Here is a 115343-nt window from a genome sequence, read left to right on the forward strand (position 1 = left end):
AATCGCTAAAAGAGGCTCGCTGGATGTCGGATTCAGGTTCGCTTTTAGACTTGGCCGAAGCCCGCGGATTAAGTCCGGAATTCAGCTGCCGGGAAGGCCACTGCGGAACCTGCCGGACTAAACTCCTTAAAGGCTCAGTCACCTACCCGAAAATACCGTCCGCAAGCACGGCAGATGATGAGGTCCTGATTTGCTGCGCAGTTCCGGCGCAGCTGCCTGCGGGAGAAGAAAACCGCATTCAGCTTGAGCTGTAATACCGGGATTGCGCCATACCCGGCGAATACCCGATACTGAAATTCCTTTCAGACAGGTGATGAGGTTGCGCATGGATCGTTGGCAGGCGATGAAAATTTTCGTCAAAGTCGCAGAAACCGAGAGTTTTGCCGCTGCGGCACGCCAGCTCCATATCAGTGCGCCAGTGGTCACACGTGCGGTTGCTGCCCTGGAAGAGGTCATCGGAACCCGGCTGTTTATCCGCACCACACGCACAGTGAAGCTGACCGAGCCTGGCCTGCGATATCTCAACGACTGCCGCACGATTCTCACCAGCATAGAGGAAGCCGAAGCGGCAGCGGCAGGCTCCTATGCCACGCCGTCTGGGATCCTGACGGTTACCGCCTCTGTGCTGTTCGGCCAGAAATTCGTCTTGCCGGCGATCACTGATTATCTTGATGCGTGGCCAACCATGCGCGCCCGGTCACTGTTCGTTGATCGCCAGGTAAACATCATCGAAGAAGGAATCGATGTCGCCGTTCGCATTGGGCATTTGCCCGATTCAGGGCTGACGGCAACCAAAGTCGGCACCGTGCGCCGGGTCGTTTGCGCTTCCCCAGGTTACCTGGAAAAACATGGCACACCGTTGACACCTGCGGACCTCAAAAACCACCGTATTGTCTCTTCGGCCAGTGCCTGGGCCTCACCGGAGTGGCGCTTTGCGGGTGAACAACGCGTCATGATCAACGCCGCGCTCCAGTGCAACAACAACGAGTCATCGATTGCCACCGCAAAAGCAGGCTGGGGGCTGACGCGAGTCCTGGATTATCAGATAGCGCCAGCCCTGCACGAGGGGGAACTGCAAATCGTACTGAGCGAATACGAGCTTGAGCCACTCCCCATACATGTGGTGCATACCGAAGGCCGCCACGCTTCCGCCAAAGTACGCACTTTTGTTGACTTTATTGTTGCCCGGCTCCGCGCGAACCCTTTGCTGAACTGAATATCCTCTAACGCCTGCTACTGGCGGAAAACCAGACAATTCCATAACTTACAAAAGCACATCAAAATCAATGATATACCTCTTAATGGGTATATAAAGGCGCATTTGATTTGCATCAATAATCACCACAGCTGAATCGTTAAGGTAGGCGGTAATAGAAAAGAAATTGAGGCAATTATGAGCAAAGTCAGAATCGCAGTTATCGGTAATGGCATGGTTGGCCATCGCTTTATCGAAGACTTACTTGATAAGGCCCCGCCGGACCAGTTCGACATCACCGTATTTTGTGAAGAGCCGCGTAAAGCCTACGATCGCGTACACCTTTCTTCTTATTTCTCCCATCATACCGCTGAAGAACTCTCCCTTGTCCGCGACGGCTACTACGAAAAACATGGCGTAAAAGTGCTGGTTGGCGAACGTGCCATCACCATCAATCGCCAGGAAAAAGTGATCCATTCCAATACCGGCCGCACCGTTTATTACGACAAACTGGTGATGGCGACAGGTTCTTACCCGTGGATCCCGCCGATTAAAGGCTCTGAAACCCAGGACTGCTTCGTTTACCGCACCATCGAAGACCTTAATGCCATTGAGTCCTGCGCCCGCCGCAGCAAACGCGGGGCCGTCGTCGGCGGTGGCCTTCTGGGGCTGGAAGCGGCCGGGGCGCTGAAAAACCTTGGCGTGGAAACCCACGTTATCGAATTCGCGCCAATGTTGATGGCCGAGCAGCTTGACCGCATGGGCGGCGAACAACTGCGCAGCAAAATCGAGCGCATGGGCGTGCGTGTGCATACCGGCAAAAACACCCAGGAAATCGTCCAGCAGGGCACTGAAGCCCGTAAAACAATGCGTTTTGCTGACGGCAGCGAGCTGGAAGTGGATTTCATCGTCTTCTCCACCGGTATTCGTCCGCAGGACAAGCTGGCTACGCAATGTGGGCTCGAAACGGCCCAGCGCGGCGGGATCACCATCAACGATAAGTGCCAGACTTCCGATCCGGATATTTATGCCATCGGGGAGTGTGCCAGCTGGAATAACCGCGTTTTTGGGCTAGTTGCGCCGGGTTATAAAATGGCTCAGGTCACGGTCGACCACCTGCTCGGCACGGAAAACACCTTTGAAGGCGCCGACATGAGCGCTAAGCTGAAACTGCTCGGCGTTGATGTCGGCGGCATTGGCGATGCGCACGCCCGCACGCCTAACGCCCGCAGCTACGTTTACCTCGATGAAAGCAAAGAGGTTTACAAGCGCCTGGTGGTTAGCGAAGACAATAAAACCCTGCTTGGTGCCGTACTGGTGGGCGACACCAGCGACTACGGCAACCTGCTGCAGCTGGTGCTGAACGCAATTGAGCTGCCGGAAAACCCGGATGCGCTGATCCTGCCGGCACACGCCAGCAGCGGCAAACCGTCTATCGGCGTCGATAAGCTGCCGGAAAGCGCGCAGATCTGCTCCTGCTTTGACGTCACCAAAGGCGACCTGATCAAAGCCATCAACAAAGGCTGCCACACCGTGGCGGCGCTGAAGGCCGAAACCAAGGCAGGGACCGGCTGCGGTGGCTGTATTCCGCTGGTGACTCAGGTGCTGAACGCCGAGCTGGCCAAAGCCGGTATCGAAGTGAACAACAACCTGTGCGAACACTTCGCCTTCTCGCGCCAGGAGCTGTACCACCTGATCCGCGTGGAAGGAATCAAATCCTTCGACCAGCTGCTGCACAAATACGGCAAGGGTTACGGCTGCGAAGTCTGTAAACCCACCGTGGGTTCGCTGCTGGCTTCCTGCTGGAACGACTACGTCCTGCAGCCTGAGCTGACGCCGCTGCAGGACACCAACGATAACTTCCTCGGCAACATTCAGAAAGACGGCACCTACTCGGTGATCCCGCGCTCGGCAGGCGGCGAAATCACGCCTGAAGGACTGATGGAAGTGGGTCGCATCGCCCGCGAATACAACCTGTATACCAAAATCACCGGCTCTCAGCGCATCGGCCTGTTCGGCGCACAAAAGGACGATTTGCCAGAAATCTGGCGTCAGCTGATTGAAGCCGGGTTCGAAACCGGCCACGCCTATGCCAAAGCGTTGCGTATGGCGAAAACCTGCGTCGGCAGCACCTGGTGCCGCTACGGCGTAGGCGACAGCGTAGGCTTTGGCGTCGAGCTGGAAAACCGCTACAAAGGCATCCGCACCCCACACAAAATGAAGTTTGGTGTCTCCGGCTGTACCCGCGAATGTGCGGAAGCGCAGGGCAAAGACGTGGGTATTATCGCCACGGAGAAGGGCTGGAACCTGTATGTGTGTGGTAACGGCGGCATGAAACCGCGCCATGCGGACCTGCTGGCGGCGGACCTCGACCGCGACACCATCATCAAGTATCTCGACCGCTTCATGATGTTCTACATCCGCACCGCCGACAAACTTACCCGTACTTCCGTCTGGCTGGAAAACCTGGAAGGCGGCATTGATTACCTGCGTAGCGTGATTGTCGATGACAAGCTGGGCCTGAACGATCAGCTTGAAACGGAGCTTAACCGCCTGCGCGAGAAAGTAATCTGCGAGTGGACGGAAACCGTGAACACGCCGCAGGCGCAGGTTCGCTTCAAACACTTTATCAACAGCCCGCAGCGCGACCCGAATGTGCAAATTGTTAGCGAGCGCGATCAACACCGTCCGGCCACGCCGCATGAGCGTATTCCGGTCACTCTGGTAGAAGTGGAGGAACACGCATGAGCCAGTGGACAACCGTTTGTCAGCTAGACGATATCCTGCCAGCAACCGGCGTTTGCGCCCTGGTCGGTTCGGCGCAGGTGGCTATTTTCCGCCCGCGTAAAGACGAGCAGGTTTACGCCATCAGTAATATCGACCCGTTCTTTGAAGCCAGCGTGCTTTCCCGCGGACTGATTGCAGAACATCAGGCCGAGCTGTGGGTTGCCAGCCCGCTGAAAAAGCAGCACTTCCGCCTGCGGGACGGCCTGTGCCTGGAAGATGAAAGCCGTTCCGTACCGCACTATGAAGCGCGCGTGCAGGACGGGCTGGTGCAGATAAAAGCATAATCCATTCGCCCTCATCCCGGCCCTCTCCCTCCAGGAGAGGGAGAAAGTCACAAAGGCTTCTCCGGCGATCCCCTCTCCCCCAGGGAGAGGGTTAGGGTGAGGGGAAATCAGTTTTTTTTAATTTTTATTTTTTAACCTCATTGGGATAGCAAAAATGTTCACCGACACCATCAATAAGTGTGCAGCGAATGCCGCGCGCATTAACCGTCTCTCGCAGACAAATCCTCTGGGCTTCTGGGTCAGTTCCGCCATGGCTGGGGCCTACGTTGGCCTTGGCATCATCCTGATTTTCACCCTCGGTAATTTACTCGATCCGGCCATTCGTCCGCTGGTGATGGGGGCGACCTTCGGGATCGCCCTGACGCTGGTGATTATCGCCGGTTCCGAGCTGTTCACCGGGCACACCATGTTCCTGACCTTCGGCGTGAAAGCCGGCACCATCTCTCACGGCCAAATGTGGGCGATTCTGCCGCAAACCTGGCTGGGCAACCTGGTCGGCTCGGTATTTGTCGCGCTGTTGTATAGCTGGGGCGGCGGTAGTCTGCTGCCGGTAGATACCAGTATCGTGCACGCCGTCGCGCTGGCAAAAACCACTGCACCAGCGATGGTGCTGTTCTTTAAAGGGGCGCTGTGTAACTGGCTGGTTTGCCTGGCAATCTGGATGGCAATTCGCACCGAAGGGGCGGCGAAGTTCATCGCAATCTGGTGGTGCCTGCTGGCATTTATTGCCTCCGGCTACGAGCACTCCATCGCCAACATGACACTGTTTGCCCTGTCCTGGTTTGGCCATCATAGCGAGGCTTACACGCTGTCCGGCATCGGCCATAACCTGCTGTGGGTCACGCTGGGGAACACCCTTTCCGGCGTGGTATTCATGGGTCTGGGTTATTGGTATGCTACGCCGAAAGCCGAACGCCCGCAGCCTGCCGCCGCAGGCGCAGCGGAAACCGCCCGTAATTAATTGAGGATTGACCGTGGATCACCTGCCGATATTTTGTCAGTTACGTGGCCGCGCCTGCCTGCTGGTAGGCGGTGGCGATGTCGCTGAACGCAAAGCGCGTTTATTGCTGGAGGCAGGTGCGCGCATCACCGTTAACGCCCTCGAATTTAGCCCACAGTTTAAGGTGTGGGCTGAGCAAAATATGCTGACGCTGGCCGAAGGGGCGTTCTCTGAAACGCTGCTGGACGAAAGCTGGCTGGCAATTGCCGCCACCGACAACGATGAGGTGAATCAGCAGGTTAGCGACGCCGCTGAATCCCGCCGGATCTTCTGCAACGTGGTGGATGCGCCGAAACAGGCGAGCTTCATTATGCCGTCGATTATCGACCGCTCCCCGCTGATGATCGCCGTCTCTTCCGGCGGCACGTCCCCTGTTCTGGCCCGACTGCTGCGCGAAAAGCTGGAAGCCAGCTTGCCGCTGCATCTGGGTAAAATCGCCGCTTTTGCAGGTACTCTGCGTGGCCGTGTGAAACAAGCTTTTGCCACCATGGGCGAGCGTCGCCGCTTCTGGGAGAAGTTTTTCACTAACGATCGCCTGGCGCAGTATCTGGCCAACGAAGACCAGCTTGCCGTTGAAAAAGAGACGGAATCGCTGTTCTCCACCCCGCTCGATCACCGAGGTGAAGTGGTGCTGGTTGGCGCTGGCCCCGGGGATGCTGGCTTGCTGACGCTGAAAGGCCTGCAGCAAATTCAGCAGGCCGATGTTGTAGTTTATGACCGCCTGGTGTCGGACGACATCATGAATCTGGTCCGCCGCGATGCAGACCGCGTGTTTGTCGGCAAGCGGGCGGGCTACCACTGCGTGCCGCAGGAAGAGATTAACCAAATCCTGCTGCGGGAGGCGCAAAAAGGTAAACGCGTAGTTCGTCTGAAAGGCGGCGATCCGTTTATCTTCGGGCGCGGCGGTGAAGAGCTGGAAACGCTGTGCAACGGCGGAATTCCGTTCTCTGTCGTGCCAGGGATCACCGCAGCTTCCGGCTGTTCCGCCTACTCAGGCATTCCACTTACTCACCGGGATTACGCGCAAAGCGTGCGCCTGGTCACCGGCCATTTGAAAACCGGGGGCGAACTCGACTGGGCTAACCTGGCGGCAGAGAAACAAACGCTGGTGTTTTACATGGGGCTTAATCAGGCCTCGGCTATTCAGCAGCAGCTGATCGCCCACGGGATGGAAGAGAGCATGCCGGTTGCGCTGGTAGAAAACGGCACGGCGGTGAATCAGCGCGTCGTGGACGGCACCCTAAACCAATTAGGCGAGCTGGCCACCCAGGTTGGCAGCCCGGCGCTGATTATTGTAGGCCGAGTGGTGGGCCTTCGTGACAGGCTAAACTGGTTCTCAAACCATTAAATACCAAGGGAGGCACCAGCCTCCCTTTTACTTTTCTGCCTCTGCACAGCTTTCCCGCAAAATTCTTAACACGGTTTCTGCGCCGCTGCGGTTCGGGTTGATGCGGATCATCCGCTTTTCCAGCTCCGGCTCAGACTGTCTAAAGGTCCCGGAAAGCCGATAAAAAAGCGGCGGGATTTCATACTTAGATTCTGCGCCTACCGGATAAGGTAATGCACCCAGCTTTTGTGCGGCCGCCAACACTTTTTCGGCAATCGGTCGATGAAACTCCACCAGCAGCACCTTCGACTGCGCATTGGCGATAAATGCACTTTTAACCTGAGGCACAGCGCCCTGAGACAATAATGCAACCAGCGCATCGTTCACCTGCGCCTGAACGGCATGCATCACCGGGGCGAAGACTAACCCGCGCAGCACCTCCATAGCCTGGAAGCCCTGCACCTGACTGCCGCCCGAGTACATGCTCTGACGCACAGCCTGAACGGCCGATTTATCACCGACCACAACGCCAACGCCCACCGGGCCGAATAGCTTAAAGCAGGAGAAGGTCGACAGCGTGGCTCCACACTCGCAGCCGATGTTGTCGACCTTCATCACCGCATAATTATCGTCGGCCAGCGACGGCAAAGCGTGGCGATTAAAACAGGCCACCACATCAGCCAATGAATAGGCGTCATCCAATGTCTGGCGGGAATGCTGAATCAAAGCTGCAGCCGGACGATGAGCCGCAATAGCGGCTTCCACATCATTTAACGTATTGAAATCTGACCGAATCAGCTCCAGCCCCATCTGTTCGGCGATAACCGCCGTGGTTGGGTACAGCGGAGCCTGATGAATCAGCAGCTTATCGCCAGCGTTTAGCAATGCCACCAGCCCGCTACGAATAGCCCCGGTGCCGGCTCCCTGCACCAGCGCGGCGGCTGGCGCAGAGAAGAAATCAGCCAGAACGGCCTCAACCCGCTGCGTGGTGCTGGGCTGATTGAGACCGGGCACCAGGCCGATATCCCCCAGGCTCAGAAAATCAGCCCCAGGAAAATGCCGGCAGATGATATCCACCAGGGCGAACTGCTTCTGCTGGGCCTGAGCCAGGCTCAGGCTTTGCAATGGCCAGCTTTCCACATAACTCCCTTAGGCCGGGATAAACAGGCCGCAGAAGAACAGAATATTCAACACAATGCCGGTTATCATCACCGCCACAACCGGCGCGGCCATTTTCTGCACCGGGCGACCCAGCGATTCGTTCAGGAAGTACAGCGCTGTCGCAAGGGTGAAGCCGGTATAACCCGCCATTTTGATGGCGGCAAAGATAGAGCCAATCAGCAGCGCCATCTCCATCAGCATGTTCATCGCGTTGCGGATGTTGTCCGAGGCGTTACGCACCGAAGGATAGCGGCCCAGCCATTTCCCGATAGAGCGCAGCAGCAGGACTTCAGCGGAAATTACCAGCGCCCCGACCACAAAAGCGAGTAGCGGGCTAGCAATCAGGTAGCCGACGGCGAATACAAAGGTGAACCCGGCCACGGCATAAACGCCGGTCGCCAGCGCCGTCGTGGCAATCATCGGCACAAAGCCCACGCCACGCATAAACTCAGCCAGTGCGGCCTGATCAATCAGGCTTTGAGACTGGGTCGGATCCAGCCCAACCTTGTAGGCTTTTTCCAGCGTAAAGATAGAGACCTCGCTGCCCGCAAACAGCTTCATGCTGGCAACGGTGGCGATCAGCCCGCCAACGATGGCGATATACGGCAAATTCTTGATAATACGGGACGTCCGCTCTTCAAACACCGACTGCCCGTGAGCATCGTGTTCATGTTTATCCCGGGAGCGCAGATCCTGAAAAATCGCAATCGCCAGCAGCATAATCATACCCACGAAAATCTCGATCGACTCCGGGTTCAGCTGTGGGAAGAAACGCACCACCAGCACGCGAGTCAGCAGCACAACCACCGCCGCGAACAGGCTGTTCTTCCAGCCAAACTGGTAGAAAATCGCGACCAACGGGAATAGCGCAAAGGCAGATACTACCGGAGAACTCAGCTCACCCAACGAGCCGAGAACATCTACCGGCAGCGCGGTCAGCAGGTGGTTGACCGGCACCAGGCAGGTCAGGATCAGGAGCCCCCAAACGGCACCCAGCCCAAACGCCAGCACGCTGTTGGCCGCCAGCACGCCGAGGATGTCGGTCGGCAGGAACAGCAGCCAGCTGTTAAGCAGCCCGGTTTTCAGGGTGAAGGAGATCCCGACGGAAGCCACAAAGCCGATGCTCAGGCCGAAAGCGATACTCCCCGCCTCGCGGCGGTTCATATTGCCTTCAATAAGCTGCGGCAGAATCGGTCGAATCCCGTCATGGAACACCGCCGCGGAGCGGTGCGCCAGTAAAGCCGTCATCCCGGTCAGCAAGGCAACAACAACAAGGTGAAGGTAGAATTCCATACGGATGCCTTTATTTTAAGTGGTTAACGAGCAACGGGATGGCGTGCTCGATATGCTCAACGGAGAGACCAAACGCCACTTTGCCTTCTGAAACCAGGCGGGCAATTTGCTCTTCTTTCGCTTTAATGCCGGGCTTAGCGATGGTGCAGCTGCGGTTGTAGCCAATCACCGCGATGGCGATAGACAATGCCGCACCTGCCCCGGTATTACAGGCCCCAATATAGTAATCAAGCTGGCCGGATTTCACCTTCAGCGCGGCGTCCATGTCGTTATAGATAAACACTTCGAAGCTGCCCGGCGCGGCGGTTTCGATGGTTTGTTTGATGAGTTCGCGCTGTAGGCCAGCGACACCGATCTTTTTCATGGGAAATCCTTACTTATAAAAGACAGAGGGGTTGTCACGTAACATCAAATCGACGTCTGGCTGGCTGAAACCGGCCTCCAGCAGCATCGGCACAAACGTGGTAAGCAAATAGTTAAAACCTGGCCCGCCGTTCGCTTTCAAATGGGAGCGACGAGTAATGTCCATCGACAGCATGACGTGGTCGAGCAGTCCGCGATCTTTAAGCGCGCTCAGCATCGCAATGCGTTTTTCGTCCGGGTAATAGCTGTTTTTGCCGATGGTATCGAACTGGACGTAGGCGCCCTGATCGATCATCCGCAGGATGTTGTCCAGATTGTCTTTCAGGTCGCAGTGCCCGACGGTGACGCGGGAAAGATCCACGCACCATGACTTCAGAAGCGCCAGTTGCTCAAGGCCCATGGTGCTGAATGACGTATGGGTTGAAATCGGCCTGCCGGTTTCATGATGCGCGATGGCTGCCGCCTGGAAAACTCGCTTCTCCACCGGGGTGATAACGTCCACGCTGGAGCCTATTTCCGCGATGATTCCCGCTTTTAACGCCGTGCCGTCGATGCCAATTTCTATTTCATCGATCATCTCCTGCGCCAGCACTTTAACCGGCGTGGTGGCCACGTGCGGCGGGAAGAAATCGTGCTGATAGTAACCGGTGCAGGCCATCACGTTCATTCCGGTCTCACGGATGATATCCAGCAGGAACTGTGGGTTGCGCCCCATGTAGCGGTTGGTCATTTCAATGATATTGCGCACACCCTGCGCGTAGAGTGACTTCATTTCACCGCAAATCAGCTCGTACTGATCCAGTCGGCAATCGATGTTGTCCTTGAAGCTGGAAAGATCGATATGAAGATGCTCGTGGGCATAGGTATAGCCCGATGGATCGATATGCTTATACCCCGTCATGATTCACTCCACCTGTTGAAGAGACATTCAGCAGCGGCAGGAACGACGTTCCGTTCTGCGGCGCGGCTGCCCTAAAAAAGTCACAAACCGTGGCGCCGACATCAGAAAGCGTAGCGCGTGCGCCCAGATAAGTGCCTGTTATACCGGGCTGCCAAACCAGCAACGGCACGTTTTCACGAGTGTGCTTGCTGTGGCCAATCGTCGGGTCGTTCCCGTGATCCGCCATGACGACCAGGCAATCCCCGACCTGCATATCGGCCATCAGCAGAGCCAGGTTTTTGTCTACCAGCTCAAGCCGCTCGGCATAGCGCGCAACGTCTTCAGCGTGGCCCGCCAGATCGGTTTCCTGAATGTTGGTACAAATAAAGGCGCTGCCAGGTTTATTCAGCTCATCCCGGGTGATATCAAGAATGCGCTGCGAATCGACCAGATTCTGGTAGCTGATGCCGTGCGGGTTAATCGCAATATCCGCCACTTTACCCACCAGCACGGTTTTAACACCGACCTGATGCAGCTGCTGTGGAGCCTGAACGCTGGCATCCACGCCGTAGCCCATATGCACCACCTGGAACCCACTTTTGTATACCCCGGAACGCGGGGCGTTAATGCCGACATAAAGCCCCTGTTTCTCTTCCGCGGCGTTAATCAGCTGCTCGCTGCTCTCAAGCAAGCCACCAAAGGCAATGACCCGACCCACTTTGACGCAGCGGCGCACGACTTCACCAATGGCGCGTACCTGCTCAAACGGTATGGTGCTGAGATTGCCGCTGATGTTAAACACCTGTCCAAGATCGGCCTCAAGGTTATCTCCCACGGCGACAGCCTGGTTTACCCACAGAAACTGCAGCTCGCCACCTCTGCGTTCAACCTGCCAGCCAGCGTCAGCCAGTTCACGTTCTACGTCGTCGATCACTGCAGAAAACGGCATACGGAGTGGCGTTTGTGGCCTTGTGCCCAAAATTTCCTGGTGACCCATAAAAGTGTCCCCACCTTCATGCTGCAATTCGGCTGTGCCATACGCGGCATCGGCGTTCGGCAGCATCACATTGGCCGTAAAACCCAGCGCGTTAATCAGGCCCAGCTTCTCAAGCGTGGGTAAACGCAGGTCGGGAAAGTGCTGCAGGATATGTCCGCAGGTATTCGCGCCGATGTCCTGCGGCCTGACGTCCGGTACATCGTCCATTGCGCCCACGCCGAAGCTGTCTATGACCAGCACCAGAAACTTACTCATGTTGACCTCCCGGAATCGGATGCCCAAGGCTGTCGTACAGCGCTTCGAGCACCGGGTTCCCGCTCTGGATGCCGGACACCAGCGCCACGTCGCTGCGGGTGACAAAAATCTGCGTGCGGAAGCACATCACCACCGGGCTGCCAACGGGGTAGTGGCCCTCCAGCGCCAGGTGATAATCAATGCTGGTGTTGTCTGGCGGCAGCAATCGCGCCTGCTCGGGCTGCACATCGCGGCTGAACACCAGCGCATTCTGCGCATGGCCGCGACGATAATATCCCCCGCCGAAGCAATAGCTTTTGCCCTGAAACTGATGGGAAACTTCTGTCAGATAGAGCATGGCAATCGCCTCGGGCTGATCGCCATGCTGGTTCGCCGGAATGGTGCCGGTCAGCGCGTGGCCCGGTTCGGCATGAGTTACCCCGTGCTCAGCCAGAATGGAGAAAGTGCTGCAGCTTGAGGCCGACGGCGCGTTGATTTGCTCGATCTCAATCCCCTGTTCGTGCAGCAAGTCTCGCGCCTTCAGCAGCGTGATCAAGTTGCGGGTTGGCTGCGTCTGTTGCTGCTCTTCGTTCCAGAGCAGACAGGGGAAATGCGTCAGCCCGGCAAGCCGAATGCCAGGCATTGCGCGAATGGCACGTACCACGTCGTCCAGCTCACCGAGCGGAAAACCGGCTTCCTGGCCCGGGTAAAGTCGGTCGTACTCGGCGAATACCTTCAGCATTACAGCCTGAACACGCCCGCTCGCCAGCGCGGCATCGGACACTTCGCGGGCTTTTTCCAGCGAGAAAAGCGTGATGATTTCCGTCTCGCCGTTCACATTCTCTTCAACCAGGGCCACCGGCACCTGCACCAGATGGCCCACATGTGAGACGGGCACATTGGCTTCACGCAGCGTGCGGGCTTCTTTAAAATCAACGGCCACGGCGCCTTTAAAGCCCAACTCAATCAGCTTGTTGGCAAGCCAGGGGTTACGCCCGATTTGCTTGGTCATAAAGTAGAGCGTGATGCCGTGCTTCTGCGCGGCCGCGAGCAGTTTCCGGCCGTTCTCCAGAACCTGATCGACATCGATAATCCAGGTATCGGGAAGTACCGCGCCCTGCCGCCAAAGCGTTCTGGCCGCATCAATCAACGCCGGGTTCTGTGCCTTGAGTGCCTCAATAAACATGCCTTGCCTCGCGACCTGATAAATAAACCTCTTAAATAATCATTTTTTTGAATATTTAAGCTAAGAAAAAACGCTGTAAATAAATCCGTTAGCCCTTATGAATCAGCCACAGGCTGAACAGGTTAGCCAGCAGATACCCTTCTTCGTTCGGATGCAGCTGCACGTTGAACGGCGCCAGCAATGCGTGGTGGGCCTGCTCAACATCACCAAAGACGCTGTCGGTTTTAATCTCCGCCAACAGCTCTTCATCCAGTGGGTTCACCTCTTCCCCACGGCGGCTGCGCATCAGCGCGTTAGCCATGTGGGTGATCGCCATTGCCCCCTGATCGTTCTGCAGCGGAATAGCCCAGTGGGTCTCCAGCTGCGTCACAACCACTTTCATGCCATCACAAATATCCCGGTCGATGACGCCTGCCTCGCAGAGCAGATTGAGCCGGTCTTCCATACTGATTACCTCTGTCAATAGCTTGGTTCCTGTTCACCGCTCAGCACGCTTTGCTGATGCGCCAGCAGGGCATTCTTATCCACCACCGTTCTCAGCAATTGCTGAATAGGGATATCTTCACTTCGCGTCAGCACCACCGCTTCCGATGCCGTCAGGAAGCATTTGTCCCCGCTTAACGGGAGGGTAGTCAGCCCCAGTGCCGTCAAATCGGCTTCGTTGCTGACGTTCCAAATCACCGCATCCACGCTGCCCTTCGCGATTCTGTGCAGACATTCGTGGTACGACACATCAAGCAATTCCACATCCTGCCCGGAGAAATACACATCCGTCATGATGCGCTGATCCGCCGAACGAGGATCAATCCCAATACGGCGGATGCTCTCCTGCTGCCCGGCGCGGCAAATCAGCTTGTGCTCGCCCACGTAAGTGTGCGGCCCCAGCGCCAGCGCGATAAAAAGATCCGGGTTGCTGAGGTAGCTGTCCGCTGCCAGCCTGGACACGACGGCCAGGTCATAAACGCCATTCAGCAGACATTCCACGCGAACATCCGACCCACGCATATGGGCATAATAAAACGGGATCCCGTCAAACTGCGCCTTCAGACCGCTGGCAAGCCCTTCATAAAGCCGGGTGTACGGCAGCGGCATAGCACACACTACATTGCCGATGTCCGCGAACGCCAATAGGGCTTTGTTATCCATGCTCAGCAGGTAGCTGCCGTTGCGGCCACGGCGCTCAACGCTCACGGCCCCGGCCTTCTCCAGCGTCTTCAACGCGGCCTGCGTCAGGCCAACGGAAAAGCCGCATTCACTAGCTAATTCATCTATGGTTTTCAACCTGTTACCACATTTCTCACCCAGTAAATAGCGGGCCAGGCTGGACTGGGCAACGCCCTCTTTTTTAATAAAGCTGCGGCTCATCGGTTATCTTCAATTTATTGAATGAATATATCTTCATAAAATTGAATATAGATGGCAAAGGGGAAAATGACAAAAGGAGAATGCAGTCACAAAAAAGAAATAACCCGCCAGGCGGCGGGTTATTCATAGGGAAAGATTATGGATGCGCGACGAAACCGATCGCTTCGTAGACCTTTTTCAGCGTCTCTCCAGCGCGGGCGCGGGCTTTTTCAGCGCCCTCTTTCATGACCTGCTGCAGGAAAGCTTCGTCGTTACGGTAACGGTGATAGCGCTCCTGAAGCTCGGTCAGCATACCGGACACGGCTTCCGCCACTTCGCCCTTCAGATGACCATACATCTTGCCTTCAAAGCTGGCTTCCAGCTCAGGAATCGCTTTGCCGGTGACGCCGGAAAGAATGTCCAGCAGGTTAGAAACGCCCGCCTTCTCTTTCACGTCGTAGCGCACCACAGGCGGCTCTTCGGAGTCGGTCACCGCGCGCTTGATCTTCTTCACCACGGATTTCGGATCTTCCAGCAGGCCGATGACGTTATTGCGGTTATCGTCAGACTTGGACATCTTCTTGGTCGGCTCCAGCAGGGACATCACGCGGGCACCGGACTTGGGAATAAATGGCTCAGGCACTTTGAAGATGTCGCCGTACAGCGCGTTGAAGCGGCTGGCCACGTCGCGGCTCAGCTCCAGATGCTGTTTCTGGTCTTCACCCACCGGGACCTGGTTGGTCTGATACAGCAGAATGTCTGCGGCCATCAGCACCGGGTAGTCAAACAGGCCGGCGTTGATGTTTTCTTCATAGCGGGCAGATTTGTCCTTGAACTGCGTCATGCGGCTCAGCTCGCCGAAATAGGTGTAGCAGTTCAGCACCCAGCCCAGCTGCGCGTGCTCCGGCACGTGGGACTGAACAAAGATGGTGCTTTTTTTCGGGTCAATACCACAGGCCAGATACAGCGCCAGAGTGTCCAGCGTCGCTTTGCGCAGCGCGGTCGGGTCCTGACGAACGGTGATCGCATGCTGGTCAACGATGCAGTAAATGCAATGGTAATCATCCTGCATGTTTACCCACTGACGCAGCGCACCCATGTAGTTACCGATAGTTAATTCGCCTGACGGCTGGGCGCCGCTAAATACGATGGGCTTACTCATGTTCTGCTTCCTGATTTGCTAAAGGTGGTAGCCCGAAAGCGGGCAATAAGTCTTCGAAACGATCGAACACAACGTCCGGGTTGCTCAGCCCAATCGCTTCGCCATAGTTATAGCCCCAGGTCAGGCCGACGCTTGGGCAGCCGGCCGCCTGTGCAGCCTGAATGTCATTACGGGAATCGCCGACAAAAAGCAGCTCATCCGCCGCCAGCCCCAGGGTTTCCATGACTTTGTACAGCGCTTCCGGGTGTGGCTTTTTCTCTTTCACATCGTCCCCGCCGATGATGGTCTGGAAATAATGGGCAATGCCCAGATCTTCCAGCAGCGGCGTGACAAAAGGCGTGGGTTTGTTGGTGACGACGGCGAGCGGCAGGCCTTTTTCTTTCAGTGCAGCAAGCGTTGCGGCTACGCCAGGGAACAAGAAGCTCCCCTCTTCCGCCGTTTCCGCATAGAAGCGATCGAACAGTTTGCGCGCCATATTCAGCTGGGCGAGGTCGGGTTCTTTATCTTTCAGCGACCACTTAAGCGCCCGCTGCATCATGATATCTGCGCCGTTGCCGATCCAGGTGACAACGCGATCTTCGCCGGCCACAGGCAGTTCAAGCGCATAAAGAGCCAGATCAACGGCCTGACTCAGGCCAAGCGCCGTGTCGATGAGCGTGCCGTCGAGATCGAAGGCAACACCCCGAATTTTTTGAAACTTATCCATGACTTACCTTAGCCAGTTCAGAACGCATGCGGTCAACCACCGCTTTATAATCAGGCTGGCCGAAAATAGCGGAACCTGCAACGAACATATCCGCGCCCGCGGCGGCAATTTCCGCAATGTTGTCGGCTTTGACGCCGCCATCCACTTCAAGGCGAATATCATAGCCGGAGGCATCAATACGTTCGCGAACCTGGCGCAGTTTTTCCAGCGTGTGTGGAATAAACGACTGGCCGCCAAAACCAGGGTTGACGGACATCAGCAAAATGACATCCAGTTTGTCCATGACGTGATCCAGCCAGGAAAGCGAGGTCGCCGGGTTCAGTACCAGGCCCGCTTTACAGCCGTGTTCTTTGATCAGTTGCAGAGAGCGATCGACATGTTCAGAGGCTTCAGGATGGAAGGTAATAATGCTGGCACCGGCCGCGGCGAAATCAGGAATGATGCGGTCAACGGGTTTCACCATCAGGTGAACGTCGATAGGCGCAGTGATACCGTAATCGCGCAGCGCCTTAAGCACCATTGGCCCCATCGTCAGGTTAGGGACGTAGTGGTTGTCCATAACGTCAAAATGGACGACGTCACCACCTGCGGCAAGTGCTTTAGCCGTATCCTCGCCCAGTCGGGCGAAGTCGGCAGAGAGGATTGAGGGGGCAATCAAATACTGTTTCATCCGCTTCTCCAGGAGTCATTCATCTTTCGGCGGCGGGCGAAACGGCTCAGGCAACCTTCGCTTTATAAAGGGCCAGAAGTTCGTCCACCTTGTTACGTTTACCACCGTTTCGGCTGATGCTGCGGCGAACCTGCAGCTTATGGAAATCGGTGGCGTTCTGATACCACTGGCGAGTCAGCTCGGTGTCATGATTAGAAATCAGCACCGGAATACTCTGCTCCCGCAGCCTTTCAGCCAGCTCGGCCAGGTGCTGCTGCTGCACCATACTGAAGCTGTCCGTGTGATAAGCGGTAAAGTTGGCGGTGGCGGAAAGCGGCGCATAGGGCGGATCGCAATACACTACGGAACCCGCAGCAACGTTTACCATGCTGACATCATAAGACTGGCAGACAAAAGTGGCATTTTTAGCCCGTTCGGCAAAGTTGTACAGTTCCTCTTCAGGGAAGTAAGGTTTGCTGTAGCGGCCAAACGGTACGTTAAATTCACCGCGCAGATTATAACGGCACAGGCCGTTGTAACAATGGCGGTTGAGGTACAAAAACAACACCGCGCGCCGGAATTTGTCAGTGCATTGGTTAAACTCAGTGCGGCAAGCGTAATAAATCGCTTCCTCGTTTTGCGCTTTGGTAAAGAGCAAACGAGACTCCCGCACGTACTCATCTGCGCGGTTTTTGACAATGTCGTAGAGGTTAATCAGATCGCTATTGATATCGGCGAGGACGTAGCGTGAGTAGTCGGTATTAAGAAATACCGACCCCGCGCCAACAAAGGGCTCAATCAGACAGTCGCCTTCCGGCAGATGCTTTTTTATGTCGTCCAGCAGGGGGAATTTCCCCCCTGCCCATTTCAGAAAAGCGCGATTTTTTTTCATGCTGTCTTACTATTTACACCTTATCCAGCTGTGGAAAGGCTCCGACAGCGACTGCGCTTATTTTCACTTGAGGTCAGACTGCACCTGATGAATAGGTTTTGCCCACGGATTCTTAGCCTGAACGTCTGCCGGCAGGCTTGTCACCGCGCGTTTTGCATCGTCTTTCGTGGCATAAACACCGCTCACCAGCACGAACCAAGGCTGACCGTTACGCTGAGTCTGGTAAACCATATAGTGCTGCAGATTCTCTTTTTTCGCCCACGCATTCAGGTTTGCGGAGTTTGAAGAAGAGCTCAGCTGCAGCGTGTAGTGGCTGCCTGGCGCACTCTTAATGGCGCTCGCATCCCCCGTTACCGTGCCGCCAGTGCTGGCCGTCGCTGCAGCTTGCGGTGCTGCTTTTGGCGCAGTAGATGCTGTTGCTTTCGGAGCCGGGGTTGAAGTAGCTGCGCTGGTTGATGGTGCAGTGACCGGAGCTGAAACCGCCGGGGCAGGTTCGCTACGTTTCACCGTTGCCACTGGTTTGCTTTCAGCTTTCACCTGTGGTTTAGGCTCGGCTTTACGCACAGGCTCAATCACCGTTTTCTTGCGCTCAGGACGAGATTCAACGGTGCGGGTTGGCTCCTGGGTACCGGCCAGCTTACGCGGTTCGGTTTTGCTGCCAGCGATTGGCGCGACGGTAGCGGGTTCAGTTGGCAGCGTGGAATTGCTCACCACGTTGTCAATCTGGCCCTGTTGCTGAGGCTGAGGCTGAGGCTGAGTCAGGGCGTTATTCAGGTTTCCAGGAACCTCAACGCGCTGCTGCCCTTCCGGCTGCGGCTGCGTCTGAGCCTGGGTTGGTGTAGAAGAAATAGGTGGCAGGGAAACATCCTGCGGATTCTGCTGGCCAGCCGCTGGGGTATTCCCTGCCTGTGGCTGAGCAGCATTTGCCTGGTCGGCAGGTGCCGCACCGTTCGAACCGGAGAGATCGATGCTCTTCTCCGCGCCTGGTTTTTGCTCGGCAGTATCTGGGGTAGATGAAGGTGCTTTCAGGGCTGAACCGATGCCGATGATAAGCAGCAGCAGGACCAGAATCCCGACGCCCATCATGATGTGCTGGCGAGAAGCAGGTGCTTTCTGTTTTGCTGCCTTTTTACGCCCACGCGCCGGACGAGGCTCTGCGGCCAGGCCGTCATCACCTTCGTACTCTTCCTCAACCTCTTCTTCACGCTCACGGCGTGAACGAGAAGGACGACGATCGTCCGCATCAAGATCGACGTCATCAACGTTGATCTGCGGTTCTTTATCGAACTCGTCAGGTTTGCGGGAACGCCCAGGACGACGATCGCTTGGATCGGGTTTCAGCTCGTCTTCTGGTTTAAACTCATCCATTTAACACCCCACTCAAAGGCGTATGCTCATCTCTGCATCACGCCCGAAGTTAAATACTATAAAAATTCTAGTTGTTAAGCCTGCTGGCAATCAGCAATGGCTGATAGAACGACATCGTGCGGTACTCCACCGCGCACTTCACTCTTCCCTATCGCCAGCGGCAGAATCAAACGCAGCTCGCCGGCTAATACTTTTTTGTCACGCATCATGTGGGGCATATACGCGTCAGGGGACATTTCCTGCGGCCCGTTAACCGGTAACCCGGCTCGCACCAGCAGCGCAATCACGCGCTGAACTTCTGCCTCACTGAATTGACCCAGGCGCTGAGCGGTACGCGCCGCCATCACCATTCCGGCCGCCACGGCTTCGCCATGCAGCCAGTTGCCATAGCCCATTTCAGCTTCAATGGCATGGCCAAACGTATGACCCAGATTCAGTAAAGCACGTAAGCCGCTTTCTCGCTCGTCTGCGGCAACAACTTCGGCTTTCAGCTCACAACAACGACGAATGCAGTACGCCATTGCCTTGCCGTCCAGCTTTAACAATGCGTCGATGTTTTCTTCCAGCCAGTCAAAGAACTCGCCGTCCAGAATGATGCCGTATTTAATGACTTCCGCCAGGCCCGAAGCCAGCTCCCGAGCAGGCAAAGTCGACAGGCAGTCGAGATCCACCACCACCGAAGCGGGCTGGTAAAACGCGCCAATCATGTTTTTGCCGAGGGGATGGTTAACGGCAGTTTTACCGCCAACGGAGGAGTCCACCTGCGAAAGCAGTGTGGTAGGGACCTGGATAAAACGCACCCCGCGCTGATAGCTCGCTGCGGCAAAACCGGTTAAATCGCCCACAACGCCACCGCCTAAAGCAATCAAGGTGGTGTCGCGGCCGTGAGGTTTTTCCAACAGCGCCGTAAAGACGGTATCAAGCACCGCAAGGCTTTTAAACTGCTCGCCATCCGGAAGAATGACGGTATCCACTTTAACGCCTGCCTGTTCCAGAAGACCACGAACCTTGTCCAGATAGAGCGGTGCAAGGGTTTCATTGGTAACCAGCATGGTCTGGTCGCCAGCCTTCAGCGGCCAAAAGGAAGCCGGGTCATTGAATAACCCGGCGGCAATGGTAATAGGGTAACTACGTTCCCCGAGAGTGACTGTCAGCCTCTCCATTACGCGGAGCCCACCTTATTGTTGCTTTGCCCGCAGGCGTTTCTTGATTAAGCCAGAATCAGTTGCTTTCCAGCATATGAATGATCTGGTTTGCGACCACTTTGGCGCTTTGATCATCGGTGCGAATTGTGACATCGGCAATCTCTTCATACAGCGGATTGCGTTCACCTGCCAGCGCTTCCAGAACTTCACGAGGTGGAGTCTCAACCTGCAGCAGCGGACGTTTTTTATCGCGCTGAGTACGTGCAAGCTGTTTCTCAATCGTGGTTTCAAGATAAACCACTACGCCACGGGCGGAAAGACGATTGCGGGTTTCACGAGATTTCACAGAACCGCCACCGGTAGCCAGCACGATGCCCTGTTTTTCAGTGAGTTCGTTGATGATTTTTTCTTCGCGATCGCGGAAGCCTTCTTCGCCTTCAACGTCGAATACCCAGCCCACATCAGCTCCGGTACGTTTCTCAATCTCTTGATCAGAATCGAAAAATTCCATATTGAGTTGCTGAGCTAACTGACGCCCAATAGTGCTTTTGCCGGCACCCATAGGCCCAACCAGAAAGATATTGCGTTTCTCTGCCATTTTTTCGGTACTACTAAGACAATTCGTTGATGATAAACCCGCCCGGTAACAACTTGCTGCGGCGGGACATGAACTGAAACCTCATAAGCGTGAGTTCGAGAATCAGACTAAAAATTATCTCAACACTCAAGGGGGTTTGGCAACCGAATAAATCACCTGGCGCCCAGCTTGGGACGAAAACCGTGCGCCAGCTTTACCGGCCGCAGGCTCTCAATACCCAGCCTCCCGAAACGGTACACCTTGTAAGCTAATTCCTCTCTGCCGTCAAACACCTGGGCGCTGTTTGGCAGAAAAACCCGCAGGCGGAAGAGGAAACACGCTAAGGTAATGCAATCAACCTGGGCGTAATGAACACGACCAATTCCCGACGTTGGTGCTTTTTCCCGTCGTGCCGGAACAATTGGCCGATAAAAGGAATATTTCCCAGTAAAGGAACGCTATCCCTGGTGTGGTTGTTCTGCTGCTGGAAGATTCCGCCTAACGCCAACGTCTCACCGTCCTTCACCTCGACCTGCGTTTCAATCTCTTGCTTATCAATGGCGAGGGCTTCCCCATCTGCGTGCTGGATGCTGCGTCCTGGCATATTTTGACTGATGCGAAGCTGCAGGCGAATGGTTCCGTGGTGACTTATCGTCGGCATGACCTCCATACCTAACACCGCCTCCTTAAATTCCACCGACGTGGCTTCATTCTTGCCATTAGAGACTTGATACGGGATTTCAGTACCCTGCTTGATGCTGGCAGACTGTTGGTGTGCGACCAGCAAGCGTGGGCTGGCGATGATTTCCAGCTGTTGCTGCTGCTCCAGCGCGCTGAGTTCAAGCTCAAGCATACGGCCGTTGATCCGGCCAATATTAAACCCTACCGTTGTGGTTGCCGCGTTTACGGCTAACTCACTTGAGACAGTTGTGGTTTGGTATAACCCGGATGCCGTCTCACCTACCGGGGCGCTCCACTTCACGCCAAGCTCTCGCAGCTTATCCTGGTTGATGGTGACAATATGCGCGGACAGCTCGACCTGCCCCATCGAAACATCCATATCTTTAATCCAGGCCGCAACACGCTTTTGCGCCTGCTGGCTGTCGCGCACCACCAGCCGGTTTGTGCGTTTATCCACGGTAATGCCGCCCCTGGGTCCAAGTAGTTTTTCTTCATTAGCTTTGATCCCCGCGGCAAGGTCGGCAACTTCAGCATATCGCGGCGTATAAACCGCTTGTACCAGCGGCTGCTCAAGCGCTTTTTGCTTACGAGCGGCCTCTTGCTGAGCGCGCCGTTGCGCCGGATCCTGTTTCTGCTGGATTTGAAGAATATTGCCCGTCTTCGACGAAGTCAGGTTTGCTAATCTGAGTACCTGCTGGAAAGCCTGCTCCCACGACACATCGGCCAAACGTAGCGAGAGATTCCCCGTCACATCAGGCGCAATCATCACGTTAAAGTTTTGCTGCTCGGCCAGCGCCTGCAACACCTGTACGACAGGCGTTTCATCTAGCGTCAGAGTGACGCGATTATTCGTCCACGCCGTCAGGGGCATCAGTATCAGTACGCCTGCCACGATGTGCCTTATCATTAACTCTTCCCTCTATTTTCCAGTGGTAGTAGCGTCCTTCGCAGGCGCCGGTGAGCGAAGCTCTCAGCTGCCGCTCAAGAAGCGTGGTCACCTGCACACCAGGCTCCAGAAACAAACCTTCTTTTACCCTTTGCCAGCGTTTCCCCGAGAATTGCATTAAGGCAATACTTTCTGCAGAGCCAGTCGGGTAAAACACGCCGCGTAACTGCCAGCCATCAAGCCGCTTAAGCAGCGCTTCACAGGGTGATACGGGTAAAAGAAAAGGATTACGCGGTGACGACTGCAGAGGCGAGCTGAGTGCGGCCAGTAACATCCAACTAGCGGCTTTCATCGATAAACTCCAGAGTAAGCAAAACCCGCACTTTTTCCCCGGCCTCACTCAAGATAAACGCCGGTATCTTCAGGCTTGAATAGCCGGTCAGTTCCTTAAAAAGGGGCGGCACATTGGGCCAGGGAAGCAGCATTTCCAACACAGAATGTCGCGGTTCAGGCCGCCACATCACCAGTCTCCCGCCGGACCGTTTTACCGCAGCCATGGCAGAAAACGTCTCCAGCGGCACCGCATCAGGCAGCGGCTCTGGTTTCGGCAAAACGGCAATTTTCCGCTGCTGCGAGAGCACATGCTGCCAGCGCTGCTGGTTGTGCTGTTCCTTCACCTGCAATTCCTGTCGCAGGGGCCAAACCAGCAGCCATAAGCAGGCTAAAGCGGTTAATAACAGACACACCAACAGGCTCAACACCCGATATGCAACATGCCCGTCAATGAGGCGCTCCAGGTTACTGAGCATGCTCGCCATCCGTGGTGTTTAAGATGAAGGTAAAGACCAGACCTTTGTGTTTTTCATCGCGCAACTCACCGGGCTTGACCTTAAACGCCCCGGGTAAATCAGCCAGAACTGCTTCAACCTGCACCAGTTCCCGTGCATCTCCCGCTACGCCAGAGATGGTTGCGCTTTCATTTTGCCAGCTAACACTCTGCAGCCAGCTGTTTTCGGGCAAGCGTGAGGCCAGCATATTCAGCACGTTTTCCCAACGTGAAATGTTGCCTTTCCGCATCCCCTCCGCCTGCAATATTGCCCACCGCTGCTGGTTATCTTTCAACTCTGTTAGTTGACGTGATAACAGCGCCTTCAGGGCGGACTCCTGCACCTCATATTGGGTTGACTGGGCCTGTTGCCAGCGCACTTTCATGGCGAGAAACTGAGTCCAGAGCAGCATCAGCCCCATCATTAAAAGCACGCCACATATGAGAAGGCTGCCCCAAAGTTTTAGCCGATGACGGCGTTTTAACGGCCGCCATGGCAGAAGATTCATCAGCGGCATCATTAGCGTTCGGCTCCCAGAGCGAGCCCCAAAGCGAGCGTGTAAAGCCCGCCATGACGCGGCAACGGCGGCTGCTGGCGGACAAGGGGTTGCCAGGCATTCAGCCTTTCTGCTCCGGCAGGCCAGGAGCGCCCGGCATCGGCATGGCTAAAGGCAATTTCGTCGGCGCTGGCCTCCAACTGCTGACATAGAGCCGGGAAATCCACTGTTTGCCGTTTATCCAGCCAACCGGAACGTTTGCGGTTATTGACTGATGCCCACAGCCAGTAGCCCGGCTCTTCATGAACCAGAAAACGACAATGCGCTGGATAACAATTCTGAGGCAAGGCGCTCAGAATTTTGTCTCCCGGCGTTATCGTACGGGGAAAGAGATTCATGCTGGCAAAAATGGCCTGCAATGCAGCAATATCCGCCTGTTTCGCCGCCGTCACGGAAAATGACGAATCATCCTCCAGGTAGTCGTAGCAAAGTTGTTCCGAGGGCATTTGCAACTGGCGAGCCGTTGCACCCGAGATATACTTCTCTTGAGCCGATTCCTGTAACCGCTGGGGAGGCCTGGGAACCTGGCGTTGCAAAGCCCTCTGTGCAGGAAAACCAACCCGCAGATGATGGCGCACGGGGATTTCTTTACGCCATGCGGCAAGTACCTCGCGCAGTGTGTCCAGTTCGGGTAACATGCCGTCCGCAAGTGTTTGTTTCGGGAAAGGTAAATGCCACCAATGGCGCAACTGCCACCCTTGCCGGTGCCACTGTACGGCTGCGGCACGTATGCCCTCCGCCTGAATATCCAGGCCAATCCGCCAACCAGGAAACATCATGGTTTCGATCTCCTTATCCAGATGATAAACAGCCCTGACCCCGAAACAGTAACGGGTATATCAAAGCTCCTGGCTTGCCTTTATACTACCGCGCGGTTGTTTAGAAACTGCCCAATTGAAACCTGATGGGAAATTTAAGGTGAAGTTCGTAAAGTATTTATTAATCCTTGCAGTCTGTTGCGTTCTGCTGGGAGCTGGCTCGATTTACGGTTTATACAAATACATCGAGCCCCAGTTGCCCGACGTGGCGACATTGAGAGATGTGCGACTGCAGATTCCAATGCAGGTTTACAGCGCTGACGGCGAGCTTATTGCTCAGTACGGCGAAAAACGCCGTATTCCACTGACCCTGAACCAGATCCCTCCGGTGATGGTAAAAGCGTTTATCGCAACAGAAGACAGCCGCTTTTATGAGCACCACGGCGTTGACCCGGTGGGCATCTTCCGTGCTGCAAGCGTAGCGCTGTTCTCAGGCCATGCTTCTCAGGGCGCAAGTACCATAACGCAGCAGTTGGCGCGTAACTTCTTCCTGAGCCCCGAACGCACCCTGATGCGTAAAATTAAGGAAGCGTTTCTTGCGGTTCGCATTGAACAGATGCTGAACAAAGACGAGATCCTTGAGCTCTACCTGAACAAAATCTACCTCGGTTACCGCGCCTATGGCGTCGGCGCTGCCGCTCAGGTTTACTTCGGCAAAACGGTCGATCAGTTGACCCTGAGCGAGATGGCGGTGATTGCCGGGCTGCCTAAAGCGCCGTCAACGTTTAACCCGCTGTACTCCATGGATCGTTCAACGGCACGCCGTAACGTGGTGCTGTCGCGCATGCTGAGCGAAGGTTACATCAGCCAAAGCCAGTACGATGAAGCACGTAGTCAGCCGATTGACGCCAGCTATCACACGCCTGAAATCGCCTTCTCCGCGCCATATCTTTCAGAGCTGGTGCGTCAGGACATGGTCGCCCGCTACGGCGATAAAGCCTACGAAGATGGCTACAAGGTTTACACCACGCTGAGCCGTAAAATTCAGCAGGGTGCCCAGGATGCCGTCCGCAACAACGTCATGGCCTACGACATGCGCCATGGCTACCGCGGCCCATCTAATGTGCTGTGGAAAGTGGGAGAAAGCGCCTGGGATAAGAAAAAAATCACCGATTCGCTGAAAAGCCTTCCGGTTTATGGCCCGCTCTTCCCGGCGGTTGTCACCCGCGCCGTACCTGATGAAGCCACGGCCATGCTGGCCGACGGCAGCTCTGTTTCACTGAGTATGGAAGGCATGCGCTGGGCGCGTCCGTATCGTTCCGACACCGCGCAAGGCGCTACGCCACGCAAAGTAACGGACGTGGTACAGGCCGGACAGCAGATTTGGGTACGCAAGGTGGACGATGCCTGGTGGCTTAGCCAGGTGCCCGACGTTAACTCGGCGCTGGTTTCACTCAATCCACACGATGGCGCCGTGCTGGCGCTGGTCGGCGGTTTTGACTTTAACCAAAGCAAGTTCAACCGTGCGACCCAGGCGCTGCGCCAGGTAGGGTCAAACATCAAACCTTTCCTGTATACCGCAGCCATGGACAAAGGCCTGACGCTGGCAAGCATTCTTAATGACGTGCCTATTTCACGCTGGGATGCCGGGGCAGGCTCCGACTGGCGGCCGAAGAACTCTCCGGCCCAATATGCCGGGCCGATTCGTCTGCGTCAGGGTCTGGGCCAGTCCAAGAACGTAGTGATGGTACGTGCGATGCGGGCGATGGGCGTCGATTATGCCGCAGAATATCTGCAGCGCTTTGGCTTCCCTGCAGCAAATATTGTGCATACCGAATCGCTGGCCCTGGGCTCCGCCTCATTTACGCCAATGCAGGTTGCCCGCGGTTACTCCGTCATGGCAAACGGCGGCTTCCTGGTTGACCCTTACTACATCACCAAAATCGTCGACGACGCGGGTAATACCGTGTTTGAGACCAGGCCTAAGGTTGCCTGTGCCAGCTGCGATATTCCGGTCATTTACGGCGATACGCCAAAATCAACGGTACTGGAAAACCAGGACGTAGAAGACGTTGCCGTTTCGCAAACGCCGCAAAACAGCAGCGTACCGATGCCTCAACTGGAGCAAGCTAACCGCGGTCTGGTGGCAAAAGCACAGGGCGAGGAGTATGCACCACACGTGATCAACACGCCGCTGTCTTTCCTGATCAAAAGTGCGCTTAACAGCAACATTTATGGTGAGCCGGGCTGGCAGGGAACCGGCTGGCGAGCAGGCCGTGATTTGAAGCGTAAGGATATCGGCGGCAAAACCGGGACAACCAACAGTTCGAAAGATGCCTGGTTCTCCGGTTACGGCCCGGGCGTGGTCACGTCAGTCTGGATTGGCTTTGACGACCACCGCCGCGACCTTGGCCGCACCACGGCTTCAGGCGCGATTAAAGATCAGATCTCCGGCTACGAAGGCGGCGCGAAGAGCGCCCAGCCAGCCTGGGATGATTTCATGAAAATCGCGCTGGCGGGTGTGCCAGAAGAGCCGATGACGCCACCACCGGGTATCGTCACTGTCAATATTGATCGCAGTACCGGGCAGTTAGCCAACGGCGGCAACAGTCGTGAAGAGTATTTCATCGAAGGTACGCAGCCTACGCAACAGGCCGTGCATGAAGTAGGCACGACGCTTATCGATAACGGGGAAGAGCACGAGCTGTTCTAATCCAACCCAAAATAGTAAAGGGCCGCTTAGCGGCCCTTTTTCATTCTTTAGCGGTCAGTCTTTCAGCCTGCCCTGCTGCCTTAACCATTCCCGGACAAGGAACAAAGCGCTGACGTTACGCGCCTCGCTGAAATCATCTTCATTGAGCAAATCCATCATGTTCGCCAGCGGCCACCGTACTTGCGGCAGTTCTTCCGGCTCATCCCCTTCCAGGGATTCGGGATACAGATCTTCCGCAATCACAATGTTCATTTTGCTCGAGAAATAGGACGGGGCCATCGTCAGCTTTTTCAGAAACGTTAGCCGGTTCGCGCCAAAGCCCACTTCTTCTTTCAGCTCACGGTTAGCGGCCTCAAATACCGTTTCGCCCGGGTCGATCAGCCCTTTAGAGAACCCAAGTTCATAGGATTCTGTGCCTACCGCGTATTCACGGATTAAGATCAAGTGGTCATCAACAACAGGCACTATCATTACCGCCTCGCGGGAAGACGGTTTCATGCGTTCGTAGACGCGGCGAACGCCATTGCTAAATTCCAGATCCACCGTTTCGACATTAAACAGCCGCGAACGCGCCACGGTTTCGACATTTAAAATCGTTGGTTTTATTAGTGATTTGCTCATGTGGCCGGGTTCAACAGTGAAAGAGGTAAGTTATTGTGCGGTATGCCGCACATATCGTGCAACGAGCATTGGCTATTATTTACATTTTTGTAACGTTTGGCGCGCTAAAACACGTAATTTTACCCGCTGTCAAGGCAGGTACTATTGAATAGGAATTTACTTGTATTTCGGACGAAGTCGCTTTGCTAACATTGTGTTACTGTAAGTCGGTCGCCTTAAAAATAGCTCAAGTTTGCAGCTTTACCTGCCGATAATGACTTCTGACTCCTTAACCATTTGAAAGGCCGATCTTTTGCCGAGTTTGATGAAAAAGACGATTGTTTGATGGGGAAAGCATGAGCACCTTATTATTTCTGTTAGCTGCTATGCTGGCCTGCGCACTGATTGCCGGATGGCTGATTTGGCGAAGCCTGAAGCTACGTGCCCAGGTTTCGCACGATCGTTCCTTCTCCGGTGCCACCACGCGCAAACTAACCCCAGAAGAGCGCGTTGCCGTCGAAAATTATCTCGAGCGTTATTCCCGTTCCCAGGAGCTGATTGGCCCCTCCGGCGCGAGCAATCCACTGCCAAGACTAACGCTCACCGCGCAAAGCAGTACAGTTTTCTCCCTGACCCGGTCGATCACTCGCTACGGCCTCTCTGCCGATGACGCCAATAAATGGCGTTATTACCTTGATTCTGTTGAAGTTCACCTCCCGCCGCTCTGGGAGCAGTACATCACCAACGATAACGACGTAGAGCTGATTCGGACGAGCAGCATCCCGCTGGTGATTTCGCTCAATGGCAATACGCTGCAAAACGATACGCTGGATGTGCAGCAGTACGCCCTGGAAGGCTATTCAGGCACTCAGGCCTCCATTCGCGGCGAAGAAAGCGAGCAAATCGAGCTGCTAAACATTCGCCAGGAAACTCAGGAAGAGTATTCCCTGAGCCGCCCCGACGGCGTGCGCGAAGCCGCGCTTATTTGCATCGCTTTTATCATGCTGTTCCTGAGTCTCGTGACGCCGTCGGTGTTCCTGCCCTGGTTAATTGGCGGCGCCGTCCTGCTGATTGCCGCCGGTTTGTGGGGCCTGTTTGCCCCGCCGGCGAAAACGGCATTGCGCGAGATCCACTGCCTGCGCGGCACACCCAAACGCTGGGGGCTGTTCGGCGAGTCTGACCAGGAACAGATGAACAACATCTCCCTGGGCATTATCGATCTGGTGTATCCGCCCCACTGGCAGCCTTTTGTGGCTCAGGATCTGGGGCAGAAAACCGATATTGATATCTATCTTGACCGCCATGTGGTGCGTCAGGGACGTTTCCTTTCACTCCATGATGAAGTGCGTAACTTCCCGCTACAGCACTGGGTGCGTAACCTGCTGGTTGCCGCCGGCGCGCTGCTGGTCCTGCTGATGATGACTATTTGGGTGCCGCTGGAAATGCCTATCAAGCTTAGCGCCTCATGGTTGAAGGGCGCTCAGTCCATCGAAGCCACCAGCGTTGAGGAACTCGCCAAATACAAGCTGCAGGTAGGCGATACGCTGAGAGTGAATGGCACGGGGATGTGTAATATTCAAACGCCAGGCGGTTATCGCTCGCGGCAAAACTTCCCATTCACCCCCTTCGACTGCTCGCAGATCATCTGGAATACCGCCCGCCCTCTGCCCTTGCCGGAGTCCGACATCATGGACAAAGCGGTTGCTCTGACCAAAGCCGTCAGCGGGCAAATTCATCCTCAGGGTGGAGAAGGTGACAGCAAAGTTAACCCACAGCTCGCGGACGCCATTCAGAAATCAGGCATGGTCCTGCTGGATGATTTTGCCGGGATTGTGAAAAAAACCCAAGCGCTGTGTACCGCAGAAGAAGAGTGCGTCCGCCTGAAGAATGCGCTAGTAAACCTGGGCAACACTAAAGACTGGGATTCCCTGATCAAGCGCGCGGATTCAGGAAAACTGACCGGGGTGAACGTCCTTCTACGGCCAGTTAGCGCCGAGTCGCTGGATAACCTGGTGGCCACCTCAACCGCACCTTTCTTTATTCGTGAAACCGCCCGCGCCGCACAGGCATTAAATAGCCCTGCCCCAGGCGGGTACATCATCATCAACGATGAAGGTGGTGATTTCGTAGACCAGCCACTGCCGCCAATGTCGCTGTATGACTTCCCGGCCCAGGAACAATGGACCGAATTCCAGCGACTTGCAGAAATGCTGCTGCACACGCCGTTCCACGCCGAAGGGATCATTACCGGCATTTACACGGATGCCAACGGCACACAGCACGTCACCCTGCATCGGATCTCAGACACTCATAGCCTCTGGAGTTACATCGGCATTTCTCTGATGCTGATTGCGATGTTGGCCTGCGCCGCGATAAACGGCGTTCTGGCGGTGACTCGCTATCGCCGTGCCAGTACGCGACTGGCTGAAATTCAGCGCTATTATGATAGCTGCCTCAACCCCACACTGACTCCGCCTACGCCGCTGAAGTAGCCGCTACGGGTAAACTTTGCGTACCGGGTTGTGCTACCCTGGTACGCTATTTTCCCTCAATCGAGACTAAAGCTATGTCTGGTGCTATTGCCTGGCAGGACGTGGACACCCTGCTGCTGGATATGGACGGGACCCTGTTGGACCTGGCCTTTGATAACCATTTCTGGAAAAAGCTGGTGCCGGAAACCCTTAGCCTTCAGCGCGGCATTCCGTTGCAGGACGCGTATGAATTAATTTCCCGCGAATACCACGCCGTGCAGCATACGCTAAACTGGTACTGTCTCGACTACTGGAGCGAACGCCTCGGGCTGGATATCTGTGGCATGACCACCGAACAGGGGCCAAAGGCCGCGCTGCGTGAAGATACCGTGCCGTTTCTTGAAGCGGCGAAAGCCAGCGGCAAGCGCCGCATTCTGCTCACCAATGCGCACCCGCATAACCTGGCGGTGAAGCTTGAGCACACGGGTTTGAACCAGCACCTTGATTTATTACTTTCCACCCACACATTTGGTTATCCGAAAGAAGATCAGCGTTTATGGCAGGCGGTGGCCGGGCATACCGGATTCGATGCGGCCCGAACCGTCTTTATCGACGACAGCGAAGCGATTCTTGATGCAGCCGCAACGTTTGGGATTCGCTACTGCTTTGGTGTCCTCAACCCGGACTCAGGTGAAGCGGAAAAAACGTTTGAGCGCCACCCAGGCCTGAGCGATTACCGTAGCCTGATCCCGTCGCTTTCCGATTAAGGAGGCGCAATGAAAGAAAAAACCGCCGAGGGCGTACGCCTGGATAAATGGCTGTGGGCCGCACGCTTTTACAAAACCCGTGCGGTGGCGCGGGAAATGGTTGAAGGCGGGAAAGTGCACTACAACGGCCAACGCAGCAAGCCGAGTAAACTGGTTGAGCTTCATGCGGTACTCACGCTGCGCCAGGGAAACGACGAGCGCACCGTAACCGTCCTGGGTATTACCGAACAGCGCAGGCCAGCCGCAGAAGCCTCTCAGCTTTATGAAGAGACGGCGGAAAGCATCGCCAAACGGGAAAAAGTGGCGCTGGCGCGCAAAATGAACGCGCTGACCATGCCGCATCCCGATCGCCGCCCGGATAAAAAAGAGCGGCGAGATTTGATGAAATTTAAACACGGTGGCGAAGCGTAAATTCGCCGACCAGTAAGAGAGATGACGATGACTCAACACGACCAACTACACCGCTATCTGTTTGAAAACCACGCCGTGCGCGGCGAGCTGGTGACGGTTTCCGAAACCTGGCAGCAGATCATGGAAAACCATGATTACCCGCAGCCGGTCAAAAAAATTCTGGGCGAACTGCTGGTCGCCACCAGCCTGCTGACCGCCACGCTGAAGTTTGACGGAGATATCACCGTTCAGCTTCAGGGCGATGGCCCGATGACGCTGGCCGTGATTAACGGCAACAACAAACAGCAAATGCGCGGCGTAGCGCGTGTACAGGGTGATATCCCGGCGGATGCTGCATTAAAAGATCTGGTGGGTAACGGTTATCTGGTGATCACCATCTCCCCAAGCGAAGGCGAGCGCTATCAGGGCGTGGTCGGTCTGGAAGGGGATACGCTGGCCGCCTGCCTGGAAGATTATTTCATGCGTTCCGAGCAGCTGCCAACTCGTCTGTTTATTCGTACCGGTGAAGTAGACGGTAAAGCGGCGGCGGGCGGTATGTTGCTGCAGGTTCTGCCGGCGCAAAACGCGGAAACCGACGACTTCAACCACCTCGCGACGCTGACCGAAACCATCAAGGCCGAAGAGCTGCTGACGCTACCAGCGAACGATGTGCTATGGCGCCTGTATCACGAAGAAGAAGTCACGCTGTACGATCCTCAGGACGTAGAGTTCAAATGCACCTGCTCACGCGAGCGCTGTGCTGACGCGCTGCGCACGCTGCCGGATGAAGAGGTCGACAGTATTCTGGCCGAAGATGGCGAAATCGACATGAACTGTGATTACTGTGGCAGCCGCTATGTGTTTGACTCCATGGACATCACGGCGATCCGCAACAATGCCTCTCCGGCGGATCCGCAGGTTCACTAAGTTTGCAAAACGCCTCCGATTGGAGGCGTTTTTTTTCAGCGGTAATAGTCGATTTTAACCCGCTGCCCCTGCACCATCACGTCCTGCCAGACCTTCGGCGCCGCCGTCAGTTTTCCTTCAGAAGCGGCCTGCTTCAGCGCTGACATCATCTGGTTTTTATCCAGATCCCGGGCCTGACCGATATCCTTCCAGTTCCCGTCTATCTTGCCGTACACTTTGCAGTAGCTCATTTCCGGCTGGCACAGCAGCCATTCATCCTGCCCGTCGCCGTTCAAATCCATCCCAACCAGCAGACACTTATCCTCGTCATCCAGACACTCGCGAGCCTGGTAACTTTCATCTTTTACCATGGCCTGCCACCACGCGTTTTCCGGCACGCGATTTTTATCCGCCAGCACGATACGCTGACGCAGAGATTCAACCGTCAGCTTCACCACCGCCACACCGCCCGTTTTGCCATTGCTCAACAGCATCGCCAATTGCCTTCTGCGATCGGGACTGGCGACAAACACCGGGTCTTTTTGCAGCTCGCTGAGCGCATCGTAGCCCCGCCGCCCGGCGTATTGCAGCATGGTCATACTCACCTTCTCGGGCTTCAGGACGCCGCTGTGGTAACGCGCCATTTGGTTATTAACGCTGATCCGGTAAGGGTCCAGAAGCGGGGAATTCACCGCGACCAGCAAGGCCAGCGCCAGCAAAAGCACCGCGCGGTTAATCCCTCCCGGCTGTAGAACAGTCTCCCGACGCTGGCGAACGAGCGTGACGACATAGCCAAAGGCCCACACCAATACGGTGAAGGTTATCAGCGCCGCATATACCCTCGTCGGCGTCCAGCCGTATGACGAAACGCGCAACCACAGCGCATAGCTTGCCAGCAAGGCATAAACCGGCGACAGCAATAACGTCAGCTTTATCGCACCATCAAGCAGAGCAGGATAAGGTCGGGTTTCTCTTTCCGGATGATAAGCCACTGCGGCAGTGCCCATCACCATCAGCGTCAGCGTGTTGAGCAGCGCATTACAGGAGAAGTGCAGTGAAATCGACCCCAGGCCAACCACCGGCAGCGTCGCCAAAAACATAAGAGAAATCAGCGACAGCAGCGGTAAAAGCCCCGTGGCAAAAACGCTGAAGAAATGTTTTACCGCGTTAATAGCCCGAACCTGGTCACGGCAAAGCGTTACCGCCAGCGCCGCTGCCGTACAGGTAGCAATCCAGGCAAACGCCGACGAACTGAAAAACAGGCGATCAAAGAAGGCGATATCCACCAGCTTAAATAACCCGGCCCAAAGCGCCAGCACGCCCCAGAAAAAGAGCACCAGCAGCCCGGTCAGCAGCAGAGTAATACCGTTCCGCCAGAGCTGGCCGTAGAATACCTGCCAGCCTCCCCAACCGCGATTCGAGTGCAGCCGCCCCTGCAGCCAGGGCAAGGTCAGAAACAGCATCACCGCCAGCGAACAGAGATACCCCAGCACAATATCGTGCCGACTCCAGCTTTCCAGCCCCTGGGTCGTCCAGTTCACCCAGCCGCTCATCAGCGCCACAATCGGCAAGGGGAGCAACGCCAGGCCCCAAAATCGCAGGCCATTGAAACGCACGGTGATAAGCGCCAGCGTCGCCGCCAGCACTACGGACAGGGAGCGCAGATACAGGGCTTGATTATCCCCTCGCAGCCAGATGCTACTCACCCTGTCTCCTTCGGTGAGGTACAGCACCACGCCTAAAAGAAACCCCACCAGCAAAATCCCCCAGCGGGTCGCCTTAGGCAACGGTTCAGACATGAACATAGTTGTCATCCCTTATTAGCTCATTTTTGACTTAGTGTAACGACCTGCTGCGACTTGCAAATGACGCTCTTGTTTCATTGCGTTGCGCATGAGAGCGCGTTCATTCACAAAGTTCTTCGTTATTATCCTAATTATTAACATATCTGCCATATTTTCCCCGAAAGCCAGCGAATTCCTGCCATACTCTGCCCCCGTTGCGGCATCCCCTGTGCATTTCCCCTGTTAAATTTAAGCAGGCGCGTAAATTTATGATAGTGGTCGCGGTTAACACCCCCTAAACAACCCTACAATATTCGGCAGTATAAATTGGCTAAGGAGCAGTGAAATGCGAGTTAAAGGCATAACCCCGCAAGATCTCAAGGCTTATGGCATTCATGACGTCAGCGAAGTCGTCTATAACCCCGATTACGACACCCTTTACCGCGAAGAACTCGACCCTAACCTGCAGGGTTTTGAGCGCGGTGTGGTCACTAACTTAGGCGCCGTCTCCGTAGATACCGGGATCTTTACCGGCCGCTCTCCAAAAGATAAATACATCGTCCGCGATGACACCACCCGCGACACCTTATGGTGGGCCGACAACGGTAAAGGCAAAAACGATAACAAACCGCTTTCCGAAGAAACCTGGCACCAGCTCAAAGGGCTCGTCACTCATCAACTGTCGGGCAAGCGCCTGTTTATTATTGACGCTTTCTGCGGGGCCAATGCCGATACCCGCCTGTCAGTGCGTTTTATCACCGAGGTTGCCTGGCAGGCACACTTCGTGAAAAACATGTTTATTCGCCCAACGGACGAAGAGCTGGCAACGTTTGAGCCCGATTTTGTGGTGATGAATGGGGCTAAATGTACCAATCCAAACTGGAAAGAACAGGGCCTGAACTCCGAAAACTTTGTGGCGTTTAACCTGACTGAACGCATGCAGCTTATCGGCGGCACCTGGTACGGTGGCGAGATGAAGAAAGGGATGTTCTCTATCATGAACTACCTGCTGCCGCTGAAGGGCATCGCCTCCATGCACTGCTCGGCAAACGTCGGTGAAAAAGGGGATGTGGCGGTGTTCTTCGGCCTGTCCGGCACCGGTAAAACGACGCTTTCTACCGACCCGAAACGCCGCCTGATTGGCGACGATGAGCACGGCTGGGACGACGACGGTGTGTTTAACTTTGAAGGCGGCTGTTACGCGAAAACCATTCGTCTGTCAGAAGAAGCTGAGCCGGATATCTATCACGCGATTCGCCGCGATGCGCTGCTGGAAAACGTGACCGTCCGTGCCGACGGCACAATCGACTTCGACGATGCGTCCAAAACGGAAAACACCCGCGTTTCTTACCCGATTTATCACATCGACAACATCGTTAAGCCGGTGTCGAAAGCGGGTCACGCTACTAAAGTCATCTTCCTGACTGCGGATGCCTTCGGCGTACTGCCACCGGTTTCCCGCCTCACCGCGAACCAGACTCAGTACCACTTCCTGTCCGGTTTTACCGCCAAACTGGCGGGTACCGAACGCGGCGTGACGGAGCCAACGCCAACCTTCTCCGCCTGCTTCGGCGCGGCGTTCCTGTCGCTGCACCCAACGCAGTATGCTGAAGTGCTGGTGAAACGCATGCAGGCATCCGGTGCCCAGGCGTACCTGGTGAATACCGGCTGGAACGGTACCGGCAAACGCATTTCGATCAAAGACACCCGCGCGATCATCGACGCTATTCTCGACGGCTCGCTGGACGACGCAGAAACCTTTACGCTGCCGATGTTTAACCTCGCCATTCCAACCTCGCTCGCGGGCGTTGATACCCAAATTCTGGACCCGCGTAATACCTACGCCTCTCCGGAACAGTGGCAGGAAAAAGCAGAGCAACTGGCGAAGCTGTTTGTCGAAAACTTCGAGAAATACACCGATACTCCCGCCGGGGCGGCCCTGGTCGAAGCCGGTCCGAAGCTGTAAATCTGAAGCATTAGACGAAAAAAAACGAACCCTCCGGGTTCGTTTTTTATTGGGCCACAGGCCAGCTAGCTTTCCCGATGAGTCACCACCCGGGTTATCGGCAGCGGGAGATAAGCCCTGATTCGCAGCCCTCCCCGCTCGCTCTTCCCGAGATCCAACATCCCGTTATGGTTGTCGATGATGCGCTGCACGATGGCTAAACCCAGCCCGGTGCCGCTGGTACTGCGGGCGCTATCGCCGCGAACAAACGGCTGGAACAGATGCTGAAGCTGATCTGGCTCAATGCCAGGGCCATCATCTTCCACCTGGAACCAGGCGCGGTTTAATTCGCTGCCGCTGCTGACTTTGATCCAGCCATTGCCGTAGCGCGCCGCGTTCACCACCATATTCGCCACCGCGCGCTTGATAGACAGCGGATGGATATTCAGGCGGATTTCGCCGGCCTGCAGATCGGTATCGATTTCACGCTCGTAACCGCTTTCTGCCGCAATAACTTCCCCGAGCACGCCGTTGAGATCCGCCATCTCCAGCGGCATCTCCTGCCCGGTGCGCAGGTAGTCGATAAACTGTTCGATAATCGCATTACACTCTTCGATATCTTTGTTAATCGACTCGGCCAGATAGCCATCCTCCTGCCCCATCATTTCAGTCGCCAGGCGGATACGCGTCAGCGGCGTGCGCAGATCATGGCTAACGCCCGCCATCAGCAGCGTGCGGTCATCGGCCAACTGTTTAACACCCGCGGCCATATGGTTAAACGCCCGCGTTACCGACCGCACTTCCGAAGCGCCATATTCGCGCAAAGGAGGAGGAATAATCCCTTTACCGACCTGCAGCGCAGCGTGCTCCAGGTCGACCAGCGGTCGGTTCTGTATTCGAATAAACAGCCATGCGCCGCCTATCGCCAACAGCATGATCGCCAGCGTGTAGCGGAACAGCGGGGAGAAATCGCCCTGATGGATTTCGGTCAGCGGAACGCGGACCCAGATATTCGGCGACAGCCAGGTCTTCAGCCAGACAACCGGGGAGCTTTTGTTCACCTCAACGCGCACTTCGGTCGGGCCGCCAAGCTGCTGCGCCATTTGCTGGCTCAGAAACTCGTAGTGCTGCGCCCAGCGCAGGCCAGCGTCTTCCGCCGCCTCGTTGGAGTAAAGTGAAATGCCCAGCTCGCGGTAAATCTCACGACGAAACGCAGGCGGCACCACAAGTTGGGTGCCGTCTTCAAGCTGCAGTTTGTCGGTCATTAGCATTCTGACTTCGTACGCCAGCACCTTATTAAACTGCTGCAGGCTCGGCATAATCGCGAAGTTCAGAACGACAAGATAAGTCGTCACCAGGCTGACAAACAGCAAGGTGACGATCAGCAACAGCGTACGGGCAAACGAGCTTCTGGGGGAGAAGCGAACTCGCCTCATGCCTTAGCGCCGTCCGGGACAAAGACGTAGCCAAGACCCCAAACGGTCTGGATATAACGCGGATGCGCCGGGTCCTCTTCCACCATCCGGCGCAGGCGGGAGATTTGCACGTCAATGGAACGCTCCATCGCGGAGTATTCGCGGCCACGGGCCAGGTTCATCAGTTTGTCGCGGGAAAGCGGCTCGCGCGGGTGGCTGACCAGCGCTTTCAGCACCGCAAACTCACCGCTGGTCAGCGGCATTGGCTCGTCTTCGCGAAACATTTCACGAGTGCCTAGATTCAGCTTGAACTTACCGAAAGCGATAACTGCTTCTTCCTGAGAAGGCGCACCCGGCAGTTCGTTCGCCTGACGGCGCAGGACCGCGCGAATACGGGCCAGCAGTTCACGCGGGTTAAACGGCTTAGGAATATAGTCATCAGCGCCGATTTCCAGGCCGACGATACGGTCAACTTCTTCACCTTTCGCGGTCACCATGATGATCGGCATTGGGTTACTCTGACTGCGCAGACGGCGGCAGATAGAAAGACCATCCTCGCCCGGCAGCATGAGATCCAGCACCATCAGGTGGAAGGATTCACGGGTCAGCAGGCGATCCATTTGTTCGGCGTTAGCGACGCTGCGAACCTGGAAGCCCTGCTCGGTGAGATAACGCTCTAACAGCGCGCGCAGACGCATGTCGTCATCGACCACCAGAATTTTATAGTTCTCTTGCATCGTTTGTACTCCCAAAGGCTCGAACAGTTGAGTGTGTATTCTTAAAAAACTGCGCTAATACAACCAGTCAATTCTGGTATACATTCTAGTCGAAATTGTTACAAAGCATATTAAACAGTCGGTTATCAACGTTTTAAATCAAAATTTGGTGACTTGCTTCCCAAAATGCGCCGGTTGCATTCCTTATTGAGCATCGGTTTAAATCACACTCTGATTTTACAGGCTGTAGGGCAGAAAGATGAAAACGCCGTTAATCACCCGTGAAGGCTACGAAAAGCTCAAAAAAGAGCTGGATTATCTGTGGCGTGAAGAGCGCCCCGAAGTGACCAAAAAAGTGACCTGGGCCGCCAGCCTCGGCGATCGCAGCGAAAACGCCGACTATCAGTACAACAAAAAACGCCTGCGTGAAATTGACCGCCGGGTTCGCTACATCACCAAATCTCTGGAGCGCCTGAAAATCGTCGATTACTCACCGCAGCAGGAAGGCAAAGTCTTCTTCGGCGCGTGGGTCGAAATTGAAAACGACGACGGCGACCTGCTGCGTTTTCGCATCGTTGGTTACGACGAGATTTTTGGCCGCAAGGACTACATTTCTATTGATTCGCCGATGGCGCGCGCGCTGCTCAAAAAAGAAGTGGGCGATTTAGCCGTGGTGCAAACGCCGGCGGGAGAAGCGCAGTGGTACGTCAATGAAATTGAGTACCCTAAACCCGAGTAATGTGCACAGAACTGTCTGAAACCCAATATCCGTGGGTCGTCGGCTGGCATTTTCGCGCCCCGATCCGTATAACTGTTTGCTGAATTTTCCGTACTACACAGATGAAAAGCCATGATGAATGATTCGCTTTGCCGCATTATTGCGGGTGAGCTTCAGGCCAGAAACGAACAGGTGGAAGCCGCCGTTCGCCTGCTGGATGAAGGGAATACCGTGCCGTTTATTGCACGTTATCGTAAGGAAGTCACCGGCGGTCTGGATGACACGCAACTGCGTCAACTGGAGACTCGTCTTAGCTACCTGCGCGAGCTGGAAGAGCGCCGTCAGTCCATCCTCAAGTCTATTGCCGAGCAGGGTAAACTGAGTGACGAACTTGCCGGTGCCATCAACGGCACGCTGAGCAAAACCGAACTCGAAGACCTTTACCTGCCGTATAAACCCAAGCGCCGTACCCGCGGGCAAATCGCCATCGAAGCCGGCCTTGAGCCGCTGGCGGATTTGCTGTGGAACGAACCTTCACACGACCCGGAGCAGGAAGCCGCTCGCTTTGTGGATGCCGACAAAGGCGTCACCGACACCAAAGCCGCGCTGGACGGCGCACGCTACATCCTGATGGAACGCTTCGCCGAAGATGCCGCTCTGCTGGCAAAAGTGCGCGACTATTTGTGGAAAAATGCGCATCTGGTTTCCGCCGTGGTAAGCGGTAAAGAGGAAGAAGGCGCGAAATTCCGCGACTACTTCGCCCACCACGAAGCCATTGCCACCGTTCCCTCTCACCGTGCGCTGGCGATGTTCCGCGGGCGTAACGAAGGTATTTTACAGCTGTCGCTGAATGCCGACCCGCAGTTTGATGAGCCCCCGCGCGAGAGCTACTGCGAGCAGTTGATCATCTCTCACCTGAATCTGCGCCTGAACAATGCCCCGGCCGACAGCTGGCGTAAGGCCGTGGTGAGCTGGACCTGGCGCATCAAGGTGTTAATGCACCTTGAAACCGAGCTGATGGGCACCGTGCGCGAACGCGCCGAAGATGAAGCCATCAACGTTTTCGCCCGCAACCTTCACGATCTGCTGATGGCGGCCCCGGCTGGCCTGCGCGCCACCATGGGCCTCGATCCGGGCCTGCGTACCGGCGTAAAAGTCGCGGTGGTTGACGCCACCGGCAAGCTGGTAGCGACCGATACTATTTATCCGCATACCGGTCAGGCTGCGAAAGCCGCCGTGGCCGTGGCTGCCCTTTGTGAAAAACATAACGTCGAGCTGGTCGCTATCGGCAACGGTACCGCATCCCGTGAAACCGAGCGCTTCTTCCTGGATGTGCAAAAACAGTTCCCGAAAGTCACCGCCCAGAAGGTAATAGTCAGCGAGGCGGGCGCTTCCGTTTACTCAGCTTCCGAGCTGGCGGCGCTGGAATTCCCGGATCTGGACGTGTCTATTCGCGGCGCTGTCTCGATTGCCCGCCGTCTGCAGGATCCGCTGGCCGAGCTGGTGAAAATCGACCCGAAATCTATCGGTGTGGGCCAGTACCAGCACGATGTCAGCCAGACTCAGCTGGCGAAAAAACTGGATGCGGTCGTCGAAGACTGCGTGAACGCAGTTGGCGTGGATCTCAATACCGCTTCCGTGCCGCTGCTGACCCGCGTGGCAGGCCTGACCCGCATGATGGCGCAGAACATCGTCAACTGGCGCGACGAAAATGGCCGCTTCCAGAACCGCCAGCAGTTGCTAAAAGTCAGCCGCCTGGGGCCAAAAGCTTTTGAGCAGTGTGCGGGCTTCCTGCGTATCAACCACGGCGATAACCCGCTGGATTCCTCCACCGTGCACCCGGAAGCCTATCCGGTGGTCGAGCGTATCCTGGCCGCCACTCAGCAGGCGCTGCAGGACCTGATGGGCAACAGTAGCGAACTGCGCGATCTGAAAGCCAGCCAGTTTACTGATGAGCGTTTCGGCGTCCCAACCGTGACGGACATTATCAAAGAGCTGGAAAAACCGGGCCGCGACCCGCGCCCTGAATTTAAAACTGCACAGTTTGCCGAAGGCGTGGAAACCATGAACGACCTGACGCCGGGTATGGTGCTGGAAGGTGCGGTGACTAACGTCACTAACTTTGGCGCATTTGTCGACATCGGCGTGCATCAGGATGGCTTGGTTCACATTTCGTCCCTGTCGGACAAATTCATCGACGATCCGCACAAAGTGGTGAAAGCGGGCGATATCGTAAAGGTCAAAGTTCTGGAAGTGGACCTGCAGCGGAAACGCATCGCCCTGACCATGCGTCTTGACGAGCAGCCAGGCGAAGGTGGCAGCCGTCGCGGCAATAGCGGTAACAATGCCTCTCGCGAGCAAAAAGGCAGACCAGCAGCGCAGCAAAAACCACGCGGGCGAGAAAACGCCGGCGGTGGGAACAGCGCGATGATGGATGCTCTGGCCGCAGCAATGGGCAAGAAACGTTAATTGTCTGACCTCTCCCTTCGGGGAGAGGTCTTATTTTTTCCATCGCCGACAAAAAGCAGAAAAATAACGTACTCTTGATCTAAATCAATTTTCAATATCTGCCCCGCCATGAAACCAGCAATTATCATCCCTGTAACATCGGCAATAACGAAATAACATTCATCGTTCACCAAAGAGAAGCCATTACTCTATTTTTCATGCAATTAAGACACCACTTTCTTCCGCTCGTTAAAATCAACCCCACTAAATCAGCCAGAAAAATTCCTATTTTGGTTAAATTCACTCAGAAAAATAAATATTGTCGACAGTAACCATTCTCATTATCATTGCATTGAACGATATTTCTTCTCTTTCTTCCGATAGCTTAATTCGTTTTTATTACACGCACCGCTCGTGAATAAAACGATCATTCAGTCAGCGTCAATGCAGAGCCCAGCTCTAAGTAGGTCTTATGCAATTCATACCGAATAGCGCGTGGAAAATTACCGGCTTCGCCAGTGAAATCAGTCCGGCTTATCGCCAAAAATTATTGTCCCTCGGCATGCTGCCGGGTTCCTCATTCAACGTCGTCCGCGTGGCACCTCTCGGCGACCCTATTCATATCGAAACGCGCCGCGTTAGCCTGGTGCTGCGCAAAAAAGATCTCGCGCTGGTCAATATCGAAGCCGTGGCGTAACGGCGGGGAAACGTTCGCGTTATTTTGCACATTCAACGAAGTTTACGAATAAAATGAAAAACTTAACCATAGGTTTAATCGGTAATCCTAATTCGGGTAAAACCACGTTATTTAATCAGTTGACGGGTGCCCGCCAGCGCGTGGGGAACTGGGCGGGTGTCACCGTAGAACGCAAAGAAGGTCAGTTTTCCACCCTTGAGCACCAGGTCACGCTGGTTGATTTACCCGGCACCTACTCACTCACCACCATTTCGTCACAAACTTCGCTTGATGAGCAAATCGCCTGCCACTACATCCTGAGCGGCGATGCCGATCTGTTAATCAACGTAGTGGATGCTTCTAACCTTGAGCGTAACCTCTACCTGACGCTCCAGCTACTCGAACTGGGCATCCCGTGCGTGGTGGCGCTCAATATGTTGGATATTGCCGAGAAACAGGCGATTCGCATCGACATCGACGCGCTGGCCGCCCGCCTCGGCTGCCCCGTCGTGCCGCTGGTGTCTACTCGCGGGCGCGGTATTGAAAGCCTGAAACTCGCCATTGACCGCAAGCAGCCCAACGAGAAAAACGAGCTGGTGCACTATCCGCAGATTTTGCTGCAAGAGGCAAAAAAGCTGGCCGAGGATATGCCGCAGGAAATGCCGGTGACGCAGCGCCGTTGGCTGGCGCTGCAGATGCTGGAAGGGGATATCTACAGCCTCGCGTATGCGGGCAATGCCACAGACAAACTTGATTCAGCGCGCGCGCGCCTGGCAGAGACCATTGACGATCCCGCGCTGCTGATCGCAGATGCTCGTTACCAAAGCATCGCTTCCATTTGCGACGCGGTTAGCAATAGCCTGACAGCCGAACCCAACCGGCTGACGGTGGCGATGGATAAAATCATCCTCAATCGTTACCTCGGCCTGCCGATCTTCATGCTGGTGATGTATCTGATGTTCCTGCTGGCGATTAACATCGGCGGCGCGCTGCAGCCTATTTTTGATGGCGGTTCGGTGGCGATATTCATTCACGGCATCCAGTGGCTCGGTTATACGCTGCACTTCCCGGAATGGCTGACGATTTTCCTGGCCCAGGGGATCGGCGGCGGGATCAATACCGTGCTGCCGCTGGTGCCACAAATCGGCATGATGTACCTGTTCCTTTCCTTCCTCGAAGATTCCGGCTATATGGCGCGCGCAGCCTTCGTGATGGATCGCCTGATGCAGTCGCTGGGTTTACCGGGTAAATCCTTTGTGCCGCTGATTGTCGGCTTCGGCTGTAACGTGCCTTCGGTCATGGGCGCCCGTACCCTTGATGCGCCGCGCGAAAGGCTGATGACCATCATGATGGCGCCGTTTATGTCCTGCGGTGCGCGCCTGGCGATTTTCGCGGTGTTTGCCGCCGCATTCTTCGGCCAGCAGGGCGCGCTGGTGGTGTTCTCGCTTTATATTCTCGGCATTGTGATGGCTATTCTCACCGGCCTGATGCTGAAGCACACCATCATGCGCGGCGAAGCTTCGCCGTTTGTCATGGAGCTGCCGGTTTACCACGTCCCTCACCTCAAGAGCCTGATTTTACAAACCTGGCAGCGCCTGAAAGGCTTCGTGCTTCGCGCCGGGAAGGTCATCGTGATCGTCAGTATTTTCATCGGCGCCCTGAACAGCTTCTCCTTTAGCGGCAAGCCAGTAGATAGCATCAATGATTCCGCCCTTGCCTCCGTCAGCCGTGTGTTGACGCCGCTGCTGAAGCCGATCGGTGTCCATGATGACAACTGGCAGGCTACCGTTGGACTGTTTACCGGTGCGATGGCCAAAGAAGTGGTGGTCGGCACGTTAAATACCCTCTATACCGCCGAAGATATTCATAATGAAGAATTTGATGCCGCAAGCTTTAACCTGCTTGATGAACTGGGCGCTGCCGCCGATGAAACCTGGCAGGGGCTGAAAAACACCTTCAGCCTGAGCGTGCTGGCGAACCCGATTGAGGCAAGCAAAGGCGACGGTGAAATGTCCTCCGGGCCGATGGGCGTGATGAGCACGAAATTCGGCAGCGAAGCCGCCGCCTACAGCTATCTGATTTTCGTTCTGCTCTATATTCCGTGCATCTCGGTGATGGGGGCCATCGCCCGTGAATCGAGCCGGGGCTGGATGACGTTTTCCGTGCTGTGGGGGCTGAACATTGCCTATTCGCTCTCCACGCTTTACTACCAGAGCGTCACCTTCAGCGAGCACCCGCAGTTCAGCCTGATTTGCATCCTCGCGGTGGTATTGTTCAACGTCCTGCTGCTTGGCGGGCTGCGCCGGGCAAGAAGTCGCGTGGATGTATCGCTGCTCGCCACCAGAAAAACGCCGTCGTCCTGCTGCCAAAGCAGCACCGGCGACTGTCACTAAGGAGCGATGATGGCAAGCCTGATTGATATCCGTAACGCCCTGGCGCTTCAGGGCCGCCTGGAAGCGAAGCAGATAAGCCAGCAGCTTGCCACGCCTCTGCCGCTGGTTGCCGCCATGCTCGATCGACTGGAAGCGATGGGCAAAGCCAGACGCATCAGCGAAGATCCGAGCAGTTGCCTGACGGGAAGCTGCAAAAGCTGTCCAGAAGGGAAAAAGTGCGCCCGGGAACTTTGGGCGCTGCGTTAAGTTAATCTGATGAAAGGCGGGCTACCCCGCCTTTTTACTGCCCGTCAGCTAAGCCGTTGTTGCCCCCAGGCCAGCAGAGCCTGGCAGAATTCAGCCGGATGAGAGATAAACGGCGCGTGGGCGGCCTTGTCGAAGATAACCGAGCTGGACTGCGGCCACAAGGCGTCCAGCAGGGGAACCACTTTCCGTGGCACAAGCCCGTCCAGTCGGCCATACAGACGTAAATGCGGTATTGCAGAATGCGAAAGCTCCTGGCGCAGATCGGCGGTTCTCAGGATCTCAAGCCCGCCGTTAAGGACCTGAACGTCCGGCATTGGCTGTTCCAGAACAACGGTTTTCAGCAGGCGAGCATCCTGGCGCGCAGTTTCTGTGCCCAGGGTTTGCAACGCCAGAAAACGCTCCACGGTACGCTGAAAATCTTCGCTTAACTGCTGCTGGAACCCGGCCAGCACGTCCGGTTTAATGCCCGGCCAGTCTTCTGCGGCGGTAAAACAGGGTGAGGAAGCCACCGTCACCAGCGCATTCACACGTTCAGGCCTGGCGAGCGCAGCCTGGCTTGCTACCAGCCCACCCAGGCTCCAGCCAAGCCATGTGGCACATTCAGGCGCTTTAGCCAGCACAATGTCGGCCATTTCCTCCAGCGTTAGCGCACCAACCCCCCTGCTCCGGCCATACCCCGGTAAGTCGACCAGATGCAGCCGAAATTGCGAGCCGAGTTCGGATTCTATGTTGTGCCAAACCTCCGCATTCAGTCCCCATCCGTGCAGCAGCACAAGATCGCTTTTTCCTTTACCTTTTGTTTGCCACCACAGCTCACTCATCAGTTACCGTTCTCATTTTCATCAGCAAGGAGAACGCTATGCTAGCAATCCCTGGCCGCTGTTGGCTATGCCGGTTACCGCTTGCCCGTCCGACATGGGGCATTTGCTCATGCTGCGCCGCCTCGCTGCTTCAGCCCCTGGCCTGCTGTTTACAGTGTGGTTTACCGGCGTTGAGCGGGCATTTGCCCTGCGGACGTTGCCTGCAAAGAGCGCCTGAGTGGGACGCAATGGCCTATGTGACAGACTACCTGCCGCCGTTAAGCACGCTGATTCATCACCTAAAATTTACCGGAACGCCCTCGCTTGCACCGGCCTTAGCCCGCCTTTTGCTACTGCGTATTCTGGCAGCCAGGCGAGAGGGCAGGCTTCATTTGCCTGATGCTATTGTGAGTGTACCGCTGCACCATACCCGAGCGTGGCGGCGCGGCTATAACCAAAGCGCACTTATTGCTACTCCGCTGTCTCGCTGGTTAGGGCTGGAGCATTATCCCTCTGCAATCAAACGCATACGCGCCTCACCAGCCCAACATACGTTGACAGCAAAGGAAAGAAAGAGGAATTTGAAAGGCATCTTTAGGGTTGAAATTCCCGTTGCGGGTCGCCATATGGCGATTGTGGATGATGTCGTGACGACGGGTAGTACTGTTGCGGAGATAGCGCGATTGCTGAAAAGGCAGGGCGCGGCGACTGTCCAGGTATGGTGCCTGTGTCGAACCTTGTAGACCCTCGATGATGGGCGTATTATAACCGACTAAAATAGTCAACTATTGAGCAATCGTTATGATCCGTATTTCCGATGCTGCACAATCCCACTTTGCCAAGTTGCTGGCAAATCAGGAAGAAGGGACGCAAATCCGCGTATTCGTTATCAATCCTGGCACCCCGAATGCGGAGTGTGGTGTGTCTTATTGTCCGCCGGATGCGGTTGAAGCGACCGACACGGCGCTGCCGTTCGAGCAGTTAACCGCTTATGTCGATGAGCTGAGCGCGCCTTATCTGGAAGATGCCGAAATCGACTTCGTCACCGACCAGCTCGGTTCCCAGCTGACGCTGAAAGCCCCTAACGCAAAAATGCGTAAGGTGTCTGACGACGCGCCGCTGATGGAGCGCGTTGAGTATATGCTGCAGGCGACCGTTAACCCACAGCTGGCGGGCCACGGTGGTCGCGTCACGCTGATGGAAATTACCGACGAAGGCTATGCCATTCTGCAGTTTGGCGGCGGCTGTAACGGCTGTTCTATGGTGGATGTGACGCTGAAAGAAGGGATCGAGAAACAGCTTCTGGCTGAGTTCCCTGAGCTGAAAGGCGTACGTGACCTGACCGAACACCAGCGCGGTGAGCACTCTTACTATTAGTTTGACCCTCACCCTAACCCTCTCCCTAAAAGGGAGAGGGAATAGACCGAGAAACGTGAGACGAAACTACGTCTTCTTACGCCGCTTATCCAAATCTTTCAGCAACTTATTCACCCGTTCATCGGCAAACATCGCTTCCAGAGAGACGGTCAGCTTGCGCCGCCAGTTCTTATACTGATCGCTGGTGCCAGGAATATTCACCGGCTCGGCCATATCCAGCCAGTCCTCCGGCTGCAGCCCCAGCAGCGCGCTATGGCTGTCGGCGATATAACGCTGCATTCCACGGTTGAGCGTGTCGGTCATCGTCATTAACGCGGCCTTATGTCCCGCCCGCTTCGGCAAGCAGCCGTATTTATGCAGCCCGTCCAGTAGACCTTGTTTAGCCCTTTCGCGGTCTTCATACAGCCCCGCCAGCACCTCTTCATCAGGGTAAAGTCCCAGCGTTTTGCCCAGCGTTAAATCACCGCTATTCCAGTAGCCACGCAGCGTGGGCAAGTCGTGCGTTGTGGCAACCGCCATCGACTGCTTAGGCCATGTGGCCGGAGCCCGGAATTGCTTCTCTCCGTCGTGTTCGAAGTACAGCACTTTGTAAGAATAAACGCCGCTGTCGCGAAGCTTGCCGACGATTTCAACCGGCACGGTACCGAGGTCCTCGCCAATCACCATGCAGCGGTGACGCTGGCTTTCCAGGGCCAGAATCGAAAGCAGATCGTCCACCGGGTACTGCACATAGGCGCCTTTATCCGCCGTCTCGCCGTACGGGATCCACCACAGCCGCAGCATCGACATAACGTGGTCAATGCGCAGGGCGCCGCAGTGGGTCATATTGGCGCGCAGCAGTTCGATAAACGGCTGATAGCCGCGAGCGGCCATGACGTGGGGATCCATCGGTGGCAGCCCCCAGTTTTGGCCTAACGGGCCGAGGATATCCGGCGGCGCGCCAACGGAGGCTTTCAGGCAGTAAAGCTCACGGTCACACCAGGTTTCAGAGCCGCCTTCCGCTACGCCCACCGCCAGGTCGCGATAAAGGCCAATCGGCATCCCGTCATGCTGGCTGGCATCCCAGCAGGCCTTAAACTGACGCCAGGCGAGATACTGCAGCCAAAGCCAGAAGTTGACCTCATCGCAATGTTGCTCACAGAACTGCTTCACTCCCGGGCTATGGGCGTCGCGATAGCCTTCCGGCCACACCGGCCAGCCCCAGCGCAGAGGATCTTCGTTAACCTGGCTGGCATGAAGCGCATCGTAGGCAGCCTGGTAGAACAGACCTTCTCCTCCTTCCGCAACGAACCTGCCAAACGCGACGACTTGTTCATCGCTGGCTGTACGCAACGAGAACTGCTGCCACGCTAAACGCAGTCCCGCAACTTTGAGGGCCGTAACGGCAGAATAATCCACCCACTCGGCATCTCTCGCGGCCTGAAGCTGTTTCTGCACTGTGGATGTTTTCCACCACGTCTGCGCCGCTTTGCTATTCTGGAAATCTTCTACCGCATTGACGTCGATATAGATGACATTCAGCCAGCGGCGTGACGAAGGGCTGTATGGGCTGGCGCTCTCCGGGTTAGCCGGGTAAAGTGAATGAATCGGGTTGAGGCCGATAAACGCCCCGCCCCGCTTCGCCACATCCCCCAGCATCTGCTTCAAATCGCCAAAGTCGCCGATGCCCCAGTTAGCCGCCGAGCGCAGCGTGTAAAGCTGCACACATGCCCCCCACAGCTTTTTGCCCTGCAGTAACGCGTCCGGCTCATAGCAGCGCGGCGGGGCGACGATAATTCGGCTCGTCCAGCTCTGCTTTTGCCGACTGACCACCAGTGAATGGTAGCCCTCGGGTAGCTTTGTCGGCAGCGATAACGTCTTCCCACCGGAAACTTGCCCGCGGTGGGTATGACCTTCTTCAGTGGTCAGCGTCCAGCTAAATTCACCCTCTCCTTCCAGCGTCAGCTGCATTCGCTGCCCGGCAGTGAAAACCTGAACCGCTGGCACAGGATCGGTCGACTTTTTTGCAACAGCGGTGCGGTTCATGGCCTCGAGCAGACGCAGTTTTGTCTCCGCAGGAATAGCCTGCGGTTTGCCGTGGGCGTTGATGTAGTTCGGGATGATACCCGCCGCCAGAGCGGCGCTATCAAGACGTTTGCTCTCCATGGCGCTCCCTTAGCGTTTTGCCTGCCAGATACGTTGTTGGTAATCGCGGATCGAGCGATCGGAGCTGAACATGCCGCAACGGGCGCTGTTCAAAATGGCGGCGCGCGTCCAGGCTTCCTGGTCCAGATAAAGTTTGTCGGCAAGCTTTTGCGCCTCGGCATAAGCAGTGAAGTCCGCCATCAACAGGTAAGGATCGCCGCCCTCTTTGCCGATGCTGTGCAGCATCTGATCAAAGGCGTGTTTATCTCCTTCACTGTATTTGCCCTGCTCCAGTTCTTTAAGCACGGCATCCAGCACTTTATCTTTTTTGCGCCATTTCACCGGATCATAGCCTTTGGCTTTCAGGGCTTTAACCTGCTCGACGGTGTGGCCGAAAATAAAGATATTCTCTTCACCCACCTTCTCTGCAATTTCAACGTTGGCACCGTCCAGCGTCCCCACCGTCAGCGCGCCGTTCAGCGCCAGCTTCATGTTACCGGTGCCGGATGCCTCTTTACCGGCAGTCGAAATCTGTTCGGAAATATCAGCCGCCGGGATCATGATTTCCGCCGCAGATACGCAATAGTCCGGCAGGAAAACGACCTTCAGTTTGTCGCCCACCAACGGATCGTTGTTGATCGCCTCAGCCACTTTGTTGATAGCAAAGATAATATTTTTGGCCAGGTAATAACCCGGAGCCGCCTTCGCGCCAAACAGGTAAACGCGCGGCACACGGTCTGCTTTCGGGTTCTCGCGGATCTCTTTGTACTGCGCCAGGATATGCAGCAGGTTCAAGTGCTGACGTTTGTATTCGTGCAGGCGTTTGATTTGCACGTCGAACAACGCATCCGGGCTAATCACGATGCCGGTACGAGCCTTCACAAATGCAGCCAGTTTTACTTTGTTCTGATGCTTGATTTCGCGCCAGGTCTGGCGGAATTTGGCGTCATCGGCGTGCTTTTCCAGTCCTTCCAGCACGTCGAGGTTATTCGCCCACTCTTTCTTCAGCGTCTTGTCGAACAGCGTGGCAAGCGCCGGGTTGCACTGCTTGATCCAGCGGCGCGGCGTAATGCCGTTCGTCACGTTATGGAATTTGTTCGGCCACAGCTGGTGGTATTCCGGGAACAGATCTTTCACCACCAGCTCAGAATGAAGCGCCGCAACGCCGTTCACCGCAAAGCCTCCGACCACGCACAGGTTAGCCATACGTACCTGCTTGCTATGCACCACGGCAAGCTTCGCCCAGACGGCTTCATCCCCCGGCCAGGTTTTGTCGACCAGCAGCTTAAAGCGTTTGTTAATCTCATTGATAATTTGCATATGGCGAGGCAGCAGCGCTTTCACCAGCTTCTCGTCCCAGCACTCCAGAGCTTCAGGCATCAGGGTGTGGTTAGTGTAGGCGAACGTTTTACTGGTAATCGCCCAAGCGTCATCCCAGCTAAGCTGATGTTCGTCAATCAGCACGCGAAGCAGCTCAGGGATAGCGATGGTTGGGTGGGTATCGTTCAGTTGAATCACTTCGTAGGCCGGCAGCTCGGCGAGCCTGCGGCCTGCCAGATGATGGCGGCGCAGAATGTCAGCCACCGAACAGGCACACTGGAAATACTGCTGCATCAGGCGCAGCTTTTTACCGTTCAGGTGATTGTCATTCGGATAGAGCACCTTGGTGAGCTTTTCAGCGTCAATGCCCTGCTGCTCGGCTTTAAGAAACTCACCGTCATTAAATTTTGTCAAATCAAATGGATGAGCATGTTTTGCCTGCCACAGGCGCAGCGGCTGCGCCACGCCATTTCGGTAGCCCAGCACCGGTAAATCCCACGCCTCGCCCTGGAAAATAAAGGCTGGCTCCCAGCGGGAACGCTTACCGTCCTTCACGAGTTTCCCACCAATGCCCACCTGCACATCCAGCGCGCTGTTGTGGCGGAACCAAGGGTAGCTCCCGCGCTGCCAGTCATCCGGGGCTTCCATCTGTTTGCCGTCCTTAAAGGACTGGCGGAACAGGCCATACTGATAGTTGAGGCCATAGCCGATGGCCGATTGCCCGACCGTGGCCATTGAGTCCAGGAAGCAGGCCGCAAGCCGTCCCAACCCGCCGTTGCCTAAAGCCGGGTCCGTTTCTTCTTCCAGTAAATCGGTGAGGTTTATCTGGTAATCCTTCAGCACATCGCTCACCTCAGTGAACCAGCCAAGATTAAGCAGGTTATTCCCCGTCAGGCGGCCTATCAGAAACTCCATCGAGATGTAGTTTACGTGGCGCTGTTTGGCTTCAGGTTTTGCTGTTGGCTGAGCCGCTAAGTGCTCTGCAAGCGCACCACTAACCGCCTGCCACCACTGATGCTGAGTCATTTCACTGGCATCATGGAGGCCATAACGCTGCCACTGGCGCGTCAGAGCGGACTGGAACTGTTCTTTACTGAAGATCGGCTGTGACATAGAAAATCGGTCCTGTAATGTTCGAAAATCATTACCCGTTAGTGTGCCGGGCAGCCCGTGGGAGTTCCTCCTCCCGGCGCGGATTAGGCGGGGAGGAGTAGCGAGGATGAGCGAAAAATGTGATCTCTGCCACTCGATGCGGCGGTGTAACAGGTTTCAGCCGCGCTGCCACAAGCTGTGAGCAATCGCATTCATGAAAAAATGGAACTGTGACAGGGTGCAACTTACCGAGCTCGGAAAGTTCAACAACCTTGCAATAAAAAGCATTCTGGCAGACCTTATCCGTAAGCATTAATTACGAAGCGTAAAAAAAATCGCATCCTTGAACTTTTCCCTCCATTATTTTCTCTGCAGTCCGGCAGCCCCGCCCTGCAGCGCGAAAAATGACGGGGAAATTTATACACAGTGAAGTGATCAACTATGTTAATCCCATCCAAATTAAGCCGCCCCGTTCGGCTGGAAAACACTGTGGTTCGCGATCGCCTGTTGGTGAAGCTTTCAACTGCCGCCAACTATCGCTTAGCGCTGATCGCCAGCCCGGCCGGTTATGGTAAAACGACCCTCGTGTCGCAGTGGGCGGCGGGGCGAAAAGAGCTGGGTTGGTATTCCCTTGATGAGGGAGATAACCAGCAGGAGCGCTTTGCCAGCTACCTGATTGCCGCCGTGCAGCACGCCACCGGCGGCCACTGCGCCAGTAGCGAAATCATGGCGCAAAAGCGGCAATACGCCAGCCTGTCTTCGCTCTTTTCTCAGCTGTTCATTGAGCTGGCGGGATGGGACAAACCGCTGTACCTGGTGATTGATGATTATCATCTGATTGCCAACCCGGTTATTCATGAAGCCATGCGCTTTTTCATTCGCCACCAGCCAGAAAACCTGACACTGGTGATCCTGTCGCGCAATCTCCCGCAGCTTGGCATTGCCAACCTTCGCGTGCGCGATCAGCTCCTGGAAATTGGTAGCCAGCAGCTCGCCTTTACGCATCAGGAAGCCAAACAGTTCTTCGACAACCGCCTGGCAACACCGATTGAACAAGCGGACAGCAGCCGCCTGTGTGACGACGTTGCTGGCTGGGTAACGGCGCTCCAGTTAATCGCCTTGTCCGCGCGCCAGAGCAATACGCCAGCTCAACATTCCGCACGCCGTCTGTCGGGCATTAACGCCAGCCATCTTTCAGATTATCTGGTGGATGAAGTCCTGAACAACGTTGATACCGATACCCGCAACTTCCTGCTGAGAAGCTCCATCCTGCGCTCAATGAATGACGCATTGATCATCCAGGTAACGGGCGAAGAAAATGGCCAGATGCGGCTGGAGGAGATTGAGCGCCAGGGCTTGTTCCTGCAGCGCATGGACGATTCCGGCGAATGGTTCTGCTTCCACCCGCTGTTTGGCAGTTTCCTTCGCCAGCGCTGCCAGTGGGAGCTGGCCGCAGAGCTGCCGGATATTCACCGGGCGGCCGCCGAAAGTTGGATGGCGCAAGGCTTCCCAAGCGAGGCTATTCACCACGCGTTGGCGGCAGGTGATGCCAATATGCTGCGCGATATTCTGCTGGGCCACGCGTGGGCGCTGTTTAACCACAGCGAACTGACGCTGCTCGAGGAGTCACTGAAGGCGCTGCCGTGGGAAAGTCTGCTGGAAAACCCAAAACTTGTGCTGCTGCAGGCCTGGCTGATGCAAAGCCAGCACCGCTACGGCGAAGTGAATACCCTGCTGGCAAGGGCCGAGCAGGAAATGGACCTGGTCATCGACGACACGTTGCACGGTGAATTTAACGCCCTGAGAGCCCAGGTTGCCATCAACGCGGGCGATCCGGCGGAAGCCGAGCGTCTGGCCATGGTCGCGCTGGAAATGCTGCCGCTGGCCAATTTTTACAGCCGCATAGTAGCAACTTCGGTTCACGGCGAAGTGCTGCACTGCAAGGGCGATCTGACGAAGTCTCTTTCCGTTATGCAGCAGACCGAGCAAATGGCCCGCCGCCACGATGTGTGGCACTACGCGCTGTGGAGTCTCATTCAGCAAAGCGAAATCCTGCTGGCTCAGGGGTTCTTACAGGCCGCCTGGGAAACCCAGGAGAAAGCCTTTGTGCTGATCCGCGAGCAGCACCTCGAACAATTGCCACTGCATGAGTTTCTACAGCGTATCCGCGCCCAGCTGCTTTGGGCCTGGGCCCGGCTGGATGAAGCCGAAGCGGCAGCCCGCAGCGGAATGGAGGTCCTTTCCAGCTTCCAGCCGCAGCAACAGCTCCAGTGTCTGGCGCTGCTGGTGCAGTGCTCGCTGGCGCGCGGTGACCTGGATAATGCTCGCAATCACCTTAATCGCCTTGAAAATTTGCTTGGGAACGGTCCCTGGCACAGCGACTGGGTCTCCAACGCCGACAAGGTGCGGGTGATTTACTGGCAAATGATTGGCGATAAAAAGTCGGCAGCCAACTGGCTGCGCCAGACGCCGAAGCCTGAATTTGCCAATAACCACTTCCTGCAAAGCCAGTGGCGGAATATCGCCCGCGTACAAATTCTGCTGGGTGAGTACGATCCGGCGGAAATGGTGCTGGAAGAACTTAACGAAAACGCCCGCAGCCTGCGTCTGATGAGCGACCTTAACCGCAACCTGCTGCTGCTCAACCAGCTTTACTGGCAGGCGGGCAGAAAAAGTGACGCTCAGCGCGTGCTGCTGGAAGCTCTGGCGCTGGCAAACCGCACCGGGTTTATCAGTCACTTCGTTATCGAAGGGGAGGCGATGGCGCAGCAGCTGCGCCAGCTTATTCAGCTCAACACGCTGCCGGAGCTGGATCAGCACCGCGCTCAACGCATCCTGCGTGAGATAAACCAGCACCACCGCCATAAGTTTGCGCACTTTGATGAAAGCTTTGTGAACCGCCTGCTGAATCACCCGGAAGTGCCGGAGCTTATCCGCACCAGCCCGCTGACGCAGCGAGAATGGCAGGTGTTGGGGCTGATTTATTCCGGTTATAGCAACGAGCAGATCGCCGGAGAGTTGGATGTTGCGGCCACCACCATCAAAACGCACATTAGGAATCTGTATCAGAAGCTGGGCGTGGCGCACCGCCAGGACGCGGTACAGCATGCACAGAAATTACTGAAGATGATGGGGTATGGGGTTTAGCTGGAGATATTCTGAAGGCTAGTTTCAGCCCCTCACCCCGGCCCTCTCCCCATAGGGGAGAGGGGGGATAAAAATCTGAAGATGAGCGGAACCGGCCAACACTCGGACTGAAAAGGGTTCAACTCTCTTTAAGACGCCAGCGACAGTCCCGCTTTAGCCGCCTGCTTGACCAGCCACTGCGCCACCCGCGCCTGCTGCTCTTCGTTTAGCCACATGCCCAACTTAGTACGGCGCCACAGCGCATCTTCCGCACATCTGACCCATTCATGCTCAACCAGGTAGCGCAGCTCGGCTTCATAAAACTCATGGCCAAAATCTTCGCCCAGATCGCCCAGGGTTTTGGCCTCGCCCAGCACCAGGTCGCTGTTGCTGCCATAGCTGCGCGCCAGGTGACGGGCAAGACTTTCGGTCAGGAAACCGTAACGACGGCGCAGTTTGGCCGCATAATCATCACGATCGCCACCGATGTCACCGCCAGGCAGGCGGCACTCTTTGGTCCAGGCCGGGCCGATATTCGGGTAGTAACGTTCCAGCTTATCCAGCGCATGTTCAGCCAGCTTACGGTAGGTCGTCAGTTTACCGCCGAAGACCGACAGCAGCGGTGCCTGACCATTTTCGTCATGAATATCGAGAGTGTAATCGCGGGTCACCGCCTGCGGAGAATCAGACTCGTCATCACACAGCGGGCGCACGCCAGAATAGGTCCAGACGATATCATCTTTGGTCAGCGTCTTTTTGAAATGCGCGTTGTAAACGTTCAGCAGATAGCTCACTTCTTTGTCATCAATCTGCACCGCTTTCGGGTCACCGTGGTATTCCACGTCGGTGGTGCCGATGATGGAGAATTCGTCCATCCACGGGATCACAAACACAATACGTTTATCTTCGTTTTGCAGGATGTAAGCCTGCTTCTGGGTATGCACGCGAGGCACCACGATGTGGCTGCCTTTGATCAGGCGGATACCGTAAGGCGAAGGCAGGTGTAGCCCTTCGTCAAAGAAGGTTTTCACCCACGGACCGGTGGCGTTCACCAGGCCTTTCGCGCGCCAGGTAAAGGTTTCGCCGGTATCAATATCCTGCGCTTCAACGACCCACAGCCCATTTTCGCGGGTTGCTTTGGTGGCGCGAGTACGGGTTTTCACCTCTCCGCCCTTGCGGGTCACCATTTGGGCGTTAGCCAGCACCAGGCGAGCATCATCCACCCAGCAATCGGAATATTCGAAACCGCGCACGATCTCAGGCTTCAGCACTGAATCTGCGCCAAAACGCAAGCCGGTCGAGGCCGGCAAACTGGTGCGTTTCCCCAGATGATCGTACATGAACAGGCCAGTCCGAATCATCCAGGCCGGACGAAGGTGCGGCCGGTGCGGTAAACGGAAGCGCATCGGGAAAGCAATGTGCGGCGCCATTTTCAACAGCACTTCACGCTCCGCCAGCGCCTCACTCACCAGGCGAAACTCATAATGCTCCAGGTAACGCAGGCCGCCGTGAATCAGCTTCGAGCTGGCGGAAGAGGTCGCGCAGGCCAGATCCTGTCCCTCCAGCATCAACACGGATAACCCGCGGCCAGCGGCGTCCGCCGCAATACCGGCGCCGTTGATTCCACCGCCAATAACAATCAGATCTTTGGTTTCCATGTTGCCCTCACGCACTTTCGTTAAAGCTCAAAAATGTTCGATATCGCTCATGATAGCAAGTGTTCGCCCGCTTTGGTAACGAAATAAAAACATTTCTACGTGATATGGATAACATATTGGCGTTAATATCAGCGCCAGCGGGGCGCGATGCCTTAACATGCCCCTTGTTTCCTTTCTTTCTCGACGAGTAAAACCATGGATCAATTTGAATGTATTGGTGTGGAAGAAGCACACCAGAAACTCCAGCAGCAGCAGGCGGTATTGGTGGATATCCGCGATCCGCAGAGCTTTGCCATGGGACACACGCCGGGGGCTTACCACCTTACCAACGACACGCTGGTGAATTTTATGCAGCAAACCGACTTTGACACGCCGGTCATGGTGATGTGCTACCACGGCAACAGCAGCAAAGGCGCCGCCCAATATCTGCTGCAGCAAGGCTATGACCAGGTCTACAGCATCGACGGTGGCTTTGATGCCTGGCACCGCCATTTCCCGGCTGAAGTCGCTCACGGCGCGTAAAGTTCAGCCCTTGTCGCTCCCTGCAGGTATACTGCTTGCCTTTGTACGGCTTTATAGACGAAGTTGGTTAAACTTTCATGATCATGATTACCTCTTTCGCCAACCCGCGCGTGGCGCAGGCTTTTGTCGATTACATGGCAACTCAGGGCGTTATTCTTACGATTCAGCAACATACGCAAAGCGATGTCTGGCTGGCGGATGAGAACCAGGTACAGTATGTCCGCGCCGAGCTGGAAAAGTTCGTCGCGAACCCTGGCGACCCGCGCTATCAGGCCGCCAGCTGGAGCACCGGCCACAGCGGCGTCGGTTTCAGCTATAAACGCTATCCTTTTTTCGCCACCATCAAAGAGCGCGCCGGCCCGCTGACGCTTATCGTCATCGGCGTGTGTATCGCGCTGTTTGTCCTGCTCAATATCGTGGGCTTCGGTCCGGTGATCTCCGTGCTTGGCTGGCCGCTCGTGCCCGAGCAGCGCTTTGAGTTTTGGCGCTATTTCACGCACGGATTACTGCATTTCTCCTTGCTGCATATCCTCTTTAACCTACTATGGTGGTGGTATTTAGGCGGCTCGCTCGAAAAACGCCTCGGCACCGGCAAACTGCTGACGCTGACGCTTATCTCCACCCTGCTGAGCGGTTTTATGCAGGCAAAATTTACCGGCCCACTGTTTGGCGGCCTGTCAGGCACGGTGTTTGCGCTGATGGGTTATGTCTGGCTGCGCGGAGAGCGAGATCCCGACAGCGGCATTCAGATGCAGCGCGGGCTGCTGGCGTTTGCGGTAATTTGGTTGGTTATTGAGATCTTCACTCAGTCCGCTGTCATTCCAGCGCACCTGACCGGCATGCTGGTTGGCCTGGCGATGGCGCTGGTAGATACCCTGAATGCGCGAAAACGAACATAACAATGCTGGAGTAGCTTGTGAAGCAGACACAACGTCATGACGCGATTATTGAGCTGGTTAAGCAGCAGGGATACGTCAGTACCGAAGAGTTGGTGGAACAGTTTGCCGTCAGCCCGCAAACCATCCGCCGGGATTTAAACGACCTGGCCGATCAGAATATGATCCTGCGCCACCACGGCGGGGCGGCCCTGCCCTCCAGCTCGGTTAACACCCCGTGGCATGACCGAAAAGCAACGCAAACCGCAGAAAAAGAGCGTATTGCGCAGAAGGTTGCCAGCCAAATTCCTAACGGCGCCACGCTGTTTATCGACATCGGCACGACGCCGGAAGCCGTGGCGCATGCGCTGCTTAATCACAGCAATCTGCGCATTGTGACCAACAACCTCAACGTGGCAAACACGCTGATGGCTAAAGAAGATTTCCGTATCATTCTGGCCGGCGGAGAGCTGCGCAGTCGCGATGGCGGCATTATCGGCGAGGCCACGCTGGACTTCATTTCCCAGTTCCGTCTCGACTTCGGCATTCTCGGCATCAGCGGGATCGACAGCGACGGCTCGCTGCTTGAGTTCGACTACCACGAGGTTCGCACCAAGCGCGCGATTATCGAAAACTCTCGCAGCGTGCTGCTGGTCGTGGACCATTCGAAGTTTGGCCGTAATGCGATGGTGAATCTGGGCAGTATTAGCCTGGTGGATACCGTGTATACCGACGTGGTGCCGCCCGCAGGAGTGATGCAGGTGATTAAAGAGAATAACGTGCAGCTGGAGCTGTGCTGAGTTTTATCCTCGCCCCGGCCCTCTCCTAAAAGGGAGAGGGGGAAAAGAATTTGGTCCTTTTCTCCCATCTAAGTAGGGGATGAAGAAGCATCCTTGTTCTGATCCCCTCTCCCTCGTGGGGAGAGGGTTAGGGTTAGGGGAAAAGTTACAATCTCACCGGCTTAATATGCCAAATCTCGTCGGCATACTCTTGAATCGTCCTGTCTGACGAGAAATAGCCCATATTGGCAATATTGTGCATCGTGCGGATAGTCCACTCCTCCGGCTGCTGGTAAACCTCATCCACCTTGTCCTGACAGTCCACATAGCTGCGGTAATCCGCCAGCACCTGGTAGTGATCGCCAAAGTTAATCAGCGAGTCGACTAAGTCCCGATAGCGCCCCGGCTCCCCGGGGCTGAATGCCCCCGTCGCGATTTGCGTCAGCACCTGGCGCAGCTCTTCATCCTTCTCGTAATACTCCCGAGGGTTGTAGCCTTTACTGCGGAGTGTCTCCACCTCTTCTGCGGTGTTGCCGAAGATAAAGATGTTGTCCTTGCCGACGTGGTCGAGCATCTCCACGTTGGCGCCGTCCAGGGTCCCGATGGTCAACGCCCCGTTAAGCGCAAACTTCATGTTACTGGTCCCCGAAGCTTCGGTTCCCGCCAGCGAAATTTGCTCGGAGAGATCTGCCGCCGGAATAATCAACTGGGCGAGGCTGACGCTGTAGTTGGGGATAAACACCACCTTCAGCTTATCTTTAACCTGCAGGTCGTTGTTGATGACCTCCGCAACGTCGTTGATAAGATGAATAATATGCTTCGCCATGTAATAGGCCGATGCCGCTTTACCCGCGAAAATATTCACGCGTGGCACCCATTCCGCCTCAGGATCGGCCTTGATGCGGTTATAGCGGGCGATCACATGCAGGACGTTCATTAGCTGGCGCTTATATTCATGAATGCGCTTAATCTGCACGTCGAATAAGGCGTCCGGGCTCACCACGACATTCAGTTGCTGCCCAATGTACGTCGCCAGCCGTTTTTTATTCGCCAGCTTGGCCTTACGCACCGCCTGATGCACCGTCGGGTAGTCAATGTGCTGCTTCAGGTCGTTCAGTTGGCTTAAGTCCGTCCGCCAGGTCTGCCCGATATTCTCATCCAGCACTTCAGACAGCGCCGGGTTGGCAAGCGCCAGCCAGCGGCGCGGCGTGACGCCGTTCGTTTTGTTGCTAAAGCGCATCGGGAAGATACTGGCGAAGTCGGCAAACAGGGACTGCACCATCAGATTGGAGTGCAGCTCAGACACGCCGTTCACCTTATGGCTGACCACCACCGCGAGCCAGGCCATCCGCACTCGCCTGCCGTTGGATTCGTCGATGATCGATGCCCTGCCCAGCAGCCCCGTGTCGTTCGGGTACTGTTCCTGCAGGGTTTTCAGAAAGTAGTCGTTAATCTCAAAGATGATCTGCAGATGGCGCGGCAGGATCTTGCCGAGCATGTCCACCGGCCAGGTTTCCAGGGCCTCGCTCATCAGCGTGTGGTTGGTGTACGAGAAAACCTGGCAGGTCACTTCGAACGCTTCCTCCCATTCAAACTTATGCTCGTCAATCAGCAGCCGCATCAACTCCGGAATCGACAGCACCGGGTGAGTGTCATTCAGGTGAATCGCAATTTTATCCGCAAGGTTGGCGTAGGTTTTATGCAGCTGATAATGGCGGCTCAGAATGTCCTGCATGGTCGCCGAAACCAGGAAATACTCCTGGCGCAGGCGAAGCTCACGCCCGGAATAGGTCGAGTCATCGGGATAAAGCACGCGGGACACGTTTTCAGAGTGGTTTTTGTCTTCCACCGCCGCGAAATAATCACCCTGGTTAAACTTACCGAGGTTGATCTCGCTGCTCGCCTGAGCGTTCCACAGCCGCAGCGTGTTGGTCGCGTCGGTGTCGTAGCCCGGAATAATCTGGTCATAGGCAACCGCGAGGATCTCTTCGGTTTCGACCCAACGAGACTTTTTCCCTTCCTGCTGAATACGCCCGCCGAAACGCACCTTGTAGCGCGTATTGTGGCGTTTAAACTCCCAAGGGTTGCCGTACTCAAGCCAGTAGTCCGGCGACTCTTTCTGGCGGCCATCAACGATGTTCTGCTTGAACATCCCGTAGTCGTAACGAATGCCGTAGCCACGCCCAGGCAGCCCCAGGGTCGCCAGCGAATCGAGGAAACAGGCGGCGAGACGCCCCAAACCGCCGTTGCCCAGGCCGGGGTCGTTCTCCTCGTCAATCAACTCTTCGAGGTCGAGGCCCATCTCTTCGAGGGCATTTTTCACATCTTCATAGATGCCGAGGGAAAGCAGCGCGTTCGACAGCGTGCGTCCGATCAGAAACTCCATCGACAGGTAGTAAACCTGGCGAACTTCCTGGGAAAGCTGGGCGCGGTTGGAACGCAGCCAGCGCTCCACCAGCCTGTCGCGCACGGCAAACAGCGTCGCGTTAAGCCACTCGTGTTTATTGGCGATGGCAGGGTCTTTCCCCACCGTAAACATCAGCTTATAGGCAATCGAGTGTTTAAGCGCCTCGACGCTCAGCGTGGGTGATGCATAGGAAAAGGGTGCATTCATATCAGTGATTCCTGGTGTATGGGTAATTACATCAAGCGTTGATAAAGGTCGCGGTATGACTGCGCCGCTACCTGCCAGCTAAAATCCATATTCATTGCCTGCCGCTGCACAAAACGCCACAGCGACGGGCGGGACCACAGCACGAAAGCACGCCGGATCGCGCGAAGCAGCGACCAGGCATTACTGTCTTCAAACACAAAACCGGTCGCCACACCGTCAGCCAGATTCTCGAGAGAAGTATCAGACACGGTGTCAGCCAGGCCACCGGTTCGCCGCACCAGCGGCAAGGTGCCATATTTCAGACCGTAGAGCTGCGTTAAGCCGCAGGGCTCAAAGCGGCTCGGGACTAAAATCACGTCGGCACCGCCCATGATGCGGTGGGAAAATGCCTCGTGATAGCCAATCTGGACGCCGACCTGGCCGGGATGCTCGGCCGCCGCCGCCAGGAACCCTTCCTGCAGCACGGAATCCCCGGCCCCCAGCAGCGCCAGCTGCCCGCCCTGCTCCAGCAACCCCGGCAATGCCTCAAGCACCAGATCCAGCCCTTTTTGGTTGGTTAACCGACTGACCACCGCGAACAGCGGGACTTTGTCGTTCACCTTCAGCCCCATCGCTACCTGCAACTGGCGTTTGTTTTCCGCTTTCTCCTCCAGCGAATCGCGGTTATACCGCGAGGCCAGCAGCAGGTCGCTTTCCGGGTTCCAGATCTTGTCGTCCACGCCGTTTAAAATGCCCGACAGGCGCCCTTCACGCTGGCGCTGGCGCAGCAGCCCTTCCATGCCATAGGCAAAATGCGGGTCGGTAATCTCCCGAGCATAGGTTGGGCTGACGGCGGTAATATGGTCGGCATAGTAAAGCCCGGCCTTCAGGTACGAAATCTGGCCGTGGAATTCCAGCCCGTTCATGTCGTAGACCCACCACGGCAAATCAATTTCACTTAAGTGATGAGCATAGAACATTCCCTGATAGGCGAGGTTATGGACGGTAAATACCGACCTGGCTGGCCGCCCGCGAACCTCGAGATAGGCCGGCGTCAGCCCGGCGTGCCAGTCGTGGGCATGCACCACATCAGGATGCCAGAAAGGATCCAGGCCGCAGGCCATTTCCGCCCCAACCCAGCCAAGCAGCGCAAAGCGCAGTACGTTGTCCTGGTAAGCAAACTGGTTCGTGTCGTGGTATGGGCTGCCCGGGCGTTCATAAAGATGGGGGGCATCAATCAGATAAATACCTACGCCGTTGTAGTGGCCGTAGAGCAGACGCATTGGGCCTGCGAACGTCTGTCGGTGGGCAACCACCTGAATATCTTCGATTCCTCGCCGCACATCAGGAAAGGCGGGCAGCAGGACGCGCGTATCAACGCCGCCGGCAATTTGTGCCGCAGGCAAAGCGCCCAGCACATCCGCAAGGCCGCCCGTTTTCAGCAAAGGAAACATCTCGGAACAGACATGTAAGACCTGCATTATCGCTCCCATATGGAAAGTCGCGGCGCTGTGTCTTAATCATCAGGCAACGCCGAACGATAAAATAACCGCGCACGGCATCACCGTGCGCAGGCCAATCTTCTACGCGTTTCAGCCCTGCAGCTTCGCCAGCATCTCACGCGTGACCAGTACAATGCCCTCTTCAGAGCGATAAAAACGGCGCGCATCCTCTTCGGCATTTTCGCCAACCACCATGCCTTCAGGGATCACGCAGGCGCGGTCGATAATGCAGCGGCGTAATCGGCAGGAGCGCCCGACAATAACGTCCGGCAGCAGGACGGATGAATCGATGTTGCAGAACGAGTTGATACGCACGCGAGGAAACAGCACCGACTGCACAACGACTGAACCAGAAATAATGCAGCCGCCGGACACCAGCGAGTTCAGCGTCATGCCGTGACTGCCGGAGCGATCCTGAACGAATTTAGCGGGCGGCAGCGGCTCCATATGGGTGCGGATCGGCCAGGCCTGGTCATACATATCCAGTTCCGGCATCACCGAGGCCAGGTCAAGGTTGGCTTTCCAGTAGGCTTCCAGCGTGCCTACATCGCGCCAGTAAGGCTCGGCGTTAGGGTCGGACTGTACGCAGGAGAGCGGGAACGGGTGGGCGTAAGCTTCTCCCGCGCGAGTGATTTTCGGGATAATGTCTTTGCCAAAATCGTGGCTGGAGTTTTCATCCCGGTCATCTTCTTCCAGCAGCTTAAACAGGTAATCCGCATCAAAAACGTAAATGCCCATGCTGGCCAGAGACTTACTGCTGTCGTTGGGCATCGTCGGCGGGTTTTCCGGCTTCTCCACGAAATCGATAATTTTTTCGTCCGCGTCCACCGCCATAACGCCAAACGCTGATGCTTCATGCACCGGCACCGGCATGCAGGCCACGGTGCAGCGTGCGCCCTTTTCGACGTGATCGATCAGCATGCGCGAGTAGTCCTGCTTGTAGATGTGGTCCCCGGCCAGGATGACCACATATTCGGCGTCGTAACGTCGAATAATGTCGAGGTTCTGGGTCACGGCGTCCGCCGTGCCGCGATACCAGTTTTCACCGTGTACGCGCTGCTGGGCGGGCAGCAAATCCACAAACTCGTTCATCTCTTCGCTGAAAAAAGACCAGCCGCGCTGAATATGCTGCACCAGGGTGTGCGATTGATATTGAGTAATCACCCCAATGCGGCGAATGCCGGAGTTAATGCAGTTGGATAGCGCAAAATCAATAATGCGGAACTTGCCGCCAAAGTGAACAGCAGGCTTGGCGCGGGTCGACGTGAGATCCTTCAGTCGAGTCCCGCGGCCACCGGCCAGAATTAACGCAACGGATTTGATGGGCAGCTGGCGGGCCAACATCAGCGGATCGTTTTTCTCAAACCTAACCATGACGAACTCCTTTTTCATGACTTGTGGAACACGCAAACTCCGTGCGCGGGACCATGCCATACAACCATCACGACCGGGTTGTCCTCTCCGGCAAACGGAGGAACAGCGTGCCATTCCCCCTCAGGTAGAACGATGTCCGCAACTTCTTCGGTCGCGTTAATTGCGATAAGCCAGCGGTCGGACAGCTGGATTTGCAGGCGATGTACGCCGTTTTGCCACTCATCGACGTTCAGGGGTTGCGCGTCTTTATTCAGCCAACGGACGTTGCCATCACCCTCTTCCCACCAGCGGTTGGCGGTCAGCGCCGGGATCGCCTGTCGAAGCTGGAGGAGCGCCGCCGTAAAGGCCGTCAGGCCGTCATTGCCCTCAGCCCAGTCAAGCCAGGTCAGCACATTGTCCTGGCAGTAGGCATTGTTGTTGCCGTGCTGGCTGTGGCCGTGTTCATCCCCGGCAAGCAGCATCGGTGTGCCCTGCGAGAGCAGCAGCGTGGTGAGCAGGGCATGCACGCTGTCGCGCCGCCGTTCCTTGGTAATCAAGCTGGCTTCAAGCCCTTCAAACCCATAGTTGTTACTAAAATTGCTGTTGGTGCCGTCGCGGTTATCTTCGCCGTTGGCTTCGTTATGCTTCTGGTTAAAACTTACGCAATCCCGCAGCGTAAAACCATCATGGGCGGTGATTAAATTAATGCTGGTGGAAGGCAGCCTTTCGCCGTGGCGATAAACGTCGCTCGAGCCAGCAAAGCGGCAGGCGAAGCCGCCCAAAGAGAGATCCTGCTGGAGCCAGAAGCGGCGCATCCCGTCCCTGAAATGATCGTTCCATTCGGCAAACAGCGGAGGGAAATTACCGACCTGATAACCGCTCTGGCCGATGTCCCAGGGCTCCGCAATCAGCTTCACCTGCGACAGGTGAGGATCGTTTTTGATTGCCTCAAACAGCGGGGCGTCCTGCCGAAATTCGGGCGTGCGCCCCATTACCGAAGCCAAATCGAACCGGAAACCGTCCACGTGAAAACTGTCCACCCAGTAGCGCAGGCAGTCGATCATCAGGGCAACCACGCCCGGCGTGCTGAGATTCAGGGTGTTCCCGCAGCCGGTCCAGTTCTGGTAATCGCCATTGTCCATTAACCAATAATAGCTACGGTTGTCGATTCCGCTCAGCGACAGCGTTGGGCCGTCCTTGTCCAGCTCCGCGCTGTGGTTCAACACAATGTCGAGGATCACTTCTATACCGGCCTGATGCAGCGCTTTGATGGCGCCACGCAGCTCGTTGGCAGCGTTGTGGGGGTTCTGGTCTATCGCGTAGTAGCTTTCAACGGCATAAAAAGCGCGAGGGTTGTAACCCCAATAGTTACTCAGCCCAAGCTGGGAAATGCGTGGCTCGGTAACAAAATGCGCCACGGGCAGCAGCTCAAGCGCCGTGATGCCCAGGCGCTTGAAGTAGTCGATCATCACCGGATGCCCCAGCGCCGCATAAGTCCCACGCAGCTCTTCCGGGATGCCGGGGTGGAGCAACGTCAGCCCGCGAACATGAGCTTCATAGATAACCGTGTTGCCCCACGGCGTTCGGAGCGGCCGGTCGTCTTCCCAGTCAAATTTCTCTCTGACCACCACGCACTTCGCCATGTGCGGGGCGCTGTCTTCAAGGTTGGGCTCATCGTAGCCGCAGTGAAAATGCGGGTGATCTTCTGCCCCGCCGACGACCACGCGAGCACAGGGATCGAGCAGCAGCTTCGCCGGGTTGAAACGGTGGCCCTGTTCAGGTGCCCACGGGCCATGAACCCGGTAGCCGTACAGCTGCCCCGGCTTGCCATCCGGCAAATAGCCATGCCAGATATCCCCGGAGCGCGCAGGCATGTCGTAGCGGCGCTCGTGGCCATGCTCGTCGAACAAGCACAGCTCGACCTTTTCCGCATGCACGGAATAGAGCGTGAAGTTAACGCCTTTGCCGTCGAAATACGCCCCAAAGGGAGCCGAATTGCCTTGGGTAAGCTGCGTCATGCGTCCCCCTCGCGGATCAACCAGAGCGTGGACAGCGGCGGTAGCGTAATACACAGCGAATGGTCGCGACCGTGGCTCGGCACCGCCTCGCTACGCACCGTGCCGCTGTTACCGGCGTTGCTGCCGTGATAGTGCATGGAGTCGGTATTCAGCTCTTCGCGCCAGCGCCCTCGCTGGTTGATGCCGAAGCGATAGTGGTAACGCGGCACCGGCGTAAAGTTGCTGGCGACAATCACTTCATTGCCCTCGGCATCACGCCGCACGAAAATAAAGACTGAATTGGCCTTATCTTCCACCACCAGCCATTCAAAGCCGTAGCCGTCAAAATCCAGCTGATGCAAGGCCGCATGACGCCGATAGGTATGATTCAGGTCGCGTACGAGGCGCTGCACGCCATGGTGCCAGTTGTCACCGCCCTGCAGCAGGTGCCAGTCGAGGCTGCTGTCGTGGTTCCACTCTCGCCCCTGGGCAAATTCGTTGCCCATAAACAGCAGCTTTTTGCCTGGAAATGCCCACATCCAGCCGTAGTAGGCGCGAAGATTGGCAAACTTCTGCCAGGCATCCCCCGGCATACGATCAAGAATGGATTTTTTGCCGTGCACGACTTCATCGTGAGACAGCGGCAGCACAAAGTTTTCGGTGCCGTTATACAGCATGCCGAAGGTCATTTTGTCGTGATGGTACTGGCGGTAAACCGGGTCAAGCTTCATGTAATCGAGCGTGTCGTGCATCCAGCCCAGGTTCCACTTAAACCAGAACCCCAGGCCGCCCATACCTGGTGGGCGAGAGACACCGGCAAAATCGGTGGACTCTTCTGCCATAGTCACCGCCCCCGGGGTTTGCTCGCCGATGATGCGGTTAGTGCTACGCAAAAACGCAATCGCTTCCAGGTTCTCACGCCCGCCGTGCTCATTCGGCACCCATTGGCCGCTTTCCCGGCTATAGTCGCGATAAATCATCGACGCCACGGCATCCACACGCAGGCCGTCAATGCCAAACCGCTCAATCCAGTAGAGCGCGTTGCCCACCAGATAGTTGCTGACTTCCCGGCGGCCATAGTTGTAAATCAGCGTGTTCCAGTCCTGGTGGTAGCCCTCTTGCGGATTGCCGTGCTCATACAGCGCGGTGCCGTCGAACTTCGCCAGCCCGGCGTCATCCGTCGGGAAATGGCCCGGTACCCAGTCCAGCAGAACATTAAGCCCGGCTTCGTGGGCCGTTCTGATGAAATAGAGGAAGTCGTCACGAGTACCGAAACGACGCGTCGGCGCGTAAAGCCCCTGCGGCTGATAGCCCCAGCTGCCGTCAAACGGATGCTCGTTCACCGGCAGCAGTTCAAGATGGGTAAAGCCCATCTCTTTGACATAGGGAATGAGCTGATCCGCCAGTTCGCGGTAGCTGAGCCAGAAATTATTGTCGGTGTGGCGACGCCAGGAGCCGAGATGCACCTCATAGATGGAGATGGGTTGATCAAAACCGTTAGCTTTCTGCCGCTCGGGGCTGAGCGTGGTTTTCTCCGGCAGGCCGCAAATCAGCGAGGCCGTTTCCGGACGCATTTGCGCTTCAAAAGCATAAGGATCGGCTTTAATACGCAGCCGCCCTTCGGCGTCCAGCAATTCAAATTTATAAAGCTGGCCGTTGTGCGCCCCGGGGATAAACAGCTCCCAAATGCCGCTTTCGCGCCGCAGCCGCATCGGATGGCGGCGGCCATCCCAATAGTTAAACTGCCCCACCACGGAAACGCGACGGGCGTTGGGGGCCCACAGCAAGAAACGCGTTCCGGTCACGCCGTCCATGGTATCTGCATGCGCACCCAGCGTTTCATAAGGGCGTAAATGCGTGCCTTCTGAGAGGAGCCAGCTATCCAGCTCCTGAGTCAAAGGACCAAAACGGTAGGGATCGTCGATCAGGTTTTCCTGGCCGTGCCAGACAACGGCAAGCTGGTAGCGAAAAACATTTTTACGGCGAGGGATCAGCCCGCAGAAGAAGCCGCGGGAATCGAGGCAGTCGAGCTGGGCGACTTTACGCCCTGTTTTAGGCTCAATAACCCACACTTCGGTGGCGTCAGGCAGGAGTGCCCGAACTTCAAGCCCGGCGTCGGTTTGGTGCATTCCCAGCAGGGAAAACGGATCGGCAAAATGACCCGCAATTAGCGCATTAATCACGTCTCTTTCCGGCAGAACAGACATGGCATTTTCCTTTTTTATGTGTCACCGATGACCCGCCCTACGCCTGCGTGCGGATACGACACTTATCATTGACCCCGACGAACGGCGCGCAACTCCTGTAAGCCAGTTCGCCCAATACTCGCCAAAACGCTTGCGCGTGCTGACTTAAGCATAGCCAACGCTTTATTAACTCCTCGTGAAATTAATTAATGAATTCCGTTGTACCTTAAATTACGGGCAAAAAAAGAGGGGCCACAAAGCCCCTCAGGTAAATAAGTGTAATTATGCGAGTGACCGCAGCATTCTGCGCAGCGGTTCGGCGGCGCCCCACAGCAGCTGGTCGCCGACGGTGAAGGCGGAAAGGTACTCCGGCCCCATGTTCAGCTTGCGCAGACGGCCAACCGGCGTCGACAGCGTGCCGGTTACCGCTGCAGGCGTCAGTTCACGCATGGTGATATCGCGGTCGTTTGGCACCACTTTCGCCCACGGGTTGTGCGCGGCCAGCAGCTCTTCCACGGTAGGAATAGACACGTCTTTTTTCAGCTTGATGGTGAACGCCTGGCTGTGGCAGCGCAGCGCGCCAACGCGCACGCACAGACCGTCAACCGGGATAACAGCAGAGGTCGCAAGAATTTTGTTGGTCTCGGCCTGGCCTTTCCACTCTTCACGGCTCTGGCCGTTGTCGAGCTGCTTGTCGATCCACGGGATCAGGCTCCCGGCCAGCGGCACGCCGAAGTTATCCACCGGCAGTTTGCCGCTGCGGCCAAGTTCGGTGACCTTACGTTCGATATCAAGAATAGCGGAAGCCGGATTTGCCAGTTCGGTAGAGACTTCGCCGTACAGCTGGCCCATTTGGTTCAGTAGCTCGCGCATATGACGCGCGCCGCCGCCGGATGCCGCCTGGTAAGTCGCCACGGAAACCCAGTCAACCAGATCGTTGGCAAACAGGCCGCCGAGGGACATCAGCATCAGGCTGACGGTGCAGTTACCGCCGACGAAGGTTTTCACGCCTTTGTTCAGGCCTTCCTGAATAACGTGCTGGTTTACCGGGTCGAGGATAATAATCGCGTCATCTTTCATGCGTAGAGAAGAAGCTGCGTCGATCCAGTAACCCTGCCAGCCGCTTTCACGGAGCTTTGGATAGATTTCGTTGGTATAATCGCCGCCCTGGCAGGTCACGATGATATCCAGCGCCTTCAGCGCTTCCAGATCAAATGCGTCCTGCAGTGTACCGCCGGTGGTGCCGGCAAACGTAGGGGCTGCCTGCCCAAGCTGGGAAGTGGAGAAGAAAACCGGACGAATGGCGTCAAAATCGCGCTCTTCCACCATGCGTTGCATGAGTACAGAGCCGACCATACCGCGCCAGCCAATAAAACCAACATTTTTCATAGCGACTTAATCCTGCAGAGATGATTGCGTGTGTAAGCGCTGGCCGTGGGCCAGAACATCACTCCACCTTACAAAATGCAGCCAAAGTCGCAAGTGAAATTAATCAATGATATCCACCGAGTCAGAAACAAAGCTTATTACCAGAAACAACTTGCCAGATTTTGGGGAAAACAGATGACTGAAATCATATCCGCCGCGGTACTCCTGATCCTGATTATGGACCCGCTGGGTAACCTGCCGATCTTTATGTCGGTCCTAAAACACACGGAGCCAAAGCGCCGCCGGGCCATTATGATCCGCGAACTGCTTATTGCTCTGCTGCTGATGCTTATCTTCCTGTTTGCCGGAGAAAAAATTCTTGGCTTCCTGAATTTACGCGCTGAAACCGTGTCGATTTCAGGCGGCATCATTCTGTTCCTGATTGCCATTAAGATGATTTTCCCAGGCCAGGAAGGCAGTTCATCCGGCCTGCCTGCGGGTGAAGAACCGTTTATCGTACCGCTGGCGATTCCGCTGGTTGCTGGCCCTTCTTTGCTGGCGACGCTGATGCTGCTTTCGCACCAGTATCCAAATCAGATGGGGCATTTAGTGGCCGCCCTGATGCTGGCCTGGGGCGGTACCGTGGCAATTCTGCTGCAGTCTTCCCTGTTCCTGCGCCTGTTGGGTGAGAAAGGGGTTAACGCCCTGGAGCGCCTGATGGGGCTGGTGCTGGTGATGATTTCCACCCAGATGTTCCTGGACGGCATCCGCGCCTGGATGCGTGGGTAGGACATCCCTCCCTCTGGGAGAAAGCCTGTTCAGGAGTAATAAAAAAGGCAGCCTCCGAAGAGCGCTGCCTTTTTTCTGGTCAGGATACTTTAACTCAGCAGGCTGAACGCAATCATCCCGACAATCGCCCCGGTGGTGCCGAGAATGGTTTCCATCATCGTCCAGGTTTTCAGCGTCTGCGCTTCGGTTGCGCCGGTAAACTTACCGAACAGCCAGAAGCCCGCGTCGTTCACGTGGCTCACCACAATAGAACCGCCGGCGATACAAATCGACAGAGCCGCCATTTGAGCGCCGTTATAATTCAGCTGCTCGATAACCGGCATCACCAGGCCAACCGCCGTCAGACAGGCCACGGTAGCGGAACCCTGAATGATACGCACCGCCGCCGCCAGCACGAAGCAGGTAATCGCGATAGGCAGGCCCATTCCGGTCAGCGCTTCGCCCAGTGCCGGGCCCACGCCGGAGTCAACCAGCACCTGTTTGAACACGCCACCGGCACCGATAACCAGCAGGATAATGCCCGCCGGCTGCAGCGCCTGGCCGCAAATCGCCATCACTTTTTCTTTATCCATGCCCTGACGATACGCCAGGCCATAAATAGCCACCAGGCAGGCGACCAGAATCGCAGTAAACGGATGGCCGATGAATTCGAGCCATTCGTACAGCGAAGAACCCGGCGCGGTAAAGCGAGCAGCGATAGTTTTCAGGCCAACCAGCACCAGCGGCAGCAGGATCAGCGACAGGCTGAAACCGAAGGACGGCAGCTTGCCTTCACCCAGATGCGGCTCGGAAATGTCTTCCGGAATTTCCAGCGAAACAAATTTGCTGATGAAGTTCCCGAACAGCGGCCCGGCAATAATCATGCCCGGGATCGCGGCGCACAGGCCAATCAGGATCATCCAGCCAAAGTCAGCGTGCATCTGGGAGGCCAGCAGCATTGGTGCAGGCCCCGGCAGCAGGAACGCCGCAGCGGCAGCGACGCCAGCAAACAAAGGAATCACCAGTTTCACCAGGTTCGTCCCGGTGTGGCGCGCCATTGAAAATGCCACGCTAATCAGCAGCACGATAGCCACTTCAAAGAACAGCGGCAGCGCGCAAATCAGGCCGGCCAGGCCAATCGCATAGTGCGCACGGCTGTGGCCGAAGGATTTCAGCATTTTGACGGCAATCTGATCCACCGCGCCGGTTTCATGCAGGATTTTACCGAACATGGCACCCAGGGCGACCACAATCGCCAGGAAGCCCAGCGTCCCGCCCATGCCTTTCTGCATGGTGTCGGCAATTTTGTCGAGCGGCATGCCGGAGAAAAGCCCGGCACCAATAGAAACCACCATCAAAGCCACGAAGGCGTGCATACGCGCCTTCATCACTAAAAACAGCAGGAGCAGCACGGAGCCGACCGCGGTTAAAACAAGCGTTAATGTACTCACTCTGCGCTGCCTTGGTTGATCAATGCGAGGGTGCTGGCGACGACGCCGTCCAGCGGCTGGTCGATATCGACGATCAGCACGTCTTTTTCATCCGCCTGCGGTTCTTGCAGGGTTTCGAATTGGGTCACCAGCATCTGGGTTTTAAAGAAGTGGCCTTTCCGCGCCTTCAGACGGTTTTCGATCACTTCAAAATCACCTTTCATATAGATGAAGGAGAGGTTCGGGTTACCGTCACGCAGCAGGTCGCGATAGTGCTTTTTCAGCGCCGAGCAGACGATCAGCGAAACCTTGTTGGTGCGCTGCATCGCAAACGCGGCATCGTTCAACGCTTTCAGCCACGGGGTACGGTCGTCGTCGTTCAGCGGCTCGCCGGAGGCCATTTTCAGGATGTTGCTGCGGGGGTGCAGGAAGTCGCCGTCAAGAAACGCGGCGTTCAGCTGATGGGCAACTTCGCTGGCAACGGCGGATTTACCGCTGCCGGAGACGCCCATCAGGACGTAAATGTGGTGGTCGTGGTTAGTAGTGCTCATGATGGCTCCGACTCTGACACAAAGCAATGCGCCTGATTTTGTTACGGGTAACAGTTACCGATAACATTTTCCAGTCTGGCTGAGCAATAAGCAATAACCATTAGCTTGCAAAGTGTATAAGTGTGAGCTACATCAAATAAAAAAATTTGGCCTAGATCGAGCCACCAGGCGACAACGTAAAACCTAAATCCAGCATTTTCGGGGTAATGATTTCACCGCGAATACGCGCCAGCAAACGCTCTGCGCCGATACGCCCCATGCGCTCTCGCGGGGTCAGCACGCTCGCCAGACGCGGCTCCATCACCTGCCCAATATCGTGGCCGTGGAAGCCGGCAATCGCCATATCTTCCGGGATACGCAGCCCCTGGCGCTGGCATTCAAAGGCCGCACCAATCGCTAAGTCATCGTTGGTGCAGAAGATGCTGTCGAGCTGCGGATATTCGCGTTTTGCCTGGCGCAGCAGTTCAATGCCGGTGGAATAAGACGAGGAGTTTTCAATCATCACGCTGTACGGCGTCAGCCCGGCGTCGAGCATCGCCTGCTCGTAGCCTTTTTGCTTGATGAGGGTACGTTCATCGAGGCGCGCCCCCAGGTAAGCCACGTGTTTATGACCACGGGCAATAATGCTGGCCGTCATTTGACGAGCCGCCTCGAAGTTATCAAAACCTACGGCGATATCCAGGCAAGGAGAAACGCTGTCCATCAGCTCCACCACCGGAATACCGGCAACTTCAATCATTTTCAGCGTTCTGGGCGTGTGGTTGCGCTCGGTCAGGATCAGGCCGTCGATATTCCAGGACAGCATGGATTCCAGACGCTCCTGCTCCAGTTCCGGCTTATAGCCGTAGTGAGCCAGCATGGTCTGGTAACCGTGGGCATCAATGACGTTTTCAATGCCGCGCAGCACTTCGGCGAACACCTGGTTGGTCAGGGAAGGCAGCAGGACGCCAATGGCCCGGCTGGTTGAATTAGAAAGGATATCCGGCGCACGGTTCGGGATATAGCCCAGTTCATCTAACGCGGCGGCAATTTTAACCTGCAGCGCGGCAGACACCTGATCCGGGTTGCGTAAGAAACGGCTGACCGTCATTTTGGTCACCCCAACGCGATCTGCAACATCCTGTAGTACCGGTCTTTTCTTTTTCATTGTCCTGCGCGACTTGTGAGTTTCGACAGCCGAGTTTAGCACGGACAAAAGAAAACCCGCCCCTTTTTCAGGGGCAGGCTGTGACGGGTAACGTTATACCGGTGGCAGGTCGAACAGCAGGATCTCGCTCGCTTCGTTGGCGTGAACGGAAATCGCCTGTTCATCCCAGACCGCGATCGCGTCGCTGGTTTTTGCCTGCGTACCGTTAATGGACACATCGCCTTTTACGACCTGGATCCAGACGCGGCGGTCGGCCGGAATTTGATAAACCGACTGTTCGTCTTTGGCCAGCGCCCAGCGGGACAGTTCCATATCCTGGTAAACCTTCAGCGAACCGTCGCGTGCATCCGGGGAAAGCACCAGCTGGCGCCCCTGAGGCGCATCAAAACGGCGCTGATCGTAGCGCGGCGTAATCCCGGTTTTTTCTGGAATGATCCAAATCTGGTACAGGCGCAACGGTTCGGTCTGGCTGGCGTTGTACTCAGAGTGACGGATCCCGGTCCCGGCGCTCATGATCTGGAACTCACCCGCAGGCACGCGTTCTTTGTTGCCCATGCTGTCCTGGTGCTCAACCGCGCCTTCCAGCACATAGGTCAGGATTTCCATGTCTTTGTGCGGATGGGTCCCAAAACCCTGCCCCGCATCGATCACGTCTTCGTTAATGACCCGCAGCGCCGAGAAGCCCATAAAGTTGGCGTCATAATAGTCGGCAAAAGAGAAGGTATGCCAGCTGTCCAGCCAGCCGTGGTTCGCATGGCCGCGGTCCTGTGCTTTTCTTAAGTAGATCATGGTATGTCCTCCGCAATTCGTTTGATGGGATAAGTGTGGACCCATTTCGCGGAGGATCATAGAGGGTGAAAATTGACTCCTCTGTTCAAAAAAAGTGAACGAGTTGGAGGAGTCAAAAAGTTATCAGGCAAGGCTTACTGTCGCAGGAGAAGGCTGTTCAAAACCGCGCTCGAGGATTTCCAGGTTGGTGAGAACTTCAATTTCTCTGACGTAATTAGGCTTGCCGCCGATCAGCGTGTCGTACAGCGCATCATAGACGCGGCCATAGTCGCCCACTTCCGGTTTCCACTCCTCGCGCACCGTTTCCCCGGCTTCGTTAACATACTCCAGCGTCGCTACGCTGCTGTCGGCCCCGAACCCTGGCTCACCCGGCATGATGTACGCTTTGAGGCTGGTTTCCTGCTGATCGATGCCGTACTTCACGAACGAGCCTTTGGTACCGTGCACGATAAATTTCGGGTAATCGATTTTCACCAGATGGCTGGTTTTCACGATCGCTTTCAGGTCGCCGTAGAACAGCTGGGCTTCAAAGGTATCGTCCGGATTAGCTTTGTTTCGCAGGCTGCGGATGTCATAGGCGACGTGGTCCGGGCGACCAAACAGGGAGATGATTTGGTCCATGGTGTGCACGCCCAGGCCGTAGAAAGCGCCGTCCGCCGGTTTACCAGGATTCGCAGGCGCATCCGGGCGATACATATCGAAGTGGCTTTCAATTTCCACAATCTTGCCGAGCTTGCCGCTCTCGATGGCTTTTTTCATCGTCAGGAAGCAGGCGTCAAAGCGACGGTTCTGGTAAGGCGTCACGACCAGGCCCTTCTCTTTTGCCAGCGCAAACAGCTCGCGCGCTTCGTCAAGCGTCGGGGTGAAAGGTTTTTCCACGAGCACGTTTTTACCCGCTTCGAGCGCTTTTTTCGCGTACTCAAAATGGCTGTCAACGTGGGTGCAAATCACCACCAGTTTGACTAACGGGTCATTGAGAATGTCATCGAGCTGGCTGGTGAAGTGAATTCCCGCGTACTGCGGCTGTTGTTCCAGTTCCGGCTTTTCGCTGCGGCGGAAGATATGGGCCACGTTGAGTTTGTCTTTACGAACCAGAACGAACGGCAGGTGATAGCGGGTGGTACTTTTACCAAAGCCGATGAAGGCACAGTGCAGAGTCATTTCATTGTCCTTTTTGATTTGAGCTGCCTGTACCTTACTGCATTTTTCACCCACGTTTTATTAAAACCGGACAAAGGTTTGCCCAAAGGAGTTGGCGCTGTAGCAAGGCGGCAAGGGAAGGCATCCCGATGAGCTTACTTCGGTAAGTGATTCGGGCAACTGAGCGCAGCCAACGCGGCTACGGGTTCAAATAAGAAAGGCAAAAAAAAAGCCAGCACCCGGCTGGCTAAAGTAATACTGGAAGCAATGTGAGCAATGTCGTGCTTTCAGGATGTCTCCGTAGGGGTCTCCCCTGAACGCATGGCAATAATAATCATTATCATTCGCACTTGTAAAGCGTTTTTTGAAAAAAATAGCGTTGACTTATTGTTCAAAGTCAATGATGTTTAAAAGGTTTTCTATAACTCATTGAGGAGAAAAGGATGAAATCAGTTGTTGTGCGTCACGCCGAACCTGGCGATGCGGAAGCTTTACAGAAAATGTATGCCCATCCGGCGCTTTACCGCGACACGCTGCAGCTACCTCATCCTCCTCTAAAAGCCTGGCTGGACCGAATTACCGACCCCAGACCGGGGAGCCGACATCTGGTGGCATGCATCGACGATGAGATTGTGGGGCAGCTAACGGTCACGGTGGAACAGTCCCCACGCCGCAGCCACGTCGCCACTTTCGGCATGGGCGTGCATTACGATCATCAGGGGAAAGGCATCGCTTCGGCTTTGCTTAAGGAAATGGTTGGCCTGTGCGATAAGTGGCTGCGCATCGAGCGCATCGAGCTGACGGTGTATACCGATAACGCGGCTGCGCTGGCGGTGTACCGCAAGTTTGGCTTCGAGGTGGAAGGCACCGGAAAGCGCTTTGCGCTGCGCGACGGCGAGTATGTGGATGCCTATTTTATGGCGCGTTTTAAGCCGGAGTGATTTTTACCCTCACCCCGACCCTCTCCCTAAAAGGGAGAGGGGGAAAACAAGCGTGTTTCTTGCCGCCCTCTCTGTGCGGGGGGCAATCAATACCCCGCGGTTAAATCATCCACCGAACGTGGATCAGACGCGCCATACAGCTTGCCGTCCGGCGCAATCATAATACTTTGCGTGCTGCCCATCGCAGCCTTCACCTGGACGTTTTGCCCCTTCTCTTTCAGCAACCTCAGCGTATCCGGGCTAAAGCCCTTCTCCACCCGCAGTTCGTCCGGCAGCCACTGGTGATGGAAGCGCGGCGCGTTGGTCGCTTCTGCCACGTTCATGCCAAAATCGATGCTGTTGACCACCATTTGCAGCACGGTGGTGATAATTCGGCTCCCGCCTGGGCTGCCCGTGACCAGCCAGGTTTTCCCGTCCTTCACCACGATGGTTGGCGACATAGAAGATAGCGGGCGCTTGTGCGGCCCCACGGCGTTGGCTTCCCCACCGACCAGACCGTACACGTTCGGCACGCCCGGTTTAGCGGAGAAATCATCCATCTGGTTGTTCATCAGAATGCCGGTATTCCCGGCCACGATCCCGGTGCCGAAGGTAGTATTCAGCGTATAAGTCACCGCCACGGCGTTACCGTCTTTATCCACCACGGAGAAATGTGTGGTCTGGTTACTTTCATACGGGGCCAGGTTACCCGGCTTGATTTCGCTCGACGGGCGAGCCTTGTTGATATCAATTTTCTCCGCCAGCGATTTCGCATAAGCCTTGCTGGTCAGCGCCTGCCACGGCACCTTCACAAAGTCCGGATCGCCGAGGTATTCAGAGCGGTCGGCGTAGGCGTATTTTTCCGCCTCGGCCATGATTTGCAGGGCGTCCGCGCTGCCAAAGCCGTATTTCGCCAGATCGAAGTTTTCGAGAATATTGAGGATCTGCACGATGTGGATCCCGCCGGAAGACGGCGGCGGCATGGAATAGACTTCGTAGCCACGGTATTCCCCGCTGACGGGCTGACGCTCAATGGCTTTGTAATTGGCCAAATCCGCCTTGCTTATCAGCCCGCCGTTCTTCGCCATCTCTTCGCTAATCTGGTCGGCAATCACCCCCTTGTAGAAGGCATCTGGCCCCTGCTCGGCAATCATCTCCAGGCTTTTCGCCAGGTTGGCCTGCACCAGCCTGTCACCTTTCTGCAGCGGCTCTCCGTCCGCTTTCCAGAAGATAGCCTTGCTGTTGGCGTGATTCGGGATCACTTCCGCCCCGTACTGTTTCAGGTCGTCCGCCAGCGCATCGTTCACAATGATGCCGTCTCGTGCCAGTTTGATAGCCGGTTGCACGACTGTATTCAGCGGCATGGTGCCGTACTTTTCCAGCGCCAGGCTAAAGCCTGCCACTGTACCCGGGGTGCCGGAAGCCAGGTGCGAGGTCAGCGACTTCTTGCTGTCCGCATTGCCTTTATCATCGAGGAACATATCCCGGCTGGCTTTTTCCGGCGCCATTTCCCGGAAGTCTATCGCGGTTGTTTTGCCGTCTTTGGTGCGCAGCATCATAAAACCACCGCCGCCGATATTGCCCGCCTGCGGGTGCGTGACCGCAAGGGCATAACCCACGGCGACCGCGGCATCTACCGCATTACCGCCCTGCTTTAAAATATCGACGCCCACCTGAGTCGCCGCTGCGTCCACCGAAGCCACCATACCGTGCTCCGCGCGCACCGGATGGTAAACGTCCATTTCCACGCCATAAGAGACCGGCGGAGGAGCGGCTATAACCGTCAAACACAGCCCGATTGTCAGGGCTGGAATCGCTACCCAGCGTAAAATTTTCCACTGCTTTATCATCGTTATATCCTCATTTACCCGGGGAAAGTCCCCGCTTAAGCCTGGTTCACAAATCCGAAATAATCACCGTGATAAAGGAAACGGAGTAAACTTAAGCAACCCCTGATGGGAGGAGATAACGATGAAAAAGGTATGGCTTCTGGCAGCCTTGCTGCCGCTAACCGCGCTCGCACAGCCGCTCAACACGACCAACAACCCTAACCTGCCGGTCTATCAGAACCCGAGCCAGCAGCGGATGCTGACGCAGATGCAAACGCAGCAGTCTCAGCAGCAGGGGATGTTAAAGCAGCAGATACAATCGCAAAATCAGCTTCAACAACAGCAGCTTCAGACGCAGTTGAACAATAATCAGCAGCGTGTCCTGCAGTCGCAGCCGGGCATGAACCCGCTGCCGAACACCAACGGTGGGATGCTAAGAGGAAATAACGGCGGCATGTTGAAGCCAAACAGTTCAACGCTGCCGCCGCCAGTCACGCCGTAAGGCGTTATGCGGAGAAGTCCGGGCCTATCTCGTCGATGCGGTCGGTACAGATGGCATCGACGCCCCACTGCAGCAGCACGGCCGCGCGGTGGGGAACGTTCACGGTATAAACCAGAATATACAGTCCAGCGGCTTTCAATGCCTTCACCCGAGCCTCATCAAGCAGCTGATGATTCAGGTGAATAGACACGCACTGTAACCGGGTCGTCAGTTCCTGCCAGTCATCACGCCATTCATCCAGCAGCAGACCGCGAGGCAGTTCAGGGGCCGCAAGCTGTGCGGCTTCCAGAGCTTCAATCTCAAAAGAAGAAAGCAGCGGTGCGGTTTGCCCGGTCCACAGCTCACGGGCAGCCAGCGCAACCACTTTGCCGGTTTCGGTTTCCAGGCCGGTGGTGGGCTTGATCTCAATGTTGGCCATCATGCCGTGCTGTTTACAGCGTTCGGCCACCTGAGAAAGCAGCGGCAGCGGCTCGCCCGCATATTCACGGCTGAACCAGCTTCCCGCGTCAACTTTCAGCAGATTGTCCCAGGTCAGCTCGCCGGCACCCCCCCAGCCATTGCTGGTACGCTCGAGCGTGTCGTCGTGGAGGAGGAAGATTTGCCCGTCGCGCGAGAGCTTGGCGTCAAACTCAATCATGGTGTGGCCGTAACGCGCTCCGACGTCGATTGCCGCAAGAGTGTTTTCCGGCGCAAGTTTACCGCCGCCACGGTGGGCGACGATTTTTGGGTAAGGCCAGTTGCTCATAAACGTTGTCCGTTTTTGCCATCAAAGAAGTGCAGATGTTCTTCTGGCAGATGCACCCAAAGCGTGGTGCCCGGCTGCGGGCGTTCCTGATGCCCAAGGCGAATCACCACTTTTTGACCGCCCCAGCGGCCGTGAACCAGGTTATCAGCCCCCAGCATTTCAAGGGTTTCCACCACAATAGGGATGCCACCTGCAGCCTGTGAGCTTAGCGCAATATGTTCCGGGCGGATACCCAGCGTCATTGGCCGGCCAACCCACTGCAGGCGCTGGCTGCCGGTCGGCAACGCATCGCCGCCGTCCAGCTCAAAGCGTGAGCCGTCGATACTGATGTTGCCATCCAGCAGGTTCATTGCCGGAGAGCCAATAAAACTTGCCACAAAGCGGCTCGCCGGGCGCTCGTAAACCTCGACTGGCGTACCAATCTGCTCCGCCACGCCTTTGTTCATCACCATCACGCGTTGGGCGAGGGTCATGGCCTCAACCTGGTCGTGCGTCACGTACAGGCTGGTGGTTTTCAGGCGGCGATGAAGCTGTTGAAGCTCAAGGCGCATCTGCACGCGCAGCTTGGCATCAAGGTTGGATAGCGGTTCGTCAAACAGGAATACCGCCGGATCGCGCACGATGGCGCGGCCCATGGCAACGCGCTGGCGCTGGCCGCCAGATAGTTCGCGCGGGCGGCGAGTTAACAGCGCATCCAGCTCCAGAATACGGGCGGCTTCCAGCACTTTCTGGCGGATCTGTTCTTTGCCCAGACCGCGAATTTTCAGGCCCCAGGCCATGTTCTCTTCCACCGTCATGTGCGGATAGAGCGCATAGTTCTGGAACACCATGGCGATGCCACGCTCTTTGGGCTCCATGTCGGTGACGCGCTGGCTGTCGATCCAGATATCCCCGCTGGTCACCTGCTCCAGCCCGGCGACCATACGCAGCAGCGTAGATTTCCCGCAGCCAGAAGGCCCGACCATCACGATGAATTCGCCATCCGCTACGTCCACGGTCAGCGGCTGAATCACCTGGGTTTTACCGTCCCAGCTCTTGGTTACTGCCTGTAATTTTAAACCAGCCATGAAAGGTTCCTACTTCTCGCTATCAACCAGACCACGCACAAAGGCGCGCTGCATAACTAAAACAATAACAACCGGTGGAACAAGCGTGAGCAGCATCGCTGCCATCACCTGGTTCCACTGCGTCACGCCATCACCGCTGGCAATCATGCTCTTGATACCCGCCACGGCGGTGCCCAGATCGGCATCGGTGATAATCAGCAGCGGCCAGAGATACTGGTTCCAGCCATAGATAAAGGTGATCACGAACAGCGCCGCCAGGTTGGTTTTGGACAGCGGCAGCACGATGTCAAAGAAAAAGCGCATCGGCGAGGCGCCGTCGATGCGGGCCGCTTCCATCAGCTCGTCTGGCAGCGTCATGAAAAACTGGCGAAACAGGAACGTGGCCGTGGCCGACGCCATCAGCGGCAGCGTCAGGCCGGTGTAGCTGTCGAGCATTTTCAGGTTAGAGATAACCTCAACCGTCGGGAAAATACGCACTTCGACCGGCAGCATCAGGGTGATAAAAATCATCCAGAAGAACAGGTTACGCAGCGGGAAACGGAACCAGACGATGGCGAAAGCCGACAGCATCGACACGGCGATTTTGCCGATGGTGATCACCAGCGCCATCACCGTGCTGTTAAACAGCATCCGGCCGAACGGGGCGCTGTTGACCGCCACGCCGTTGGTCCAGATGTAGCTGATGTTTTCCCACAGGTGAGTACCGGGGATCAGCGTCATCGGCGTATCGAAGACGGCTTTGTTGTCCAGCGTCGCGGCAACAAATGCCACGTACAGCGGGAACAGAATGACGATGATGCCCAGAATCAGCATGGTGTGGCTGAATATAGTCAGCCCGCGACGGTTCTCAATCATTGGTAGCGCACCTTACGTTCAACGAAGCGGAACTGAACCACCGTCAGGACAATCACCAGCAGCATCAGCACCACGGATTGCGCCGCCGAGGAAGAGAGATCCAGCCCGGTAAACCCTTCGCGATAAATCTTGTAGATAAGCGTGGTGGTTGCCTGCACCGGGCCACCGCCTGTTGCCGCGTCGATCACCGGGAAGGTGTCGAAGAAGGCATACACCAGGTTCACCACCAGCAGGAAGAAGCTCACCGGGGCAATCAGCGGCAGCGAGATAAAGAAGAAGCGGCGCACGGGGCCAGCTCCGTCAATGGCTGCGGCTTCCACCAGCGAACGCGGAATCGACTGCAAAGCGGCAAAGAAGAACAGGAAGTTGTAGCTAATCTGTTTCCACACGGACGCGAACACGACCAGGAACATGGCCTGCCCGCTGTTCTGCGCGTGGTTCCAGTTGTAGCCAAACTCTTCCAGCGTGTGGGTAATTAGCCCGCGCCCTGGGTTGAACAGGAAAATCCACAGCACCGCAGCAATGGCGGGTGCAACGGCATAGGGCAGCAGCATCAGCGTTTGATAAAAACGGCTGCCGCGTACCACATAATCCACCAGCGCGGCGAAGAACAGCGAAGCCAGAAGCCCGCAGCCCGCCACCAGCCCGCTGAAGATCATGGTGGTGTAGAAAGAGTCCAGATAGTAGCTATCGTGGAAAAGCTGCACGAAGTTATCCAGGCCAACGAAATGGCTGGACAGACCAAACGGGTCAAGGTTTTGCAGCGAGTACCAGAGGGCTTCGCCCGCCGGCCAGATAAAGAAAATGACGGTGATGATCAGCTGCGGCAGAACCAGCGCATAAGGTAGCCAACTTGAACGGAACACCGGGCGAGATGATGACATAGGGTTACTCGGTTAATGTTAGAACAGGCGATGCTTTGCCCCTTAGCACAACGCCCTCCTGTGACAGAGAGCGCGGTACTTTGCCCCCTCCTTTTCGGGAGGGGACGAGGGTAGAACTTAAGACTTGGTAGACTGCTCGAAGCGGCGCAGCAGCTGGTTACCACGCTCAACGGAAGCGTCCAGCGCCTGCTGTGGCGTTTTCTTACCGGTCCAGACGGATTCCAGCTCTTCGTCAACCACGGTACGAATCTGCGGCATGTTGCCCAGACGCAGGCCTTTGGTGAACGGCAACGGTGGCTTGTTCAGCATCTGGCGAGTTGCGGTGTCCGCGCCCGGATTCTTGTCGTAGAAGCCTTCTTTACGAGTCAGCTCGTAAGCGGCGGTGGTGATTGGCAGGTAGCCGGTTTTCTGGTGCCATTCAGCGGCGATTTCTGGTTTAGCCAGGAACTGCATAAACTCGGCCACGCCTTTGTAGGTTGGCTTGTCTTTGCCCTGCATTACCCACAGGCTTGCCCCACCGATGATGGCGTTCTGTGGCGCGCCTTTCACGTCTGCGTCGTAAGGCATCATGCCTACGCCGTAGTTGAATTTCGCGTACTGACGAATGTCAGCCAGAGAGCCGGAAGACGCGGTAGTGATCGCGCAGTCACCGTTGTAGAACTTCTCGGTGGACTCATCTTTACGACCGAAATAGGTGAAGTCGCCCTTCTTGTTCATCTCTTCCAGCAGGGCAATGTGTTTCACCTGCTCAGGTTTGTTGAACTCCAGCACGGCATCAGTGCCGTCAAAGCCGTTGTTTTTGGTGGCGAACGGCAGGCCGTGCCAGGCGCTGAAGTTCTCCAACTGGATCCAGCCCTGCCAGCCGCTGGCGTAGCCACACTTCATGCCTGCTGCGCGCAGTTTGGCGCTGTATGCCGCCACGTCCTGCCAGGTTTTAGGTGGCTGATCCGGGTTCAGACCGGCTTTCTTGAAAGCGTCTTTGTTGTAGTACAGCACCGGGGTGGAGCTGTTGAAAGGCTGGGACAGCAGGTGGCCCGTTTTAGAGTCGGTGTAGTAACCGGCCACGGTCGGGACAAACTGGGATTCGTCGAAGTTGATGCCAGCGTCTTTAAACACTTCGTAGACCGGTTTGATAGCCTTGGAAGCCATCATGGTCGCGGTGCCAACTTCATATACCTGCAGGATGGCCGGGGCGTTACCGGAACGGTATGCCGCGATACCCGCCGCCAGGCTTTGATCGTAGTTGCCTTTATAAACCGGCACAATTTTGTAATCAGGGTGCGTTTCATTGAAACGGTTTGCCAGAGAATCCACTTCTTTACCCAGTTCCCCGTCCATTGAATGCCAGAAAGGAATCGTGGTAACGGCCATCGCCTGGGAGGCAAATGCCAGACCAAGCGTCAGCGCTAAAGCTGTGTGTCGTAACGATGTCATTCGGTTATCTCTCTTGTTGTGCCGGATGCGCGAAATCACGCGTTTTATGCTCGCGAGGTAACATGACACGCTCGAATGACAGAAAAATAACGGCTGGATGACAGAATAGTTACAGCGGAGTGAATGAAATGTTTCTTTGTCGACGGGAGATATATTTTTCTTTCCCCGTGTATTCCCTGAATAATTCAAACTCAACCCATGCTGTTCCCTCTCCCACAGGGAGAGAGTGCAAACAAAAAAAAACGGCAACCGAAGTTGCCGTTATGCTTTTATTAGCCGCCTAAATAAGCGCTGCGCACCGCTTCGTTCGCCAGCAGCGCATCGCCGGTGTCTTCCAGCACGACGTGGCCGTTTTCCAGCACGTAGCCCCGGTCAGCCAGCTTCAGCGCCTGGTTGGCGTTCTGCTCCACGAGGAAGATGGTCATCCCTTCGCTGCGCAGCTGCTCAATGGTGTCGAAAATTTGCTGGATGATGATAGGCGCCAGACCCAGCGACGGTTCATCTAACAGTAACAGACGCGGCTGGCTCATGAGTGCGCGGCCTATCGCCAGCATCTGCTGCTCACCGCCGGACATGGTACCCGCCCGCTGAATGCGGCGTTCGTGCAGACGCGGGAACAGATCGTAGACGCGCTTAATACGCGACTGGAACTGGTCACGTTCGGCAAAAAAGCCGCCCATCGCCAGGTTCTCTTCCACCGTCATGCGGGAGAAAACACGGCGCCCTTCCGGCACAATCGCCACGGCCTCACGCATGATGCGCGCGGTGTGCCAGTCTGTAATATCTTTGCCATCAAACACGATGCGGCCGCTGGTCGCGCGCGGGTCGCCGCAAAGCGTGCCAAGCAGCGTCGTTTTACCAGCGCCGTTAGCGCCGATGAGCGTAACAATTTCGCCCTGTTTAATATGCAGACTGACGTCGTGCAGCGCCTGAATTTTGCCGTAGTGGGCGCTCACCTTGTCAAACGACAGCATTACATTTTCCATCTTAAGCCTCACCCAGATAGGCGCGAATGACATCAGGGTTGTTGCGGATTTGCTCCGGCGTGCCGTTGGCTAACGGCGTTCCCTGGTTCACCACGTAGATACGGTCAGAAATGCCCATGACCAGCTTCATGTCATGCTCAATCAGCAACACCGTGGTGTTGTGATGATTGCGCAGCTCCATGATCAGCTCATCCAGCTCATGGGTTTCTTTCGGGTTAAGGCCGGCGGCAGGTTCATCCAGCATCAGGATTTCCGGCTGGGTCACCATGCAGCGAGCGATTTCAAGGCGACGCTGATCGCCATAGGCCAGGTTGCTTGCCTGGCGGTTAGCGTGCTCCAGCAGCCCGATACGTTCGAGCCAGGTGGCCGCTCTGTCCAGCGCTTCGCTCTGGGCGCGACGGAAGCCTGGGGTTTTCAGCAAGCCCGAGAAAATACCGGTTTTCAGCTGTTGATGTTGCGCCACCAGCAGGTTCTCAATCACCGTCATTTCACGGAACAGGCGAACGTGCTGGAAGGTACGCACCACGCCCATGCGCGCAATCTGCTGGCCCGGTAAGCCTTCCAGGTGTTGGTCGCGCAGCAAAATGGTGCCACCAGTCGGCTTGTAAAAGCCGGTCAGGCAGTTAAACACCGTGGTTTTACCGGCGCCGTTCGGGCCGATAAGCGAAACAATTTCCTGTGGATGCAGCTCGAGCGAGACATTGTTGACGGCCAGCAGGCCGCCGAAACGCATCATCAGACCGCTTACGGATAACAATGGCTGACTCATGCCTGCTCTCCTTTCACTTGCTCTTTCTTCAGCTTCAGATGCGGACGCGTCATCGGCAGCAAGCCTTGTGGACGCCAAATCATCATCAGCACCATCAGGCCACCGAGCACCAGCATGCTGTACTCGTTCAGGTCACGCATCAGCTCGCGGGAAACCACCAGCAGAACAGCGGCCAGAATCACCGCGAACTGCGAGCCCATCCCGCCGAGCACCACAATCGCCAGCACAAACGCCGACTCGGCGAAGGTGAAGGATTCCGGGCTGACAAAGCCCTGGCGTGCGGCGAACAACGTCCCGGCAAAGCCCGCAAAAGCGGCGCTGATGGTGAACGCAGTCAGCTTGATACGGGTTGGGTTCAGGCCCAGCGAACGGCAGGCGATCTCATCTTCGCGCAGCGCTTCCCAGGCGCGGCCAAGCGGCATACGCAGCAGGCGGTTAATCACGAACAGCGAGAGCACCACCAGCAGCAACGCTACCAGGTACAGGAAAATAATCCTGTCGCTCGGGTCGTAGGCCACGTTAAAGAAATTACTGAAGGTATCCCAGCCGCCTTCGCGGGCGGTACGGCTAAACTCCAGGCCGAAGAAGGTCGGTTTTGGGATCTGGCTGATGCCGTTCGGGCCGCCGGTAATATCGGTGTTGTTCAGCAGCAGGATACGGACGATTTCCCCGAAGCCCAGCGTCACGATCGCCAGGTAGTCCCCACGCAGGCGCAGTACCGGGAAGCCGAGCAGGAAGCCTGCGGCAGCAGCCACCAGCCCCGCCAGCGGCAGACAGGTCCAAAAGCCCAGGCCGTAATAGTGGTTCAGCAACGCAAAAGTGTAAGCGCCGATAGCGTAGAAGCCGCCATAGCCCAGCACCAACAGGCCAGACAGCCCCACCACCACGTTCAGCCCCAGGCCGAGGATGATGTAAATCATGGTTAATGTAGCAATGTCCACGGTGCCGCGTGAAACAAGGAACGGCCACGCCACAGCGGCAACCAGCAGCGCCACCAGGAACAGCTTCTGCTTAGCCGTGGAACCATCCAGCGCCGGCAGCACAAACTTCGGCCCGGACACTTTCTTCATGCCCTTCTGGAACAGCGGGCGCAGCAGTTGGAACACCAGCACCGCAGCGGTGCCGATGAAGACCCATTCCCAGCGCACGGAAGGCGCGCTGTTCACCACCAGTTTGGTGCCGTCCAGGCTAAGCTGAACGCCCATAAATACCGATGCTAAAACAAAGAACATGGCTGCGGAGAGCAGCGAAAAAACAATATGCATCGGTTTCATACTTTCTCAACCTCCGGACGACCCAGGATCCCGGTAGGCATCACCAGCAGCACCACAATCAGCAGCGCAAAGGAGACGACGTCTTTATATTCCGTGCTCAGGTAGGCTGAAGTCAGCGCTTCGGCCACGCCGAGGATCAGGCCGCCAATCATGGCGCCAGGAATACTGCCGATGCCGCCAAGTACCGCCGCGGTAAAGGCTTTCATCCCTGCCATAAAGCCGATGTACGGGTTGATTACGCCGTAGAACTGGCCCAACAGTACGCCAGCCACTGCCGCCATCGCGGCACCGATGACGAAGGTGAGCGAGATAACGCGGTCGGTATTAATCCCGAGCAGGCTGGCCATTTTCAGGTCTTCAGCACAGGCGCGGCAGGCGCGGCCCATGCGGGAATAACGGATGAACAGCGTCAGCGCCAGCATAGCCAGGAAGGTCACAACCCAGATAACCAGCTGCATGGTGGTGATGGTGGCAGTGAAGTTATCGCTCGCCCCCACAATCCACTGCCCGTTAAACAGGCTTGGCAGCGCGATGTCGCGCGAACCTTCCGTCAGGCTGACGTAGTTTTGCAGGAAGATAGACATCCCGATGGCGGAAATCAGCGCGATCAGGCGCTTGGAGTTACGCACCGGCTTGTAGGCGACGCGCTCAATGCTCCAGCCGTAGGCGCTGGCGATGATAATGGCGCCAATAAAACCTGCGCCCACCAGCATCCAGCCCACATCAATACCGAGCATCATTAACGCGGCGATGATCATGAAAGAGACGTAGCTGCCGATCATATACACTTCGCCGTGGGCGAAGTTGATCATGCCAATAATGCCGTACACCATCGTGTAACCGATGGCGATCAGCGCGTAGGTACTGCCCAGCGTGACGCCGTTAAACATCTGCTGCAGGAAGTAGAGAAACTGCTCGGACATAACTTAACCTTTTAAAAACCCCCGACATAGGCCGGGGGTGGGATGACTGTGCAGCCTTCGCCTTACTTCGCCACGGAGGACGAACCATCGGCGTGCCACTGGAAGACACCGAATTCAAATCCTTTCAAATCGCCTTTATCATCCCAGTTCAGCGGCCCAATCACGGTGTTCGCACCGTGTGCTTTTAAATCTTTCACCAGCGCAGCAGGATCTTTGCTGCCGGTGCGGTCCATGGCGGTGGCCAGAGACTGAACTGCCGCGTAGGTGATCCACACATACGGGCCGCTCGGGTCTTTCTTCGCCGCTTTCAGCTCATCAACGATAGCTTTATTGGCCGGATCCTGGTCATAGCGCTTAGGCATGGTGACCAGCATCCCTTCGCCCGCAGGGCCAGCGATATTGGACAGAGAAGCGTTACCCACGCCTTCCGGCCCCATAAACTGAGTTTTCAGGCCAACGGCGCGTGCCTGGCGCAGGATCTGCCCCATTTCCGGGTAGTAGCCGCCGTAGTAAACGAAGTCGATATTTTCTTTCTGCAGACGCGCCACCAGGGTGGAGAAGTCTTTGTCTCCGGCGGTGATCCCGTCGAAGAACACGATGTTAGCGCCGCCTTTTTTCAGGCCATCCTGCACGGAGCGCGCCAGACCTTCGCCGTACTGCTGCTTATCGTGGATGATCGCGATGCGCTGCGGCTTAACGTGCTCCAGAATATATTTGGACGCCGTTGGCCCCTGGGAAGAGTCGAGGCCCGCGGTACGCATGATCATGCCGTAGCCGCGCTGGGTCAGCTCAGGGTTGGTCGCGCCCGGAGTGATCATCAGGATGCCTTCATCTTCATAGATGTCAGAAGCCGGCTGGGTGGAAGAGGAGCACAGGTGGCCGATAACGTACTTCACGCCGTCGTTAACGATTTTGTTGGCAACCGCCACGGCCTGTTTTGGATCGCAGGCATCGTCATATTCAACGCCAACCAGCTTGTCGCCTTTGATCCCGCCTTTGGCGTTGATGTCTTTGATAGCCTGGCGAGCACCGTTAAATTCCATGTCGCCCCACTGCGCGACCGGGCCTGACATTGCCCCGACAACAGCCACTTTGATATCACCCGCGGTTGCCGCGTGAGACACGGCCAACGCCACCAGCCCGGCCAGTAATGTCTTCGCGTTCATCTTCATTCGTTCCATCCCCATAACTTGGTTAAAAAGCACCCAGTACCTTTTATAATCAATGACCATTTTTATCAGTGCCGTTAAGGAGTTAGCGGTAAATTTTACAATTTATCAGACTAAACTCTCTATTTTTCAGGCGATTAAGTAGAGATAATATTCTGTATTTCGCCATAGTTAAACAAAAAAAAGCACCAAAATCAGCATAAAATAGCGGTACAAAGAGCCGAACAATTCACTGGATTTTAGTGCTTTATCCTGGTCAGGATTCAATCTGCCGCGTTAAAGGCTGGCTTATCTTTTCGCTAAAAAGTAATCAACTGCTGAACGGCATAAAAAAGATAAAGCGTCTGAGGCAAATAAATTGGTTACACTCGGGGTTTTCCCGCTTTTTGGTTAGGTCACTTATGAAACTCACTATCATTCGTCTGTTTGAGTTTAGCGCTCAGGATAAAATTGACCTCGGCAAGATCTGGCCGGAATACTCCAGCGGTTCACTGACCCTTAGCGACAGTGAAAGGATCTACGCCGCAAAATTTAACGAACGCCTGCTCGGCGCGGTGCGCGTCACGCTCACAGGGGATGCCGGAGCGCTGGATTCTCTGCGCGTTCGTGAAATTACCCGCCGCAGAGGCGTGGGGCAGTATTTGCTGGGAGAGGTTATGCGGGATAACCCGGCGATTAAACGCTGGTGGCTGGCGGATGTTGGCGTTGAGGATCGTGCCGTGATGACGGCGTTTATGCAGGCTTCCGGGTTCTGCGAGCAGAGCGGCGGTTGGGGGAGGTAAGCGGGTTTCCCACCTGCATCCTTGCAGCAGATAAGTCGCTCTATGAAGGTACGGCTTTTCCCTCATCCACAACGTCGCTGCTTGTTTACCCTCACCCTAACCCTCTCCCTACAAGGGAGAGGGAATAAACAATGTTCCCATCGGCCGTTTTCCTCCTCTCCCTCTGGGAGAGAGCCGGGGTGAGGGTTGAATTGTAACCCGGCGCTCATCGCCCGCGAAAACACTAAAACGGCAACCCTTTGGTTGCCGTTTGCTTTTATTTTGCGTCGGTGGCTGTGCCGTTGGCATGCCAGGTGAACACGCCGAACTCAAAGCCTTTCAGGTCGCCTTTCTCATCCCACGACAGCGGCCCCATCACGGTATCCACGGTCGCCCCTTTCAGGTATTTAGAGATAGCCGCCGGATCTGCGCTCTGGTTCAGGCCAGCAGCCAGCGACTGCAGGGCTGCGTAGGTGGTCCAGACGAATGCGCCGCTTGGATCCTGTTTCTTCGCTTTGATCGCGTCCACAATCGGTTTGTTGGCCGGAACCTGATCGTAGTTCTTCGGTTTAGTCACCAGTAGGCCTTCTGCTGAATCCCCGGCGATGTTAGACAGGGAAACGTTCGCTACGCCTTCAGGCCCCATGAACTGAGTTTTCAGACCAGCTGCGCGGGACTGGCGCAGGATCTGCCCCATTTCCGGGTGGTAGCCGCCGTAGTAAACAAAGTCGATGTTCTCTTTCTTCAGGCGAGCAACCAGCGTGGAGAAATCTTTCTCACCGGCGGTGATCCCGTCGAAGAACACCACATTAGCGCCGCCTTTTTTCAGGCCGTCCTGCACGGAACGCGCCAGACCTTCGCCGTACTGCTGCTTATCGTGGATAACAGCAATGCGCTTAGGCTTCACGTGTTCCAGAATGTATTTCGCCGCGGTTGGGCCCTGGTCGGAGTCGAGACCGGTAGTACGCAGAGTCAGCTTATAGCCGCGCGCGGTCAGCTCCGGTGCCGTAGCTGCCGGGGTGATCATCAGAATGCCTTCGTCTTCGTAAATGTCAGACGCTGGCTGAGTAGAAGAAGAGCACAGGTGACCGATCACGTACTTGATGCCGTCGTTCACCACTTTGTTCGCTACCGCGACCGCTTGTTTCGGGTCACAGGCATCGTCATATTTGGTGATAACCAGTTTGTCGCCTTTAATCCCACCCTTTGCGTTAATGTCAGCCACCGCCTGCTCGGCACCGGTAAACTCCTGATCGCCGTATTGCGCGACCGGCCCAGACATTGCCCCTACTACCGCGACCTTAATATCTTTTGCCATCGCCGCGTGGCTCATTGCCAGTGCAACGCATCCTGCCAGTAAGGCTTTACCCGTCATTTTCATCCTGAGAGTCCCCATTGTTATGGTTATTGAATTTGTTGTGTTGTTGTTTGTTAGCGCATTATTCTGTTTGTAGGTATAAGAAAAGCATATGATAGCTAACTTAAGGGCAGCAGCCGGCGCTACGGCAGCACACTATGCTAAACATAGCGCCATTTGCGATAATTTGGAAAGACATATTTGAAGGTTAGATAACGGGAATGTGACAAAAAAAAACCGCGCCGGAAAGCCTCCGGGCGCGGGGGAGCAGGCCTCGGAATCACCAACCTGCCGGCAAATATCCCAGAGCGGAAGCAACCGCATAAACGGCACTGCAGAGGTAAAGCAACACGATGAAAATCTGGATCAGCGGGTGGGTCATAAATGCCGGGCAGGTCCAGCCGGGCGTGACATCGCCGCTGCGGCGGGCGCCTTTAATCATCAGGATCGGCATAATCGACAAAATCACGCCGCTGAACACGCCCGCAAAATAGAGCGCATTCACGAACGACACCAGCCCGCTGTAGGCCAGCACAAACGGCGGGATCGCGACCACCAGCAGTACCAGAAAACGCTTCAGAGAAGGCTCATCGCTGCCCAGGCGGAAGCGGTCAAAGATATTGGTCAGGAAACTCCCGCCCAGCCCCCAGTACGACGTCAGCATGGCGCACAGTGCAAACAGGTTCGCCGAGAAGAATGCCCACTCTCCCAGCGCTTTCCCCCAGGAAATCGTCGCCACCTCAGAGATATCGTCCAGCCCGTTAAGCATGATGACCGACATCGGCACCAGAGCCAGCAGCGCGAAGGTCACCACCATGCCAACGAGGATGGCTTTCGGTAGCTTTTCGGGCTTGTCGGCAAAACCACGCGCCATCTCCGGCACGATGTACTGCGCCGAGAAGCAGAACACCACCACGTTGAACACCGGCACCATATAAAGCCAGTTGCCTTCCAGCAGGTAGCCGACGCTGGTCGTCTCTTTCAGCAAAGTCGCAATCACCAGCACCACTATCATCACCACCATGCCGACGCTAATAAACTTTTCCCCGCGCCCGATGGCTTTCAGGCCCATGTAGAGCACGCCCGCAGCCGGGATGAAAAACAGCACGCTGCCCAGGGCCGGAGAGATACCTAACAAAGAGTGCAGTAGCTTACCGCTGCCGGTCATATAGGCGGTCAACGCCCCGACGCTGTTTACGCAGACGGAAAGGAACATCATCAGCGCGCCAAAGCGCCCGACGTAGCGCAGCGACAGCCCGCTAAGCTGCAAATGCTGGCGGGTACGCAAAGTGGATTCAGCGACGTAAAGCATCGTCACGGTGGTCAGGCTGCCCACCAGCACCAGCCAGAATAGCAGCGGCCAGAATCCTGCTTTACTCGAGGCATAGGCGATAGAAAGCACGCCCGCACCAATGTTAGTGCCGACAATCATCGACACGCCTTCAACGAAACTCAGGGATTTACCGGGGACAGCAGTCCGCTCCCCGCGCGCAACGGCGGGAGAGAAGGTGGAGTTTTCAGACATAATATTTTCCGTATTACTCCGGCGGTAACGTCCGCCGGAAAACAGGGGATATCAGGGTGATAAACCACTTCACGCTGGGGAAAAAATGCTGCGGCCACCTTGTGTATGGCGGGCTTCCCTGCCGCCGCAAACTACGGGGATTAGCCCTTAAGCACTCTGGACAGAATGGCCAGCGCTTTGGTGAACTGAGCATCAGGAATGGTCAGCGGATAAAGGAAGCGGATAACGTTGCCGTAGACGCCGCAGCTCAGCAGCAGCAGCCCTTGTGCCTGAGCTTTCAGCTGAACTTCGCGGGTAAATTCCGGCGAAGGTTTCCCGGTCTGCGGATCGTTAAACTCCACTGCAACCATCGAGCCTTGCCCACGCACGTCGACAATTGCCGGGCAGCTTTGGCGCGCCTGATTCAGCACTTCTTTCAGGTGTTCACCAAGCTGGGTGGCACGTTTGCACAGCTGTTCTTCGTTGATTACATCCAGCACCGCGTGAGCCGCCGCAACCGCCAGCGGGTTGCCTGCATAAGTGCCGCCCAGGCCGCCAGGCGCAGGGGCATCCATCACTTCGGCACGGCCCACAACGCCGGACAGAGGGAAGCCACCGGCCAGGCTTTTCGCCATCGTCATCAGGTCGGCTTTGACGTCGTAATAGTCCATCGCAAACAGCTTGCCGGTACGCGCGAAGCCGGTCTGCACTTCATCGGCAATCAACAGAATACCGTGGGTGTCGCACAGCTGGCGCAGCGCCTGCATAAATTCAGGGGGCGCCACGTTGAAGCCGCCTTCTCCCTGAACCGGCTCCAGTATGATGGCCGCCACCTGATCCGCGGCGATATCGGCTTTAAAGATACGGTCCAGGCTTTTGAGCGCATCGTCAGTCGTCACGCCGTGAGCGGCATTCGGGTAAACCGCGTGGTAGACGGAGCCAGGGAACGGGCCAAAACCGATTTTGTACGGTGCCACTTTGCCGGTCAGCGCCATGGTCATAAAGGTACGACCATGGAAGCCGCCGCCGAAGGTGATCAGGCCGGGACGTTTGGTATAAGCGCGGGCGATTTTCACCGCATTCTCAACCGCTTCCGCACCGGTGGTGAAGAACGCGGTTTTCGCCGGGCCGTCAATCGGCGCCAGTTCGTTAATACGCTCGGCCAGTGAAACGTAGCTTTCATAAGGGACAATCTGGTAAGCCGTGTGGGTAAAGGCCTGCAATTGTTTTTCTACAGCGGCAATCACTTTCGGGTGACGATGGCCGGTGTTCAGCACGGCGATCCCGGCGGCAAAATCGATAACCTCGTTGCCTTCCACATCCCACAGAGTGGCGTTCTCTGCCTTCTCTGCAAAGTAGCTACACATCACGCCCACACCGCGCGGCGTGGCCTGTAAACGACGCTGATTCAGCTCTGCACTTTTCACCTTGGTCTCTCCTGTTAAGTCAGTCACTTTATCGCAACAAATCAGAAACAATGTCGTTTATTTACACAGGTATTGGCCCTATAATCGAGTGCCAATTCAGTTTATCTGAGGGATCCAATTGCGAGACTTAGTGGGTGATTTGATTCTTGTCAGGCTGCAGGCAGAGACCGATATCCTGCTGCATAAACGTCTTTATAACGCGCTGCGCCGTTCCATTCTGGATGGCTCATTGCCGCCCCACAGCCGCCTGCCCGCCTCCCGCGACTTAGCCAGCGAACTCAGCATTTCCCGTAACACTGTGTTAACAGTTTATGAGCAGCTTATGACCGAGGGGTACGTTTCATCCCGCCAGGGCAGCGGCACTTTTGTTGAAAAAACGCTGCCGGATCGCTTCACCTCCACGGGAAGCCCTGCCGAAGGTGGCACGGCCCCGGCTCCTGAGGTATCTATTTCCCGCCGCGGGCAGCATCTTCTTTCTCAGGTGAGCGCCAGCCCGCGCCAGTGGGGAGCTTTTATTCCCGGTGTACCAGACGTCAACGCCTTCCCTCATCCGCTATTCAGCAAGATCCAGGCGCGCATCAGCCGCCGTCCTAAACCGGAGCGCCTGAGCTATAGCTGCAACGGCGGCACATCTGAACTGCAGCATGCGCTGGTCGATTACCTGCGTGTTTCCCGAGGAGTAAACTGCCAGGTCGACCAAATCCTGATCACCGAAGGGATCCACCAGGCTATCGATCTGGTCACCCGGATGCTGTGCGACAGAGACGACCTGGCGTGGATCGAAGAACCTTCTTACTGGGGCATCCGCCACGTACTGACGATGAATGATGTGCGGGTCACGCCGCTCACCGTCGATGAGAACGGCCTTTGCCCGCCGGAGAAAGTGAGCGAAGCGCCGCGCTTAATCTTCGTCACGCCGTCTCATCAGTACCCGCTGGGGGCGGTGATGAGCCTGGAGCGCCGCCAGCGCCTGTTGGCACTCGCCCGCCAGCACGGCAGTTGGATTATTGAAGATGACTACGACAGCGAATTTCGCTTTTCTGGCCAGCCTATTCCGGCGCTGCAGGGGCTGGTCACCGACGCGCCGGTGGTTTACATCGGCACCTTCAGTAAAACGCTTTATCCGGGTTTAAGGATCGGCTACGTCGTGCTGCCTCGCCCGCTGGTCAATGACCTGAAAACCGCCCATGCGGAACTGTATCGCGGCGGGCATTCGCTTATTCAGCAGGCGCTGGCAGAGTTTATTACCGCCGGGCATTATTCGGCCCATATTCGCCGGATGCGCCTGCTCTACGGCCGCCGTCGCGCCTTCCTGACCGACCTGATCTCCCGCCACTGCGGGCCACAGGCGCTGTCAGATTTTAGCGATAACGCCGGGCTGCATTTGATTTTGAATCTGCCTGATGAGGCCGATGATGTGGCGATTGCTGAGCGCGCTAACGCCCGCAATATTCTGGTGCGGCCCTTGTCGCGTTACTATCTGACCGAACGGCGCAAGAAGGGATTATTGATGGGGTTCGCCAGCCTGCCGGAGCGCGAAATGGAAGCGGCGTTTACCGTGCTGCTGGCATGTATGCCGGAGCATAAAAAGCAAAACGCCCCAACATAAAGTGGGGCGCTCTTAGTGCGACGTGTGTATCGGCGTTAAGCTTCGATAGCGGCGCGCAATTTTTTCATCGCGTTCTTTTCAAGCTGACGAACGCGCTCGGCGGAAACGCCATAGCGGTCTGCAAGTTCCTGCAGCGTGCTTTTGTTGTCTTCATCTAACCAGCGCGCGCGAATGATCTGCTGACTGCGTTCATCCAGGCCCTGCATCGCATCGCTCAGTTTGTCTGCGGCGTGAGATTCCCAGTTGTCGTCTTCAATGCCGTCGGCAAAGTTGGAAGACTTATCTTGCAGGAAGAGCACCGGCGCCATCGGCTGACCGTCAGCGTCGTCGTCATTCGACATGTCGAAAGTCATATCCTGCGCCGCCATGCGTGACTCCATCTCAAGCACGTCTTTGCTGGACACGCCAAGCTCGTTGGCCACCATTTCGACTTCGTCCTGATTAAACCAGCCCAAGCGCTGCTTGGTTTTACGCAGGTTAAAGAACAGCTTACGCTGTGCTTTGGTGGTCGCGACTTTCACAATACGCCAGTTACGCAGCACGTATTCATGAATTTCAGCCTTGATCCAGTGCACCGCAAAGGAGACCAGGCGAACACCCACTTCTGGGTTAAAACGGCGTACTGCTTTCATCAGGCCGATGTTGCCTTCCTGGATAAGGTCTGCCTGCGGCAGGCCGTAGCCGGAATAGTTACGCGCAACATGAACAACAAAGCGCAGGTGAGACAGGATCAGCTTTTTCGCTGCTTCCAGATCGCCCTGGTAATGCAGCTTTTCAGCCAGCTCCTTCTCTTCCTCAGCCGTTAACATCGGCCAGGCGTTTGCAGCCCGGATATACGACTCCAGGTTACCAACAGGGGCTAAAGCTAAATTTTGCATTTCTTTGGTCATTCAAACCCTCTCTTAGAGACTAAGTACGGCTTGCCATTCAAGTGGCTGAGGCGCACCGACGACACGTCAGGCCCAGACCGTACCCTTCACTGTACTCTCAGACAGTGATGTTATCCACAAGTTCAATGTAAAGCTGTGAATAGATTACACACAAAGTGTGACGGTTATTGCAGCATCGCAGGGGTCACTACGGTATAAAACGCACTCCCTGCGGACGACGTTATCGTAGCAGGGAATGAGTATATCAAAAACTTTTTACTCCGGCGTAAAACGGCGTAAATGTTGAACAGTGGCAAGCCAGGCTGCCAGCCAGCCGATCATCGACGAGACCAGCAACAGCAGCAGGCATTCGTCAAAGCCCAACCCGCTGATATCGAACTTAGTCCCGAACACCTGCGCCACTTCCGTCACCGCCGAAGAGAGGCGCATCACCAGAATCTCAGACAGGATCAGCGACAGAAACGCACCGCTAAAGCCCAGCAGCGCACCGCCATACAGGAACGGACGCAAAATAAAGCCGTCGGTTGCCCCGATAAGCTTCTGCACGTTGATGGTATCGCGGCGGGCAAAGATGCTCAAACGCACCGAGTTACCGATGACGAGGAACACCGCTGCAACCATCAGGATGCCGATCATCGCCGCCACTCGCCCGACCAGCCCGGTCAGCGCCGCGAGGCGGGCAAACCAGCTGTCATCCATGCGTACTTCATCGACGCCATGAATCTTCGCCACGCGATCACGCAGCGTATTCAGGTGATCCGTGCTCTGGAAATCTAGTTTAGGGTTCACCACGGCCACGGCGGGCAGCGGGTTCTCTTCCAGCATATCCAGCGCGCCGCCAAAGCCCGACCAGTTACGGAACTCGCCCAGCGCTTCTTCGCGGGAGAGGTAGTTAACTTTATCCACGCCCTCCTCCGCCTGAATCGCGCCCACCACCTGCTGCGCGGCGTTATCGTCCAGCGCCTTATCGAGGTAAACGGTAATTTGCGGGGACGGATAATATTGGGTCGCCGCCTGGTTTACGTTCTTGTAAACCATATAGCAAACGCTCGGCAGCGTCAGGGAGATGGCAATCACCATGACCGTCAGGAAGGTCGCCAGCGGCTTGCTCTTCAGATCCTGAAGCGCCCCTTCCCAGGCGTAGCGGAACTGCTCATTCACGCCGCCTTTCAGGGCTTTACTTTTAGACTGCGGCCCTTTGCCACGTTTTTTCACCGAACGGCCAAGATCGCCTAACTTATTCAGTTGGTTGATTTTATCCAGCTTGTTGCTGAAGCGCTTGATATGGTTGAGCGCACTGTGTTTATTCACCTGCCAGGCCTCCATGCAAATGGCCGTCGCTGAGGGTCAACATACGGTAATTGCGACGTGAGATAAGCCCTATATCGTGAGTGGCCATCAGCACCGTTACGCCCACGCGGTTAAACTCTTCGAACAGGCGCAGAATACCTTCCGACAGCGCATCATCAAGGTTCCCGGTCGGTTCATCCGCCAGCAGCACAGCCGGCTTGTTTACCACGGCGCGAGCGATGCCCACGCGCTGCTGTTCACCGCCGGAAAGCTGGATAGGAAAGTTCTTCGCTTTGTCCAGCAGGCCGACCTTATCTAATGCCGCAGACACGCGACGGCGAATATCTTCGCCGCTGGCGCCCGCGATGATCAGCGGGATGGCCACGTTGTCGTACACGGTTCTGTCCATCAGCAGGTGGTGATCCTGGAAGATCATCCCAATCTGACGACGCAGGAACGGCACTTCACGGCTCTTCAGGCGGCTAATATCATGGCCGCTGAAAAAAATCTTCCCATCGCTGGGCCGTTCGATACCGCAGATAAGCTTGAGCAGAGTACTCTTCCCTGCGCCAGAATGGCCGGTCAGAAAGGCCATCTCGCCCGGTTGCATATGGAAGGTCACTCCCTGCAACGCTTGTCTCCCACCGAGATAGGCTTTACTGACGTGTTCAAAGCGAATCATTGTTAATCCTCTCGGGCAAAAAGTGCCTCTATAAAGTCGCCCGCATTAAACGGTCGTAAATCAGAAATTTGTTCGCCGACGCCAATGTAGCGAATCGGAATGCCGAACTGGTCTGCCACAGAGAAGATTACGCCACCCTTGGCGGTACCATCCAGTTTGGTCAGGGTGATGCCCGTCAGCCCCACCGCTTCGTGGAACAGTTTAGCCTGGCTTATGGCATTCTGACCGGTGCTGGCGTCGAGGGTGAGCATAACCTCATGCGGGGCATCTTCGTCCAGCTTTTTCATAACCCTGACAATTTTCTTCAATTCTTCCATCAGGTGCGATTTATTCTGCAAACGCCCTGCGGTATCGGCAATCAACACATCAATGTTACGCGCCTTCGCCGCCTGAATAGCATCGAAGATAACTGAAGCGGAGTCCGCGCCGGTATGCTGGGCGACAACAGGAATATTGTTGCGCTGGCCCCAAACCTGAAGCTGCTCAACCGCTGCCGCACGGAAGGTATCACCTGCCGCCAGCATCACGGATTTACCCTGCTGCTCGAACTGCCGTGCCAGCTTACCGATGGTGGTGGTTTTACCCACGCCGTTAACGCCAACCATCAGGATAACAAACGGCGTTTTGCCTTCCACGCTAAGCGGCTCGTCCACTTTGGCGAGGATTTCGCTCATCTCTTCTTTCAGCAGACCGTACAGCGCTTCCGCGTCACGAAGCTGCTTACGGCTTGCACCTTCGGTCAGGTTGGTGATGATTTTCCGGGTTGTCTCAACCCCAACGTCGGCAATGAGTAGCTGCTCTTCCAGCTCTTCAAACAGATCATCATCGATTTTCTTGCCGCGGAACAGACTGATAAATCCGGAACCGAGGTTTTGTTTAGTTTTGACCAGGCTACGCTTCAGGCGGGCGAAGAAGCCCTCTTTGGTCGGCTTTTCCTGCTCTTGCTGCACGGCAACCGGAGCAGTCTCTTCGACAGCCTCTTCTTCCGGCTCTTCATCAACCGTTTCTTCAGCCACGGCTTCATCTTCCACGGCAGCTTCGTGCGCGAACAGCGCCTCGGCTTCAGCCACTTCTTCGTTGACGATTTCGTCCTGCTCGGCCTGCCACTCGTCCGGCTGATCTACATTTTCGGCAATCTCTTCCGGCAACGGCAGCGTTTCGTGCTCCACGGCCGCAACAGGCTGCTCAATGACTTCCGGCTCTGCAACAACAGCCGCAGGTTCAATCACCTCAGGCTCGACAACGGCCTCAGGTTCGACAACGGGTTCTGGCTCGATAACCGCCACAGGCTCTGGTTCCGCCACGATCTCGGGCTCAACGGTCACTTCCGGCTCAGGAATCATTTCCGGCTCGGCCGCCAGCGCTTTCTCTTCCGCTTCTTCTGCAAGCTGGGCGTTAACCTCCACGACCTGCTCAGCAAACTTTTCGGACTCCTCCAGTGAGTGCTCACTAACTAAGTCCTGCTGTTCCTGCTCGACAGCCTGAGGCTGTTGAGATTCATCCTGCGCGGGAGCCTGCTCAGTAACCGGTTGTTCTTCTATTACTTTTTGTTCTGCTTCGACATCCGGCTGCTGCTCTTTCTGGCCAAATCCCAGCCAGGAAAAAAAGCCACGTTTTTTCTCTTTCGCCATTTGCGACTACACTCCTCGCTGTTAATTCATGGCACAGACCCGATTCTGCTTGCCACGGGCATAAAAAATAGTGCGTTAGTCTATCACTTTCCCGGCGCGGCATCACGCCAGTGGATTAAGGTTTCCTGGCCGGGCGTGCGCCGCTAGAATAACCGCAAAATTTAGCATCGCAGTGAGAGCAATGAAGAAACCCCAATCCTCTGGTTCCGGCCAGATTCGCATCATCGGCGGCCAATGGCGCGGCCGAAAACTCCCGGTTCCGGACAGCCCCGGCCTGCGCCCGACGACAGACCGCGTGCGCGAAACGCTTTTCAACTGGCTGGCCCCGTCAATGGTAGATGCCCATTGCCTCGACTGTTTTGCCGGCAGCGGCGCGCTCGGACTGGAGGCGCTCTCCCGCTATGCCGCCAGCGCGACGCTGATTGAAATGGATCGCGCAGTCTCCCAGCAGTTGCAAAAGAACCTCGCAACCTTAAAAGCCAGCAATGGCAAAGTGCTCAACGCCAATACGCTGAATGTGCTCGCGCAGCCCGGCACGCAGCACAACGTCGTCTTTGTCGACCCGCCGTTCCGTAAGGGATTGCTGGATGAAACGCTCAGCCTGCTCGAGAAAAACGGCTGGCTGGCGGATGACGCGCTAATCTATGTAGAAAGTGAAGTGGAAAATGGTCTGCCAGCGGTGCCTGCCAGTTGGGCGCTGCACCGTGAAAAAGTCGCCGGTCAGGTGGCTTATCGCCTGTTTATTCGTGAAGCTCAAGGAACCGCATAATGCCGATTCTGATTAACTTTGGCCGCCTGCTGATGCTTTGCGTCTGGGGCTTTCTGATCTTTAACCTGGTTCACCCTTATCCGCGCCCGCTGAACATTTTCGTTAACGTCGCGCTGATCTTCATGGTGATTATGCACGGCCTGCAGCTGAGCCTGCTGAAAGCCACACAGCCGAAAGATGGGCCGGCGCTTGCCCGCGGTGAACAGATTAAGATTTTCGTTTTTGGCGTGTTTGAGCTGCTGGTCTGGCAGAAAAAGCTGCGTCAGGGCAAGTGAGTCTCTTCGGGGACGAAGCTGACAAAGCGCGTCCCCTTGTAACTCAGCGTACCTTTATCTCCCACCGATACCGCATGGTATTCCGCCGCTTCAACGCGCATTTTCATTTCCATCCCGCCGCTCTGTGGCGCAAACCAAACCTCATAGCGAATCGAGTCTTCCGGCGGAGTGACTTCACGCTGGCGCGAACGTCGGTCGTTGGACGGTTTTTCACGCTTGGTCGCCACCACCACTTTTTTTACGCTCAGCGGCGCCGCGTCGTTTTCGATATTCTGGCGGCGCTGCTGAAAATAGCGAAAGGAGGCGGCTACGACGATGACCACAACGATGGCGATAATGAAAGTTGGGGGCTTGCTCATGGCTTTTTCTCTAATTGTCAGACACTTTTCAGCATAACCCTGGCGCCGCGGCGTTGTCATCTGCGCCGCTTAGCCACTAGACTGAACGGTGTTACGCCAACAATTAAAATAAGGATATGCCATGCTTTGGTCATTTATTGCTGTTGCGTTATCGGCCTGGATTTACATTGATGCTTCCTGGCGCGGCGCCACCTGGCAGCGCTGGCTCTTCAAGCCGCTGACCCTGCTGCTCCTGCTGCTGCTGGCCTGGCAGGCACCGATGTTTGAAGCGGCCGGCTACCTGATTGTGGCGGGTCTTCTGGCAACGCTGGTCGGCGATGCGCTCACGCTACTGCCCACTCAACGTCTGCTTTACGCCGTGGGGGCATGCTTCCTTTCGCATCTGCTGTACACCATCTATTTTGCCAGCCAGATGAGCTTGGCCATTTTCTGGCCGCTACCGCTGGCTCTGCTGATTATTGGCGCACTGCTGGTCGCGACTATCTGGACGCGGCTGGAAGCGCTGCGCGTGCCTATTCTGACGTTTATCGGTATGACGCTGGTGATGGTTTGGCTTGCCGCCGAGCTTTATTTCTTCCGCCCGACGGCCCCGAACTTCTCCGGGTTTGTGGGGGCTAGCCTGCTGCTGCTGGGCAACATTGTCTGGCTGGTCAGCCACTATCGTCACCGCTTCAGAGGCGACAGCGCCATTGCCGCCGCCTGCTACTTTGCCGGGCACTTTATGATTGTTCGCGCCCTGTATATCTGAGGTTAACGCCTGTCTTCCGCCAGGGAGGCAGGTTCCAGCCTGCGGGTTTTGCCGTAGATAATGGTCAACACCGCAGGCACCGTAAACGCCACCGCGATAGCAATCACCTCGTAAATCATCTTCGATTCCGGCCCGCTAAACAGCCCCAGCTCGAACACGTTCAGTACCGGCAGGAAGCTGTAGGTTTTCACGCCCAAGAGGCCGGTAATCCCGCCGCCCAGCGCTGCGCCAATGCAGCCGAAAACAAATAACATGCGGTATTTCAGGTTCACGCCGTACAGCGCCGGTTCGGTAATGCCGAAGAAGGCGGAGAGCGAAGCGGAAATCGCAATCTGCTTATCTTTCAGGTTACGGGCAATAAAGATGGCACCAAATACCGCCCCAAACTGCCCCATTACCGCCGACATAAACATCGCCATAATGGTGTCATAGCCGTTGACCTGAATGTTAATTAACGCCAGCGGGATAATGCCCCAGTGCACGCCAAACACCACGAACAGCTGCCCAATCCCCGCTAACAGCGCACCGGAAATCACCGGGCTGAGGTTGTACAGCCACGCATAGCCGTTGGCGATGCCGACGCCAACATAGTCAGCCACCGGGCCAATCACGGTGAACACCACAAAGCCGCTGACGATCAGCGACAAACAAGGCACGAATACCAGCGCGGCGATCTCCGGGATCACCTTTTTCAGCCAGCGTTCGACGTGGCTCAGGAAGAGCACGGCAAAGACCGCCGGGATCACCGCCCCGCCGTAGATTTTCACGTTCAGCGCCAGGCCCATAACGTGGAAGGCCCCGGGCACGCTGGCATCCGTCAGCGGGAAAATCATCGCCGCCGTCAGCGCCAGGGCGCTAAATTTATTGGCCTTAAAGCGCTCCGCAGCCGTTACCGCGATAAACAGCGGCAGCATGACGAAAACGCCGCTGGAAAGCGCATTGAACACGGTGAACACGTACGAATGGGTATCCACCAGATTCATTGTTTGCAGCAACACCACAATCCCTTTCACCACCCCCACGCCCGCCAGCACGCCGATGTAAGGCGTGAAAATAGCGGAAAGTGTGGCCAGCAGGCGATTAATCATCGAGCCCTGCGGCGCAGAGGCTTCTTCTGAGGACGGCTCCCCCATCTGCGCCGTGATAGCCAGAAAGACTTTTTCAACTTTCGGCCCAATAACAATCTGGAATTGCCCTGGGTTTTCAACCAGTTTGACTACCTCTGGCAACTTATAAAGCTCATCTTTATTAATCTTACTTTTATCTTTGATAGTAAAACGCAAACGGGTTGCGCAGTGGGTAAGATGCTCTATATTTTCTGCCTCGCCGACATGCTGAATTATCTGTCGGGCAAGTTGACTGAAGGTAGCCATAATAATTCCTCAGTAGCAAGGTAGGGACGTTATTATTGTGTAGGGAATACTGTGCCTCAGGCGTAATCGCCTGGCTTCGTTTTACTTTTTACGGACACGCCAAAATCGGTAAAGATCCGCTGCGGCAGATTATTGCCCTTTGCCTCGGCAATATGGTGAGCCAATATCTGGAAAGGGATAACCATGATCAGCGGGGCAATAAACTCATCAATATTGGCTTTCACCGCCAGCGTACGCGGATCGTTGTCCTCACCTAATTTGATGGTGTACACGTAATCGGTATATTTTTGCTCATAGGCTTTCAGCAGTAATAAACGCTCGCGAGCCACGCCCGGCGTATCAATAAAGAACATCCGGTGGCTGCCATTCACTTCGAAATAAGGCCCGTGCATAAACGCTTCGAGCTCAACGCCCTGGGATGGCACGCGAATCGTCTCGGCAAACTTGGTTTCCATCTCTTTGATCACGCCGACGCTCGGCCCGTAGCCAATTGAGGTGAAGCGCGGGGAAGCGGCCAGTTCGGCCTGCCATTGGGTGAAAAAAGCTTCGGTGTCGGCAATCACGCCCGGAATCGATTTCACCGCAACGTCCAGCTTATGCAGCTCAGCCGCTTCCTGTTCAGCGTCGATCTTCCCACTGCGGCGAGCAACAAACACGCCCAGCAGCATAAATTTCAGGATCGTAGCAACGTACCCTTTGGTGACGTAGCCCACGCGTTCCTCGCCGATCTCGATATCAATCACGTGGTCCACGGCGCGGGCAAGCTCGCTCCCGGCTTTGCTGGTGATGCCCACCGTTTTGACCGGGTGAGTCTGGCGAATATGCTGAATTGCGTTGAGGGTCGAGGTGCTTTCCCCGCTCTGGGAAACGCCTATCACCAAATCCGTGGTGTCACTGAATTTTTCGTAATGCTGAAAGTGGAACGGCTCTTCGACGGTGACACGAACGTCCGCCAGTTTTTCCACGTAGTACTTCGCGCTTTTGATCGCGTTAATGCTGGAGCCCGTGGCCAGCACCAGCCACTCTTTTTGCCCACCGAGCACCGGAAGATCGGACGGATAGCGAGACAGCATGGCGCTTAATGTCGCCTGCTCTTCATGGATATAGGTCATCATTGTCGGTTTCATCGGCTCTCCTGTAATCAAAACCTGAAAACGTTTTCAGGTTTTAGGCTAGAGGAGTCTGACGAGGCTTGTCAACGCCAGATCGCGCAACTGTTAGCGAGATCAAAAAATAACGTGAAGGGGAGAAACGGGCGGATGCCTGAAAAAGAGATCCGCCGCTGAAAACTAACAGGATTCGCCGTTCAATAGCGTAAGAGGTATTTTTTCGACTGCGATACCGGCAGCATTTTCATTCAAAATAGCCATTAACTTTGTCATTACCGCTTTGCCAATCAAAGCATTCTGGTGGTCAACGGTGGCAATGCGGGGAATAAAATACTCGCTGCCAGGGAAATATTCACAGCTCACTATGGCGATATTATCTGGCACAGACAGATTGTGATCCTTTAGCGCACGGATCGCGCCTTTGGCAACATGATCGTTAATTGCCACAATGGCATCCGGCAAGCTTGTATTCGTTGAAATCAGCGTTTCAATTGCCTCATAGCCATGCTGTAAATAAAAGTTTTTCAGCACAATAAAACTATTTTCTACCGGCAATTTCGCAGCTTCCAGCTCGGCCCGAAATACCGCCTCGCGCTCGCGAGTAATATATACATTCTTTGACCCGCCGATAAAACCAATGCGCCGGTAACCTTTCTCAATCAGGTGACGAGTGGCTAAGCGCACACATCCCGCCTGATCGCGTTCAACGCAGGCATATTCCACGCCCGGCAGGTTACGCCCCACGACCACGACCGGCACGGTGGCGATCAGCTTTTTCAGTTCCTGCAGATAAGTCGCGGCAATGTCGTTGTAGTCGATATTACCGCCGAGAATGATCACGCCGTCTATCTGGCTGTCGGTAATGGAATTAAAAATATGCTCTTCGGGCACCACCGGTGCTTCGCGAGAGGTTCTGTTTGCCGATTGCGTGTCGTACAGCGTGACCTTGTAGCCCAACCGCAGACTTTCGTGCTCAATTTGCGCCACCAGCATCACAAAGTAGGGGTTACTGATATCGGAAACGACAATCGCCAGCGTCTGGGTTTTCTTGGAAATCATCCCCCGCGCCAGCAGATTCGGGCTGAAGTTATGCTCCTGAATCACTTTTTCAACCCGGCTACGCGTTTTGTCCGCCACCCAGCTGTTATTGTTCAGCACTCGGGAGACCGTGGCGATAGACACCTGCGCCAGCTCCGCAATATCCTTGATTGTCAGTGGTTTTTTCATCGATTCATTCTCATCCCGACCTGCGGATAATACTAGGGGAAGCGCCGTGGGGAAGCAAAGGCCAATCCTGAAAACTGCCGCCGGCCAGCCAGAAATATCCGGCGGTAAAAAAGACGCTTGACTCTGGAGTCAACTCCAGAGAGTAACATCGGTAATGAGAAAATTATCATTACCGGAGGGCGCCATGCTCAACACACCTCAAGACGGCAAAAAGCCACCGCAGTTTGCGTTTGCCAAACTAAGCCCGCTGCAGGCGGAAGGCCCCTCCTGCTGCGCCGATGACGCCTGCTCTGCACAAAAACCAGAGCCAGAAATTGCCGACAACGGCAGCCGCTACAGCTGGCACGTCGCGGGGATGGACTGCGCGGCCTGCGCACGCAAAGTGGAAAATGCGGTGAAACAGGTGAGCGATGTGCAGCAAGTTCAGGTGGTGTTTTCTACCGAAAAACTGCTGGTCAGCGCCTCAAGAGACATTCGCGACGACGTAGAAAAAGCGGTCAAGGCCGCAGGCTACACGCTGAACGACGCCAGCGCCCCGAAGCAGGAAAAAAGCAGCAGCCTGCAAGAGAACCTGCCGCTGATCCTGCTCATCGTCCTGATGGTGATCAGCTGGGGGCTCGAGCAATTCAACCATCCGCTCGGCAACCTGGCGTTTATCGCCACCACGCTGGTTGGCCTGTGGCCGATCGCGCGCCAGGCCGTGCGTCTGATTCGCAGCGGCAATTGGTTCGCCATTGAAACGCTGATGAGCGTCGCCGCAATCGGCGCGCTGTTTATCGGCGCCACCGCCGAGGCGGCGATGGTTCTGCTGCTGTTCCTCATCGGCGAACGCCTCGAATCCTATGCCGCCAGCCGAGCACGCCGCGGGGTAAGCGCCTTGATGGCGCTAAAGCCGGACGTCGCTATTCGCCTCCGGGACGGCGAGCGCGAAACCGTCGCGCAGGCCGATCTTCGCCCAGGCGACGTGATTGAAGTTGCCGCCGGAGGCAGACTGCCCGCCGACGGCCGCCTGCTCAGCGGTTTTGCCAGCTTTGACGAAAGTGCCCTAACCGGGGAATCCGTGCCGGTAGAGCGCCAGCAGGGCGAAAAAGTCGCCGCAGGCAGCACCAGCGTAGATCGCCTTGTTCAGCTGGAGGTCATTTCCGAGCCCGGCGACAGCGCCATCGACCGCATTTTGCGGCTGATTGAAGAAGCCGAGGAGCGCCGTGCGCCTATCGAACGCTTTATCGATCGTTTTAGCCGGATTTATACGCCGATCATCATGCTGCTCGCGCTGCTGACCGCCGTCATCCCGCCACTGTTCTTCGGCCAGGGCTGGGAACCGTGGATCTATAAAGGCCTGACGCTGCTGCTGATCGGCTGCCCATGCGCGCTGGTTATCTCCACGCCTGCGGCCATTACTTCAGGTCTTGCCGCGGCGGCTCGTCGAGGCGCGTTGATTAAAGGCGGGGCCGCGCTGGAACGTCTCGGTCAAATCCAGCAGGTCGCGTTCGACAAAACCGGCACCCTGACGGCAGGTAAACCTCAGGTTACGGCCATAGCGGTGGAAGAAGGAACAGAAGAAGACCAGCTTCTGGCGCTCGCCGCAGCGGTAGAACAAGGCTCCACCCACCCACTGGCGCAGGCCATTGTCAACGCGGCGCAACAGCGCAACTTGCCTCCTGTCGCCGCAGAAAATCACCGCGCTCTCGCCGGGGTTGGCGTAGAAGCCAGCATTCAGGGCGAAACGCTGCTGCTCAGTTCACCGTCCAAACTTGACGGCCAGACACTCAGCGAAACCTGGCAAAGACGGATCGCGAATCAGGAAGAAGAGGGCCAGACGGTGATCGTGGTGCTGCGTGCGGGGCAACTGCTGGGCACCATCGCCATGCGCGATACGCTGCGCAGCGATGCCCGCGAAGCGGTTACGGCACTCCACCAGCTCGGGATTCAGGGCGTAATGCTGACCGGGGATAACCCACGCGCGGCGGCGGCAATCGCCCGCGAGCTTGGCATTGATTACCGCGCCAGCCTGCTGCCGGCAGACAAAGTGGCAGCGGTGAATAAACTCAATGCCACCGCGCCGCTGGCAATGGTCGGCGACGGCATCAACGATGCCCCGGCGATGAAAGCGGCGACCATCGGCATCGCGATGGGCAGCGGCACCGACGTCGCGCTGGAAACGGCAGATGCCGCGCTAACCCACAACCGTCTGACCGAACTGGCAGGTATGGTACGGCTCGCCAGAGCCACCCATAACAACATTCGCCAGAACGTGACGATTGCGCTGGGGCTGAAGGGGATTTTCCTGGTCACCACCCTGCTCGGCCTGACCGGCCTGTGGCTGGCGGTGCTGGCAGACTCAGGCGCTACCGCGCTGGTCACGGCGAACGCCATTCGCCTGCTGCGGAAGAAATAGTTTTCGAGGCAGCTTCCGGTTTTTTACTCCGCAAGCAGGGGCAAGGATGCCCCTGTGTAAAAATGAATCCCCGCCCATAAGTTGACTGATTGGCAACTTATGGGCATATTAATTGCCAATCAGTCAACTTCAGGATGAAGTGATGCACCTGATTACGCTTAAGGCGCTTGTGGAAGCCGGTCAAAAATTTCCCAGACATAAGCAGGAACTGCAAATCCTTGGCAAAGTGCTGGAAAAAGGCTTCTTCCCAACACCGGACTCACTTAAGCGGATTTATCCCACGCTGGATAACTTTAAATATCTCGATAAACATTACGTCATCAACATAGCCGGAAATGAACTCAGGCTGATTGCACTTATCTTTTTTACCAGCCAGAAGTTCTACATCCGCCACGTCATGACGCACAGCGAATACATGCGATTTACTGAAAAACACCGGGGAAAGAAGTGATGATTGCGGATGCACTGAAGGCCGCCGAAGCTTTAAAAACAGCGGTTCCGCTACTGGCAGGCAGCACCTGCGAAAAAGATTATCTGTCTGCGCTGGAGCTGGTCGAATATCTGCTCATCAATGATCCAGAAAGTCCGCTGGTTGAGATTCTCAGTAGTAAGATCCAGGCCTGGGAAAACGCGCAGCCTGACGTGCAGGCGTTCCGCGAGGAAATGCAGGCCATACCTGCCGGGATAGCCATACTGAAAACCCTGATGGAGCATCACCATCTAAAACAGAGCGATTTTCAACAAGAGATTGGCAGCAAGTCGATGGTCTCCCGCATTCTCAGCGGTGAACGCCAGCTAACCACCGATCACATCCGCAAACTGTCACGGCGATTTGGCATATCACCCGCCCTCTTTTTCTGAGCAGCGGATTAGCCTGGTGAGGGGATTAATGACTCTTACGCAGCAAATAGCGGTAAGGTAGCGCGTCGGTTTCGCTGGCGACCAGCTCGTGCTCCATAAAGCGGCAAAAACCGGGGATATCGCGCGTGGTGGCCGGATCATCGGCTATCACCAGCAGCGTTTCGCCGACGGGCATATTGCGCACGGTTTTGCGCACCATCATCACCGGCTCCGGGCAGCGCAGGCCAAGAGCATCCAGCGTGTGGTCAGGGGTTGCGAACAAATCGGTCATAGCACTCTCAGGTCGTCAAAAACCGCGCTAGTTTACGCCGGGTAAAATCTGGCGCAAGCCGCGTGAACGATTGCGTTAAAATTAACCATTGCATTGAGAAACTAAAGCAGTATCATCCCCGCGCTTTACATTTTTGACTGGGTTCCCTCACCCCACTACTAAAAAGGCTACAACATGATGCAGTTCAGCACTCGCCAGCGCACTAATGCGCTGTTTTGGCTATCGCTTTTTCATTTGCTGGTGATCACCTCCAGCAACTATCTGGTTCAGCTTCCGGTCTCCGTCTTTGGGTTTCATACCACCTGGGGCGCCTTCAGCTTCCCGTTTATCTTCCTCGCGACCGACCTCACGGTGCGTATTTTCGGCGCTCCGCTGGCGCGGCGGATTATTTTCGCGGTGATGATCCCGGCACTGGTGATTTCCTACGGCATCTCCTCGCTGTTTTACATGGGAAGCTGGCAGGGCTTTGAAGCGCTAACCCACTTCAACCTGTTTGTTGCCCGTATCGCGGTTGCCAGCTTCATGGCTTACGCGCTCGGCCAGATTCTGGACGTGCACGTCTTTAACCGCCTGCGCCAGAATCACTGCTGGTGGCTGGCCCCAACGGTGTCCACGCTGTTCGGTAACGTGAGCGATACGCTGTCGTTCTTCTTTATCGCCTTCTGGCGCAGCCCGGACGCCTTTATGGCCCAGCACTGGGTAGAAATCGCCGTGGTCGATTACTGCTTCAAAGTGCTTATTAGCCTGGTATTCTTCCTGCCGATGTACGGCGTCCTGCTGAATATGCTGTTGAAACGCCTCGCAGATAAATCTGAAATCTCCGCGCTGCAGCCTGGTTAAACGCGGGCTGAATATCTTGTGTTAAGATGCAGAGATTGGCCTTTTGGCTTGCTAACGGAAAGGAAGAACGCGATGCGCAAACTGGTAAAATATGTCGGTATTGGCCTGCTGGTAGTGGGTCTTGCCGCCTGTGATAATAACGACAGCAAAACCGCCACCACCGGCGCGCCGGAAGCCAGCAGCGCCAGCGGTCAGCCAGTTGAACTGCTGGACGGCAAACTGAGCTTTGCCCTGCCAGCGGACATGAGCGATCAGAGCGGCAAGGTGGGCACTCAGTCCAACAACATGCACGTTTATTCTGACGCAACCGGCCAGAAAGCGGTGATCGTGATTGTCAGCGACAACCCGACGAGCGACCTTGCCACGCTGGCAAAAGGCCTGGAAGAGCAGCAGCGCGCACGCGACCCGCAGCTTCAGGTGGTAACCAACAAATCCATCGAGATTAAAGGCCACACCCTGCAGCAGCTGGACAGCGTGATCTCCGCCAAAGGACAGACCGCGTACTCTTCCATCATCATTGGCAAAGTGGACGATAAACTGCTGACCATGCAAATCACGCTGCCTGCGGATAACCAGCAGCTGGCGCAGACCAACGCGGAAAACATCATCAACACCATCGTCATCAAGTAATCGCCGCGCGATACATCAATGGCTCCGCCTCCGCGGGGCCATTTTTTTCCTTCATTTTCAGACAGACTGCCGCCGTCGCCCTGCCAGGAAGTACTACACTAAAAGCACCTTTTCCCGATCGGACGTCTGCATGACAGCCCCACAACCTGATAAGACCGGCCTGCATATATTGCTCAAACTCGCGGCCCTGGTGATTATTCTCGCCGGTATTCACGCCGCAGCCGACATCATCGTTCAGCTATTGCTGGCGGTATTTTTCGCCATTGTTCTCAACCCGCTGGTGACCTGGTTTATGCGCCGCGGTCTTAGCCGCCCGCTCGCGATTGCCATCGTGGTGCTGGTCATGCTGGTGATGCTCACTTTGCTGGTTGGCGTGCTGGCAACGTCGATGAATGACTTCATGGAACAAATGCCGCAGTTCAACAAACTGCTGACGCAGAAAGTGCGTGAAATCGAGCACGCGATGCCGTTTTTGCACCTGCCGCTGTCGCCGGAACGCCTGCTGCAAAAGCTGGACTCCGACAAGCTGATGACCTTTGCCACAACGCTGATGACCGGGCTTTCCGGGGCGATGGCCAGCGTGCTTCTACTGGCGATGACGGTGATTTTTATGCTGTTTGAGGTGCGCCATGTACCTTATAAACTCCGTTTTGCGCTGGCAAACCCTAAGCTGCATATCGCCGGCATGCACCGAGCGCTGAAAGGCGTCACCCACTATCTGGCGCTGAAGACCTTTATCAGTTTACTGACCGGCATCGTTATCTGGCTGGGGCTAAAGCTGCTGGGCGTGCAGTTTGCGCTGATGTGGGGCGTGCTGGGCTTCTTGCTCAACTACATTCCCAATATTGGGTCGGTGATCTCCGCCGTGCCGCCGATGATTCAGGCTCTGCTGCTCAACGGTACCTATGAGATGCTGATGGTCGGGGCGCTGTTCCTGGTGGTGCACATGGTACTGGGGAATATTCTGGAGCCCCGCATGATGGGGCGTGGGCTGGGGATGTCGACTTTCGTCGTATTTCTCTCCCTGCTCTTCTGGGGCTGGCTGCTCGGCCCGGTGGGCATGTTGCTCTCGGTGCCGCTCACCAGCGTTTGTAAAATCCTCATGGAATCTACCCAGGGCGGGGCGAAACTGGCGATTCTGCTGGGTCCCGGCAGGCCGAAAAAACGCCTGCCGGGCTAACGCTTATTTCAGGTTTTCTGGAAAGTCCGCCGGCAGCTCGCTGGCGGCACAGGCAATCACCGCTTCGTTATTCTCGCCGCAGTCGCGAACAAACGTGATGGTGGCAAATTCATCAATAACTTCCGTTGGATAAGCCGGGCCAGCCTCGCGGAACGCTTCCATTTTCGCAATATGCTCATTCTGGAAACACACCGTTTTCTCCGGGTTATTAATCACCCAGCGCGGGAAGAAAATCGTCCCGTGGAACAGCTTATCGCCGAGATTCACAATCAGGCTGACGTCCGTACCCGTAGGTTCAGTCCAGGAAATTTTGTACACGCTGCTTGCCACACGCACAATGTGCGCATCCTGATTTTTCACCCAGCGATTGGCCACAATGCCGCTGTGGATCCGGTAATCCAGGGTAGTTGCATTTTTTACATAAATTTCGTAGTTCCAACCATTATCGTAGGTATAAACCAGATGTTTGCCGACGAACTCGCTTAAATCGTGTTTATCAAAGTGACTCATGATGGCGCTCCTCTGTGGGGTTAAGCGCATCTTAGACCTTCACATTTTCGATGAATAACGCTACTTTTGTATCAAATTCATCCATTTTTTAGATGATATGCATAAAACAACCCTTGAGCAGTGGGCACTTCTGGAGTTGGTCATTGAGCTGGGCAGCTTCGCCAAAGCGGCAGAAGCCACTTTCCGCAGCCAGTCCTCCGTCAGCTATAACCTTGCATTACTTCAGGAGCGGCTTGGCGTTAGCTTGCTGAAGCCGGAAGGGCGTAAGGCGGTACTGACGCCTGAAGGGGAACTTTTGCTGGCGCAGGTTCGCCCGCTGCTGAAAAGCTTTCACTACGTTGAAAGCCGCGCTGCTACGTTAAAAAACGGCATCCGCACCCGCATAGACTTAGTGGTGGACTGCATATTCCCGCGCGCCCGCCTGTTCGCCATCCTCCATCAGTTTCAGCGATTACATGCCAGCACGCAGGTTCATCTGACGGAGATTCTGGAAACCGACACAGCCGATCTGGCAGAAGCGGATGTCATGGTGCTAACCCGCCGTCAGGATCTTACGGGCCGCGGGCAGTGGCTCAGAAACGTTGATTTTGTGGCCGTGGCGCACCGCGATCACCCCCTGCATCAGCTTCCCGCCCCCTTAGAAGAGGCGGACCTGGCGAACTATCCGCTGATCCACCTTGCCGGGCAAAACAGCAGCGAATCCTCGCCCACGGCAGACTGGACGTTTTCCACGCTTGATGCCGCGTGCGAAGCCGTGACCTGGCAGGTTGGCTACGGCTGGCTGCCTGAAGAACGGATTGCTCCGCAGATTGAAAACGGCACGCTTAAACCGCTCCCGCTCAGTCACGGGGCAAGGCGTGCCACGCCCCTGCATTTGATCGTGAAAAAGGATTTAGCCCCACTGGACGAGCCAATCACCACGCTGCTCACCCTCTTTCAACAGCCCGAATGTTAAGTCTGACGACGCTTTGCGAGGCTGCTTAACATCGCCTCGCCGATGGCCACTTCACCCTTTGCCATTAGTCCCTGCGCGGCCCCGGCCTGATCCTCAGACTTCTTGTTCTGGCCGAGCTTGGTCTTGCCGACCAGCGAAGCCAGAGGGATTTCAATCCCGACAATCGCTTTAAGCATTGAGCCGATAAACTCAGGAGGCGCATCGCTTACCTGCCACGGGAGGTTCATCTGCGCTTCCTGCTGCCGGGTCAGGCTGGTTATCTGCCGCAGGACAAAATCCGCATCGTCCCGCACCGCAATCCTCCCCCGCGCCTGCACGGTCTGGTAGTTCCAGGTCGGCACCTCTTTGTGATGCTCCTGCTTGCCCGGATACCAGCTCGGGGAGATATAACCTTGTGCACCACGGAACACCACCAGCACATCCTGCTCGGGCTGAAGGCCGCGCCACAACGGGTTCGCACGGGCAATGTGCGCGCGGAGCGCGCCGAACTCCCCCTCATCAGGGCAAAGCTCAAAGGGAATATCAAACGCTTCCAGCACACCTTCGATTTGTACAACCAGCAGGCCCAGGGGATTGGCCTGAATCAGCCGCTGCAGCACAGCGATATCGGGCTCCTGAAAAGGGCGAGGAATATACATGGGCAGACCTTCATTTGCGGTAATTTTGCCCAGCTTATGTTCGAAGTGGTTTATGATAAAGAACCAGATTACAGCTATATGACCGAGCCACAACTCATGTCACGTAAAGCCCGAGCCGTAGATATCCCCGCCATTGGCGAGCTTGACCGCCGCAGCGGGCAGCTTAGTTTGCAGCTAGCCAAAGCGCTGAAAAACGCCATTCACAAAGGCGAACTGAAGAGCGGCGACCTGCTGCCCTCCACCCGCGTCTTGTCGGGCGCCCTTAACGTGGCGCGCGGCACCGTGCTGGAGGCGTTCGAGCAGCTGGTTGCGGAAGGGTTTCTGGAGTCGAAACACGGCTCCGGCACCCGCGTGGCCTACGCCCCGGAAAGCCCGCAGCCCGAACCGGCGGCTCGTACAGCAGCAGCCATCCCGCTGTCTGCCCAGGCTCAGGCTTTTGCCAGAGTAGGCGAGCAGCTTAAAACGCTGGCGCCGAAGCCGTTTGCCGTTTCCGTTCCGGTTGGCGACACGGCCCCGGACGACGTGTGGCGCAGGCTAGGCAACCGCATTCGGGCGCGGGGTGCCGGTGCCCCGTCGGGCTATGCCGATCCGCAAGGCGTTCTGGTTCTGCGCGAGGCTATCTGTGAATACGTCAGAAAGTCGCGCTCGGTGCGTTGCACCCCTGAGCAGGTCATCATCACCTCCGGCAACCAGCACGGCCTGTATCTGACCCTGCAAATCCTGCTGGAGGCAGGCGATGCCGTCTGGATGGAAGAGCCGGGCTACCCAGGTGCGACCTCGCTGTTTGAGACGATGTTCCGCGACCGTAGCATGGTCAGAGTCGCCGTGGACGACGAAGGGCTGGACGTTGAGCTGGGGAAAAAGCTGGCCCCCAACGCCCGCGCTGCGTTTGTCACGCCCTCGCACCAGTACCCGCTGGGCATGCCGCTCAGCATGTCGCGCCGCGCCGCATTGCTGGAATGGGCGCAGGCCAACCAGGCCTGGATCATTGAAGACGACTACGACAGCGAGATGCGCTACGCGGGCCACCCTTTCCCGGCGCTTCAGGGCCTGGGGCCGGAGAACGTTATCTACCTCGGCACCTTCAGCAAAATCCTCTTCCCGTCGCTGCGTCTCGGCTACGCCGTAGTGCCCAAGCAGCTGGTTTCCGCCTTCTGCGGGGCACGCATTCTGATGGACAGGCAGCCGCCAGGGGCAGACCAGCATGTGCTGGCGAGCTTTATTTCAGAGGGGCACCTCGACCGCCACCTGCGCAAAATGCGCGGTGTTTATGCCGAAAAACGCCGCGTGTTAATGGCAGCGGTAGAACAATACATTTCCCCGGACGTGGCCTGGCTTCAGCCCTGCGACCAGGGCATGCACATGGTGCTTTGGCTGCGCCAGGGCCTGGACGACCATCAGGTTGTGGAGCGGGCAATGCAGGCCGGAATCGCCGTTCGTGCGGTGTCGCACATGTTTACCCCAGAAAAACAGAAGTCCGGCATTCTGCTGGGCCTCGGTGGTTACAGCGACGAAGAGATCGTTCGCGCCGTGCAGCGTCTGGATGAAGTGCTATGCTCAAGTGCATCCCTGATTACGCCATAAACCTGGCAGGAGCCTGATTATGCTGACCTATTTAGAAAAAGATGAACCTGAAGAAAGCGCCACCCCCGCCAATGCCTCAGGACTGATGCAGCAAAAAATGCTGGATTCCCGCTCGATTATTATCTCCGGCGAAATCACTCAGGCGATCACCAAAGAGGTGGTTGC

General features: G+C 56.1%; 104 protein-coding genes (2 of these 104 running past the window's edge). 40 read left to right on the forward strand and 64 right to left on the reverse strand.

From position 1 onward, the window contains the following. The 6 genes from WFN87_RS12740 to cysG all read left to right on the forward strand — a co-directional run. Positions 1–254, forward strand: the final stretch of a protein-coding gene (locus WFN87_RS12740) for an FAD-binding oxidoreductase (RefSeq protein WP_336983128.1). Its footprint begins 1813 nt before the window's first position; 254 of the gene's 2067 nt are visible here — the last part of the coding sequence; its start codon lies off the left edge, out of view; the stop codon is at positions 252–254. A 71-nt stretch (positions 255–325) separates the two neighbouring features. Then, a complete protein-coding gene (locus WFN87_RS12745; RefSeq protein ID WP_166994617.1) occupies positions 326–1216 on the forward strand; it encodes a LysR substrate-binding domain-containing protein in 891 nt (296 codons plus the stop codon). Positions 1217–1393: 177 nt separating this feature from the next. Beyond that, on the forward strand, positions 1394–3943 hold the full coding sequence (gene nirB / locus WFN87_RS12750; protein WP_336983126.1) for a nitrite reductase large subunit NirB: 2550 nt from the start codon (positions 1394–1396) through the stop codon (positions 3941–3943). Beyond that, a complete protein-coding gene (nirD, locus tag WFN87_RS12755) occupies positions 3940–4266 on the forward strand; it encodes a nitrite reductase small subunit NirD (RefSeq protein WP_008457053.1) in 327 nt (108 codons plus the stop codon). The genes nirB and nirD overlap by 4 nt, the downstream gene beginning before the upstream one ends. Positions 4267–4420: 154 nt before the next feature. Beyond that, positions 4421–5227: a nitrite transporter NirC gene (nirC, locus tag WFN87_RS12760; RefSeq protein WP_008457795.1), complete on the forward strand. Its 807-nt coding sequence runs from the start codon at positions 4421–4423 to the stop codon at positions 5225–5227. 13 nt (positions 5228–5240) lie between these two features. Next, positions 5241–6614, forward strand: a complete 1374-nt coding sequence (gene cysG / locus WFN87_RS12765; protein ID WP_336983125.1) for a siroheme synthase CysG — start codon at positions 5241–5243, stop codon at positions 6612–6614. Between the two features lie 27 nt (positions 6615–6641). Here cysG and WFN87_RS12770 read toward each other — a convergent pair whose 3' ends face one another. The 20 genes from WFN87_RS12770 to WFN87_RS12865 form a co-directional block, all read right to left on the reverse strand. Next, on the reverse strand, positions 6642–7733 hold the full coding sequence (locus WFN87_RS12770; RefSeq protein WP_166994629.1) for a PLP-dependent transferase: 1092 nt from the start codon (positions 7731–7733) through the stop codon (positions 6642–6644). Positions 7734–7742: 9 nt separating this feature from the next. After that, the gene (locus tag WFN87_RS12775) at positions 7743–9047 is read right to left on the reverse strand and encodes a YhfT family protein (protein WP_336983123.1); all 1305 of its coding nucleotides are present in this window, start codon (positions 9045–9047) and stop codon (positions 7743–7745) included. Positions 9048–9057: 10 nt separating this feature from the next. Then, the gene (locus WFN87_RS12780) at positions 9058–9411 is read right to left on the reverse strand and encodes a DUF2620 domain-containing protein (protein ID WP_038478118.1); all 354 of its coding nucleotides are present in this window, start codon (positions 9409–9411) and stop codon (positions 9058–9060) included. A 9-nt stretch (positions 9412–9420) separates the two neighbouring features. Further along, positions 9421–10311 (reverse strand): phosphotriesterase-related protein, encoded by an 891-nt coding sequence (locus WFN87_RS12785; RefSeq protein WP_336983122.1) that lies wholly within the window; start codon positions 10309–10311, stop codon positions 9421–9423. Then, entirely contained in the window at positions 10298–11542 is a 1245-nt protein-coding gene (locus WFN87_RS12790; protein WP_336983121.1) for a phosphopentomutase, read from the reverse strand. The genes WFN87_RS12785 and WFN87_RS12790 overlap by 14 nt, the downstream gene beginning before the upstream one ends. Then, the gene (locus WFN87_RS12795; protein WP_336706455.1) at positions 11535–12707 is read right to left on the reverse strand and encodes a YhfX family PLP-dependent enzyme; all 1173 of its coding nucleotides are present in this window, start codon (positions 12705–12707) and stop codon (positions 11535–11537) included. The genes WFN87_RS12790 and WFN87_RS12795 overlap by 8 nt, the downstream gene beginning before the upstream one ends. 88 nt (positions 12708–12795) lie before the next feature. Beyond that, positions 12796–13152 (reverse strand): hypothetical protein, encoded by a 357-nt coding sequence (locus tag WFN87_RS12800; RefSeq protein ID WP_008457820.1) that lies wholly within the window; start codon positions 13150–13152, stop codon positions 12796–12798. A gap of 14 nt (positions 13153–13166) precedes the next feature. Beyond that, on the reverse strand, positions 13167–14072 hold the full coding sequence (gene yhfZ / locus WFN87_RS12805; protein WP_336983120.1) for a GntR family transcriptional regulator YhfZ: 906 nt from the start codon (positions 14070–14072) through the stop codon (positions 13167–13169). A gap of 136 nt (positions 14073–14208) precedes the next feature. After that, positions 14209–15213, reverse strand: a complete 1005-nt coding sequence (gene trpS / locus WFN87_RS12810; RefSeq protein ID WP_008457824.1) for a tryptophan--tRNA ligase — start codon at positions 15211–15213, stop codon at positions 14209–14211. Continuing rightward, positions 15206–15919, reverse strand: coding sequence for a phosphoglycolate phosphatase (locus WFN87_RS12815; protein ID WP_336983119.1), 714 nt, complete (start codon positions 15917–15919; stop codon positions 15206–15208). The genes trpS and WFN87_RS12815 overlap by 8 nt, the downstream gene beginning before the upstream one ends. Beyond that, positions 15912–16589, reverse strand: a complete 678-nt coding sequence (gene rpe / locus WFN87_RS12820; protein WP_039288419.1) for a ribulose-phosphate 3-epimerase — start codon at positions 16587–16589, stop codon at positions 15912–15914. The genes WFN87_RS12815 and rpe overlap by 8 nt, the downstream gene beginning before the upstream one ends. Positions 16590–16635: 46 nt before the next feature. After that, positions 16636–17460, reverse strand: coding sequence for an adenine-specific DNA-methyltransferase (dam, locus tag WFN87_RS12825; RefSeq protein WP_166994640.1), 825 nt, complete (start codon positions 17458–17460; stop codon positions 16636–16638). A gap of 63 nt (positions 17461–17523) precedes the next feature. Further along, positions 17524–18828: a cell division protein DamX gene (gene damX, locus WFN87_RS12830; RefSeq protein ID WP_336983118.1), complete on the reverse strand. Its 1305-nt coding sequence runs from the start codon at positions 18826–18828 to the stop codon at positions 17524–17526. Positions 18829–18902: 74 nt separating this feature from the next. Continuing rightward, the gene (gene aroB, locus WFN87_RS12835; protein WP_008457835.1) at positions 18903–19991 is read right to left on the reverse strand and encodes a 3-dehydroquinate synthase; all 1089 of its coding nucleotides are present in this window, start codon (positions 19989–19991) and stop codon (positions 18903–18905) included. Positions 19992–20049: 58 nt separating this feature from the next. After that, the gene (gene aroK / locus WFN87_RS12840; RefSeq protein ID WP_008457837.1) at positions 20050–20571 is read right to left on the reverse strand and encodes a shikimate kinase AroK; all 522 of its coding nucleotides are present in this window, start codon (positions 20569–20571) and stop codon (positions 20050–20052) included. Between the two features lie 319 nt (positions 20572–20890). After that, positions 20891–22138 carry a type IV pilus secretin PilQ gene (gene pilQ / locus WFN87_RS12845; RefSeq protein WP_336983117.1) on the reverse strand — a complete coding sequence of 416 codons (1248 nt, stop codon included), beginning with the start codon at positions 22136–22138 and terminating at the stop codon, positions 20891–20893. Continuing rightward, the gene (locus tag WFN87_RS12850; RefSeq protein WP_336983116.1) at positions 22077–22469 is read right to left on the reverse strand and encodes a HofP DNA utilization family protein; all 393 of its coding nucleotides are present in this window, start codon (positions 22467–22469) and stop codon (positions 22077–22079) included. The genes pilQ and WFN87_RS12850 overlap by 62 nt, the downstream gene beginning before the upstream one ends. Then, on the reverse strand, positions 22456–22794 hold the full coding sequence (locus WFN87_RS12855; RefSeq protein WP_336983115.1) for a HofO family protein: 339 nt from the start codon (positions 22792–22794) through the stop codon (positions 22456–22458). Before WFN87_RS12855 ends, WFN87_RS12850 begins: the two co-directional genes overlap by 14 nt. A gap of 121 nt (positions 22795–22915) precedes the next feature. Then, complete coding sequence (locus tag WFN87_RS12860; protein WP_336983114.1) at positions 22916–23356, reverse strand: PilN domain-containing protein; 441 nt, start codon at positions 23354–23356, stop codon at positions 22916–22918. Between the two features lie 107 nt (positions 23357–23463). Then, entirely contained in the window at positions 23464–24279 is an 816-nt protein-coding gene (locus tag WFN87_RS12865) for a pilus assembly protein (RefSeq protein ID WP_166994654.1), read from the reverse strand. Positions 24280–24418: 139 nt separating this feature from the next. On the opposite strand from WFN87_RS12865, the gene mrcA reads away from it, so the two are divergent. Further along, on the forward strand, positions 24419–26971 hold the full coding sequence (gene mrcA / locus WFN87_RS12870; RefSeq protein WP_008457847.1) for a peptidoglycan glycosyltransferase/peptidoglycan DD-transpeptidase MrcA: 2553 nt from the start codon (positions 24419–24421) through the stop codon (positions 26969–26971). A 54-nt stretch (positions 26972–27025) separates the two neighbouring features. Here mrcA and nudE read toward each other — a convergent pair whose 3' ends face one another. Then, positions 27026–27592 (reverse strand): ADP compounds hydrolase NudE, encoded by a 567-nt coding sequence (gene nudE, locus WFN87_RS12875; RefSeq protein ID WP_336706468.1) that lies wholly within the window; start codon positions 27590–27592, stop codon positions 27026–27028. Positions 27593–27927: 335 nt separating this feature from the next. On the opposite strand from nudE, the gene WFN87_RS12880 reads away from it, so the two are divergent. The 4 genes from WFN87_RS12880 (at position 27928) to hslO (ending at position 32126) form a co-directional block, all read left to right on the forward strand. Then, positions 27928–30063 carry an intracellular growth attenuator family protein gene (locus WFN87_RS12880; RefSeq protein WP_008457852.1) on the forward strand — a complete coding sequence of 712 codons (2136 nt, stop codon included), beginning with the start codon at positions 27928–27930 and terminating at the stop codon, positions 30061–30063. 74 nt (positions 30064–30137) lie between these two features. Beyond that, positions 30138–30809 (forward strand): GMP/IMP nucleotidase, encoded by a 672-nt coding sequence (yrfG, locus tag WFN87_RS12885; protein ID WP_336983113.1) that lies wholly within the window; start codon positions 30138–30140, stop codon positions 30807–30809. 9 nt (positions 30810–30818) lie between these two features. Then, on the forward strand, positions 30819–31220 hold the full coding sequence (gene hslR, locus WFN87_RS12890) for a ribosome-associated heat shock protein Hsp15 (protein ID WP_008457857.1): 402 nt from the start codon (positions 30819–30821) through the stop codon (positions 31218–31220). A gap of 27 nt (positions 31221–31247) precedes the next feature. After that, positions 31248–32126, forward strand: coding sequence for an Hsp33 family molecular chaperone HslO (gene hslO, locus WFN87_RS12895; RefSeq protein WP_008457859.1), 879 nt, complete (start codon positions 31248–31250; stop codon positions 32124–32126). 35 nt (positions 32127–32161) lie between these two features. On the opposite strand, the gene WFN87_RS12900 is transcribed toward hslO, so the two are convergent. Then, positions 32162–33910 (reverse strand): DUF4153 domain-containing protein, encoded by a 1749-nt coding sequence (locus WFN87_RS12900; RefSeq protein ID WP_166994660.1) that lies wholly within the window; start codon positions 33908–33910, stop codon positions 32162–32164. A gap of 325 nt (positions 33911–34235) precedes the next feature. Between WFN87_RS12900 and pckA the strand changes: the two genes are divergently transcribed. After that, a complete protein-coding gene (gene pckA, locus WFN87_RS12905) occupies positions 34236–35855 on the forward strand; it encodes a phosphoenolpyruvate carboxykinase (ATP) (RefSeq protein WP_008457863.1) in 1620 nt (539 codons plus the stop codon). A gap of 65 nt (positions 35856–35920) precedes the next feature. Here the strand turns inward: pckA and envZ are convergent, their stop codons facing one another. Both envZ and ompR read right to left on the reverse strand, forming a co-directional pair. Beyond that, positions 35921–37270, reverse strand: a complete 1350-nt coding sequence (gene envZ, locus WFN87_RS12910; RefSeq protein WP_336983112.1) for a two-component system sensor histidine kinase EnvZ — start codon at positions 37268–37270, stop codon at positions 35921–35923. Next, positions 37267–37986 carry an osmolarity response regulator transcription factor OmpR gene (ompR, locus tag WFN87_RS12915; RefSeq protein ID WP_006177890.1) on the reverse strand — a complete coding sequence of 240 codons (720 nt, stop codon included), beginning with the start codon at positions 37984–37986 and terminating at the stop codon, positions 37267–37269. Before ompR ends, envZ begins: the two co-directional genes overlap by 4 nt. A 238-nt stretch (positions 37987–38224) precedes the next feature. Between ompR and greB the strand changes: the two genes are divergently transcribed. The 5 genes from greB (at position 38225) to feoC (ending at position 44446) form a co-directional block, all read left to right on the forward strand. Continuing rightward, a complete protein-coding gene (gene greB / locus WFN87_RS12920; protein WP_038478036.1) occupies positions 38225–38704 on the forward strand; it encodes a transcription elongation factor GreB in 480 nt (159 codons plus the stop codon). A 111-nt stretch (positions 38705–38815) separates the two neighbouring features. Next, positions 38816–41152: a Tex family protein gene (locus WFN87_RS12925; protein ID WP_336983111.1), complete on the forward strand. Its 2337-nt coding sequence runs from the start codon at positions 38816–38818 to the stop codon at positions 41150–41152. A 451-nt stretch (positions 41153–41603) separates the two neighbouring features. Then, positions 41604–41828: a ferrous iron transporter A gene (gene feoA / locus WFN87_RS12930; RefSeq protein ID WP_008457875.1), complete on the forward strand. Its 225-nt coding sequence runs from the start codon at positions 41604–41606 to the stop codon at positions 41826–41828. 53 nt (positions 41829–41881) lie between these two features. Then, positions 41882–44200, forward strand: a complete 2319-nt coding sequence (gene feoB / locus WFN87_RS12935; RefSeq protein WP_008457876.1) for a Fe(2+) transporter permease subunit FeoB — start codon at positions 41882–41884, stop codon at positions 44198–44200. 9 nt (positions 44201–44209) lie between these two features. Further along, complete coding sequence (gene feoC / locus WFN87_RS12940; protein WP_336706716.1) at positions 44210–44446, forward strand: [Fe-S]-dependent transcriptional repressor FeoC; 237 nt, start codon at positions 44210–44212, stop codon at positions 44444–44446. A gap of 44 nt (positions 44447–44490) precedes the next feature. Here the strand turns inward: feoC and bioH are convergent, their stop codons facing one another. Continuing rightward, the gene (bioH, locus tag WFN87_RS12945; protein ID WP_336983110.1) at positions 44491–45267 is read right to left on the reverse strand and encodes a pimeloyl-ACP methyl ester esterase BioH; all 777 of its coding nucleotides are present in this window, start codon (positions 45265–45267) and stop codon (positions 44491–44493) included. A gap of 38 nt (positions 45268–45305) precedes the next feature. Here bioH and gntX point away from each other — a divergent pair, with 38 nt between their 5' ends. Continuing rightward, entirely contained in the window at positions 45306–45989 is a 684-nt protein-coding gene (gntX, locus tag WFN87_RS12950; protein ID WP_166994666.1) for a DNA utilization protein GntX, read from the forward strand. 58 nt (positions 45990–46047) lie between these two features. After that, a complete protein-coding gene (gene nfuA, locus WFN87_RS12955) occupies positions 46048–46623 on the forward strand; it encodes a Fe-S biogenesis protein NfuA (protein ID WP_008457887.1) in 576 nt (191 codons plus the stop codon). Between the two features lie 66 nt (positions 46624–46689). Here nfuA and malQ read toward each other — a convergent pair whose 3' ends face one another. Together malQ and malP are read right to left on the reverse strand one after the other, a co-directional pair. Next, positions 46690–48768: a 4-alpha-glucanotransferase gene (gene malQ, locus WFN87_RS12960; protein ID WP_336983109.1), complete on the reverse strand. Its 2079-nt coding sequence runs from the start codon at positions 48766–48768 to the stop codon at positions 46690–46692. A gap of 9 nt (positions 48769–48777) precedes the next feature. Beyond that, the gene (gene malP, locus WFN87_RS12965) at positions 48778–51180 is read right to left on the reverse strand and encodes a maltodextrin phosphorylase (RefSeq protein ID WP_336983108.1); all 2403 of its coding nucleotides are present in this window, start codon (positions 51178–51180) and stop codon (positions 48778–48780) included. 420 nt (positions 51181–51600) lie between these two features. Here malP and malT point away from each other — a divergent pair, with 420 nt between their 5' ends. Beyond that, positions 51601–54306 carry an HTH-type transcriptional regulator MalT gene (malT, locus tag WFN87_RS12970; protein WP_336983107.1) on the forward strand — a complete coding sequence of 902 codons (2706 nt, stop codon included), beginning with the start codon at positions 51601–51603 and terminating at the stop codon, positions 54304–54306. 128 nt (positions 54307–54434) lie between these two features. Here malT and glpD read toward each other — a convergent pair whose 3' ends face one another. Then, the gene (glpD, locus tag WFN87_RS12975) at positions 54435–55943 is read right to left on the reverse strand and encodes a glycerol-3-phosphate dehydrogenase (protein ID WP_336983106.1); all 1509 of its coding nucleotides are present in this window, start codon (positions 55941–55943) and stop codon (positions 54435–54437) included. A 195-nt stretch (positions 55944–56138) separates the two neighbouring features. On the opposite strand from glpD, the gene glpE reads away from it, so the two are divergent. The 3 genes from glpE (at position 56139) to WFN87_RS12990 (ending at position 58140) form a co-directional block, all read left to right on the forward strand. Next, complete coding sequence (gene glpE / locus WFN87_RS12980) at positions 56139–56465, forward strand: thiosulfate sulfurtransferase GlpE (protein ID WP_008457894.1); 327 nt, start codon at positions 56139–56141, stop codon at positions 56463–56465. Positions 56466–56542: 77 nt separating this feature from the next. Further along, positions 56543–57364, forward strand: coding sequence for a rhomboid family intramembrane serine protease GlpG (gene glpG, locus WFN87_RS12985; RefSeq protein WP_336983105.1), 822 nt, complete (start codon positions 56543–56545; stop codon positions 57362–57364). A gap of 17 nt (positions 57365–57381) precedes the next feature. After that, on the forward strand, positions 57382–58140 hold the full coding sequence (locus tag WFN87_RS12990; protein WP_008457897.1) for a DeoR/GlpR family transcriptional regulator: 759 nt from the start codon (positions 57382–57384) through the stop codon (positions 58138–58140). Between the two features lie 145 nt (positions 58141–58285). On the opposite strand, the gene glgP is transcribed toward WFN87_RS12990, so the two are convergent. The 6 genes from glgP to asd all read right to left on the reverse strand — a co-directional run bounded on the left by glgP (position 58286) and on the right by asd (position 69139). Continuing rightward, a complete protein-coding gene (gene glgP, locus WFN87_RS12995; protein ID WP_008457899.1) occupies positions 58286–60733 on the reverse strand; it encodes a glycogen phosphorylase in 2448 nt (815 codons plus the stop codon). Between the two features lie 26 nt (positions 60734–60759). Next, on the reverse strand, positions 60760–62193 hold the full coding sequence (gene glgA / locus WFN87_RS13000) for a glycogen synthase GlgA (protein WP_008457900.1): 1434 nt from the start codon (positions 62191–62193) through the stop codon (positions 60760–60762). Positions 62194–62304: 111 nt separating this feature from the next. After that, positions 62305–63588, reverse strand: coding sequence for a glucose-1-phosphate adenylyltransferase (gene glgC, locus WFN87_RS13005; RefSeq protein ID WP_008457902.1), 1284 nt, complete (start codon positions 63586–63588; stop codon positions 62305–62307). Positions 63589–63602: 14 nt separating this feature from the next. After that, complete coding sequence (gene glgX / locus WFN87_RS13010; protein ID WP_336983104.1) at positions 63603–65585, reverse strand: glycogen debranching protein GlgX; 1983 nt, start codon at positions 65583–65585, stop codon at positions 63603–63605. Beyond that, complete coding sequence (gene glgB / locus WFN87_RS13015) at positions 65582–67771, reverse strand: 1,4-alpha-glucan branching enzyme (protein WP_336983103.1); 2190 nt, start codon at positions 67769–67771, stop codon at positions 65582–65584. The genes glgX and glgB overlap by 4 nt, the downstream gene beginning before the upstream one ends. Before the next feature lie 261 nt (positions 67772–68032). Next, positions 68033–69139: an aspartate-semialdehyde dehydrogenase gene (asd, locus tag WFN87_RS13020; protein ID WP_166867984.1), complete on the reverse strand. Its 1107-nt coding sequence runs from the start codon at positions 69137–69139 to the stop codon at positions 68033–68035. Between the two features lie 174 nt (positions 69140–69313). On the opposite strand from asd, the gene WFN87_RS13025 reads away from it, so the two are divergent. After that, a complete protein-coding gene (locus WFN87_RS13025; RefSeq protein ID WP_008457909.1) occupies positions 69314–69907 on the forward strand; it encodes a YhgN family NAAT transporter in 594 nt (197 codons plus the stop codon). Positions 69908–69996: 89 nt separating this feature from the next. Here the strand turns inward: WFN87_RS13025 and gntU are convergent, their stop codons facing one another. The 5 genes from gntU to WFN87_RS13050 form a co-directional block, all read right to left on the reverse strand. Continuing rightward, positions 69997–71337, reverse strand: a complete 1341-nt coding sequence (gntU, locus tag WFN87_RS13030) for a gluconate transporter (protein ID WP_008457911.1) — start codon at positions 71335–71337, stop codon at positions 69997–69999. Further along, positions 71334–71867, reverse strand: a complete 534-nt coding sequence (gene gntK / locus WFN87_RS13035; RefSeq protein WP_008457913.1) for a gluconokinase — start codon at positions 71865–71867, stop codon at positions 71334–71336. Before gntK ends, gntU begins: the two co-directional genes overlap by 4 nt. 151 nt (positions 71868–72018) lie before the next feature. Beyond that, complete coding sequence (gene gntR, locus WFN87_RS13040; protein ID WP_008457915.1) at positions 72019–73014, reverse strand: gluconate operon transcriptional repressor GntR; 996 nt, start codon at positions 73012–73014, stop codon at positions 72019–72021. 93 nt (positions 73015–73107) lie between these two features. Beyond that, a complete protein-coding gene (locus WFN87_RS13045) occupies positions 73108–73803 on the reverse strand; it encodes a pirin family protein (RefSeq protein ID WP_166867980.1) in 696 nt (231 codons plus the stop codon). 123 nt (positions 73804–73926) lie between these two features. Next, positions 73927–74964: an oxidoreductase gene (locus WFN87_RS13050; protein WP_336983102.1), complete on the reverse strand. Its 1038-nt coding sequence runs from the start codon at positions 74962–74964 to the stop codon at positions 73927–73929. A 422-nt stretch (positions 74965–75386) separates the two neighbouring features. Here WFN87_RS13050 and WFN87_RS13055 point away from each other — a divergent pair, with 422 nt between their 5' ends. Then, complete coding sequence (locus tag WFN87_RS13055) at positions 75387–75884, forward strand: GNAT family N-acetyltransferase (protein ID WP_008457923.1); 498 nt, start codon at positions 75387–75389, stop codon at positions 75882–75884. Positions 75885–75970: 86 nt separating this feature from the next. On the opposite strand, the gene ggt is transcribed toward WFN87_RS13055, so the two are convergent. Further along, positions 75971–77713: a gamma-glutamyltransferase gene (gene ggt / locus WFN87_RS13060; protein WP_336983101.1), complete on the reverse strand. Its 1743-nt coding sequence runs from the start codon at positions 77711–77713 to the stop codon at positions 75971–75973. A gap of 121 nt (positions 77714–77834) precedes the next feature. Here ggt and WFN87_RS13065 point away from each other — a divergent pair, with 121 nt between their 5' ends. Beyond that, the gene (locus tag WFN87_RS13065) at positions 77835–78194 is read left to right on the forward strand and encodes a DUF2756 family protein (protein WP_008457926.1); all 360 of its coding nucleotides are present in this window, start codon (positions 77835–77837) and stop codon (positions 78192–78194) included. A gap of 4 nt (positions 78195–78198) precedes the next feature. Here the strand turns inward: WFN87_RS13065 and ugpQ are convergent, their stop codons facing one another. The 10 genes from ugpQ to livK all read right to left on the reverse strand — a co-directional run bounded on the left by ugpQ (position 78199) and on the right by livK (position 88303). Continuing rightward, entirely contained in the window at positions 78199–78939 is a 741-nt protein-coding gene (gene ugpQ / locus WFN87_RS13070) for a glycerophosphodiester phosphodiesterase (protein WP_336983100.1), read from the reverse strand. Continuing rightward, positions 78936–80006, reverse strand: a complete 1071-nt coding sequence (locus WFN87_RS13075) for a sn-glycerol-3-phosphate import ATP-binding protein UgpC (RefSeq protein WP_008457931.1) — start codon at positions 80004–80006, stop codon at positions 78936–78938. The genes ugpQ and WFN87_RS13075 overlap by 4 nt, the downstream gene beginning before the upstream one ends. A gap of 9 nt (positions 80007–80015) precedes the next feature. Beyond that, entirely contained in the window at positions 80016–80861 is an 846-nt protein-coding gene (ugpE, locus tag WFN87_RS13080) for a sn-glycerol-3-phosphate ABC transporter permease UgpE (protein WP_008457932.1), read from the reverse strand. Beyond that, on the reverse strand, positions 80858–81745 hold the full coding sequence (gene ugpA, locus WFN87_RS13085; RefSeq protein WP_008457934.1) for a sn-glycerol-3-phosphate ABC transporter permease UgpA: 888 nt from the start codon (positions 81743–81745) through the stop codon (positions 80858–80860). Before ugpA ends, ugpE begins: the two co-directional genes overlap by 4 nt. 117 nt (positions 81746–81862) lie before the next feature. Continuing rightward, entirely contained in the window at positions 81863–83179 is a 1317-nt protein-coding gene (ugpB, locus tag WFN87_RS13090) for a sn-glycerol-3-phosphate ABC transporter substrate-binding protein UgpB (RefSeq protein ID WP_008457936.1), read from the reverse strand. A 272-nt stretch (positions 83180–83451) separates the two neighbouring features. Next, complete coding sequence (gene livF, locus WFN87_RS13095) at positions 83452–84165, reverse strand: high-affinity branched-chain amino acid ABC transporter ATP-binding protein LivF (RefSeq protein WP_085938903.1); 714 nt, start codon at positions 84163–84165, stop codon at positions 83452–83454. A gap of 1 nt (position 84166) precedes the next feature. After that, the gene (gene livG, locus WFN87_RS13100; RefSeq protein ID WP_008457941.1) at positions 84167–84934 is read right to left on the reverse strand and encodes a high-affinity branched-chain amino acid ABC transporter ATP-binding protein LivG; all 768 of its coding nucleotides are present in this window, start codon (positions 84932–84934) and stop codon (positions 84167–84169) included. Further along, complete coding sequence (locus WFN87_RS13105; protein ID WP_008457943.1) at positions 84931–86208, reverse strand: high-affinity branched-chain amino acid ABC transporter permease LivM; 1278 nt, start codon at positions 86206–86208, stop codon at positions 84931–84933. The genes livG and WFN87_RS13105 overlap by 4 nt, the downstream gene beginning before the upstream one ends. Further along, entirely contained in the window at positions 86205–87131 is a 927-nt protein-coding gene (gene livH / locus WFN87_RS13110; RefSeq protein ID WP_008457946.1) for a high-affinity branched-chain amino acid ABC transporter permease LivH, read from the reverse strand. The genes WFN87_RS13105 and livH overlap by 4 nt, the downstream gene beginning before the upstream one ends. Before the next feature lie 62 nt (positions 87132–87193). Further along, the gene (gene livK, locus WFN87_RS13115) at positions 87194–88303 is read right to left on the reverse strand and encodes a high-affinity branched-chain amino acid ABC transporter substrate-binding protein LivK (RefSeq protein WP_166994686.1); all 1110 of its coding nucleotides are present in this window, start codon (positions 88301–88303) and stop codon (positions 87194–87196) included. Between the two features lie 398 nt (positions 88304–88701). On the opposite strand from livK, the gene panM reads away from it, so the two are divergent. Then, the gene (panM, locus tag WFN87_RS13120; protein WP_336983099.1) at positions 88702–89082 is read left to right on the forward strand and encodes an aspartate 1-decarboxylase autocleavage activator PanM; all 381 of its coding nucleotides are present in this window, start codon (positions 88702–88704) and stop codon (positions 89080–89082) included. Between the two features lie 256 nt (positions 89083–89338). On the opposite strand, the gene WFN87_RS13125 is transcribed toward panM, so the two are convergent. From WFN87_RS13125 to WFN87_RS13135, 3 genes are all read right to left on the reverse strand, one after another. Continuing rightward, positions 89339–90442 (reverse strand): branched-chain amino acid ABC transporter substrate-binding protein, encoded by a 1104-nt coding sequence (locus WFN87_RS13125; protein WP_008458563.1) that lies wholly within the window; start codon positions 90440–90442, stop codon positions 89339–89341. Between the two features lie 256 nt (positions 90443–90698). After that, positions 90699–91943 (reverse strand): aromatic amino acid transport family protein, encoded by a 1245-nt coding sequence (locus WFN87_RS13130; RefSeq protein WP_336983098.1) that lies wholly within the window; start codon positions 91941–91943, stop codon positions 90699–90701. A gap of 140 nt (positions 91944–92083) precedes the next feature. Continuing rightward, complete coding sequence (locus WFN87_RS13135; RefSeq protein ID WP_336819053.1) at positions 92084–93349, reverse strand: 4-aminobutyrate--2-oxoglutarate transaminase; 1266 nt, start codon at positions 93347–93349, stop codon at positions 92084–92086. A 118-nt stretch (positions 93350–93467) separates the two neighbouring features. Between WFN87_RS13135 and pdxR (WFN87_RS13140) the strand changes: the two genes are divergently transcribed. Then, positions 93468–94958, forward strand: a complete 1491-nt coding sequence (gene pdxR / locus WFN87_RS13140) for a MocR-like pyridoxine biosynthesis transcription factor PdxR (protein ID WP_336983097.1) — start codon at positions 93468–93470, stop codon at positions 94956–94958. A 35-nt stretch (positions 94959–94993) separates the two neighbouring features. Here the strand turns inward: pdxR (WFN87_RS13140) and rpoH are convergent, their stop codons facing one another. From rpoH to ftsY, 4 genes are all read right to left on the reverse strand, one after another. Next, a complete protein-coding gene (gene rpoH, locus WFN87_RS13145; protein WP_008458573.1) occupies positions 94994–95848 on the reverse strand; it encodes an RNA polymerase sigma factor RpoH in 855 nt (284 codons plus the stop codon). 255 nt (positions 95849–96103) lie between these two features. After that, a complete protein-coding gene (gene ftsX / locus WFN87_RS13150; protein ID WP_045784745.1) occupies positions 96104–97159 on the reverse strand; it encodes a permease-like cell division protein FtsX in 1056 nt (351 codons plus the stop codon). Next, positions 97152–97820 (reverse strand): cell division ATP-binding protein FtsE, encoded by a 669-nt coding sequence (gene ftsE / locus WFN87_RS13155; RefSeq protein ID WP_008458576.1) that lies wholly within the window; start codon positions 97818–97820, stop codon positions 97152–97154. The genes ftsX and ftsE overlap by 8 nt, the downstream gene beginning before the upstream one ends. Positions 97821–97822: 2 nt before the next feature. Continuing rightward, complete coding sequence (gene ftsY, locus WFN87_RS13160) at positions 97823–99451, reverse strand: signal recognition particle-docking protein FtsY (protein ID WP_336983096.1); 1629 nt, start codon at positions 99449–99451, stop codon at positions 97823–97825. A gap of 181 nt (positions 99452–99632) precedes the next feature. Here ftsY and rsmD point away from each other — a divergent pair, with 181 nt between their 5' ends. Together rsmD and WFN87_RS13170 are read left to right on the forward strand one after the other, a co-directional pair. After that, positions 99633–100220, forward strand: a complete 588-nt coding sequence (gene rsmD / locus WFN87_RS13165; RefSeq protein WP_336983095.1) for a 16S rRNA (guanine(966)-N(2))-methyltransferase — start codon at positions 99633–99635, stop codon at positions 100218–100220. Between the two features lie 5 nt (positions 100221–100225). After that, a complete protein-coding gene (locus WFN87_RS13170) occupies positions 100226–100495 on the forward strand; it encodes a DUF1145 family protein (protein WP_096754169.1) in 270 nt (89 codons plus the stop codon). Here the strand turns inward: WFN87_RS13170 and WFN87_RS13175 are convergent. Further along, positions 100483–100854 carry a DUF2500 family protein gene (locus WFN87_RS13175; protein ID WP_166994700.1) on the reverse strand — a complete coding sequence of 124 codons (372 nt, stop codon included), beginning with the start codon at positions 100852–100854 and terminating at the stop codon, positions 100483–100485. The genes WFN87_RS13170 and WFN87_RS13175 overlap by 13 nt on opposite strands. 121 nt (positions 100855–100975) lie before the next feature. On the opposite strand from WFN87_RS13175, the gene WFN87_RS13180 reads away from it, so the two are divergent. Then, positions 100976–101602 carry a lysoplasmalogenase gene (locus WFN87_RS13180; RefSeq protein ID WP_336983094.1) on the forward strand — a complete coding sequence of 209 codons (627 nt, stop codon included), beginning with the start codon at positions 100976–100978 and terminating at the stop codon, positions 101600–101602. 2 nt (positions 101603–101604) lie between these two features. On the opposite strand, the gene WFN87_RS13185 is transcribed toward WFN87_RS13180, so the two are convergent. The 3 genes from WFN87_RS13185 to WFN87_RS13195 form a co-directional block, all read right to left on the reverse strand. Beyond that, positions 101605–102975, reverse strand: a complete 1371-nt coding sequence (locus WFN87_RS13185; protein ID WP_286180307.1) for a PTS transporter subunit EIIC — start codon at positions 102973–102975, stop codon at positions 101605–101607. Positions 102976–103031: 56 nt separating this feature from the next. Then, a complete protein-coding gene (locus tag WFN87_RS13190; protein WP_336983093.1) occupies positions 103032–104102 on the reverse strand; it encodes an SIS domain-containing protein in 1071 nt (356 codons plus the stop codon). A gap of 162 nt (positions 104103–104264) precedes the next feature. After that, on the reverse strand, positions 104265–105311 hold the full coding sequence (locus tag WFN87_RS13195; protein WP_336983092.1) for a LacI family DNA-binding transcriptional regulator: 1047 nt from the start codon (positions 105309–105311) through the stop codon (positions 104265–104267). A gap of 184 nt (positions 105312–105495) precedes the next feature. On the opposite strand from WFN87_RS13195, the gene zntA reads away from it, so the two are divergent. The 3 genes from zntA to WFN87_RS13210 all read left to right on the forward strand — a co-directional run bounded on the left by zntA (position 105496) and on the right by WFN87_RS13210 (position 108570). Next, on the forward strand, positions 105496–107709 hold the full coding sequence (gene zntA / locus WFN87_RS13200) for a Zn(II)/Cd(II)/Pb(II) translocating P-type ATPase ZntA (protein ID WP_336983091.1): 2214 nt from the start codon (positions 105496–105498) through the stop codon (positions 107707–107709). A 142-nt stretch (positions 107710–107851) separates the two neighbouring features. Beyond that, complete coding sequence (locus WFN87_RS13205; protein ID WP_336983090.1) at positions 107852–108160, forward strand: type II toxin-antitoxin system HigB family toxin; 309 nt, start codon at positions 107852–107854, stop codon at positions 108158–108160. Beyond that, on the forward strand, positions 108160–108570 hold the full coding sequence (locus WFN87_RS13210; RefSeq protein WP_336983089.1) for a helix-turn-helix domain-containing protein: 411 nt from the start codon (positions 108160–108162) through the stop codon (positions 108568–108570). Before WFN87_RS13205 ends, WFN87_RS13210 begins: the two co-directional genes overlap by 1 nt. Before the next feature lie 25 nt (positions 108571–108595). On the opposite strand, the gene tusA is transcribed toward WFN87_RS13210, so the two are convergent. Beyond that, the gene (tusA, locus tag WFN87_RS13215; protein WP_008458604.1) at positions 108596–108841 is read right to left on the reverse strand and encodes a sulfurtransferase TusA; all 246 of its coding nucleotides are present in this window, start codon (positions 108839–108841) and stop codon (positions 108596–108598) included. Positions 108842–109015: 174 nt separating this feature from the next. Between tusA and WFN87_RS13220 the strand changes: the two genes are divergently transcribed. From WFN87_RS13220 to WFN87_RS13230, 3 genes are all read left to right on the forward strand, one after another. Then, complete coding sequence (locus tag WFN87_RS13220; RefSeq protein ID WP_034809192.1) at positions 109016–109681, forward strand: 7-cyano-7-deazaguanine/7-aminomethyl-7-deazaguanine transporter; 666 nt, start codon at positions 109016–109018, stop codon at positions 109679–109681. Positions 109682–109753: 72 nt separating this feature from the next. Continuing rightward, positions 109754–110311 carry a DcrB family lipoprotein gene (locus WFN87_RS13225; RefSeq protein ID WP_008458608.1) on the forward strand — a complete coding sequence of 186 codons (558 nt, stop codon included), beginning with the start codon at positions 109754–109756 and terminating at the stop codon, positions 110309–110311. Positions 110312–110441: 130 nt separating this feature from the next. After that, a complete protein-coding gene (locus WFN87_RS13230; protein ID WP_008458610.1) occupies positions 110442–111491 on the forward strand; it encodes an AI-2E family transporter in 1050 nt (349 codons plus the stop codon). 3 nt (positions 111492–111494) lie between these two features. On the opposite strand, the gene WFN87_RS13235 is transcribed toward WFN87_RS13230, so the two are convergent. Further along, positions 111495–112001: a phenolic acid decarboxylase gene (locus WFN87_RS13235; protein WP_008458611.1), complete on the reverse strand. Its 507-nt coding sequence runs from the start codon at positions 111999–112001 to the stop codon at positions 111495–111497. Positions 112002–112098: 97 nt separating this feature from the next. Between WFN87_RS13235 and WFN87_RS13240 the strand changes: the two genes are divergently transcribed. Further along, the gene (locus tag WFN87_RS13240; protein WP_336983088.1) at positions 112099–112956 is read left to right on the forward strand and encodes a LysR family transcriptional regulator; all 858 of its coding nucleotides are present in this window, start codon (positions 112099–112101) and stop codon (positions 112954–112956) included. On the opposite strand, the gene WFN87_RS13245 is transcribed toward WFN87_RS13240, so the two are convergent. Next, positions 112953–113594, reverse strand: a complete 642-nt coding sequence (locus WFN87_RS13245; RefSeq protein ID WP_336706533.1) for an FMN-binding negative transcriptional regulator — start codon at positions 113592–113594, stop codon at positions 112953–112955. The genes WFN87_RS13240 and WFN87_RS13245 overlap by 4 nt on opposite strands. A gap of 96 nt (positions 113595–113690) precedes the next feature. Here WFN87_RS13245 and pdxR (WFN87_RS13250) point away from each other — a divergent pair, with 96 nt between their 5' ends. Beyond that, positions 113691–115178, forward strand: coding sequence for a MocR-like pyridoxine biosynthesis transcription factor PdxR (gene pdxR / locus WFN87_RS13250; RefSeq protein ID WP_166994717.1), 1488 nt, complete (start codon positions 113691–113693; stop codon positions 115176–115178). Between the two features lie 19 nt (positions 115179–115197). Continuing rightward, a protein-coding gene (locus WFN87_RS13255; protein ID WP_008458618.1) for an ATP-dependent Clp protease proteolytic subunit crosses the window boundary here: on the forward strand, positions 115198–115343 show its beginning. 460 nt of this gene lie beyond the right edge of the window; only the first 146 of its 606 coding nucleotides appear in the window; the start codon lies at positions 115198–115200; the stop codon falls past the right edge of the window.

Origin of the sequence: Cedecea sp. AS113, from assembly GCF_037152415.1 — a bacterium.
Classification (GTDB): domain Bacteria; phylum Pseudomonadota; class Gammaproteobacteria; order Enterobacterales; family Enterobacteriaceae; genus Cedecea.

What these genes read in the sequence shown, in the direction of transcription:
- nirC (WP_008457795.1), top strand. Translation starts at nt 4,421, where the DNA reads ATGTTCACCGACACCATCAATAAGTGTGCAGCGAATGCCGCGCGCATT.
- aroK (WP_008457837.1), bottom strand. Translation starts at nt 20,571, where the DNA reads ATGGCAGAGAAACGCAATATCTTTCTGGTTGGGCCTATGGGTGCCGGC.
- dam (WP_166994640.1), bottom strand. Translation starts at nt 17,460, where the DNA reads ATGAAAAAAAATCGCGCTTTTCTGAAATGGGCAGGGGGGAAATTCCCC.
- glpD (WP_336983106.1), bottom strand. Translation starts at nt 55,943, where the DNA reads ATGGAAACCAAAGATCTGATTGTTATTGGCGGTGGAATCAACGGCGCC.
- WFN87_RS13050 (WP_336983102.1), bottom strand. Translation starts at nt 74,964, where the DNA reads ATGACTCTGCACTGTGCCTTCATCGGCTTTGGTAAAAGTACCACCCGC.
- WFN87_RS13185 (WP_286180307.1), bottom strand. Translation starts at nt 102,975, where the DNA reads ATGGCTACCTTCAGTCAACTTGCCCGACAGATAATTCAGCATGTCGGC.
- glgX (WP_336983104.1), bottom strand. Translation starts at nt 65,585, where the DNA reads ATGACGCAGCTTACCCAAGGCAATTCGGCTCCCTTTGGGGCGTATTTC.
- WFN87_RS13220 (WP_034809192.1), top strand. Translation starts at nt 109,016, where the DNA reads ATGATGCAGTTCAGCACTCGCCAGCGCACTAATGCGCTGTTTTGGCTA.
- WFN87_RS13075 (WP_008457931.1), bottom strand. Translation starts at nt 80,006, where the DNA reads ATGGCTGGTTTAAAATTACAGGCAGTAACCAAGAGCTGGGACGGTAAA.
- damX (WP_336983118.1), bottom strand. Translation starts at nt 18,828, where the DNA reads ATGGATGAGTTTAAACCAGAAGACGAGCTGAAACCCGATCCAAGCGAT.
- greB (WP_038478036.1), top strand. Translation starts at nt 38,225, where the DNA reads ATGAAAACGCCGTTAATCACCCGTGAAGGCTACGAAAAGCTCAAAAAA.
- gntR (WP_008457915.1), bottom strand. Translation starts at nt 73,014, where the DNA reads ATGAAAAAGAAAAGACCGGTACTACAGGATGTTGCAGATCGCGTTGGG.
- nirB (WP_336983126.1), top strand. Translation starts at nt 1,394, where the DNA reads ATGAGCAAAGTCAGAATCGCAGTTATCGGTAATGGCATGGTTGGCCAT.
- WFN87_RS13205 (WP_336983090.1), top strand. Translation starts at nt 107,852, where the DNA reads ATGCACCTGATTACGCTTAAGGCGCTTGTGGAAGCCGGTCAAAAATTT.
- livF (WP_085938903.1), bottom strand. Translation starts at nt 84,165, where the DNA reads ATGGAAAATGTAATGCTGTCGTTTGACAAGGTGAGCGCCCACTACGGC.
- WFN87_RS13055 (WP_008457923.1), top strand. Translation starts at nt 75,387, where the DNA reads ATGAAATCAGTTGTTGTGCGTCACGCCGAACCTGGCGATGCGGAAGCT.
- rpoH (WP_008458573.1), bottom strand. Translation starts at nt 95,848, where the DNA reads ATGACCAAAGAAATGCAAAATTTAGCTTTAGCCCCTGTTGGTAACCTG.
- WFN87_RS12865 (WP_166994654.1), bottom strand. Translation starts at nt 24,279, where the DNA reads ATGATGTTTCCTGGTTGGCGGATTGGCCTGGATATTCAGGCGGAGGGC.
- feoC (WP_336706716.1), top strand. Translation starts at nt 44,210, where the DNA reads ATGGCAAGCCTGATTGATATCCGTAACGCCCTGGCGCTTCAGGGCCGC.
- WFN87_RS13105 (WP_008457943.1), bottom strand. Translation starts at nt 86,208, where the DNA reads ATGAAACCGATGCATATTGTTTTTTCGCTGCTCTCCGCAGCCATGTTC.
- WFN87_RS13190 (WP_336983093.1), bottom strand. Translation starts at nt 104,102, where the DNA reads ATGAAACCGACAATGATGACCTATATCCATGAAGAGCAGGCGACATTA.
- ompR (WP_006177890.1), bottom strand. Translation starts at nt 37,986, where the DNA reads ATGCAAGAGAACTATAAAATTCTGGTGGTCGATGACGACATGCGTCTG.
- glgC (WP_008457902.1), bottom strand. Translation starts at nt 63,588, where the DNA reads ATGGTTAGGTTTGAGAAAAACGATCCGCTGATGTTGGCCCGCCAGCTG.
- WFN87_RS12925 (WP_336983111.1), top strand. Translation starts at nt 38,816, where the DNA reads ATGATGAATGATTCGCTTTGCCGCATTATTGCGGGTGAGCTTCAGGCC.
- WFN87_RS12795 (WP_336706455.1), bottom strand. Translation starts at nt 12,707, where the DNA reads ATGTTTATTGAGGCACTCAAGGCACAGAACCCGGCGTTGATTGATGCG.
- WFN87_RS13230 (WP_008458610.1), top strand. Translation starts at nt 110,442, where the DNA reads ATGACAGCCCCACAACCTGATAAGACCGGCCTGCATATATTGCTCAAA.
- malP (WP_336983108.1), bottom strand. Translation starts at nt 51,180, where the DNA reads ATGTCACAGCCGATCTTCAGTAAAGAACAGTTCCAGTCCGCTCTGACG.
- WFN87_RS13245 (WP_336706533.1), bottom strand. Translation starts at nt 113,594, where the DNA reads ATGTATATTCCTCGCCCTTTTCAGGAGCCCGATATCGCTGTGCTGCAG.
- WFN87_RS12850 (WP_336983116.1), bottom strand. Translation starts at nt 22,469, where the DNA reads ATGAAAGCCGCTAGTTGGATGTTACTGGCCGCACTCAGCTCGCCTCTG.
- malT (WP_336983107.1), top strand. Translation starts at nt 51,601, where the DNA reads ATGTTAATCCCATCCAAATTAAGCCGCCCCGTTCGGCTGGAAAACACT.
- hslO (WP_008457859.1), top strand. Translation starts at nt 31,248, where the DNA reads ATGACTCAACACGACCAACTACACCGCTATCTGTTTGAAAACCACGCC.
- ugpE (WP_008457932.1), bottom strand. Translation starts at nt 80,861, where the DNA reads ATGATTGAGAACCGTCGCGGGCTGACTATATTCAGCCACACCATGCTG.
- WFN87_RS12815 (WP_336983119.1), bottom strand. Translation starts at nt 15,919, where the DNA reads ATGGATAAGTTTCAAAAAATTCGGGGTGTTGCCTTCGATCTCGACGGC.
- trpS (WP_008457824.1), bottom strand. Translation starts at nt 15,213, where the DNA reads ATGAGTAAGCCCATCGTATTTAGCGGCGCCCAGCCGTCAGGCGAATTA.
- ftsY (WP_336983096.1), bottom strand. Translation starts at nt 99,451, where the DNA reads ATGGCGAAAGAGAAAAAACGTGGCTTTTTTTCCTGGCTGGGATTTGGC.
- WFN87_RS12785 (WP_336983122.1), bottom strand. Translation starts at nt 10,311, where the DNA reads ATGACGGGGTATAAGCATATCGATCCATCGGGCTATACCTATGCCCAC.
- glgA (WP_008457900.1), bottom strand. Translation starts at nt 62,193, where the DNA reads ATGCAGGTCTTACATGTCTGTTCCGAGATGTTTCCTTTGCTGAAAACG.
- WFN87_RS12775 (WP_336983123.1), bottom strand. Translation starts at nt 9,047, where the DNA reads ATGGAATTCTACCTTCACCTTGTTGTTGTTGCCTTGCTGACCGGGATG.
- glgP (WP_008457899.1), bottom strand. Translation starts at nt 60,733, where the DNA reads ATGAATGCACCCTTTTCCTATGCATCACCCACGCTGAGCGTCGAGGCG.
- WFN87_RS12745 (WP_166994617.1), top strand. Translation starts at nt 326, where the DNA reads ATGGATCGTTGGCAGGCGATGAAAATTTTCGTCAAAGTCGCAGAAACC.
- WFN87_RS13175 (WP_166994700.1), bottom strand. Translation starts at nt 100,854, where the DNA reads ATGAGCAAGCCCCCAACTTTCATTATCGCCATCGTTGTGGTCATCGTC.
- livH (WP_008457946.1), bottom strand. Translation starts at nt 87,131, where the DNA reads ATGTCCGAGCAGTTTCTCTACTTCCTGCAGCAGATGTTTAACGGCGTC.
- WFN87_RS13125 (WP_008458563.1), bottom strand. Translation starts at nt 90,442, where the DNA reads ATGAAAATGACGGGTAAAGCCTTACTGGCAGGATGCGTTGCACTGGCA.
- pilQ (WP_336983117.1), bottom strand. Translation starts at nt 22,138, where the DNA reads ATGATAAGGCACATCGTGGCAGGCGTACTGATACTGATGCCCCTGACG.
- livG (WP_008457941.1), bottom strand. Translation starts at nt 84,934, where the DNA reads ATGAGTCAGCCATTGTTATCCGTAAGCGGTCTGATGATGCGTTTCGGC.
- WFN87_RS13240 (WP_336983088.1), top strand. Translation starts at nt 112,099, where the DNA reads ATGCATAAAACAACCCTTGAGCAGTGGGCACTTCTGGAGTTGGTCATT.
- tusA (WP_008458604.1), bottom strand. Translation starts at nt 108,841, where the DNA reads ATGACCGATTTGTTCGCAACCCCTGACCACACGCTGGATGCTCTTGGC.
- ftsE (WP_008458576.1), bottom strand. Translation starts at nt 97,820, where the DNA reads ATGATTCGCTTTGAACACGTCAGTAAAGCCTATCTCGGTGGGAGACAA.
- nudE (WP_336706468.1), bottom strand. Translation starts at nt 27,592, where the DNA reads ATGAGCAAATCACTAATAAAACCAACGATTTTAAATGTCGAAACCGTG.
- WFN87_RS13180 (WP_336983094.1), top strand. Translation starts at nt 100,976, where the DNA reads ATGCTTTGGTCATTTATTGCTGTTGCGTTATCGGCCTGGATTTACATT.
- rsmD (WP_336983095.1), top strand. Translation starts at nt 99,633, where the DNA reads ATGAAGAAACCCCAATCCTCTGGTTCCGGCCAGATTCGCATCATCGGC.
- gntX (WP_166994666.1), top strand. Translation starts at nt 45,306, where the DNA reads ATGCTAGCAATCCCTGGCCGCTGTTGGCTATGCCGGTTACCGCTTGCC.
- ggt (WP_336983101.1), bottom strand. Translation starts at nt 77,713, where the DNA reads ATGATAAAGCAGTGGAAAATTTTACGCTGGGTAGCGATTCCAGCCCTG.
- WFN87_RS13065 (WP_008457926.1), top strand. Translation starts at nt 77,835, where the DNA reads ATGAAAAAGGTATGGCTTCTGGCAGCCTTGCTGCCGCTAACCGCGCTC.
- glpG (WP_336983105.1), top strand. Translation starts at nt 56,543, where the DNA reads ATGATCATGATTACCTCTTTCGCCAACCCGCGCGTGGCGCAGGCTTTT.
- yrfG (WP_336983113.1), top strand. Translation starts at nt 30,138, where the DNA reads ATGTCTGGTGCTATTGCCTGGCAGGACGTGGACACCCTGCTGCTGGAT.
- WFN87_RS13210 (WP_336983089.1), top strand. Translation starts at nt 108,160, where the DNA reads ATGATTGCGGATGCACTGAAGGCCGCCGAAGCTTTAAAAACAGCGGTT.
- pdxR (WP_166994717.1), top strand. Translation starts at nt 113,691, where the DNA reads ATGTCACGTAAAGCCCGAGCCGTAGATATCCCCGCCATTGGCGAGCTT.
- feoB (WP_008457876.1), top strand. Translation starts at nt 41,882, where the DNA reads ATGAAAAACTTAACCATAGGTTTAATCGGTAATCCTAATTCGGGTAAA.
- malQ (WP_336983109.1), bottom strand. Translation starts at nt 48,768, where the DNA reads ATGGAGAGCAAACGTCTTGATAGCGCCGCTCTGGCGGCGGGTATCATC.
- ugpA (WP_008457934.1), bottom strand. Translation starts at nt 81,745, where the DNA reads ATGTCATCATCTCGCCCGGTGTTCCGTTCAAGTTGGCTACCTTATGCG.
- ugpB (WP_008457936.1), bottom strand. Translation starts at nt 83,179, where the DNA reads ATGACATCGTTACGACACACAGCTTTAGCGCTGACGCTTGGTCTGGCA.
- livK (WP_166994686.1), bottom strand. Translation starts at nt 88,303, where the DNA reads ATGAAGATGAACGCGAAGACATTACTGGCCGGGCTGGTGGCGTTGGCC.
- aroB (WP_008457835.1), bottom strand. Translation starts at nt 19,991, where the DNA reads ATGGAGAGGCTGACAGTCACTCTCGGGGAACGTAGTTACCCTATTACC.
- asd (WP_166867984.1), bottom strand. Translation starts at nt 69,139, where the DNA reads ATGAAAAATGTTGGTTTTATTGGCTGGCGCGGTATGGTCGGCTCTGTA.
- WFN87_RS12800 (WP_008457820.1), bottom strand. Translation starts at nt 13,152, where the DNA reads ATGGAAGACCGGCTCAATCTGCTCTGCGAGGCAGGCGTCATCGACCGG.
- nfuA (WP_008457887.1), top strand. Translation starts at nt 46,048, where the DNA reads ATGATCCGTATTTCCGATGCTGCACAATCCCACTTTGCCAAGTTGCTG.
- gntK (WP_008457913.1), bottom strand. Translation starts at nt 71,867, where the DNA reads ATGAGCACTACTAACCACGACCACCACATTTACGTCCTGATGGGCGTC.
- panM (WP_336983099.1), top strand. Translation starts at nt 88,702, where the DNA reads ATGAAACTCACTATCATTCGTCTGTTTGAGTTTAGCGCTCAGGATAAA.
- WFN87_RS13235 (WP_008458611.1), bottom strand. Translation starts at nt 112,001, where the DNA reads ATGAGTCACTTTGATAAACACGATTTAAGCGAGTTCGTCGGCAAACAT.
- WFN87_RS12900 (WP_166994660.1), bottom strand. Translation starts at nt 33,910, where the DNA reads ATGTTCATGTCTGAACCGTTGCCTAAGGCGACCCGCTGGGGGATTTTG.
- zntA (WP_336983091.1), top strand. Translation starts at nt 105,496, where the DNA reads ATGCTCAACACACCTCAAGACGGCAAAAAGCCACCGCAGTTTGCGTTT.
- WFN87_RS12780 (WP_038478118.1), bottom strand. Translation starts at nt 9,411, where the DNA reads ATGAAAAAGATCGGTGTCGCTGGCCTACAGCGCGAACTCATCAAACAA.
- WFN87_RS13225 (WP_008458608.1), top strand. Translation starts at nt 109,754, where the DNA reads ATGCGCAAACTGGTAAAATATGTCGGTATTGGCCTGCTGGTAGTGGGT.
- rpe (WP_039288419.1), bottom strand. Translation starts at nt 16,589, where the DNA reads ATGAAACAGTATTTGATTGCCCCCTCAATCCTCTCTGCCGACTTCGCC.
- WFN87_RS13045 (WP_166867980.1), bottom strand. Translation starts at nt 73,803, where the DNA reads ATGATCTACTTAAGAAAAGCACAGGACCGCGGCCATGCGAACCACGGC.
- glgB (WP_336983103.1), bottom strand. Translation starts at nt 67,771, where the DNA reads ATGTCTGTTCTGCCGGAAAGAGACGTGATTAATGCGCTAATTGCGGGT.
- glpE (WP_008457894.1), top strand. Translation starts at nt 56,139, where the DNA reads ATGGATCAATTTGAATGTATTGGTGTGGAAGAAGCACACCAGAAACTC.
- nirD (WP_008457053.1), top strand. Translation starts at nt 3,940, where the DNA reads ATGAGCCAGTGGACAACCGTTTGTCAGCTAGACGATATCCTGCCAGCA.
- envZ (WP_336983112.1), bottom strand. Translation starts at nt 37,270, where the DNA reads ATGAGGCGAGTTCGCTTCTCCCCCAGAAGCTCGTTTGCCCGTACGCTG.
- WFN87_RS12790 (WP_336983121.1), bottom strand. Translation starts at nt 11,542, where the DNA reads ATGAGTAAGTTTCTGGTGCTGGTCATAGACAGCTTCGGCGTGGGCGCA.
- ugpQ (WP_336983100.1), bottom strand. Translation starts at nt 78,939, where the DNA reads ATGAGCAACTGGCCTTACCCAAAAATCGTCGCCCACCGTGGCGGCGGT.
- WFN87_RS12860 (WP_336983114.1), bottom strand. Translation starts at nt 23,356, where the DNA reads ATGCTGCTCTGGACTCAGTTTCTCGCCATGAAAGTGCGCTGGCAACAG.
- feoA (WP_008457875.1), top strand. Translation starts at nt 41,604, where the DNA reads ATGCAATTCATACCGAATAGCGCGTGGAAAATTACCGGCTTCGCCAGT.
- WFN87_RS13025 (WP_008457909.1), top strand. Translation starts at nt 69,314, where the DNA reads ATGACTGAAATCATATCCGCCGCGGTACTCCTGATCCTGATTATGGAC.
- hslR (WP_008457857.1), top strand. Translation starts at nt 30,819, where the DNA reads ATGAAAGAAAAAACCGCCGAGGGCGTACGCCTGGATAAATGGCTGTGG.
- WFN87_RS13195 (WP_336983092.1), bottom strand. Translation starts at nt 105,311, where the DNA reads ATGAAAAAACCACTGACAATCAAGGATATTGCGGAGCTGGCGCAGGTG.
- bioH (WP_336983110.1), bottom strand. Translation starts at nt 45,267, where the DNA reads ATGAGTGAGCTGTGGTGGCAAACAAAAGGTAAAGGAAAAAGCGATCTT.
- WFN87_RS12880 (WP_008457852.1), top strand. Translation starts at nt 27,928, where the DNA reads ATGAGCACCTTATTATTTCTGTTAGCTGCTATGCTGGCCTGCGCACTG.
- yhfZ (WP_336983120.1), bottom strand. Translation starts at nt 14,072, where the DNA reads ATGAGCCGCAGCTTTATTAAAAAAGAGGGCGTTGCCCAGTCCAGCCTG.
- pckA (WP_008457863.1), top strand. Translation starts at nt 34,236, where the DNA reads ATGCGAGTTAAAGGCATAACCCCGCAAGATCTCAAGGCTTATGGCATT.
- WFN87_RS13130 (WP_336983098.1), bottom strand. Translation starts at nt 91,943, where the DNA reads ATGTCTGAAAACTCCACCTTCTCTCCCGCCGTTGCGCGCGGGGAGCGG.